The organism is Actinoplanes sp. NPDC051405, from assembly GCF_055586185.1.
In genome coordinates, this window is sequence record NZ_JBVJIR010000024.1 from 26,556 (window position 1) to 138,186 (window position 111,631).

General features: G+C 71.4%; 104 protein-coding genes, 1 tRNA gene and 2 pseudogenes (1 of these 107 running past the window's edge). 57 read left to right on the top strand and 50 right to left on the bottom strand.

Going from position 1 to position 111,631, the window contains the following annotated elements; genetic code table 11:
- The first annotated feature begins 105 nt into the window (after positions 1 to 105).
- Positions 106 to 1,614, top strand: coding sequence for a molybdopterin-dependent oxidoreductase (locus ACZ6S4_RS38700; protein WP_465479665.1), 1,509 nt, complete (start codon positions 106 to 108; stop codon positions 1,612 to 1,614).
- 3 nt (positions 1,615 to 1,617) lie between these two features.
- Here ACZ6S4_RS38700 and ACZ6S4_RS38705 read toward each other — a convergent pair whose 3' ends face one another.
- Positions 1,618 to 1,908 carry a hypothetical protein gene (locus ACZ6S4_RS38705; RefSeq protein ID WP_465479666.1) on the bottom strand — a complete coding sequence of 97 codons (291 nt, stop codon included), beginning with the start codon at positions 1,906 to 1,908 and terminating at the stop codon, positions 1,618 to 1,620.
- Between the two features lie 305 nt (positions 1,909 to 2,213).
- Between ACZ6S4_RS38705 and ACZ6S4_RS38710 the strand changes: the two genes are divergently transcribed.
- Complete coding sequence (locus ACZ6S4_RS38710) at positions 2,214 to 2,585, top strand: hypothetical protein (RefSeq protein ID WP_465479667.1); 372 nt, start codon at positions 2,214 to 2,216, stop codon at positions 2,583 to 2,585.
- A gap of 371 nt (positions 2,586 to 2,956) precedes the next feature.
- Positions 2,957 to 3,313 (top strand): STAS domain-containing protein, encoded by a 357-nt coding sequence (locus ACZ6S4_RS38715; RefSeq protein ID WP_360813770.1) that lies wholly within the window; start codon positions 2,957 to 2,959, stop codon positions 3,311 to 3,313.
- Between the two features lie 99 nt (positions 3,314 to 3,412).
- Here the strand turns inward: ACZ6S4_RS38715 and ACZ6S4_RS38720 are convergent, their stop codons facing one another.
- From ACZ6S4_RS38720 to ACZ6S4_RS38730, 3 genes are all read right to left on the bottom strand, one after another.
- A complete protein-coding gene (locus ACZ6S4_RS38720) occupies positions 3,413 to 5,107 on the bottom strand; it encodes an MDR family MFS transporter (RefSeq protein ID WP_465479668.1) in 1,695 nt (564 codons plus the stop codon).
- Positions 5,107 to 5,742 carry a TetR/AcrR family transcriptional regulator gene (locus ACZ6S4_RS38725; protein WP_465479669.1) on the bottom strand — a complete coding sequence of 212 codons (636 nt, stop codon included), beginning with the start codon at positions 5,740 to 5,742 and terminating at the stop codon, positions 5,107 to 5,109. The genes ACZ6S4_RS38720 and ACZ6S4_RS38725 overlap by 1 nt, the downstream gene beginning before the upstream one ends.
- Positions 5,743 to 5,816: 74 nt before the next feature.
- Complete coding sequence (locus ACZ6S4_RS38730) at positions 5,817 to 6,722, bottom strand: LysR family transcriptional regulator (protein WP_465479670.1); 906 nt, start codon at positions 6,720 to 6,722, stop codon at positions 5,817 to 5,819.
- Positions 6,723 to 6,794: 72 nt separating this feature from the next.
- On the opposite strand from ACZ6S4_RS38730, the gene ACZ6S4_RS38735 reads away from it, so the two are divergent.
- Together ACZ6S4_RS38735 and ACZ6S4_RS38740 are read left to right on the top strand one after the other, a co-directional pair.
- Positions 6,795 to 7,646, top strand: a complete 852-nt coding sequence (locus ACZ6S4_RS38735; RefSeq protein ID WP_465479671.1) for an oxidoreductase — start codon at positions 6,795 to 6,797, stop codon at positions 7,644 to 7,646.
- A gap of 6 nt (positions 7,647 to 7,652) precedes the next feature.
- A complete protein-coding gene (locus ACZ6S4_RS38740; protein WP_465479672.1) occupies positions 7,653 to 8,114 on the top strand; it encodes a VanZ family protein in 462 nt (153 codons plus the stop codon).
- Here the strand turns inward: ACZ6S4_RS38740 and ACZ6S4_RS38745 are convergent.
- On the bottom strand, positions 8,029 to 8,931 hold the full coding sequence (locus tag ACZ6S4_RS38745) for an alpha/beta hydrolase (protein WP_465479673.1): 903 nt from the start codon (positions 8,929 to 8,931) through the stop codon (positions 8,029 to 8,031). The two genes, ACZ6S4_RS38740 and ACZ6S4_RS38745, sit on opposite strands and share 86 nt — an antisense overlap.
- Before the next feature lie 77 nt (positions 8,932 to 9,008).
- Here ACZ6S4_RS38745 and ACZ6S4_RS38750 point away from each other — a divergent pair, with 77 nt between their 5' ends.
- Complete coding sequence (locus ACZ6S4_RS38750) at positions 9,009 to 9,380, top strand: winged helix-turn-helix transcriptional regulator (RefSeq protein ID WP_360813780.1); 372 nt, start codon at positions 9,009 to 9,011, stop codon at positions 9,378 to 9,380.
- Here ACZ6S4_RS38750 and ACZ6S4_RS38755 read toward each other — a convergent pair.
- From ACZ6S4_RS38755 to ACZ6S4_RS38770, 4 genes are all read right to left on the bottom strand, one after another.
- Positions 9,326 to 9,982, bottom strand: a complete 657-nt coding sequence (locus tag ACZ6S4_RS38755; protein WP_465479674.1) for an NADPH-dependent F420 reductase — start codon at positions 9,980 to 9,982, stop codon at positions 9,326 to 9,328. The genes ACZ6S4_RS38750 and ACZ6S4_RS38755 overlap by 55 nt on opposite strands.
- A gap of 53 nt (positions 9,983 to 10,035) precedes the next feature.
- Positions 10,036 to 10,581, bottom strand: a complete 546-nt coding sequence (locus ACZ6S4_RS38760; protein WP_465479675.1) for a VOC family protein — start codon at positions 10,579 to 10,581, stop codon at positions 10,036 to 10,038.
- Between the two features lie 686 nt (positions 10,582 to 11,267).
- Entirely contained in the window at positions 11,268 to 11,546 is a 279-nt protein-coding gene (locus ACZ6S4_RS38765; protein ID WP_465479676.1) for a DUF3817 domain-containing protein, read from the bottom strand.
- 2 nt (positions 11,547 to 11,548) lie between these two features.
- The gene (locus tag ACZ6S4_RS38770; protein WP_465479677.1) at positions 11,549 to 12,151 is read right to left on the bottom strand and encodes a hypothetical protein; all 603 of its coding nucleotides are present in this window, start codon (positions 12,149 to 12,151) and stop codon (positions 11,549 to 11,551) included.
- Positions 12,152 to 12,246: 95 nt separating this feature from the next.
- Between ACZ6S4_RS38770 and ACZ6S4_RS38775 the strand changes: the two genes are divergently transcribed.
- Positions 12,247 to 13,194 carry a GlxA family transcriptional regulator gene (locus ACZ6S4_RS38775; protein ID WP_465479678.1) on the top strand — a complete coding sequence of 316 codons (948 nt, stop codon included), beginning with the start codon at positions 12,247 to 12,249 and terminating at the stop codon, positions 13,192 to 13,194.
- Between the two features lie 10 nt (positions 13,195 to 13,204).
- Here ACZ6S4_RS38775 and ACZ6S4_RS38780 read toward each other — a convergent pair whose 3' ends face one another.
- Both ACZ6S4_RS38780 and ACZ6S4_RS38785 read right to left on the bottom strand, forming a co-directional pair.
- Entirely contained in the window at positions 13,205 to 13,672 is a 468-nt protein-coding gene (locus ACZ6S4_RS38780; protein ID WP_465479679.1) for a hypothetical protein, read from the bottom strand.
- Positions 13,669 to 14,055: a winged helix-turn-helix transcriptional regulator gene (locus ACZ6S4_RS38785; protein WP_465479680.1), complete on the bottom strand. Its 387-nt coding sequence runs from the start codon at positions 14,053 to 14,055 to the stop codon at positions 13,669 to 13,671. The genes ACZ6S4_RS38780 and ACZ6S4_RS38785 overlap by 4 nt, the downstream gene beginning before the upstream one ends.
- A gap of 74 nt (positions 14,056 to 14,129) precedes the next feature.
- Between ACZ6S4_RS38785 and ACZ6S4_RS38790 the strand changes: the two genes are divergently transcribed.
- The 4 genes from ACZ6S4_RS38790 to ACZ6S4_RS38805 all read left to right on the top strand — a co-directional run bounded on the left by ACZ6S4_RS38790 (position 14,130) and on the right by ACZ6S4_RS38805 (position 18,354).
- Positions 14,130 to 15,125 carry a zinc-binding alcohol dehydrogenase family protein gene (locus tag ACZ6S4_RS38790; RefSeq protein ID WP_465479681.1) on the top strand — a complete coding sequence of 332 codons (996 nt, stop codon included), beginning with the start codon at positions 14,130 to 14,132 and terminating at the stop codon, positions 15,123 to 15,125.
- Between the two features lie 33 nt (positions 15,126 to 15,158).
- The gene (locus tag ACZ6S4_RS38795) at positions 15,159 to 16,325 is read left to right on the top strand and encodes a serine hydrolase domain-containing protein (protein ID WP_465479682.1); all 1,167 of its coding nucleotides are present in this window, start codon (positions 15,159 to 15,161) and stop codon (positions 16,323 to 16,325) included.
- Between the two features lie 60 nt (positions 16,326 to 16,385).
- Entirely contained in the window at positions 16,386 to 16,754 is a 369-nt protein-coding gene (locus tag ACZ6S4_RS38800; RefSeq protein WP_465479683.1) for a nuclear transport factor 2 family protein, read from the top strand.
- 163 nt (positions 16,755 to 16,917) lie between these two features.
- Complete coding sequence (locus ACZ6S4_RS38805) at positions 16,918 to 18,354, top strand: serine/threonine-protein kinase (RefSeq protein ID WP_465479684.1); 1,437 nt, start codon at positions 16,918 to 16,920, stop codon at positions 18,352 to 18,354.
- Between the two features lie 12 nt (positions 18,355 to 18,366).
- Here the strand turns inward: ACZ6S4_RS38805 and ACZ6S4_RS38810 are convergent, their stop codons facing one another.
- Positions 18,367 to 19,149 carry a helix-turn-helix domain-containing protein gene (locus ACZ6S4_RS38810; RefSeq protein ID WP_465479685.1) on the bottom strand — a complete coding sequence of 261 codons (783 nt, stop codon included), beginning with the start codon at positions 19,147 to 19,149 and terminating at the stop codon, positions 18,367 to 18,369.
- Between the two features lie 63 nt (positions 19,150 to 19,212).
- Between ACZ6S4_RS38810 and ACZ6S4_RS38815 the strand changes: the two genes are divergently transcribed.
- Positions 19,213 to 20,019: an SDR family NAD(P)-dependent oxidoreductase gene (locus ACZ6S4_RS38815; RefSeq protein ID WP_465479686.1), complete on the top strand. Its 807-nt coding sequence runs from the start codon at positions 19,213 to 19,215 to the stop codon at positions 20,017 to 20,019.
- Between the two features lie 220 nt (positions 20,020 to 20,239).
- Entirely contained in the window at positions 20,240 to 23,605 is a 3,366-nt protein-coding gene (locus ACZ6S4_RS38820) for a CARDB domain-containing protein (protein ID WP_465479687.1), read from the top strand.
- A 49-nt stretch (positions 23,606 to 23,654) separates the two neighbouring features.
- On the opposite strand, the gene ACZ6S4_RS38825 is transcribed toward ACZ6S4_RS38820, so the two are convergent.
- The 5 genes from ACZ6S4_RS38825 to ACZ6S4_RS38845 form a co-directional block, all read right to left on the bottom strand.
- Positions 23,655 to 24,311 carry a nucleotidyltransferase domain-containing protein gene (locus ACZ6S4_RS38825; RefSeq protein ID WP_465479688.1) on the bottom strand — a complete coding sequence of 219 codons (657 nt, stop codon included), beginning with the start codon at positions 24,309 to 24,311 and terminating at the stop codon, positions 23,655 to 23,657.
- Between the two features lie 16 nt (positions 24,312 to 24,327).
- Positions 24,328 to 24,591 carry a hypothetical protein gene (locus tag ACZ6S4_RS38830; RefSeq protein ID WP_465479689.1) on the bottom strand — a complete coding sequence of 88 codons (264 nt, stop codon included), beginning with the start codon at positions 24,589 to 24,591 and terminating at the stop codon, positions 24,328 to 24,330.
- A 31-nt stretch (positions 24,592 to 24,622) separates the two neighbouring features.
- Positions 24,623 to 26,029 carry a cutinase family protein gene (locus ACZ6S4_RS38835; RefSeq protein WP_465479690.1) on the bottom strand — a complete coding sequence of 469 codons (1,407 nt, stop codon included), beginning with the start codon at positions 26,027 to 26,029 and terminating at the stop codon, positions 24,623 to 24,625.
- Between the two features lie 183 nt (positions 26,030 to 26,212).
- Positions 26,213 to 26,821, bottom strand: coding sequence for a TetR/AcrR family transcriptional regulator (locus ACZ6S4_RS38840; RefSeq protein WP_465479691.1), 609 nt, complete (start codon positions 26,819 to 26,821; stop codon positions 26,213 to 26,215).
- Between the two features lie 28 nt (positions 26,822 to 26,849).
- Positions 26,850 to 27,143 (bottom strand): putative quinol monooxygenase, encoded by a 294-nt coding sequence (locus ACZ6S4_RS38845; protein ID WP_465479692.1) that lies wholly within the window; start codon positions 27,141 to 27,143, stop codon positions 26,850 to 26,852.
- 106 nt (positions 27,144 to 27,249) lie between these two features.
- Here ACZ6S4_RS38845 and ACZ6S4_RS38850 point away from each other — a divergent pair, with 106 nt between their 5' ends.
- Complete coding sequence (locus ACZ6S4_RS38850) at positions 27,250 to 27,867, top strand: NAD(P)-dependent oxidoreductase (protein WP_465479693.1); 618 nt, start codon at positions 27,250 to 27,252, stop codon at positions 27,865 to 27,867.
- Positions 27,868 to 28,192: 325 nt separating this feature from the next.
- Here the strand turns inward: ACZ6S4_RS38850 and ACZ6S4_RS38855 are convergent, their stop codons facing one another.
- From ACZ6S4_RS38855 to ACZ6S4_RS38870, 4 genes are all read right to left on the bottom strand, one after another.
- Positions 28,193 to 28,537, bottom strand: coding sequence for a hypothetical protein (locus ACZ6S4_RS38855; protein WP_465479694.1), 345 nt, complete (start codon positions 28,535 to 28,537; stop codon positions 28,193 to 28,195).
- An 81-nt stretch (positions 28,538 to 28,618) separates the two neighbouring features.
- Positions 28,619 to 28,690, bottom strand: a tRNA-Arg gene (locus tag ACZ6S4_RS38860).
- A gap of 66 nt (positions 28,691 to 28,756) precedes the next feature.
- Positions 28,757 to 29,425 (bottom strand): DUF305 domain-containing protein, encoded by a 669-nt coding sequence (locus ACZ6S4_RS38865; protein WP_465479695.1) that lies wholly within the window; start codon positions 29,423 to 29,425, stop codon positions 28,757 to 28,759.
- Positions 29,425 to 30,237, bottom strand: a complete 813-nt coding sequence (locus ACZ6S4_RS38870) for a DUF3105 domain-containing protein (protein WP_465479696.1) — start codon at positions 30,235 to 30,237, stop codon at positions 29,425 to 29,427. Before ACZ6S4_RS38870 ends, ACZ6S4_RS38865 begins: the two co-directional genes overlap by 1 nt.
- Before the next feature lie 96 nt (positions 30,238 to 30,333).
- Here ACZ6S4_RS38870 and argS point away from each other — a divergent pair, with 96 nt between their 5' ends.
- The 4 genes from argS (at position 30,334) to thrC (ending at position 35,828) form a co-directional block, all read left to right on the top strand.
- Positions 30,334 to 32,004, top strand: coding sequence for an arginine--tRNA ligase (gene argS, locus ACZ6S4_RS38875; RefSeq protein ID WP_465479697.1), 1,671 nt, complete (start codon positions 30,334 to 30,336; stop codon positions 32,002 to 32,004).
- A gap of 2 nt (positions 32,005 to 32,006) precedes the next feature.
- Positions 32,007 to 33,392, top strand: coding sequence for a diaminopimelate decarboxylase (gene lysA, locus ACZ6S4_RS38880; protein ID WP_465479698.1), 1,386 nt, complete (start codon positions 32,007 to 32,009; stop codon positions 33,390 to 33,392).
- A complete protein-coding gene (locus ACZ6S4_RS38885; RefSeq protein ID WP_360550315.1) occupies positions 33,389 to 34,699 on the top strand; it encodes a homoserine dehydrogenase in 1,311 nt (436 codons plus the stop codon). Before lysA ends, ACZ6S4_RS38885 begins: the two co-directional genes overlap by 4 nt.
- A gap of 79 nt (positions 34,700 to 34,778) precedes the next feature.
- Positions 34,779 to 35,828: a threonine synthase gene (thrC, locus tag ACZ6S4_RS38890; protein WP_465479699.1), complete on the top strand. Its 1,050-nt coding sequence runs from the start codon at positions 34,779 to 34,781 to the stop codon at positions 35,826 to 35,828.
- Positions 35,829 to 35,944: 116 nt separating this feature from the next.
- On the opposite strand, the gene ACZ6S4_RS38895 is transcribed toward thrC, so the two are convergent.
- Positions 35,945 to 36,442: a MarR family winged helix-turn-helix transcriptional regulator gene (locus ACZ6S4_RS38895; protein WP_465479700.1), complete on the bottom strand. Its 498-nt coding sequence runs from the start codon at positions 36,440 to 36,442 to the stop codon at positions 35,945 to 35,947.
- A 136-nt stretch (positions 36,443 to 36,578) separates the two neighbouring features.
- Here ACZ6S4_RS38895 and ACZ6S4_RS38900 point away from each other — a divergent pair, with 136 nt between their 5' ends.
- Together ACZ6S4_RS38900 and ACZ6S4_RS38905 are read left to right on the top strand one after the other, a co-directional pair.
- Positions 36,579 to 39,920, top strand: coding sequence for an efflux RND transporter permease subunit (locus tag ACZ6S4_RS38900; protein WP_465479701.1), 3,342 nt, complete (start codon positions 36,579 to 36,581; stop codon positions 39,918 to 39,920).
- A gap of 142 nt (positions 39,921 to 40,062) precedes the next feature.
- Positions 40,063 to 41,298, top strand: a pseudogene (locus ACZ6S4_RS38905) (MFS transporter); the annotation flags it as partial.
- A gap of 980 nt (positions 41,299 to 42,278) precedes the next feature.
- Here the strand turns inward: ACZ6S4_RS38905 and ACZ6S4_RS38910 are convergent.
- Positions 42,279 to 42,920 (bottom strand): energy-coupling factor transporter transmembrane component T family protein, encoded by a 642-nt coding sequence (locus ACZ6S4_RS38910; RefSeq protein WP_465479702.1) that lies wholly within the window; start codon positions 42,918 to 42,920, stop codon positions 42,279 to 42,281.
- Positions 42,921 to 42,936: 16 nt separating this feature from the next.
- Here ACZ6S4_RS38910 and thrB point away from each other — a divergent pair, with 16 nt between their 5' ends.
- The 3 genes from thrB to ACZ6S4_RS38925 all read left to right on the top strand — a co-directional run bounded on the left by thrB (position 42,937) and on the right by ACZ6S4_RS38925 (position 47,671).
- Positions 42,937 to 43,872 (top strand): homoserine kinase, encoded by a 936-nt coding sequence (thrB, locus tag ACZ6S4_RS38915; protein ID WP_465479703.1) that lies wholly within the window; start codon positions 42,937 to 42,939, stop codon positions 43,870 to 43,872.
- A 293-nt stretch (positions 43,873 to 44,165) separates the two neighbouring features.
- Entirely contained in the window at positions 44,166 to 46,358 is a 2,193-nt protein-coding gene (gene rho, locus ACZ6S4_RS38920; RefSeq protein ID WP_465479704.1) for a transcription termination factor Rho, read from the top strand.
- 134 nt (positions 46,359 to 46,492) lie between these two features.
- Entirely contained in the window at positions 46,493 to 47,671 is a 1,179-nt protein-coding gene (locus ACZ6S4_RS38925) for a nitric oxide synthase oxygenase (RefSeq protein ID WP_465479705.1), read from the top strand.
- 91 nt (positions 47,672 to 47,762) lie between these two features.
- Here ACZ6S4_RS38925 and ACZ6S4_RS38930 read toward each other — a convergent pair whose 3' ends face one another.
- From ACZ6S4_RS38930 to ACZ6S4_RS38940, 3 genes are read right to left on the bottom strand one after another with little or no spacing between them, the layout of a single operon-like run.
- Positions 47,763 to 48,395: an RNA ligase family protein gene (locus ACZ6S4_RS38930; RefSeq protein WP_465479706.1), complete on the bottom strand. Its 633-nt coding sequence runs from the start codon at positions 48,393 to 48,395 to the stop codon at positions 47,763 to 47,765.
- Complete coding sequence (locus tag ACZ6S4_RS38935; protein WP_451914514.1) at positions 48,395 to 49,291, bottom strand: phosphatase domain-containing protein; 897 nt, start codon at positions 49,289 to 49,291, stop codon at positions 48,395 to 48,397. Before ACZ6S4_RS38935 ends, ACZ6S4_RS38930 begins: the two co-directional genes overlap by 1 nt.
- A complete protein-coding gene (locus ACZ6S4_RS38940; RefSeq protein WP_465479707.1) occupies positions 49,288 to 50,361 on the bottom strand; it encodes an RNA ligase in 1,074 nt (357 codons plus the stop codon). Before ACZ6S4_RS38940 ends, ACZ6S4_RS38935 begins: the two co-directional genes overlap by 4 nt.
- A 230-nt stretch (positions 50,362 to 50,591) precedes the next feature.
- Between ACZ6S4_RS38940 and rpmE the strand changes: the two genes are divergently transcribed.
- Both rpmE and prfA read left to right on the top strand, forming a co-directional pair.
- Positions 50,592 to 50,816, top strand: a complete 225-nt coding sequence (gene rpmE, locus ACZ6S4_RS38945; RefSeq protein WP_184955233.1) for a 50S ribosomal protein L31 — start codon at positions 50,592 to 50,594, stop codon at positions 50,814 to 50,816.
- A gap of 78 nt (positions 50,817 to 50,894) precedes the next feature.
- Complete coding sequence (gene prfA, locus ACZ6S4_RS38950) at positions 50,895 to 51,986, top strand: peptide chain release factor 1 (protein WP_465479708.1); 1,092 nt, start codon at positions 50,895 to 50,897, stop codon at positions 51,984 to 51,986.
- Here the strand turns inward: prfA and ACZ6S4_RS38955 are convergent.
- Genes ACZ6S4_RS38955 through ACZ6S4_RS38965 form a run of 3 tightly spaced genes read right to left on the bottom strand, consistent with a single transcriptional unit; the run spans position 51,970 to position 54,849 of the window.
- On the bottom strand, positions 51,970 to 53,103 hold the full coding sequence (locus ACZ6S4_RS38955) for an outer membrane protein assembly factor BamB family protein (protein ID WP_465479709.1): 1,134 nt from the start codon (positions 53,101 to 53,103) through the stop codon (positions 51,970 to 51,972). The two genes, prfA and ACZ6S4_RS38955, sit on opposite strands and share 17 nt — an antisense overlap.
- 44 nt (positions 53,104 to 53,147) lie before the next feature.
- A complete protein-coding gene (locus ACZ6S4_RS38960; RefSeq protein ID WP_465479710.1) occupies positions 53,148 to 53,318 on the bottom strand; it encodes a hypothetical protein in 171 nt (56 codons plus the stop codon).
- Between the two features lie 25 nt (positions 53,319 to 53,343).
- Positions 53,344 to 54,849: a GGDEF domain-containing protein gene (locus ACZ6S4_RS38965; RefSeq protein WP_465479711.1), complete on the bottom strand. Its 1,506-nt coding sequence runs from the start codon at positions 54,847 to 54,849 to the stop codon at positions 53,344 to 53,346.
- A 98-nt stretch (positions 54,850 to 54,947) separates the two neighbouring features.
- Here ACZ6S4_RS38965 and prmC point away from each other — a divergent pair, with 98 nt between their 5' ends.
- From prmC to ACZ6S4_RS38985, 4 genes are read left to right on the top strand one after another with little or no spacing between them, the layout of a single operon-like run.
- Positions 54,948 to 55,823, top strand: a complete 876-nt coding sequence (gene prmC, locus ACZ6S4_RS38970; RefSeq protein ID WP_465479712.1) for a peptide chain release factor N(5)-glutamine methyltransferase — start codon at positions 54,948 to 54,950, stop codon at positions 55,821 to 55,823.
- A gap of 37 nt (positions 55,824 to 55,860) precedes the next feature.
- Positions 55,861 to 56,505 (top strand): L-threonylcarbamoyladenylate synthase, encoded by a 645-nt coding sequence (locus ACZ6S4_RS38975; RefSeq protein ID WP_465479713.1) that lies wholly within the window; start codon positions 55,861 to 55,863, stop codon positions 56,503 to 56,505.
- Positions 56,506 to 56,507: 2 nt separating this feature from the next.
- Positions 56,508 to 57,131, top strand: a complete 624-nt coding sequence (locus ACZ6S4_RS38980; protein ID WP_465479714.1) for an arsenate reductase/protein-tyrosine-phosphatase family protein — start codon at positions 56,508 to 56,510, stop codon at positions 57,129 to 57,131.
- Positions 57,128 to 58,078 (top strand): L-threonylcarbamoyladenylate synthase, encoded by a 951-nt coding sequence (locus tag ACZ6S4_RS38985; RefSeq protein WP_465479715.1) that lies wholly within the window; start codon positions 57,128 to 57,130, stop codon positions 58,076 to 58,078. Before ACZ6S4_RS38980 ends, ACZ6S4_RS38985 begins: the two co-directional genes overlap by 4 nt.
- A 15-nt stretch (positions 58,079 to 58,093) precedes the next feature.
- On the opposite strand, the gene ACZ6S4_RS38990 is transcribed toward ACZ6S4_RS38985, so the two are convergent.
- Positions 58,094 to 59,542: an SDR family oxidoreductase gene (locus ACZ6S4_RS38990; RefSeq protein WP_465479716.1), complete on the bottom strand. Its 1,449-nt coding sequence runs from the start codon at positions 59,540 to 59,542 to the stop codon at positions 58,094 to 58,096.
- 81 nt (positions 59,543 to 59,623) lie between these two features.
- Here ACZ6S4_RS38990 and ACZ6S4_RS38995 point away from each other — a divergent pair, with 81 nt between their 5' ends.
- The 13 genes from ACZ6S4_RS38995 (at position 59,624) to ACZ6S4_RS39055 (ending at position 70,747) form a co-directional block, all read left to right on the top strand.
- Positions 59,624 to 60,913 carry a serine hydroxymethyltransferase gene (locus tag ACZ6S4_RS38995; RefSeq protein WP_465479717.1) on the top strand — a complete coding sequence of 430 codons (1,290 nt, stop codon included), beginning with the start codon at positions 59,624 to 59,626 and terminating at the stop codon, positions 60,911 to 60,913.
- Positions 60,910 to 61,413 carry a hypothetical protein gene (locus tag ACZ6S4_RS39000; RefSeq protein ID WP_465479718.1) on the top strand — a complete coding sequence of 168 codons (504 nt, stop codon included), beginning with the start codon at positions 60,910 to 60,912 and terminating at the stop codon, positions 61,411 to 61,413. The genes ACZ6S4_RS38995 and ACZ6S4_RS39000 overlap by 4 nt, the downstream gene beginning before the upstream one ends.
- 209 nt (positions 61,414 to 61,622) lie before the next feature.
- A complete protein-coding gene (locus ACZ6S4_RS39005) occupies positions 61,623 to 61,856 on the top strand; it encodes an AtpZ/AtpI family protein (protein ID WP_360822063.1) in 234 nt (77 codons plus the stop codon).
- A gap of 15 nt (positions 61,857 to 61,871) precedes the next feature.
- Positions 61,872 to 62,663 carry a F0F1 ATP synthase subunit A gene (gene atpB, locus ACZ6S4_RS39010; RefSeq protein ID WP_360550272.1) on the top strand — a complete coding sequence of 264 codons (792 nt, stop codon included), beginning with the start codon at positions 61,872 to 61,874 and terminating at the stop codon, positions 62,661 to 62,663.
- A gap of 68 nt (positions 62,664 to 62,731) precedes the next feature.
- Positions 62,732 to 62,974: an ATP synthase F0 subunit C gene (locus tag ACZ6S4_RS39015; RefSeq protein WP_203775387.1), complete on the top strand. Its 243-nt coding sequence runs from the start codon at positions 62,732 to 62,734 to the stop codon at positions 62,972 to 62,974.
- A 26-nt stretch (positions 62,975 to 63,000) separates the two neighbouring features.
- A complete protein-coding gene (locus tag ACZ6S4_RS39020; protein WP_360550270.1) occupies positions 63,001 to 63,555 on the top strand; it encodes a F0F1 ATP synthase subunit B in 555 nt (184 codons plus the stop codon).
- Positions 63,552 to 64,373 (top strand): F0F1 ATP synthase subunit delta, encoded by an 822-nt coding sequence (locus tag ACZ6S4_RS39025; RefSeq protein WP_465479773.1) that lies wholly within the window; start codon positions 63,552 to 63,554, stop codon positions 64,371 to 64,373. The genes ACZ6S4_RS39020 and ACZ6S4_RS39025 overlap by 4 nt, the downstream gene beginning before the upstream one ends.
- An 80-nt stretch (positions 64,374 to 64,453) precedes the next feature.
- Complete coding sequence (gene atpA, locus ACZ6S4_RS39030; RefSeq protein ID WP_465479719.1) at positions 64,454 to 66,118, top strand: F0F1 ATP synthase subunit alpha; 1,665 nt, start codon at positions 64,454 to 64,456, stop codon at positions 66,116 to 66,118.
- 3 nt (positions 66,119 to 66,121) lie between these two features.
- Positions 66,122 to 67,051, top strand: a complete 930-nt coding sequence (locus ACZ6S4_RS39035) for a F0F1 ATP synthase subunit gamma (RefSeq protein ID WP_465479720.1) — start codon at positions 66,122 to 66,124, stop codon at positions 67,049 to 67,051.
- Positions 67,051 to 68,493 carry a F0F1 ATP synthase subunit beta gene (gene atpD / locus ACZ6S4_RS39040; protein ID WP_465479721.1) on the top strand — a complete coding sequence of 481 codons (1,443 nt, stop codon included), beginning with the start codon at positions 67,051 to 67,053 and terminating at the stop codon, positions 68,491 to 68,493. Before ACZ6S4_RS39035 ends, atpD begins: the two co-directional genes overlap by 1 nt.
- Positions 68,494 to 68,689: 196 nt before the next feature.
- Positions 68,690 to 69,838, top strand: coding sequence for an LCP family protein (locus tag ACZ6S4_RS39045; RefSeq protein WP_465479722.1), 1,149 nt, complete (start codon positions 68,690 to 68,692; stop codon positions 69,836 to 69,838).
- A gap of 151 nt (positions 69,839 to 69,989) precedes the next feature.
- The gene (locus ACZ6S4_RS39050) at positions 69,990 to 70,271 is read left to right on the top strand and encodes a F0F1 ATP synthase subunit epsilon (RefSeq protein ID WP_212994031.1); all 282 of its coding nucleotides are present in this window, start codon (positions 69,990 to 69,992) and stop codon (positions 70,269 to 70,271) included.
- Positions 70,272 to 70,279: 8 nt separating this feature from the next.
- Entirely contained in the window at positions 70,280 to 70,747 is a 468-nt protein-coding gene (locus ACZ6S4_RS39055; protein WP_465479723.1) for a DUF2550 domain-containing protein, read from the top strand.
- Between the two features lie 1,194 nt (positions 70,748 to 71,941).
- On the opposite strand, the gene ACZ6S4_RS39060 is transcribed toward ACZ6S4_RS39055, so the two are convergent.
- Together ACZ6S4_RS39060 and ACZ6S4_RS39065 are read right to left on the bottom strand one after the other, a co-directional pair.
- Complete coding sequence (locus ACZ6S4_RS39060) at positions 71,942 to 72,355, bottom strand: VOC family protein (RefSeq protein ID WP_465479724.1); 414 nt, start codon at positions 72,353 to 72,355, stop codon at positions 71,942 to 71,944.
- On the bottom strand, positions 72,331 to 72,903 hold the full coding sequence (locus tag ACZ6S4_RS39065; RefSeq protein ID WP_465479725.1) for a cob(I)yrinic acid a,c-diamide adenosyltransferase: 573 nt from the start codon (positions 72,901 to 72,903) through the stop codon (positions 72,331 to 72,333). Before ACZ6S4_RS39065 ends, ACZ6S4_RS39060 begins: the two co-directional genes overlap by 25 nt.
- 40 nt (positions 72,904 to 72,943) lie before the next feature.
- Between ACZ6S4_RS39065 and murA the strand changes: the two genes are divergently transcribed.
- Positions 72,944 to 74,230: a UDP-N-acetylglucosamine 1-carboxyvinyltransferase gene (murA, locus tag ACZ6S4_RS39070; RefSeq protein ID WP_465479774.1), complete on the top strand. Its 1,287-nt coding sequence runs from the start codon at positions 72,944 to 72,946 to the stop codon at positions 74,228 to 74,230.
- A gap of 83 nt (positions 74,231 to 74,313) precedes the next feature.
- Positions 74,314 to 75,588 carry an ATP-binding protein gene (locus tag ACZ6S4_RS39075; RefSeq protein ID WP_465479726.1) on the top strand — a complete coding sequence of 425 codons (1,275 nt, stop codon included), beginning with the start codon at positions 74,314 to 74,316 and terminating at the stop codon, positions 75,586 to 75,588.
- Between the two features lie 29 nt (positions 75,589 to 75,617).
- Here ACZ6S4_RS39075 and ACZ6S4_RS39080 read toward each other — a convergent pair whose 3' ends face one another.
- Complete coding sequence (locus tag ACZ6S4_RS39080; RefSeq protein ID WP_360550254.1) at positions 75,618 to 75,974, bottom strand: hypothetical protein; 357 nt, start codon at positions 75,972 to 75,974, stop codon at positions 75,618 to 75,620.
- A gap of 124 nt (positions 75,975 to 76,098) precedes the next feature.
- On the opposite strand from ACZ6S4_RS39080, the gene ACZ6S4_RS39085 reads away from it, so the two are divergent.
- Positions 76,099 to 76,947 (top strand): 3-hydroxyacyl-CoA dehydrogenase family protein, encoded by an 849-nt coding sequence (locus tag ACZ6S4_RS39085; RefSeq protein WP_465479727.1) that lies wholly within the window; start codon positions 76,099 to 76,101, stop codon positions 76,945 to 76,947.
- Here ACZ6S4_RS39085 and ACZ6S4_RS39090 read toward each other — a convergent pair.
- The 6 genes from ACZ6S4_RS39090 to ACZ6S4_RS39115 form a co-directional block, all read right to left on the bottom strand.
- On the bottom strand, positions 76,944 to 77,726 hold the full coding sequence (locus ACZ6S4_RS39090; RefSeq protein ID WP_465479728.1) for an ABC transporter permease: 783 nt from the start codon (positions 77,724 to 77,726) through the stop codon (positions 76,944 to 76,946). The genes ACZ6S4_RS39085 and ACZ6S4_RS39090 overlap by 4 nt on opposite strands.
- On the bottom strand, positions 77,723 to 78,601 hold the full coding sequence (locus tag ACZ6S4_RS39095; RefSeq protein ID WP_465479729.1) for an ABC transporter ATP-binding protein: 879 nt from the start codon (positions 78,599 to 78,601) through the stop codon (positions 77,723 to 77,725). The genes ACZ6S4_RS39090 and ACZ6S4_RS39095 overlap by 4 nt, the downstream gene beginning before the upstream one ends.
- Before the next feature lie 23 nt (positions 78,602 to 78,624).
- Positions 78,625 to 79,362 carry a hypothetical protein gene (locus ACZ6S4_RS39100; protein WP_465479730.1) on the bottom strand — a complete coding sequence of 246 codons (738 nt, stop codon included), beginning with the start codon at positions 79,360 to 79,362 and terminating at the stop codon, positions 78,625 to 78,627.
- Positions 79,349 to 81,982: an FtsK/SpoIIIE domain-containing protein gene (locus ACZ6S4_RS39105; RefSeq protein ID WP_465479731.1), complete on the bottom strand. Its 2,634-nt coding sequence runs from the start codon at positions 81,980 to 81,982 to the stop codon at positions 79,349 to 79,351. The genes ACZ6S4_RS39100 and ACZ6S4_RS39105 overlap by 14 nt, the downstream gene beginning before the upstream one ends.
- A gap of 85 nt (positions 81,983 to 82,067) precedes the next feature.
- Positions 82,068 to 83,423: a hypothetical protein gene (locus ACZ6S4_RS39110; protein ID WP_465479732.1), complete on the bottom strand. Its 1,356-nt coding sequence runs from the start codon at positions 83,421 to 83,423 to the stop codon at positions 82,068 to 82,070.
- A gap of 8 nt (positions 83,424 to 83,431) precedes the next feature.
- The gene (locus ACZ6S4_RS39115) at positions 83,432 to 84,058 is read right to left on the bottom strand and encodes a DUF4126 domain-containing protein (protein ID WP_465479733.1); all 627 of its coding nucleotides are present in this window, start codon (positions 84,056 to 84,058) and stop codon (positions 83,432 to 83,434) included.
- 58 nt (positions 84,059 to 84,116) lie between these two features.
- Between ACZ6S4_RS39115 and nucS the strand changes: the two genes are divergently transcribed.
- Entirely contained in the window at positions 84,117 to 84,776 is a 660-nt protein-coding gene (nucS, locus tag ACZ6S4_RS39120) for an endonuclease NucS (protein WP_465479734.1), read from the top strand.
- Here the strand turns inward: nucS and ACZ6S4_RS39125 are convergent.
- From ACZ6S4_RS39125 to ACZ6S4_RS39135, 3 genes are read right to left on the bottom strand one after another with little or no spacing between them, the layout of a single operon-like run.
- The gene (locus ACZ6S4_RS39125; protein ID WP_465479735.1) at positions 84,773 to 86,272 is read right to left on the bottom strand and encodes a DUF6297 family protein; all 1,500 of its coding nucleotides are present in this window, start codon (positions 86,270 to 86,272) and stop codon (positions 84,773 to 84,775) included. The two genes, nucS and ACZ6S4_RS39125, sit on opposite strands and share 4 nt — an antisense overlap.
- The gene (locus tag ACZ6S4_RS39130; protein WP_465479736.1) at positions 86,269 to 86,916 is read right to left on the bottom strand and encodes an ABC transporter ATP-binding protein; all 648 of its coding nucleotides are present in this window, start codon (positions 86,914 to 86,916) and stop codon (positions 86,269 to 86,271) included. The genes ACZ6S4_RS39125 and ACZ6S4_RS39130 overlap by 4 nt, the downstream gene beginning before the upstream one ends.
- A 23-nt stretch (positions 86,917 to 86,939) precedes the next feature.
- A complete protein-coding gene (locus tag ACZ6S4_RS39135; RefSeq protein WP_465479737.1) occupies positions 86,940 to 88,433 on the bottom strand; it encodes an aldehyde dehydrogenase family protein in 1,494 nt (497 codons plus the stop codon).
- A gap of 57 nt (positions 88,434 to 88,490) precedes the next feature.
- Here ACZ6S4_RS39135 and ACZ6S4_RS39140 point away from each other — a divergent pair, with 57 nt between their 5' ends.
- The gene (locus ACZ6S4_RS39140; RefSeq protein WP_465479738.1) at positions 88,491 to 88,820 is read left to right on the top strand and encodes a hypothetical protein; all 330 of its coding nucleotides are present in this window, start codon (positions 88,491 to 88,493) and stop codon (positions 88,818 to 88,820) included.
- Positions 88,813 to 89,631 (top strand): alpha/beta hydrolase, encoded by an 819-nt coding sequence (locus ACZ6S4_RS39145; RefSeq protein ID WP_465479739.1) that lies wholly within the window; start codon positions 88,813 to 88,815, stop codon positions 89,629 to 89,631. Before ACZ6S4_RS39140 ends, ACZ6S4_RS39145 begins: the two co-directional genes overlap by 8 nt.
- A 3-nt stretch (positions 89,632 to 89,634) precedes the next feature.
- Here the strand turns inward: ACZ6S4_RS39145 and ACZ6S4_RS39150 are convergent, their stop codons facing one another.
- From ACZ6S4_RS39150 to mce, 4 genes are all read right to left on the bottom strand, one after another.
- Positions 89,635 to 90,828 (bottom strand): AI-2E family transporter, encoded by a 1,194-nt coding sequence (locus ACZ6S4_RS39150; protein WP_465479740.1) that lies wholly within the window; start codon positions 90,826 to 90,828, stop codon positions 89,635 to 89,637.
- A gap of 96 nt (positions 90,829 to 90,924) precedes the next feature.
- Positions 90,925 to 92,673, bottom strand: coding sequence for a Laminin subunit beta-1 (locus tag ACZ6S4_RS39155; protein ID WP_465479741.1), 1,749 nt, complete (start codon positions 92,671 to 92,673; stop codon positions 90,925 to 90,927).
- 229 nt (positions 92,674 to 92,902) lie between these two features.
- Positions 92,903 to 94,201 (bottom strand): DivIVA domain-containing protein, encoded by a 1,299-nt coding sequence (locus ACZ6S4_RS39160; protein WP_465479742.1) that lies wholly within the window; start codon positions 94,199 to 94,201, stop codon positions 92,903 to 92,905.
- Positions 94,202 to 94,481: 280 nt separating this feature from the next.
- Entirely contained in the window at positions 94,482 to 94,916 is a 435-nt protein-coding gene (mce, locus tag ACZ6S4_RS39165) for a methylmalonyl-CoA epimerase (protein WP_465479743.1), read from the bottom strand.
- Positions 94,917 to 94,992: 76 nt separating this feature from the next.
- Between mce and ACZ6S4_RS39170 the strand changes: the two genes are divergently transcribed.
- Entirely contained in the window at positions 94,993 to 96,177 is a 1,185-nt protein-coding gene (locus ACZ6S4_RS39170) for an acetyl-CoA C-acetyltransferase (protein ID WP_451914475.1), read from the top strand.
- A 37-nt stretch (positions 96,178 to 96,214) separates the two neighbouring features.
- Complete coding sequence (gene meaB / locus ACZ6S4_RS39175; protein WP_465479744.1) at positions 96,215 to 97,180, top strand: methylmalonyl Co-A mutase-associated GTPase MeaB; 966 nt, start codon at positions 96,215 to 96,217, stop codon at positions 97,178 to 97,180.
- Here meaB and ACZ6S4_RS39180 read toward each other — a convergent pair.
- The gene (locus ACZ6S4_RS39180; RefSeq protein ID WP_465479745.1) at positions 97,177 to 97,773 is read right to left on the bottom strand and encodes a PadR family transcriptional regulator; all 597 of its coding nucleotides are present in this window, start codon (positions 97,771 to 97,773) and stop codon (positions 97,177 to 97,179) included. The genes meaB and ACZ6S4_RS39180 overlap by 4 nt on opposite strands.
- Positions 97,774 to 97,834: 61 nt before the next feature.
- On the opposite strand from ACZ6S4_RS39180, the gene ACZ6S4_RS39185 reads away from it, so the two are divergent.
- From ACZ6S4_RS39185 to ACZ6S4_RS39195, 3 genes are all read left to right on the top strand, one after another.
- Positions 97,835 to 99,016, top strand: a complete 1,182-nt coding sequence (locus ACZ6S4_RS39185; RefSeq protein ID WP_465479746.1) for an FAD-dependent oxidoreductase — start codon at positions 97,835 to 97,837, stop codon at positions 99,014 to 99,016.
- A gap of 85 nt (positions 99,017 to 99,101) precedes the next feature.
- Positions 99,102 to 100,619 carry a diguanylate cyclase domain-containing protein gene (locus ACZ6S4_RS39190; protein ID WP_465479747.1) on the top strand — a complete coding sequence of 506 codons (1,518 nt, stop codon included), beginning with the start codon at positions 99,102 to 99,104 and terminating at the stop codon, positions 100,617 to 100,619.
- Between the two features lie 94 nt (positions 100,620 to 100,713).
- Positions 100,714 to 101,829 carry a sugar ABC transporter substrate-binding protein gene (locus tag ACZ6S4_RS39195; protein ID WP_465479748.1) on the top strand — a complete coding sequence of 372 codons (1,116 nt, stop codon included), beginning with the start codon at positions 100,714 to 100,716 and terminating at the stop codon, positions 101,827 to 101,829.
- A gap of 4 nt (positions 101,830 to 101,833) precedes the next feature.
- Here the strand turns inward: ACZ6S4_RS39195 and ACZ6S4_RS39200 are convergent, their stop codons facing one another.
- Positions 101,834 to 102,448, bottom strand: a complete 615-nt coding sequence (locus ACZ6S4_RS39200; RefSeq protein ID WP_465479749.1) for a Pr6Pr family membrane protein — start codon at positions 102,446 to 102,448, stop codon at positions 101,834 to 101,836.
- Between the two features lie 73 nt (positions 102,449 to 102,521).
- Positions 102,522 to 104,060: a M4 family metallopeptidase gene (locus ACZ6S4_RS39205; RefSeq protein ID WP_465479750.1), complete on the bottom strand. Its 1,539-nt coding sequence runs from the start codon at positions 104,058 to 104,060 to the stop codon at positions 102,522 to 102,524.
- Positions 104,061 to 104,219: 159 nt separating this feature from the next.
- On the opposite strand from ACZ6S4_RS39205, the gene ACZ6S4_RS39210 reads away from it, so the two are divergent.
- From ACZ6S4_RS39210 to ACZ6S4_RS39220, 3 genes and pseudogenes are all read left to right on the top strand, one after another.
- Complete coding sequence (locus tag ACZ6S4_RS39210; protein WP_465479751.1) at positions 104,220 to 105,893, top strand: acyl-CoA mutase large subunit family protein; 1,674 nt, start codon at positions 104,220 to 104,222, stop codon at positions 105,891 to 105,893.
- A gap of 83 nt (positions 105,894 to 105,976) precedes the next feature.
- Positions 105,977 to 106,891, top strand: coding sequence for a tetratricopeptide repeat protein (locus ACZ6S4_RS39215; protein ID WP_465479752.1), 915 nt, complete (start codon positions 105,977 to 105,979; stop codon positions 106,889 to 106,891).
- Positions 106,892 to 106,911: 20 nt separating this feature from the next.
- Positions 106,912 to 107,812 (top strand): annotated as a pseudogene (locus ACZ6S4_RS39220) (arginase family protein); the annotation flags it as partial.
- Between the two features lie 1,635 nt (positions 107,813 to 109,447).
- Here ACZ6S4_RS39220 and ACZ6S4_RS39225 read toward each other — a convergent pair.
- A complete protein-coding gene (locus ACZ6S4_RS39225; RefSeq protein WP_465479753.1) occupies positions 109,448 to 111,376 on the bottom strand; it encodes a penicillin-binding transpeptidase domain-containing protein in 1,929 nt (642 codons plus the stop codon).
- A gap of 215 nt (positions 111,377 to 111,591) precedes the next feature.
- Here ACZ6S4_RS39225 and ACZ6S4_RS39230 point away from each other — a divergent pair, with 215 nt between their 5' ends.
- A protein-coding gene (locus ACZ6S4_RS39230) for an NAD-glutamate dehydrogenase (protein WP_465479754.1) crosses the window boundary here: on the top strand, positions 111,592 to 111,631 show its 5' portion. Its footprint extends 4,925 nt past the window's final position; 40 of the gene's 4,965 nt are visible here — the first part of the coding sequence; its start codon is at positions 111,592 to 111,594; its stop codon lies off the right edge, out of view.

The following is a 111,631-nucleotide window of genomic DNA, read 5'->3' on the forward strand; positions in this document are numbered from 1 at the left end:
TTCTCCCTTCTCCCTCCCCCCCCCCCCCCTCTCCCCCCCCCCCCCCCCCTCCCCTCCCCCCCCCCCCCCCCCCCCCCCCCCCCCCCGGCAGGGAAGGAGATCGTCGTGCGCCGTATCGCCTGGCCCGCCCTCATCGGTGTGCTCTCGGCCGCATTCGGGGTCGCCCTCGCGGAAGTGCTCGCGGCTGCGACCCGGCCCCAGGCCGGACCGCTGGTCGCCGTCGGGGGCGCGGTGATCGACGCGGCGCCGACGCCGCTCAAGGAGTTCGCGGTACGCACGCTGGGCACGAACGACAAGCCCGTCCTGCTCGGCACGATCGCCCTGGCCCTGATCCTGTTCACAGCCCTGGTCGGGGTGCTCAGTGTCCGCCGCCGGTGGGTCGCTGTAGCCGGTGCCGCATTGTTCGGCCTGGCCGGCGCGGTCGCCGCGGCACTACGACCCGCCGCGATCGCCTACGACGTGGTGCCGTCCATTGTGGGCGCTGCGGTCGCCGGTGCCACGCTGCTGTTCCTGCTCCACCGCTCGTACCGGACCGATCCGGCGGAGCCCGGCCCGGCCGGTTTCGATCGTCGTGCGTTTCTGCGTACCGCCGCGGTGATCGCCGGCGGCGCCGTTGTCGCGGGAGCCACGTCCGAAGTCGTCAAGCGGGTCCGCGGCGGAGCCGTCACCAGATCCCGTGAGGCCATCGAGCTGCCGGTGGCCGCGAGCCCCGCGAAGCCGCTGCCGGCCGGCACCGCCCCGGGCTTCGTGACCGCCAACGCGGACTTCTACCGGGTCGACACCGCTCTGACCGTGCCCTCCATCGACGTCGAGACCTGGCGCCTGCGCATCCACGGGATGGTCGAGCGGGAGGTCGAGCTGTCCTTCGACGACCTGCTGAAGCGGCCGCTGATCGAGCGGGACGTCACCCTGAACTGCGTGTCGAACGAGGTGGGTGGGCCGTACATCGGCACTGCCCGATGGCTCGGTGTCCCGCTCGCCCCGCTGCTGCGGGAGCTGGGGGTCAAGCCGGGAGCCGACCAGGTGGTGGCCCGCTCGGTCGAGGGCATGACCATCGGCACGCCGGTCGAGACGGTCTTCGACGGCCGCGAAACGATGCTCTGCGTCGGGATGAACGGCGAGCCACTGCCCCTGGCGCACGGCTTCCCGGTCCGCATGCTGACCCCCGGCCTGTACGGCTACGCCGGCGCCTGCAAGTGGATGACCGAGCTCGAGCTGACCACCTTCGCCGACTTCGACGCCTACTGGGTGCGCCGGAAGTGGGGTGCCCGCGGCCCGGTCAAGACGGCGTCGCGGATCGACAAGCCGGCGCCGTTCGCCAAGCTGAATGCGGGCAAGCTCACCGTGGCCGGCGTCGCCTGGGCGCAGGGCCGTGGCATCAGAACGGTCGAGGTACGCGTCGACGACCGCCCGTGGGCGAAGGCCGAACTGCTGCCGGTCCCGTCCACGGACACCTGGGTCCAGTGGCGCTACGAGTGGCCCGCCACCGCCGGTCTGCACACTCTCTCCGTCCGGGCCGTGGACGGCACCGGCGCTGTGCAGACCGAGCAGCGGGCGACACCGTTCCCGGACGGTGCGACCGGCTGGCACACCGTCACCGCAACGGTGGAGTGACCGTCAGGGGACCGTACGCTCGATGGCCGCGGCGCCGTCGCGTTCCAGCTCCTGGCGGGCGCGCTCGATGTTCTCCGGCGTCGGGTCCCGGCCCTCGGCCTGCGCCAGGTCGACCGGCTCCCACTCCTGCTCCGCCCCGGTCCGCACCGCCGGCTCCTCGCCGGGCTGCCGGAACTCGGGGTTGTCGGAGTCGGGGCCGCCACCGGTGACGAAGGCGCTCACGGCGACGTCGTCCTCCACGGCGTCCGCGACCTCCTGTGTCTCCTCCAGCGGCTGGCGGTTCTCGTCGGTCATGGCTCCTCCAACGTGGATGCCTCGATACCTCGATCTTCTTCCTACTCCGCCTTACCCGGCTTGCCCAGCGCCCTACCAAGCCGGCTCAGCACCCGTCCGCCCGGCCCGTCGGCCGCATAAATCGGACGATCAAGCACTTCGACCTCCAAGCGAGCGTGATTCGGACAACGGTCGCGCGCATCGGATGGACGGTGTGTAGTGAGCCGAATACATTTCTGCGTTGGCACGTGTATGAGTGTTCCGGCGGGGACCGCTCAGTGCGTGGGCCGCCGGCGGCGACTCGCGGCACGTGGCGCGAGGGGAACGTGACAGATGATGGATCGCTGGGATGTCCAGAGGTGAGCAGCCTGCCGGATGCTGAGCGGGACGCGAGCGAGGTCGTCCAGTTGCTGGCAGGGCTGGCCGCTCTGCTGCGCGGCCGGGAACGCGCGCTCGACGAAGACACCCGCGTGATGCTGAACATGGCGCTGGAGGGCCGGCTCTCCGCAGGGCGTGTGCTGGAGTATCTCCACGCTCTGCAGGGCTCCGGTGACGGGGTGGCCGCTGCGGTGCCACCACGGCTCGGCCCCTGGCGGGACTGGGTGCCGCCGAGGGGAAACCTGCTCGGCGAGAAGGCCGGCGCACCTCGGATAGAGGAGCTGCCCCGCCATCGCCGCCGCCACGACCCCGGCGAATAGCGGAGACCAGCGACCGGCGTCACGCCGAGGCGGAAACCCGGGCGGCCGACCGTCCCGGGTCCGAGTCGGATCATGCCGTGCGCGGCTCTCTCCCCGGCCTCGGCAGGCCCGATCGCGCTCCCGCGCGGGTCCGGTCCGGCCGGCCGGCTCTCGACGCGCGGGCCGTCCGCTGACCGATCCAGCACATTCTGGCCATATGAACTACTCTGGCGTTCCGCGCCTACCTGGCGTAACTTGCAGACCAGCGGACTGTTGTTGGACGCGGTATCCGGTCGGCGCCTGGGTGAGGCGCCGAGCTGCGCAGCTGGTCAGCGCAGAGACCCCCGCGCGGAGGTGGCGTCGTCCGCACGACGCCCAGGAAGAGGGCAGCTGTGTATCTGCCGATCACCACTCGTCAGTTGGCCGATGGCACCGTCGAGATCGCGCCGAGCGGCGAGATCGATCTCGACAACGCGCACGTGATGCGGGACGCGGTCAACGACGTGCTCACCACCTCCACGCCCGGGAAGATCGATCTCGACCTCCAACGGGTGATGTTGATCGACAGCATCGGCATCGGCATTCTCGTGGCCTGCTTCCACGCGGCCGCCGCCAGCGGCGTCAAGCTCGTGGTGAGCCACCCGAGCCCGACGGTCTACCGCCAGCTCTGGATCTCCGGCCTGGTCGGCCTGCTGGGCTGCGCCGAGCCGCCCTCCCCGCGCACCTCGGTGGGCCTGCGCCCCAGCTGACCCGCGTCACCCGATCGAGGGAAATCCGGTCGTCGATTTTCCGGCCGGAACAGAGATGAGGGGGCCCTCGAAAAGGCCCCCTTCACTTCTTCACCCTGTTCAGTGCAGCGGCACGCCTGTGGCTGCTTCCTCCTGCGCGCGGCGCTCGTCACCGCTGAGGGTGTGCAGTGGCTTCTCCTTGACGAAGAGCACTGCGATCACGGCCAGCGCGGCGATCGGGGCGCCGACCAGGAAGAGCTCGGCGGTCGCCTGACCGTAGACGTCGGCGACGATGGCCCGTACCGGGGCCGGCAGCGTCGTCAGGTCGGGCACCGCCGCGGTGCCGTCACCGCCCCCGGCCGCCGCCCCGAAGCGCTCGGTCATGAGCGTGGTGACCCGTCCGGCCAGCACCGCGCCCAGCGCGCTGACCCCGATCGCGCCGCCCATGCTGCGGAAGAACGTCAGCGCGGACGTGGTCGCCCCGAGTTCCTGGGCCGGTACGTCGTTCTGCGCCGCCAGTACCAGGTTCTGCATCAGCATGCCGACGCCGACACCCAGCACGGCCATGTACAGCGACAGCATCAGCACGCTGGTGTGGGCGTCGATCGTGCTCAGCAACAGCATGCCGCCGGTCATCACCACCGCCCCCGCGACCAGATACGCCTTCCACCGGCCGTACTTCGTGATCAGCTGGCCGGCCACCGTCGAGGACACCAACAGCCCGAAGATCATCGGCAGGCTCATCAGGCCGGCCACTGTCGGGGACTTGCCCAGCGAGATCTGGAAGTACTGCGACAGGAAAACCGTGCCACCGAACATCGCCACACCGACGAGCACGCTCGCCACGATGGTGAGCGAGACCGTCCGGTTGCCGAAGATGGACAGCGGGATGATCGGCTCGGCCGCCTTGGACTCGGCCAGGACGGCGAAGCCGAGCAGCACCACGCCGGCCGCCACGAAGGCCGCCGTCTGCCACGAGCCCCAGGCGAAGTGGTTGCCGGCCAGCGTCGACCAGATCAGCAGGTCGCACACGCCCGCCGTGATCAACGCGGCGCCCAGCCAGTCGATGCTGACCGCGCGGCGCACGACCGGCAGGTGCAGCGTGCGCTGCAGCAACAGGATCGCGGCGATCGAGAACGGCACGCCGATGAAGAAGCACCAGCGCCATCCCAGCCAGGAGGTGTCCACCAGCAGACCGCCGATCAGCGGGCCGGCGATGGTCGCGACGCCGAACACCGCGCCGAACATGCCGGAGTAGCGGCCCAGCTCGCGCGGCGGGATCATCGCGGCCATCACGATCATGGCGAGTGCCGTCATGCCGCCCGCGCCGATGCCCTGCACCACCCGGCTGACGATCAGCACTTCGACGTTCGGGGTGAAGCCTGCGATCAGTGAGCCGGCGACGAACAGGCCCAGGGAGAGCTGGATCAGCAGTTTCTTGCTGTAGAGGTCGGCCATCTTGCCCCACAGCGGCACGGTCGCCGTCATGGCCAGCAGCTCGGTGGTGACGATCCAGGTGTAGACGGACTGCGAGCCACCCAGGTCGGCGATGATCCGCGGCAGCGCGTTGGACACGATCGTGGAGGCCAGGATGGACACGAACATGCCGAGCATCAGGCCGGACAGCGCCTGGATGACCTCGCCGTGCGACATCCTGCCCGCTGTTTCGGCGGGCACGGCGTCGTCGAGGACGGCTGCCTCGCCCGCCGTGACGGCGTCGCCGGCCACCGGGATGCCGGCGAGAGCCACCGCATCCTTGGCGACTTCGGCTTCCGTCCGGATTGCGGTCGTGCCGGGTTGCTTCTCGGGCGACATCAGACTTCCTCGTTCGTAGGGTCGGTCAGGCCCGCGGCGAGAATGCCGAAGGCTTCGTGCACCAGGGCGCTCAATGGCCGTATGCCGTCGCCCGCGCACCAGCGCATCATCGCGACGCGGAAGGCGGCCCCGACGGCAGCCGCCACGACCTGCGGGAACGCCGAGCTGGACGGAGTGGCGGTGCGTTCGGCGAGCGCCGCGACGAACTGCTGCTCGGCAACGGCGCCGCGAGCCATCAGGGCCGGCAGCAGCCCCGGATTGTTCTCGATCACCCGCATCCGGATCAACCACAAATCCCGGTCGGCCTGGATCTGCGCGATCGCCGGGCCCAGCGCCCGCAGCAGCGCCTCGATCACCGGCGTCTCCGCCGGCACCGCGGCCAGTCGCTCGCGCATCTCCTCGGGCTCGACCAGCGGATCCCCGATCAGCGCGTCGTCCTTGCCGGCGAAGTAGTTGAAGAACGTGCGCGGGGAGACGTCGACGGCCGCGCTGATCTCCTCGACCGTCACCCGTTCCAGGCCCCGCTCGTCCACCAGGCGCAGGGCCGCGGCGACCAACGCCGCTCGGGTCTGCTGCTTCTTGCGGTCCCGGCGCCCCGGTATCCGCTGCACCGGCAGGGCTTGCGCATCGCTCACCGAGTCAAGGTACGACGTGAATTGCAGTCACTGCAAACTTTTATTGACTGCAGTGATGTCGGTTACGCAAGCGCTCAACCGGCCCGGGTGAGGTCTGTCGAGGCCGCCAGGTCGGTGGCCACCGCCAGCAGGTGGGTCAGCACCGGCCGGTCGGCTCGCGGATGCCACGCGACGACCGTTTCGGCCCGGTCCCCGGCCAGCGACACGAAGACCACTCCGCTGTCCCGCAACGTCCGGGCCGAGCGGGCCAGCCGGGTCACTCCGACGCCGGCCGCGACCAGTCCCAGCAGGCTCGGCACGGTGGCCGACCGCTGCACCACCCGGGGCGTGAAGCCGGCGATCGCGAAGTCCCGGTCGTACTTGGCGTGCCACGGCGGCCACGACTCGCGTGGTGTCAGCACCCACGGATCGTCGGCCAGCTCGCCCAGCTCCACCTCGTCACGGCCGGCCAGGTGGTGCCCGGCCGGCAGCACAGCGCAGACCGGCTCGACGATCAGAGTGCGGGTGACCAGGTCGTCCACCAGCGGCGGCCGGGTGAAGGCGGCGTCGAACCGGCCGTCGCGCAGGCCGGCGACCAGCTCGGCGATGCCGGTGTCGGCGGTTACCAGCTCAACATCCGGATACTGCGCCCGGAACGCCCGTACGACCGGCGGCAGCATGTAGTTCGCCACCGAGGACAGGAACGCCACACTCAGCCGGCCGATCTCACCCCGGGACGCCCGGCCGACCGTCGCCACCGCCTCCTCCGCACGAGCCAGGACGGCGCAGGCCTCGGGTAGGAACAGCCGGCCGACCTCGGTGAGCCGGGTGCCGCGGCTGTCCCGATCGAACAGCCGCGCCCCGAGAATGCGTTCGAGCACGGTAATCTGGGCCGACAGCGACTGCTGGGCGATGTGCAGGTCGGCCGCCGCGCGGGTGAAGCTCAACCGCTCGGCCACCGCGACGAAGTAGCCCAGCTGCCGCAGCTCGGGAGTGGTCACAGTCTCCGACTGTAGCGACGCCAGGAAGTCGATGTTGGCCGCGCCGGACGCGGCACCGGCAGGCTGGCAACCATGGTCGAGACAGACAAGGTATGGCTGATCACCGGCTGCTCCGCGGGCTTCGGCCGGGAACTGGTGCTGGCGGCCCACGCAGCCGGCGACCGGGTGCTCGCGACCGCCCGCCGCCCGGAACAACTCGCGGACCTGGTCGCCGCCGGCGGTGGCCGGATCGCGGCCACAGCCCTGGACGTGACCGATCCGGCGTCGGTCGCGGCGGCGGTCGGTACGGCCCTGGACACCTTCGGGCGCATCGACGTGGTGGTCAACAACGCCGGGCACGGCTCCGTCGGCGCGGTGGAAGAACTCGAGATGGCCGACCTGCGCGCGCTCATGGAGGTCATGTTCTTCGGGGCGGTCGAGGTCACCAAGGCCGTCCTGCCCCACCTGCGGGCCCGGGGCAGCGGCGCGATCGTGCAGATGAGCTCGATGGGCGGGCAGGTCAGCATGCCGGGCTTCGGCGCGTACTGCGCGGCGAAGTTCGCGCTGGAAGGACTGTCCGAGGCTCTCGCCGCCGAGGTGCGGCCACTGGGCATCACGACGCTGATCGTCGAGCCGGGTGCCTTCCGTACCGAATTCGGCGGGGCCCGGATGCACCGGTCGGCCACGATCGACGCGTACCGGGAGTCGACCGGGCCGACCCGGGCGGCCGTCGAGCAGATGGACGGCACCCAGCCCGGCGACCCCGCCAAGGCGGCCCGGGCCGTGGTCACCGTGCTGGGCAGCGACGACCCGCCACTGCGGCTGGCCCTCGGCGCCGACGCGGTCGACCACATCGGCGCGCACCTCGACGCGGTCCGCGCGGATCTCGACAAGTGGGCGGAGCTGAGCCGCTCGACCGCGCTCTCCGGGGTCGCCTACCGTTGACAGATCATGGTGCGGCGGCTGACAGTCACGGTCTTCTTCCTGTACGCCGTGGGCGTCGTCGCCATCACCGTCTTCCCGATCCGGGTACGGTCCGCGGCCTACTGGGCAGGCGAACCTTGGTGGACGATGTTCCACTGGATCCCCGGCGACGTGGACGCGCCCAGCTTCGTGCTCAACGTCATCATGTTCATCCCGCTGGGCGTGCTGCTGCCGCTGCTCCGGCCGTCGCTGGATGCCGTACGCCGGCTCGCCGGGTGCGCGGCCGCGGCCAGTTCGGCCATCGAGCTGATCCAGTTCGTGCTCGGGATGACGCTGGGCAGCCGCCGTACGGTCGATGTCAACGACCTGATCGCCAACACCGCCGGCGCGCTGCTCGGCCTGCTCATCCTGCGGCTGGCCGTGCCGTCGCGGCGGCACCGCGCAGCGTACGGCGCAGGAAGTCCGCCGTCGCCGTCACCGCCCGGCTGACGTGCGGCTCCCGGTCGTAGAGGTCGACGTGCTGCCCGGCGTCCAGCCAGACGATCTCCTTGTCCCCGGGCGTCTCCTCGTACATCCGGGCGGCGAGTTCCGGGCTGCAGTAGTCGTCCTTGCGGCCGTGCACGATCAGCAGTGGCGTCTCGGCCAGCAGCGCCGCCCGGCCCAGCGCGTCGAAGGTCAGCAACGCGTGCAGCGACCCGCGCGTCACCCTGTTCTCCCAGGTGGCGGCGGCGGAACGGGCGGTGCCGTAGTACGACCACGGTTCCGCGCCGGCCATCGCGGCCTCGCCGTCACCCGGTGCCACGGCCGGCAGGTAGTCGTCGTAGGAGTCGATGAAGCCCCGCAGGCCGGCGCGGTAGGCGGCCGGGTCACGGGCGAACCAGGCCGGGCTGTTGTAGGCGCCGGCGATCCCGGCCACGGCGCGTACCCGGGGGTCGGTGGCGGCGGCGCTGACCGCGTACCCGCCGCCCAGACAGATGCCCACCAGGCCGATCCGTTCGGGGTCCACCTCGGAGCGCGCCTGCAGCAAGCTCACCGCCGACCGCAGGTCGGCGAGCTTGCCCTGGGTGTCCTCGTGGCCGCGACGCCCTTCGCTGGCTCCGAACCCGCGGTGGTCGAAAGCCAGCGTGACCAGGCCCGCCCGCGTCAGCCGCTCGGCGTAGAGCCCGGTGACCTGCTCACGCACGCCGGTGAACGGCCCGGTCAGCGCGACCGCCCCGCCGTCGGCGCCGGCGGGGACGCGCAGGGTGCCGCGCAGGGCGAGGCCGTCGCCGGCAAAGGTGATTTCTTCGGTACGGATGTCGTCCACGCCCCGACGCTAGGCTCAGCGCAGGTGGCTGCCCAGAAGGCACTTCACAGTGCCCATCCGGTTCGGGGGTACGGACGATGACGCTGGTGATCCCGGACGTGCTCGAGGAGAGCTGCGCGACGCGGCAGGCGCTCGAACGCCTCGCGGCGAAATGGCGGGTGCTGCTGATCTACGCGCTGCTGGCCGGCCCGCAACGCCCGGCCGCGCTGCGCCGCAGGCTGCCGGGGATCACCCAGAAGGTGCTCACCGAGACGCTGCGGGCGATGGCCGCGGACGGCCTGGTGGAGCGGCGGGTCCTGAAGGAGGAACCGCCGCAGCACGTCGAGTACGCCCTCACGCCGCTGGGCCGCACGCTGGAGGAGCCGCTGGCCGCGATCTGCGGCTGGGCCGCGTCTCAGGCCTCGTTGAGCAGTTCGACCAGCTTGGCGGCGTCCACGTCGGGACCGTAGGCCGGGGTGCCGGGCTGCTGGCGCCACGACTCGTCGAGCCCGCCGATGTCGACGGCGTCGAAGCCGAGCTCGTCGACCAGGTTGAGCACGACGACCTTGGCCCGCTGGTCGTCGCCGGCCACCGGCAGCGCCCGCCGGCCCTCGGTGCCCGGCGGGGTGGGCCGGTCCAGCAGCTGCTGGGCGACGATGTTGTTGAAGACCTTCACGACCGGACGACCGAGCTGCTCACCGACCCACCGCGAGGAGACCGTCCCGTCGTCGATCGGACGGATCTGCCCGTCCCGCTGCGGGTAGTAGTTGTTCGTGTCGATCACGACGACACCCGGCGCGGCGCTGTCGAGCAGCCCCTTGGGCAGCTCGGCGACGGCCTTGAGCGGCACCGCGACGATCACGACGTCGGCGTCCCGCGGGGCGTCGAGGACGTCGACCGGCGTGGCGCCGGTCCGGGCGGCAACTTCATCGAGGGTCTGCGGCCCCCGCGAATTGGCGATGACAACCTGATGGCCGTGCCGGACGAGAAGCTGCGCCAGATTCCCACCGATGTGCCCGGCGCCGATGATCCCGATCTTCATGTCGATCCTCCGTCTCTCCGCCGATGACAATGCCCGAGGACGCCACCGTCATCCCGGACGTGTCGCACGCCATGCCGGCAACGTCAGACCATGAGCTCCGGCTCCACCTGATGAATCTTGATCGGCATCCCGTCCGGCGTCTCGACATGCAACCGCACCCCGAGATCCCGATCGACGGCAACCTCGACAACGGTGACACCCTGCGCCCGGAGCAGCTGCTCAAGCCGGTCGAGCGGCATCGTGGCGGTGAAGTTGAGCTCAACGGTGGACTCGCCGCGCGAGGCATCCGGAGGGCGGGTGACCAGGCCGATCTGGGCGGTGCCGACCTGCATGAGGACCCACTCGCCGTCCCGGTCGCCGTGGTTGATCTCGCCGCCGAGCTTCTCGTAGAAGGCGACTGCTGAGGGCATGTCGTCGACGTGGACCATCGGCTGGAGTTGCAGTCCGGGGAGCAGGGGGCGGACCTTGGCGACGCCTACGGTCTCGGGGCGGCGGCCGGTGGGCGGGGAGAAGGACCGCTGGTTGCCGGCGTTGGCAAGCAGGTTGGGCAGGGCGGCCGCGGGCGACGAGTTCTGCGGCTCCGACCGGCGCGGATCAGCCCTGGGGGTGTCGGCGGGGGTGTCGCCCATGTCGGGCTCGTGGGGGTGGGCGGGCGTGCCGGAAGGAGCGTCCTGCTGTGCGGCTTGGGGGTAGGGATGGGCCGTCGGCACGGCGGTGTTCTCCGTCGGCGGGGTGCGCCTGGGGCTTGGCATCGGGCGACCGGACGTCCGGACAAATCGGGGGCCGCTGTTTGCGGGCGAGTCACCCTCGACCGTTCCGGCCGCGGGATCCGGTCCGGGCGTCCTGAGCGCGCTGGTCGCGCCGACGGCCCCCGCCGTTCCGGCCGGACCGGCGGCTCTCCCCACTCCCTCCGCTCCGGTGGCGCCGCCGGCTCCAGGCGCCGGTCGTTCGAGCGTGCTTGCGTGCTGGCCGGCGGCCGGGTGCCCGGTCTCGGCAGAGGGCTGGCCGTGCTCCGGACAGCCAGCTGCGGGAGCGGGAGCCGGATGATCACCCAGGGCGTCAGGCGCCGGATGCTGCATGAACGGGGCGGCGATCGGCCGTGGGTCGGACGGGTCGCCCGCGGGTGGCCGCCGGGGGCCGGGTGGCGTGGGTACGGTCGGTGGGCGTGCCGGGGTGGCCTGGTGGTCCCGGGGGTTCGCCGGCTTCCTGCCGCCGGGCGGGACCGGTCGTTGCTTGGCCATGGCGGGCTCCTGTCGCGCGGGCTCTCGGCGCCGGCGAGGTACCGGCCGCCGAAAGGTTCAACGACCCGTCGCGCTCATCGATACATCTCCACCCCCGCCGCCGGTGCCGGACCGCGCCGCAGCCGGCGGATCACGAGCAGGCCGCCGATGCCCGGCACGGCTGCCAGGAGACGGGTACGCAGGTCCCCGGTCACCTGAACGGTCGCCCCGATCACGAACAAATAGGCACAGCCGTGCACCGGCCCGAGCAGCGACGCGACGGGCGCCCAGTGCACGGTCGCGAGGTTGGCCAGCAGCAGGATCAGACTGGTCAGCTCGACCAGCGCCGCGATCCGCAACAGTCGGTACGCCACGGTCAGACCCCCGTCGTGGAGCCGGGCCGGACGATCATCAGCACGACGACCACCGCCCACAGCAGGTTGAAGATTCCGGTGACCATGCCGAGCCGGGCCGCGAGGCGCCGGCCGGTCGTTTCGCCAGCCGAGTGCGGGGCTGTCTCCACCGTGTCGCCCGGCGGCGAGGCCGCTGCGGAACCCGGCGAGAAAGCAGGTGCGTCACCCGGTGGGGAGGCCGATGCGGAACCCGGCGAAAAAGCCGGTGCGATGACCGGTGGCGAGACCGGCAGTGACCGCAGCACGGCAGCCTGACCAGGCAGGACAAAGAAGATCAGCATTGCTGCCGCAGCGGCGGTCAGGATGATCGAGATGATCAGCCAGGCGTCACCCAGCACTCCCAGGTTGCTCGCCGTAGCCAGGCCGAACACCGGGACCAGCACGCCCAGCGTCGCGTAGACCCGGCAGATCCGGTGCAGGTTGTGCAGGACCGCCACGCCACGCGGATCAGTCGGCTCCGCCGAAGCGCGCCGGGTCGCCGCCGGGAACATGCTGGCCGCCACAGTCACCGGCCCGATGGCGATGATCGCGACCAGGACGTGGATCGAGAGAAGCAGTTTTGTCACGGTCGATCACGCTATGCAGGCCGCCGTACGGCCGACAGTGGCTGGAACGCCACATGCCAACGGATTCCCGCCACGACTGGGTTAGGCTCCCCGCCATGCACATCGTGGCCGTACTCGCACTCGACGGCGTCGTCGCCTTCGACCTCTCGACGCCTCTGGAGGTTTTCGCCCGCACCCGCCTCGCCGGGGGAGAGCCCGCCTATGACGTGCGCGTCTGTGCCCCCACGCCCGAGGTCGACGCCGGCGCCTTCGTGTTGCGGGCACCCTGGGGGCTGGAGGCGCTGGACACGGCCGACACGATCATCCTGCCGGGGCTCGTTGAGCTGGCTGCCGCCGTACCGGAAGAGGTTCTGGCGCGGCTGCGTGCGGCCGCGGCCCGTGGCACCCGGATCGCCTCGATCTGTGCCGGCGCGTTTGTCCTCGCCGCGACCGGGCTGCTCGACGGGCGGCGCGCGACCACCCACTGGCTGGCCGCCGCCCAGCTCGCCGAGCGCTTTCCGGCGGTTGATGTCGACCCGGACGTGCTCTACGTCGACGAGGGGCAGCTGCTGACCTCGGCCGGGGCAGCCGCCGGGCTCGACCTCTGCCTGCACCTGATCCGGCGGGACCACGGCTCCGCGGTCGCGGCCGACGCGGCCCGGCTCTCCGTCATGCCGCTGGAACGTGACGGCGGCCAGGCGCAGTTCATCGTGCCGGAGCGGCCGCCGGCGCCGCGGGGCTCCATCATGGAACCGCTGCTGCGCTGGCTCGACGAGAACGCCGGCCGGGAGCTGACCATGGCCGAGATCGCCGCGCACGCCGGCATGAGCACACGCACGCTCAACCGCCGGTTCCGCGAGCAGACCGGGACGACGCCGTTGCAGTGGCTGCACCGGGCCCGGGTGCGTCAGGCGCAGCACCTGCTGGAGACCACCGCCGAGGGCGTGGACCGGATCGGCGCGCGGGTCGGTTTCGGCTCACCCACCGCCTTCCGGGAACGCTTCAAGCGCATCGTCGGCACCAGCCCGCACGCCTACCGCCACGCGTTCCGTTCGGCTGCGTGAAAGCCCCGTCCTAATCGTTGAGCTGGGCTCTTTCGATCTCGCCCAGGGCCAGCGTGATCACTTCCGCCAGCGGTCGCGGCCCGAGCAGGTGAGCGATCAGCAGCGCCGAATGCCGGGCCAGCGCGTCGGCTTTCGGGGCGGGATCCTCGTCGTCGTGCACGCCCAGCGCGCCCGCCAGCAGGACCAGCATCACGCGCGGGTCCACCTCCGGCTGCCAGATCGCCGCCGCCCGGACGCTCTGCTCCAGGACGGCGCGGATGTCGTCGCCGTCCAGGCCGTCCGGGTGGGTCAGCTCCAGCAGCAGGCGCACCGTCGTGCCCAGGATCAGGCCGGTCTGGGCCTGGTCGAGCGCGGCCAGCTCATGGACTGCCGAGGTCAGCGCCTCGGCGTCGTGGTCCCGGGCGGCCACGACCGCGGCGTCGGCGGCCGCGGCGATCGGCCGTGCGGGTGCGGGCAGGTGCCGCCACTGGTTGGTCACGCTCCGACGCTAGCGGTCGGGTCCGACAGAACCGGGCCGGGGAAGCGGTCGATGTTGTCGACCACCCAGCGGCGCAGCAGCGCCAGCGGCTCACAGGCGTCCTGGCCCAGCGGGGTCAGCGAGTATTCGACGTGCAGCGGCACCGCGGGATACACCGTACGGTCGACCAGGCCGTGCTCCTCCAGCCGGCGCAGTGTGGCGGTGAGCACTTTCGGGCTCACGCCTTCCAGCTTCGCGCGGATGACGCCGAAGCGGCGCGGACCGTCCTCCAGGGCGCCCAGGGCCAGGGCGCTCCACTTGTTGGCCAGCAGATCCAGCATGTCCCGGCACGGGCAAGCCGCCGCGTAGACGTCGTGCGGCTTGCCGCAGGAGGTGGTCGCCATCGGGCCATCGTAGTTCCCTTTGGATACCAGTAACCGTTGACGGTAACCAGGACCACCGGCATAGCTTCGCGGGCATGGCTGATCTCATGCGCGCGGTGGGCTACCGCAAGAATCTCCCGATCTCCGACCCGGCGAGCCTGCTCGACCTGGAGCTGCCCGTGCCGGTCCCCGGCGAGCACGACCTGCTGGTCCGGGTCGAGGCCGTCTCGGTCAACCCCGTCGACGTCAAGGTCCGGGCGAGCAGCGATCCGGGCGGAGAGCCCAAGATCCTGGGGTACGACGCGAGCGGCGTCGTGGTCGCGGTGGGCAGCGCGGTCACTCTCTTCCAGCCGGGCGATGAGGTCTGGTACGCCGGTTCGATCGCCCGCCCCGGCACGGACGCGCAGTTCCACCTGGTCGACGAGCGGATCACCGGCCCCAAGCCGGCGTCGCTGGACTTCGCCGCGGCCGCCGCCCTGCCACTGACCACCCTGACCGCCTGGGAGGCCCTCTTCGACCGGCTCCGCCTCACCGCCGGCAGCACGGGCACCCTGCTGGTCCTGGGCGCGGCCGGCGGCGTCGGCTCGATCCTGGTCCAGCTCGCCCGCCGGCTGACCGACCTGGAGGTCATCGGCACGGCGTCGCGTCCGGAGTCGCGGCAGTACGTCCTCGATCGCGGCGCGCACCGGGTGGTCAACCACCACGAGGACCTCGCGGCCGCCCTGCCCGACGGTGTCGACTACGTCTTCTCCCCGCACTCCAAGGGCATGATCGACACGTTCGCCCAGATCGTCCGGCCGTACGGCGCGGTGGTCGCCATCGACGAGCCGGCCGGGCTGGATCTGCGGCCGCTGAAGTCCAAGAGCATCGCCTGGCACTGGGAGCTCATGTTCACCCGGGCCCTCTTCGACCCGGAGAGCACCGCGCAGCACGACATCCTCCGGCAGGCCGCCGAACTGGTCGACAAGGGTGTGCTGCACACCACCCTGACCGAGCGGATCGACGGCATCACCGCCGAGCACCTGCGACGGGCCCACGGGATCGTGGAACGCGGCTCGGCTATCGGCAAGACGGTCCTCGCCGGGTTCTGATTTCTGTCGGTGCCGGATGGCAGGGTGGTCGTCATGCAGACCTCCAAGATGCGGCAAGCGATGGCGGCACGCGTCGAGCGTGGCGAGTTCCCCGGGATCGTCACGCTCGTCGCGCGCGGCGACGACGTCCGGGTCGAGACGATCGGCTCGACGGCGTTCGACGGTGGCGTGCCGATGCGCCGCGACACCGTGTTCCGGATCGCCTCGATGACCAAGCCGGTGCTCGCCGCCGCCACGATGATCCTGGTCGAGGACGACGTCATCGACCTTGAGGAGCCGATCCACAAGCTGCTGCCCGAGCTGGCCGGCCAGCGGGTGCTGGCCCGGGTCGACGGCCCGCTGGAGGAGACCGTCCCGGCGCACCGCCCGGTGACGGTGGAGGACCTGCTGTCCTTCCGCAACGGCTTCGGCACCCTCATCGAGCCCACGTTCGACCCGCCGTTCCCGATCGTCCGGGCCGCGGCCGAGCTGGCGCTCGAGCTCGGCCCACCGACTCCGCGGACGCCGCACGACCCCGACGAGTGGATCCGGCGCTTCGCCACGCTTCCACTGATGTATCAACCCGGCGAACGCTGGCAGTACAACGTCGGCACCCTGGTCCTCGGTGTGCTGCTCGCCCGGGCCGCCCGGCAGCCGCTCGGCGACCTGCTGCGCGAGCGTCTGTTCGAGCCGCTGGGCATGACCGGGACGGGCTTCTGGCTGCCGGCCGAGCGGGCCGCCGAGCTCCCGGCCCACTACCTGACCGATTCCGCGACCGACCAGCTCACCGAGCAGCTGACCAGCCCACCCGAGCTGTGGAGCAGCCCGCCGGTCTTCCCGTCCGGCTCCGGTGGCCTGGTGTCCACGGTGGACGAGTTCCTCTCGTTCGCCCGCATGCTGCGGCACCGCGGCGTGCACGGCGGCACCCGGCTGCTGTCCGAGCAGTCCGTCGAGCTCATGACCACCAACCGGTTGACGCCGGAGCAGATCACCAGCGGCGGCATGCTCCTGTCCGGCAGTGGCTGGGGCCTCGGCATGGCCGTGATCGTCACGCCGAAGGCGCCGGCCACCAGCCCGGGGCAGTACGGCTGGTCCGGCGGCTACGGCACGACCTGGTTCAACGACCCGCACGAGGACCTGACCGCCATCGCGATGACCCAGGTCAGTGACTTCCTGTGGAGCGGCGCCCTCGATGAGTTCCGGCAGGCGGCATATTCGTGAGCGCCACCGGCCGGCCGGCTCGGTAGGCTGACCTGCGGCGTTCCCACGGAAGGGGAGACGATGACCAGCCTCGACGCTGTCACTGCCTGGGTGCACAACTATCGGCGGGCCTGGGAGTCCAACGATCCCGGCGACATCGGCGGGCTGTTCACCGACGACGCGGCGTATTTCACGGAGCCGTACGCGAAGCCCTGGCTCGGCCGCGACGAGATCGTGGCGCAGTGGCTGCGGGCCCGCGACGAGCCCGGCACCACGACCTTCGAGTGGCACCCGCTCATCGTCACCGACGACCTGGCGATCATCGAGGCCACCACGGTCTACCGGGAGCCGGCCAGGACCTACAGCAACATGTGGGTGCTGCGGCTGGACAATCAGGGTCAGGCCCGGCAGTTCACCGAGTGGTGGATGAAGCACCCCCAGGCGGAATGACGCTCAACGGCCCGGGGGTTTTCTCCTCATCTGCAAGATCTCCCCGTGATGAGCCGCTCACTTTCCGATTTGGGTGCTCTGGTCGCTGTCTCGGGTGAAGGTGAGCCGCCTTCGCCGGCGCCGTACGGTGCGTACCCGCGTCATTGCAGGCAGACTGCCTCGGATGGAGGTGCAGCAGAAGATTCTCGGTGGCCGCTACACGCTGCTGCACGAGCTCGGCCGGGGCGGCATGGCGGTCGTCTGGCGTGGCCGCGACGAGGTGCTCGGCCGCTCGGTCGCGGTCAAGGTGCTCGCCGCCCGGTACGCCGGGAACCCGCAGCTACGGGCCCGGATCCGCGACGAGGCCCGGGCCGCCGCGACGTTGTCGCACCCCAACATCGCCCAGGTGTACGACTTCGGCGAGTCCGACGAGCGCGGCGTGCCCGTCCCGTACGTGGTCATGGAGCTGATCCACGGCAGCACGCTGCACCAGCGGATGAAGGCCGGGCCGATCCCGCCCGGGCAGATCTTCCGGATCTGCGGCCAGGTCGCGGCGGCGCTCGCCGCGGCCCACGCCGACGGTCTGGTGCACCGCGACATCAAGCCGGGCAACGTCATGGTGACCGAGGAGGGCGCCAAGGTCGTCGACTTCGGCCTGGCCGCGGCGGCCGGACCGGCCGATCCGGACGACGAGGTGTTCGGCACGCCCGCCTACCTGGCGCCGGAGCGGCTGACCGGCGGCCCGGTGGAGCCGGCCTCGGACGTGTACGCCCTGGGCGTGCTCATGTACAGGTTGCTGGCCGGCGAGCCCCCGTGGACCGTCGAGAGCACGACGCAGATGCTGACCGCGCACGTCTACGTCGAGCCGACACCGCTGCCGCCGTTGTCAGCGGTTCCGCCGCAGGTCACGGAGCTGGTGAACCAGTGCCTGCGCAAGGAACCGGCGCAACGCCCGAGCGCGGCGCAGGTGGCCACAGTCCTGACCCGGGCCGCTCTCCTGGCACCGCTGCCGTCGCCTTCGCCTGCCCCCGAAACGCCTGTCGTCGGGCGGCCTCGCAAACGCCTGATCCTCGGCGGTGTCGCGGCTGCCGGGGTGGCGGCCGTCCTGTTGTGGCTGGTCCTGCCCGGCGGTGCCAAGAGTGACGCCGAGGTCGCGGCGTCCCCGCAGCCGTCGGTCTCCGGACGGTTCGGCACCGGCGCTGCTCCCGGCGAGCCCGGTACGGCCGCGCCCCGGCCGGGGACGGTGGCAACGCCCAGCGGCCAGCCCCGCCCTACCTCATCGGCGGCGCCTTCGGTTGCTGTTGTCGTGCCGCCCGCGGAGACCGGCGAGCCCTCCGCACCCGTGACGTCGTCGAGTCCGGCGGCCGAACCGACTACGGCGCAGCCGATCACCGACGTACGGACATTCGAGTCCCGCGGCGGCACGATCGAGGCGCGGTGCGACGCCAAGGGCCGGGCGGAGCTGACCTCCTGGACGCCGAAGGACCCGTATGAGGTGCAGCGGGTCAACGAGGGGCCGGCCCTCACCGCGGTGATCGCCTTCCGGAACGGCACAAGCCGCATCCGCATGACGGTGACGTGCGTGGGAGGCACGCCGACCGTCGTCAGCCTGCCGTTGTAAACACCGCCGCCGCTATGCCAGTCGGGCGAGTGCCGCCGCCGACATGCTGCCCGGCTCGGCCTGGTAGGCGATGATCACCTGGTCCTCGGCGCCGGCCACGACCAGGGCCTGCCGCCGCAACGTGAGCGGACCGACCACCGGATGGTGGAAATGCTTGGTCTCGTCCCGCGCCGGCCGCACATCGTGCCGCGCCCACCACCGCCGGAAATCGACATCCCGATCCAGCTCCGCAACCAGCGCCACCACCTCCGGATCCCCAGCGTCGGCACCGGCCCGCAACGCCGCAACGGTCTGCGCCGCGATCACCTCCCACTCCGGGAAGAGCTTGCGCACACTCGGGTCCAGGAACATGTCCCGCGCGAGGTTGCGCCCCGCTGAGTACATCGGCGACAGCGCCGCGGCCAGCCGATTACCGGCCAGCACGTCCAGGCGCGGACCACGGACATACGCCGGGATGCCGGCCCAGTCGTCGAGCAGCCGTTGCACCGCGGGTTCGAGCGGACGCCGCTCCGCACGAACGGGCGGCTGCGCCAGCGCGTGCAGGTGGGCGGTCGTGTCCGCGTCCAGCCGCAGGGCGCGGGCCAGTGCGTCCAGGACCTGCGGCGACGGGTGCCGGTCGCGGCCCTGTTCGAGCCGCATCAGGTAGTGGGTGCTCACTCCGGCAAGCCGCGCGAGCTCGTCGCGCCGCAGCCCGGCGACGCGTCTGCGGCCGTACGGGATGAGCCCGACGTCCTGTGGCAGCAGCAGCGCCCGGCGCGCTTGCAGGAACTCCCCGAGCGGGTTGCCGTCCACCATCGCTGCAGGGTAGCCCGGCCACGGTACTGGCTACCGCCACCCGCCGGAGCGAGCGTGGAGGTCATGAAGACATGGTTCATCACCGGTGCGGCCCGCGGCCTCGGCAACGTCTGGGCGACCGCGGCCCTCAGCCGCGGCGACCGCGTCGCCGCGACGGCCCGGCACCCCCAAGATCTCAAACCCCTGACCGACGCGTACGGCGACAGCGTCCTCCCGCTCGCCCTCGACGTCACCGACCGCCCAGCGGCGTTCGCGGCCGTCGAGCAGGCGGCCCGGCACTTCGGCCGCCTCGACGTCGCGGTCAACAACGCCGGCTACGGACTGTTCGGCATGGTGGAGGAGGCCACCGAGGAGCAGGCCCGCGCGCAGCTGGAGACCAACCTGTTCGGGGCGCTGTGGGTGACCCAGGCGGTGCTGCCGATCATGCGCGCCCAGGCGGCCGGCCACATCCTGCAGGTGTCGAGCATCGGCGGCGTCGCGGCGTTCCCGACGCTGGGCCTTTACCACGCGTCGAAGTGGGCGCTGGAGGGACTGAGTGAGTCGCTGGCCCAGGAGGTCGCACTGCTGGGCGTCAAGGTCACGATCGTGGAGCCGGGCCCGTACGGCACCGACTGGTCCGGCGCATCAGCTGTGCACACCGAGCCGATCGCCGCGTACGAGCCGATCCGGGAGGCGCGCCGGGCGGGGGCGGCCAACCGGGCGTCGAACGATCCCGCTTCGACCGCCGCGGCGATCTTGAACCTGGTCGACGCGCCGGAGCCGCCGTTGCGCCTGTTCCTGGGCTCGTTCCCGTACGCGGTGGCCGAGCGTGTGTACCGCGATCGGCTCGCCACCTGGGAGGCCTGGCGGGCGGTGGCGGAGACCGCCTGATCTCCACGCTGTGCCGATCGGCCCGTCCGGCTCTGCCGGGCGGGCCGATGTCGTATGTGTTTCCGGGCGTTGACGAACCAGTGACGCATCTGCAACATTGAATGCCCCGCCCCGCAAGAACTCGACAGTAGCCGCGTAATTTCTGTGGCGAGTGTCGAAAGATTCGCGTCACTGGTTCGCGGGTTCATCCCCCCTGTCGTTCTCACAGAACAAGGACGCCATGAAACCCAAGCAGCTCAGGAGACGGCTGGTCAGCAGCCTCTTCGCGGCCGGTCTCGTCGCCGCCGCGCTCGTCCCCACCCCGGCCCTCGCCGCCGGCGGCCCCAACCTCGCCGCCGGCAAATCAGCCTCCGCCAGCGGCGCCAACGGCCCGTACGGCGCGGCCAACGTCAACGACGGCAACGCGCAGACCTACTGGGAGAGCCCGTCCAACGCGTTCCCGCAGTGGGTGCAGATCGACCTCGGCAGCGCCGTCGCCGTCGATCAGGCCGTCCTGAAGCTGCCGCCCGCGACCGCGTGGGGCGCCCGTACCCAGACGCTCAGCCTGCAGGGCAGCACCACCGGCAGCACCTTCAGCGTGCTGTCCGGCTCGGCCGGACGGGTCTTCGACCCGGCCTCGGGCAACACCGTGACGATCACCTTCACCGCGGCGACCGTCCGGTACGTGCGGGTGGTCATCACCGGCAACACCGGCTGGCCCGCCGCGCAACTGTCCGAACTGGAGATCTACGGCGTCGCCGGCACCGACCCGGATCCCGATCCCAACCCACCGACCGGGACTAACCTGGCGAGCGGCAAGCCGATCGAGGCCTCGTCGTCGATCTTCACTTTCGTCGCGGGTAACGCCAACGACAGCAGCCCGACCAGTTACTGGGAGTCCAACGGCTTCCCGGCCACGCTGACCGTCAAGCTCGGTGCCGACGCCGACGTCACAGGCGTGGTGGTCAAGCTCAACCCCGACCCGGTCTGGGGTACGCGTACCCAGAGCATCCAGGTCCTCGGCCGCGCGCAGACCGCCACCGGGTTCACCTCCCTGAAGGCCCGGGCCGACTACACGTTCAACCCGGCGACGAACCAGAACGCGGTCACCATCCCGGTCACCGGCCGGGTCGCGGATGTGCAGCTGCAGGTCTTCAGCAACACCGGCGCGCCCGGCGCGCAGGTCGCCGACCTGCAGGTGCTCGGCACCGCGGCACCGAACCCGGACCTGGTCGTCACCGCGGCGACCTGGACCCCGGCCTCGCCGAGCGAGGCCGCGCCGGTCACGCTTTCCGCCACCGTGAAGAACCAGGGCACCGCGGCTGCCGCGGCGACCAAGGTGGACTTCAAGCTGGGCGGCACCGTCGTGGGCAGTGCGCCGGTGGGCGCGCTCGCGGCCGGCGCCTCGGCCACGGTCTCGGCGAATGTCGGGGCGCAGCCGATGGGCAGCTACAGCGTCTCGGCGGTGGCCGACCCGGCCAACACGGTGGCCGAGCAGAACAACGACAACAACACCTTCACCGCGGCGACGCAGCTGGTGGTCGGTCAGGCCCCGGGGCCGGACCTCCAGGTCACCGGCATCACCGCCAACCCGGCGAGCCCGGCCGCCGGCGCGGCGGTCTCGTTCACCGTCGCGGTCAACAACCGCGGTACCTCCGCGGCCGGCGCGTCCAGCACCCGCCTGGTCGTCGGCGGCACCACGCTGACCGGCGCGACCCCGGCGATCGCGGCCGGGGCGACGGCGAACGTGGCGATCGGCGGCACCTGGACCGCCACCAACGGCGGGGCCACCCTCACCGCCACGGCCGACGTGAGCAACGCGGTCACCGAGACGAACGAGAACAACAACACGCTGGCCCGGTCGATCGTCGTCGGGCGCGGCGCCGCGGTGCCGTACACCGAGTACGAGGCGGAGGCGGCCCGCTATCAGGGCACGCTGTTGGAGACGGATCCGCTGCGCACGTTCGGGCACACCAACTTCGCCACCGAGTCCTCGGGCCGCAAGTCGGTGCGGCTCACCAGCACCGGCCAGTTCGTCGAGTTCACGTCGACCAACCAGGCCAACTCCATCGTGGTGCGCAACAGCATCCCGGACGCGCCGGGCGGTGGCGGCCAGACCGCGACCCTGAGCCTGTACGCGAACGACACGTTCGTGCAGAAGCTGACGCTCTCGTCCCGCAACAGCTGGCTCTACGGCACCACCGACGACACCGAGTCGCTGTCGAACTCGCCGTCGGCCGACGCGCGCCGGCTCTTCGACGAGTCGCACGCGCTGCTGGCGCAGTCCTACCCGGCCGGCACGAGGTTCAAGTTGCAGCGGGACTCGGGTGACACCGCCGCCTTCTACGTCGTCGACCTGATCGACCTGGAACAGGTGGCCCCGGCCGCGAGCAAGCCGGCCGACTGCACCTCGATCACCACCTACGGCGCGGTGCCCAACGACGGGGCCGACGACTCCGCCGCGATCCAGCGGGCGGTGACCGACGACCAGAACGGCGTGATCAGCTGCGTGTGGATCCCGGCCGGGCAGTGGCGCCAGGAGCAGAAGATCCTCTCGCCGGACCCGGCCCGCGGCCAGTACAACCAGCGGGGCATCCGCAACGTCGTGATCCGCGGCGCCGGCATGTGGCACTCACAGCTCTACACGACCACCGAGCCGCAGAACGTGACCGGCAACATCAACCATCCGCATGAGGGCAACGTCGGCTTCGACATCGACGACAACACCCAGATCTCCGACCTGGCCATCTTCGGCATGACGACGAACCGGGCCAACCGCGGGCACGGCCTCAACGGCCGGTTCGGCAAGAACACGAAGATCAGCAACGTGTGGATCGAGCACGTCAACGTCGGCGCCTGGGTCGGCCGCGACTACTCGGACACCCCGGCCTACTGGAACCCGGGCGACGGCCTGGAATTCTCGGGCATGCGGATCCGCAACACCTTCGCGGACGGGATCAACTTCTCCAACGGTACGCGTAACTCGAAGGTCTTCAACTCGTCGTTCCGTTACACCGGCGACGACTCGCTGGCGGTGTGGGCCAACCCGTACGTGAAGGACCAGGCGGTCGACATCGCGTCGAACAACCACTTCCTCAACAACACGGTGCAGCTGCCGTGGCGCGCCAACGGCATCGCCATCTACGGCGGCTCGAACAATTCGATCGAGAACAACCTGGTGTCCGACACGATGAACTACCCGGGCATCATGCTGGCCACCGACCACAGCCCGCTGCCGTTCGGCGGCACGACTCTGATCGCCAACAACGGCCTGTACCGCACGGGCGGCGCCTTCTGGAACGAGGACCAGGAGTTCGGGGCGATCACCCTCTTTCCGTCCACGAAGGACATCACGGGGGTGACGATCCGCGACACGGACATCATCGACTCGACCTACGACGGCATCCAGTTCAAGAACGGCGGCGGCAACATGCCGAACGTCGCCATCACCAACGTCCGCATCGACAAGTCGAACAACGGCGCGGGCATCCTGGCGATGAGCGGCGCCCGCGGCAACGCGACTTTGTCGAACGTGACCATCACGAACTCGGCGGACGGCAACGTCGTGATCCAGCCGGGCTCCCAGTTCACCATCGCCGGCAGCTAGCCGGTTCGGCTACGGGCGGGCCCCCGGTCGTTCCGGCCGGGGGCCCTTCTCAGGCCCGATAGCCCTCGAACAGAGGACCGCCTGCCTTCGCGAGAACCTCCGCAGCGAAAGCAGCCGGTTCATCACGGGCAGCCAGCCACCGAGCGGCGAAGTCCGGATCGAGAGCCCGCAACTCGCGCAGCAACCACTTGCCGCTGCTGAGCCACCGCCCGGCGAACGCCAGCGCCACGCGGGCCGACTCGGTCCATACCGCGGCGGCGATCACCGCCCGTTCGCCGACGTCCCCGGCGTGCTTGTGGTCATCGAGCAGATCAGTCAGGCCGTACCGCAGCCGGTCGCCCTCGGCGCCGCTCAGCGGCGGTGGTCCCGCCGCGAGAACTTGCGCGCAGCGCACTTGGAGGTCGCCCGGTTCGCCGAGCAACGGAACGCCGCGCGCGATCATCCGATGGGTGCTCGGTTTGCGCTGGGCCAGCTCACGTTCCAGGAAGACGGCCAGCCGGGCCGGAGTGTGCACGAACAGCTCGACTGGCCACCCGCGGAAGTAGAGGCTCTCGCGATAGCCGGGCTCCTCCTCGCGCAGCACCACGATGTCCAGGTCGGAGCCGGCCGTCCGGTCGGGACCGAGCACGCTGCCGGTGAGTATCGCCCAGGTGGCGTCCGGGAACCGCTCGGCCACGAGATCCCGGGCATCGGTCAACGCGTCCATGCCACAATCCCGGCCCCTACTGCTCTCGGCGCGGTGTGGTCCGCCCGGCCGGGCGGACCACCCGTTCGGGACGGCTCAGCCCGGCAAGTGCGATCCTGGGCAGACCCTGCACCAGCGGTGCCGTGGCGTCCGGTCGGCTGAGCCCGTACAGGATCGCGACCAGGAAGAGCGCCGCGGCCACGACCACATAGGGCACCACGTCGGCCAGCTGGTTGCGCGCAACCCCGCACACAGCGGGACCCAGCCACCGCACAAGCGTCCGCTGCGTGTCTTCGGCCATGAGACCAGTCTGTGGCCTAGCCGCTACCCCGTCAGCCCGCGGCGACGGTCACGCTCGGGTACAGGTGATAGGACTGATCGGGCGTGTCGTCCTTGGCGGCCCGGCAAGTAGCGGTCACGTGCCAGCCACTGGCCCCGGACCCGGCCGGCAGAACCAGCCGTACCGCATCCCAGCGCCCGGCGGCGGTCACCGCGGCGGTGCCCTCGACAACCGGCTTGCCGCCGCGGATCGCGTCGTACACCGAGACCTCGACGGCCTGCGCGGGTGTCGGGTAGGCGCCGCAGCCGCCGCCGTCGGTCACCGTCAGAACCTGCCCCGGCCGGGCGGCCGCCGGGCTGACCCCGAGGACCGGCCGGGTCGTCGTGACGGTCTGGGTGAAGCTGTACGTGGCCAGACTCCGGCCGCCGGTGCGCACGTTCGGATCGGTGGACGCCTCGCAGACGACGCTCGCCGGATAGGCGCCCGGTCCGGCGGTCTCGGAACTGCCGACCCACGCCCCGCTGCTGAACTCGTCGTACGACTCGACTCCGGGCGCCCCCTGACCCGCACCGCGCGTCACGACCAGCACGTAGCCGCTGCTCACAGCCGGGCAGGTGACCCCGGTGACGTACGAGACGAAGCCGGCGCGGCCGCTCGTGCGGTAGACCTTGGGCAGCTTGGCGGCCACCTTCGCGCCGAGCTCATCGAGCTGCGGCCCGACCCGGTAGCTCATGTGGACGGCGGTGCCGACGCTCATCGCGACCCGGCCTGCCGGCGTCGCGGCGTTGTGCAGCCCTGGGCGGTGATCGCAGACGATGTCCAGAGAGTTGCAGAGGCTGAACACCCGGTTGCCGATGGCGCCGAACCTGGCCCCGCTGGCCAGCGAGAACTTCGGATACCACAGGCCGACACCCTTGGCCTTGGCGCCGGCGCTGCCGAGCAATTGCCCGTCGTCGCGGGGTAGCCGGTCGCCGTCACCGATCAGCACGATCGCGTCGATCCGATCGGTGACCCGGCTGCCGAGGATCTGCATGCTGCGGTGGATGACCATCGCGCCCTGGGAGAAGCCGGCCAGCACGAGGCGCTCGCGGGGGCATTGCCGGATCCGGTCGAACAGGAACTCGTTGAGCTTGCCCTCGCCGTCGATCAGGCTCTCCATGAACTTCCCGATCCCGGGATAGATCATCGTCGGCAGCACGGGCGCGGCCCGGTAGGGAAGCGCGTACGAGGTGACGGTCCGGCCCTTGGCCTTCGCCTTGACGGCTTTGTAGACCGCGGTGACCTCGGCACCCATCCCGGACTTGTCGTATCCGGGCCAGCCCTTGTCGGCCTCGCCGGACCCGGCGGCGCCCACGAAGAGGACATCGCCGCATTTCCCGGGTGCGGCGGCCTGGGCCGGGGTGGCGGGCACGGCGAGGGTGGCGGCGACCAGGGCCAGCGCCGAGAGGATCCGCTTCATCGGGGCAGCATGGCCCGCGAAACGGGGCGACAACGGCGTGGTCCCCCGATCGTGGCCAAGACCCCGCCGAACGGGGTCGGCCGGCTCGAAGCGGCGAGAACCCGGACGTACGACAAGGGCCACCGATCGGCTCTCGCCTCCGGTCCTCGGCCTTGTCTCGCAGGCCTGCGTCGCCGTCGCCGTTCAGGTCCGGCGGGGCCGGAGTCCGTCGCAGGCGATCTCGATCATGCGCTGTTGGGCGGCGCCGTTGTCGTCGCGGGCGATGCAGCCGGCGATGAGGGCCTTGATGTCCGCGGTGTCGGCATCGGCGCGGACCGTTCCGGCCTGCTGCGCCCGGCTGAGCAGACCCGTCATGGCCGCGCCGAAATCGCTGATGGCTGTCGACGCCGCGGCCTGGAGATCAAACCCCGCACCGGTGAGGGCGTCACCGACCGCGTGATCGGCTGCGCCCTGACGCACCAGGAACGCGAAGAAGGTGAAGAACGCGGTTGCCGGGGCCTCCCGGGCGGCGATGTCCTCCGCGCTGCGGACAAGGTGTTCGATGCGGTGCAGCGCAACCGCCTGGAAGAGCGCCTCCTTGGTGGGGAAATGCCGGGTGACGGTGCCGGTGCTCACGCCGGCTCGACGGGCGATCTCGCGGATCGGAACCGCGGCACCGTGAGCTGCGAAGGCGGCGAAGGCCTCTTCCAGAACCCGCGCCTGATTGCGCCGGCCGTCGGCGCGCTGGGGCCGGGCCGCCTTCTCGCCCGCGTCGGTGCTCGCGGGGTCGGGGTTTCGGTCCGGGGGTGGCATCGCTGCGATGGTAACCGCGCTGACTGGTTCAGCCTTGGAGTGGTCCGAACCCGCTGATCTCGTACCGGACGAGCTCCACGGCGCGCACGTCCGGCATCGGCGGCGCGGTCTGCGCGACGCCGGCCAGGTGGGCGGCCAGGTGGGCCTCGGATTCCCACCTCTCGTAGATGTTGACCCGGTCGGGCTCGATCGGGTCGGCCGCGACCACATAGTCCAGGCATCCCGCGGTGATCCGATTCCGACGGAGAGCCGGGGTGAGGCTCTCCAGGAGTGCATCGCGGTGGTCGGGGTCGACGTAGCCGGCTCCGGCGACGATCAGCATGACTGGCCTCCAGGGGTTGACGTCCGATGCTGCCGGCGGCACTGTAACAGCTAAGCGGGACACGTGTACCGGATAATTTTGTCGCCACCATGTCGAGGAGCATCAATTGCGCTTGGCCATCTTCGGCGCGACCGGCCGCGCCGGCCGCGTCGTCGTCGAGCACGCCCTGCAGGACGGCCACGAGGTCAGCGCGCTCACCCGCGATCCGTCCCGGATCGGTCCGCGCGCACAGCTTCGCGTCGTCGGTGGCGACGTGCGCGACCCCGGGGCGGTGGCCCTGACACTCAAGGGCGCCGACGCGATCATCAGCACCTTGGGCAGGCGCCGCCGAGGCCCCGACGTATGTACCGAAGGCATCCGTACGGTGCTGTCCGCCGCAGCCGGCAACGGCCCCCGCCGACTCATCATCTTGAGCAACTACGGCGTCGCGGACAGCCGGGACCGCAGCCCCTATGTCACCGCGTCATGGCTGCTCGAACGGGCCGTGCTCCGGGACAAGGAACAGATGGAAGCTCTCGTCCGAGACAGCGATACCCAATGGACGGTGGTCCGCGCACCGGTCCTCACCAACGGACCTCGCACCGGCAGCTTCCGCGCTGGAACCGACCTCCGGCTCTCCTTCACCGCCAAGGTGTCCCGCGCCGACCTCGCGGACTTCATGCTCACCGAACTCCGGGAGAACGCCTACCCGCACCGGGCCGTGGTCATCACCGGCGCTCCGTAAACCGCACCAGACGTGTTGTGGGTGGCCGCTACCGGTCAGCGCTCTGTCCGGCCGAGTGGCCCTCGGGCCATCATGGACCACGCGTCGGAGGGCACCATGCGCAGAACAAGAAACGCCATCTTCGCCGGGTGCACCGGCTTGATCCTGGCCTGCTCCGTCTCGGGCACCGCGTTGGCCACAGCCCCGGCCGGAGCGCCGGCCGCCGAGGCGTCGCTGCCCTCGCCGTTGCCGGTCGGTGTCGGAACTCGAGCCGCGTCGGCGGCTCCGGTGCTGCGGGCCGCCGCGGACGCGTCGTGTGCCGAGCGGGGAAGGCGGCCAGAAGCGCCTACTCCTGCGTCGAGATGAAGACCAGAAATTCACCATGTGCTTCCAGTACGGCTTCGTCCGGCTGATCAACAATCCGAACGGCACCCCGAGCAGCCAGGTCCAGTTCGCGATCCACCAGCAGATCAGCCACGTCGTCAACGGCGGCGCCACCTACACCTACGAAACGTGGATCACCCCGGTGCCCGGCCACGGTGACCTGCTGGTCGGCGGCGGGATCGCGCTGTCGGTGAACGACAGCGCGGTGAACGAGACGGCCGCGCACATCCGCGACGCCCAGCAGCGCCTGGCGGGTCACCCGGGCCGGTTCGGCGACGGTTCTCCGCTCACCGACGAGTCGCGCCATCCTGCACGGCCGGGCCGACAAAAAAGGCCACCGAACCAGTTTGTGCTGGTCAGTGACCCAAGATTGCCTTGTGAAGCTTTGTGCCCCCGGCAGGATTCGAACCTGCGCTTTCGCCTCCGGAGGGCGACGCTCTATCCCCTGAGCTACGGGGGCTCAGCGGAACTGAGCCTAGCAGGCGCCGCGGAGCCCTCGCCAATCGGTTCCGCGGCGCGCCGCCGGTCAGCTCGCCTGGATCCTCTTCAGCATCGAGTCGATCAGGTTGATCTCGCCCTGCTGGCCGCGGACCTGGGACTCCGCCAGCCACGTGACGTCGGTGTTGTCCGATTCGGTGAGGATCTCCTGGGCCATGTGGATGCCGCCCAGGTGGTGCTGGCGCATGAGGGTCAGGAACTGCACGTCCAGGGCCTTGCCGGTCGCCTTGCGGAGGTCGGCCAGCTGGGCCGGGGTGGCCATGCCCGGCATCAGGCCGTTCTGCACCGAGCCCGCCGAGTCCTTCATCCAGGTCATCGGTGGTGTCGACGCTGTCGGGCTCAGGTGCCAGTCGCGCAGCCAGGCCTGCATGTAGCCGATCTGGCCGTGCTGGGTCAGGGCGATGTCCGCGCTCAGGGAGATGACCGCCGGGTCGGTCGAGCCGGCGTGGGCGATCATCGACATCTCCACCGCCTGGGCGTGGTGGGTGCTCATGTCGCGCAGGAAGCCGGCCTCGACCGAGTCGTCGCCGGGGGTGGTCAGGCGCGGGCCGAGCAGGCCGATGGCCAGCCCGACGAGCAGGCCGAAGACCAGTACGGCGGCGAGCCACGCCGCCCCGAACCGGTGGCGGCCGGCCGGGGTGGTGGTGTCGTTCGCGTCGGCTTCGGCCGGGGCGGGCGACTCGGTCGAGACTGTCATCAGTTGCCCGCGGGAGGAGCTGCGGCCTGCAGCGGGCCGGTCGTCGTGTTGCCGCTCGAGCAGGCGGCGTTCGGCTCCAGCGTCGCGTTCAGGCGCAGCGCCTGGATGAACTGGTCGATGCGCTTGTCGTCGGCGTTGTCGACCTTGAGCTGGTAGCCCCACGCCTGCAGGGAGATGTTCTTGTCGAGGTTCGCGATCGGGCTCATGAACATGTAGTCCCGGCCCTGGACCTTCTCCTGCAGCTTGGAGACCTGGTCGGCGGCCAGACCCTGCTTGTACGTCACCCAGATCGCGCCGTGCTCGAGGCTGTGCACGGCGTGCTCGTTGGCGATCGGCTGGGCGTACACGTCGCCCATGCAGTTCTGCCAGACGGAGTTGTGCGCGCCACCCACCGGCGGGTTCGTCACGTACGTGAGCGGGCCCTCCTTGTGGTCCTGCGCGTTGATCGCCGGGTTGTTCTGGGCGCGGTAGTTGACCACGCCCTCGATCCCGGCCGCCTTGTCCTGCCAGGACTCGGTGCCCTTGATCGAGGCGAACACGCCGTACCCGATGATGCCGACCGCGATCAGCACGACCACACCGGCCACCGCGATCGGGCCCCAGTTGCGGCTGCCCTTGACCGTCACCGGCGCGGTGGGCTTGCGGCCCTTGCCGCCCTTGCCCTGCGGGCGGGCGCCCGGGCGGGTCCCGGACTTGGCCCCGGCGGACTTGGCCCCGGCGGACTTGGCCGCGGGCGGCTTGCCCTGGCCCGACGTCTTGTCGACCTTCACGGTGGACGGGACCCGCTCGGGTCCCGGGGTGCTCATGCTCATCGTTCCTCGTCAATCCGATGGAAAGGTCGGGCCGGGCCCGCGAGCAGGCCCCGGTACGCCGCCGGGCGGCAAAGTCTACCCGGATAGCATGGCTCAGTGACTCCCGCTGACCTCGCTTCCACCGTTCTCACAGCTGCGCGTGCCGTATTCGTCACCCGCGGCCTGGATGTCTCCCTGCTGCCGGGGACCACGACGGTGGAGCGACCCCGAAACCCCGAGCACGGCGACTACGCGTCGACCATGGCCATGCAGCTCGCCAAGAAGGCCGGTGTCGCGCCGCGTGAGCTGGCCGCGGCGCTCGCCGACGAGCTCAGCAGCCGTCCCGGCATCAAGTCGGTGGAGATCGCGGGGCCCGGCTTCCTCAACATCCGGCTGGACGCGGCCGCCGCCGGGGTGCTGGCGCGCGACGTGGTGCTGGCGGGTCAGGAGTACGGCCGCACCGACCGCCTGGCCGGCCAGCGGATCAACCTGGAGTTCGTCTCGGCCAACCCCACCGGCCCCGTGCACATCGGCGGGGTGCGCTGGGCGGCTGTCGGTGACGCGCTGTCCCGGCTGCTGCGGGCGGCCGGCGCCGACGTCGGCACGGAGTACTACTTCAACGACGCCGGTTCGCAGATCGACCGGTTCGCCCGCTCGCTGTACGCGGCGGCCAAGGGTGAGCCGGCCCCCGAGGACGGCTACGGCGGTGCGTACATCGCGGAGATCGCGACCGCGGTGCTGGCCGAGGCCCCGGACGCGCTGAAGCTGGGCGAGGACGAGGCGCTGGAGGTGTTCCGGGTCGAGGGCGTCAAGCTGATGTTCGCCGAGATCCGGCAGTCGCTGGACGAGTTCGGCGTGCACTTCGACACGTACTTCAACGAGAAGGACCTGCACGACCGGGGTGAGCTGCAGGAGGCCCTGGACCGGCTGCACGAGCAGGGGCACATCTACTCCGCTGACGGCGCCACCTGGCTGCGGACCACCGACTTCGGTGACGACAAGGACCGGGTGCTGCGCAAGTCCGACGGCGACTGGACGTACTTCGCCGCGGACTGTGCCTACTACCTGGACAAGCGCAAGCGTGGCTTCGACCGCGTCGTGATCATGCTGGGCGCCGACCACCACGGTTACATCGGCCGGATGAAGGCCATGGCGGCGTGTTTCGGCGACGACCCGGACGCCAACCTCGAGATCCTCATCGGCCAGCTGGTCAACCTGGTCCGCGACGGCGAGCCGCTGCGGATGAGCAAGCGGGCCGGCACGGTCATCACGCTGGAGGACTTCGTCGACGCGCTGGGCGTGGACGCCACCCGGTATGCCCTCGCGCGGTACTCCTCGGACTCGCCGATCGACATCGACATCGCTCTGTGGACCCGGGCCTCCAGGGACAATCCGGTGTACTACGTCCAGTACGTCGCGGCCCGCACGGCCAGCGCCGCGCGCCAGGCCGCGGCGGTGGGGCTGATCCGCGGCGAGGCCGCCGACTTCCGGCCCGAGCTGCTCACCAACGAGAAGGAGAACGACCTTCTCAAGGCGCTGGGCGAATATCCGGCTGTGGTGGCGAGCGCGGCCGAGCTGCGTGAGCCGCACCGCGTCGCCCGCTACCTGGAGGAGGTCGCGGGGGCATACCACCGGTTCTACGACGAGCCGGCCTGCCGGATCCTCCCGAAGGGCGACGAACCGATCGGCGAGGCCAACAAGGCCCGCCTGTGGCTGAATGACGCCACCCGAACGGTGATCGCGAACGGTTTGGCACTGCTGGGCGTCTCCGCCCCCGAGAGGATGTAGTCATGCGGGCACATGAGGCCGGGGCGCTGCACGGCGACATCGGCAACCGGGGACCGGCGTGGCTGCGTACCCCGCAGAACGTGAACGCGCTCGTGCCGCAGCTCTGGCCGCGGACCGTGCGCCGCGCCGAGGCCGGGGCCCTGGAGATCGGCGGCGTGAGCGTGCTCGATCTGGCCGCCGAGCACGGCACTCCGGCGTACTTCCTGGACGAGGACGACCTGCGCTCGCGCTGCCGCGATTTCGCGGCCGCCTTCGCCGGCGCGGATGTCTACTACGCGGGCAAGTCGTTCCTCTGCAAGGCCGTGGTCAAGGTCATCAACGAGGAGGGACTTTTCCTCGACGTCTGCTCCGGCGGGGAGCTGGCCGTTGCGCTGGCAGCCGGATTCCCGGCCGAGCGGATGGGCTTCCACGGCAACAACAAATCGATCTCCGAGCTGACCCGGGCGCTGGACGCGGGCGTCGGCCGGATCATCCTGGACTCGTTCCAGGAGATCGACCGGCTGACCGCACTGGCCCGGGAGAGCGGCAAGCGGCCGAAGGTGCTGATCCGGGTCACCGTCGGCGTCGAGGCGCACACCCACGAGTTCATCGCCACCGCGCACGAGGACCAGAAGTTCGGCTTCTCGCTGGCCGGCGGGGCCGCGTTCGAGGCGGCGATCCGGGTGCTCGACGAGGGCGTGCTGGACCTGCACGGGCTGCACTCGCACATCGGCTCGCAGATCTTCGACACGTCCGGTTTCGAGGTCGCCACCCGGCGGGTGCTGGAGCTGCAGGCGCAGATCCGCGACGCCCGCGGGGTCGAGCTGGAGGAGCTGGACCTCGGCGGCGGCTTCGGCATCGCGTACACGACCCAGGACGACCCGTCGCCGGCCGGCGACCTGGCCAAGCGGATCAACAAGATCGTCGACGCCGAGTGCGCGGCCGAAAATCTGCGGCGGCCCAAGCTCTCGATCGAGCCCGGCCGGGCCATCGTCGGACCGGCTGTGTTCACCCTGTACGAGGTGGGCACGGTCAAGGACGTCGACGGCATCCGGACGTACGTGAGCGTGGACGGCGGGATGAGCGACAACATCCGTACCGCCCTCTACGACGCCTCGTACTCGGCCACGCTGGCCGGTCGCGAGTCCGACGCGCCCCCGCTGCTCGCCCGCGTCGTGGGAAAGCATTGTGAATCCGGGGACATTGTCGTGAAGGATGAATTCCTGCCCGCCGACGTGCAGCCCGGAGATCTTCTCGCCGTGCCCGGTACGGGCGCGTACTGCCGGAGCATGGCCAGCAATTACAACCACGTGCCCCGGCCGCCGGTGGTCGCCGTGCGTGACGGCGCGTCTCGCGTGATCGTCCGCCGGGAGACCGAAGATGATCTGCTCGCATTGGATGTGGGATGAGTTCTGAGAAGCCCGCGGTTCGCCTGGCCCTGCTCGGATGCGGCACTGTCGGCAGCGAGGTCGTGCGCCTGCTGCACGAGCAGTCCGAGGATCTGACCGCCCGGATCGGCGCCCCGCTGGAGCTCGTCGGCATCGCGGTGCGCCGGCCGGGCCGGCAGCGCGGCAGCGACATCGACCCGGCGTTGTTCACCACCGATGCGCTCGGCCTGGTCAAGCGCGACGACGTGGACGTGGTCATCGAGGTGGTCGGCGGCATCGAGCCCGCGCGCTCGTGGCTCACCGAGTCGCTGAAGGCCGGCAAGAGTGTGGTCACGGCCAACAAGGCGCTGCTGGCCGAGGACGGCGCGACCCTGCACGACGCCGCCGCCGAGGGCGGCGCCGACCTCTACTACGAGGCCGCCGTGGCCGGCGCGATCCCGCTGCTGCGCCCGCTGCGTGAGTCGCTGCACGGCGACCGCGTCACCCGGGTCACCGGCATCGTGAACGGCACGACCAACTTCATCCTGTCGTCGATGGACGCCACCGGCGCCGGCTTCGGCGAGGCCCTGGACGAGGCCACCGAGCTGGGGTACGCGGAAGCCGACCCGACCGCCGACGTCGAGGGTTTCGACGCCGCCGCCAAGGCCGCCATCCTCGCCTCGCTCGCGTTCCACACCCGGGTCACCGCCGCGGACGTGTTCCGCGAGGGCATGACCGGCGTGACGGCGGCCGACATGGCCAGCGCCAAGGAGATGGGCTGCACGATCAAGCTGCTGTGCATCGCCCAGCGCGGCCCGGACTCCGCCGGCACCGACTCGGTCAGCGTCCGGGTGCACCCGGCGATGATCCCGCGCAGCCACCCGCTGGCCGGCGTCGGCGACGCGTTCAACGCGGTCTTCGTCGAGGCCGAGGCCGCGGGGCAGCTGATGTTCTACGGCCGGGGAGCCGGGGGTACGCCGACAGCCAGCGCCGTGCTCGGTGACATCGTGGCGGCGGCCCGCAACCGGCTCTCGGGCACCCGCGCGCCGAGCGAGAGCTCGTACGCCCACCTGCCGATCCGTCCGATCGGCGAGTCCGTCACGCGCTATCACATCAGCCTCGACGTGGCCGACCGCCAGGGTGTGCTGGCCACCGTGGCGGGCGTCTTCGCCAAGCACGAGGTATCCATCGCGACCGTGCGGCAGTCCGGCCGGGACGAGGACGCCACGCTGGTGATCGTGACCCACGGCGCGCCGGACGCGAACCTGGCGGCCACCGTCGAGGATCTCCGGTCGCTCGACATCGTCCGCTCGATCGCCAGCGTGCTGCGCGTCGAGGGCGGCGCTTGAGCCCAGAGTGTGGACGCCAAGTCCCGCTATTCGGGTACGTACGGCATGCTTGCAGGGTTGACGACGAAGGGGCAGTGCCATGTGGCGGGGCTTGATTGAGGCGTACCGGGACCGCTTGCCGGTCTCCGCGACCACCCCGGTGGTCACGCTGCATGAGGGCAACACGCCGCTCGTGCCCGCGCCGGTGCTGTCCCGGCGCACGGGCGCGGACGTGTACCTCAAGGTCGAAGGGGCCAACCCGACCGGCTCCTTCAAGGACCGCGGCATGACGATGGCCGTGTCCAAGGCCGTCGAGGAGGGGTCGAAGGCGATCATCTGCGCCTCGACCGGCAACACGAGTGCCTCCGCGGCCGCGTACGCCGCCCGGGCCGGGCTGACCTGCGCGGTGCTGGTGCCGCAGGGCAAGATCGCGCTCGGCAAGCTGGCCCAGGCGCTGGTCCACGGGGCCAAGCTGCTCCAGGTCAACGGCAACTTCGACGACTGCCTGGCGCTCGCCTCGAAGCTGTCCCAGGACTTCCCGGTCTCGCTGGTCAACTCGGTCAACATCTTCCGCCTGCACGGGCAGAAGACGGCCGCCTTCGAGATCGTCGAGGCGCTCGGCACCGCGCCCGACATCCACTGCCTGCCGGTCGGCAACGCGGGCAACATCTCCGCGTACTGGATGGGCTACCAGGAGGATCACGAGGCGGGCAACAGCAAGGTCGTGCCCAAGATGTACGGCTTCCAGGCCTCGGGCGCGGCCCCGATCGTCAACGGCCAGGTGGTGCCGGAGCCGTCGACCATCGCCACCGCCATCCGGATCGGCAACCCGGCGAGCTGGACGAAGGCCCTCGACGCCCGGGACAGCTCCGGCGGGCTCATCTCGGCGGTGACCGACCGGGAGATCCTGTCGGCGTACCGGCTGCTGGCCCGTGAGGTCGGCGTCTTCGTCGAGCTGGGCAGCGCGGCGAGTGTGGCCGGGCTGTTGCAGCAGGCCGAGGCCGGGATGATCCCGGCCGGCAGCACGGTGGTCTGCACGGTGACCGGGCACGGCCTCAAGGACCCGGAGTGGGCGATCAGCACCGCGCCCTCACCGACCACGATCAAGAACGACGTGATGGCGGCCGCGCAGGCCCTCGACCTGGCCTGACGCGAGCTGCTCCAGGGCGGGTTGCGCGCCGGCGCCGCGGGCGGACGCTCGTTGTTTCGCTGAACCGCGCGCCGGCCCTCGTGGCCGGCGCTCGTCGTTTCGCTGCGGCGACCGGGTCAGGACTTGGTCGCGTTGACGGCCGGCTGGTCCTGGGGAACGCCGCACGCGGCTGACTCGGCTTCCTCGGAGGCCGCCCGGACCATCGCCGTCATCGCTTCCGCGACCGTGCGCAGCTCGGCGTCCGTGAGGCGCTTGAGCACCCGGGTCTGCTTCTCCGTCCCGGCCGTGATGATGTTGGCGATCATCCCCGCGCCGGTGCTGCTCAGCGCGATCCGGCGGACCCGGCGGTCGTGCGGGTCCTCCGTCCGGGTCACCAGGTCGTGGGCCACCAGCCGGTCGACCATGCCGCTCATCGTGGCCAGGCTCACGCCCAGCAGCCCGGCCAGCTCCCGGCCCGAGGTGTCGCCCAGCCGGTGCAGCAACAGCAGGATTTTGAGCTGCGGCATGGTGAGCTGGGACGTGAAGAGCGGGTCCGAGCGGTCATAGGCGAACAGGTGCTGGAGCCGCTGCTGCGCGCCCATAATGTCGGCGATGAGTCGTTCTTTCTCGGCCACCGCACCTCCTGTGTTGCGCGCCGGTGGCCGGAGCGCGTCCTTCTTGTGACGGGACGCTATCAGCGGACCCCGGCGAAAACCATTTGTTCGCGTCGGGCAAACTATATGCCTTGGCCGAACTTTCACGGGGGAGCACATGTCATTTCTGACCAGGCTCAGTCTCGCCAACCGGGGGCTCGTCGCTCTCATCGCGGTGGTGATCACCGGTTTCGGCATCTACACGGTGCCGTCGCTCAAGCAGCAGCTGCTGCCTTCGCTCGAGTTCCCGGGCGCGTTCATCGGGGTGGTCCTGCCCGGTGCCAGCCCGGAGATCATGGAAGCGCAGGTGACCAAGCCGATCGAGGACGCCGTCAAGGGCGCCGACGGCCTGGACACCATCACGTCCACCACCCGTGAGGGCTCGGCCACCATCCAGGTCCTCTTCGAGTTCGGCACCGACCTCGACAACGCGGTCAACCAGCTGACCACCTCGGTCAACCGGATCCAGCCGACGCTGCCCGACGACGTCGAGCCGACCATCTTCGCCGGCAGCACCGACGACATCCCGGCGATCATCCTGGCCGCGTCCGACGGCGGCAAGGACCAGGCGGCGCTGGCCAACCGGCTCCAGCAGAGCGTCATTCCCGAGCTCAACGCCATCGAGGGCGTTCGCGAGGTGGCCGTCACGGGCACCCGGGCCCAGCAGATCGTGATCACGCCTGACCGGGCCAAGCTCGGTGCCGCGGGCGTCGACCCGCGCGCGATCGCCACCTTGCTGCAGAGCAACGGCGTCTCGATCCCGGCCGGTGCGGTCACCGACGGCAGCCGCTCACTGAGCGTGCAGGTCGGCCAGCCGATCCAGACTCTCGACGAGCTCAAGGGCCTCTACCTGAGCGGCAGCAGGGGCCCGGTCACCCTAGGGTCCGTCGCCTCGGTCAACCAGCAGCTGGCCACGGCCACGTCGTTCACGCGTACGGATGGGGTCGAGAGCCTCGGCATCGCGGTCACCGCGTCGCCGGACGGCAACCCGGTCAACATCTCCCACGAGGTCCGCGACAAGATCGCCGAGCTCGAGAAGTCCTCGAACGCCAAGCTCACGGTCATCACCGACCAGGCGCCGTTCGTGGAGAAGTCGATCGAGAGCCTGACCACCGAGGGCCTGCTCGGCCTGATCATGGCCGTGATCGTCATCCTGGTGTTCCTGCTGTCGGTGCGTTCGACGCTGGTCACCGCGGTGTCCATCCCGCTGTCCGTGGTGATCGCGCTCATCGCTCTCAAGCTCGGCGACTATTCGCTCAACCTGCTCACCCTGGGGGCGCTGACCATCGCGGTCGGCCGGGTGGTCGACGACTCGATCGTCGTGCTGGAAAACATCAAACGGCATCTGGGGTACGGCGAGACGAAGGTCCACGCGATCACGTCCGGCGTCAAGGAGGTGGCCGGCGCGGTCACCGCCTCCACGCTCACCACGGTCGCCGTGTTCGCCCCGATCGCCCTGGTCGGCGGCTTCGTCGGTCAGCTCTTCGCGCCGTTCGCCATCACGGTCACGGTCGCGCTGATCGCCTCGCTGTTCGTGTCGCTGACCGTCGTGCCGGTGCTCGCGTACTGGTTCCTGCGGCCCGCCGCCGGCGGCTCCGAGTCCGAGGAGGTCCGCCGGGCCGCCGAGGAGAAGGAGCTGCGCAGCCCGTTGCAGCGCGCGTACCTGCCGATCATCCGCTGGGTGACCCGCAGCCGGATCACCCGCTGGAGCACCATCGCGATCGGCATGGTCATCCTGATCGGCACGCTCGGCCTGGCCAGCCGGCTCGAGACGAACTTCCTCGACGAGTCCGGCCAGGACACCATCGCGCTCACCCAGGACCTGCCGGTGGGCACCGACCTGGCGACCACCGACGCGGCGGCCAAGAAGGTCGAGACCGTGCTGGCCGCCCGCGACGACATCAAGAACTACCAGGTCACCGTGGGCAACGGCGAGTTCAACCCGTTCGTCGGCTCCGGCGGAGCCAGCGGCGCCGGCTTCAACGTGGCGCTCAAGGAGGACGTCGACGCGGCCAAGGTCTCCGACGAGCTGCGTGAGCAGTTCAAGGGGATGACGGACGTCGGCGAGGTCACCGTCGGCAACGACAGCGGCACCGGCTTCGACGGCAGCGCGCTGGCCGTCGTGGTGCAGGCGGGCGATCAGCAGGCGCTGACGGCCGCCACCAAGCAGGTGCAGGACGCGATGGCCGGCACGCCGGACGTCACCGACGTGAGCAGCACGCTCGCCGCGAGCGTTCCGCGCCTCGACGTCAAGGTCGACCGGGCCGCCGCCGCGGCCCGCGGGCTCACCGAGGCCGCGATCGGCCAGTCGGTGGCCGGGGCGTTCCGCTCGGCGCCGGCCGGGCAGATCACCGTCAACGGGGTCGGCCAGGACGTCGTCCTCGCCCTGGGCGCACCGCCGGCCAGCGCCGACGCCCTGCGCAAGCTGCCGCTGACCACGCCCGGCGGCCAGCTCGTCACCCTCGACTCGGTGGCCGACATCACCGAGGTCGACGGTCCGGAGGAGGTCACCCGGATCGACGGCAACCGCAGCGTCACGGTCGAGGGCACGGCGACCGGCTCCAACGTCGGCAAGACCACGACCGAGCTGACCAAGCGGCTCGACGCACTGCAGCTGCCGTCCGGGGCAAGCTACGAGATCGGCGGCGTCAGCCAGGACCAGGCGGACGCGTTCGCCGACCTCGGCCTGGCCGTGCTGGCCGCGATCGCGATCGTCTTCGTGATCATGGTGGCCACCTTCCGCAGCCTGCTGCAGCCGCTGATCCTGCTCATCTCCATCCCGTTCGCGGCGACCGGCGCGATCGCGCTGCTGCTGGCGACGGGCACCCCGCTCGGCGTCCCGGCCCTGATCGGTGTGCTGATGCTGGTCGGCATCGTGGTCACCAACGCGATCGTGCTGCTCGACCTGATCAACCACTACCGCCAGGCGGGTCTGGGCGTGCAGGAAGCCGTCGTCGAGGGTGGCCGGCACCGGCTGCGCCCGATCCTGATGACGGCCATCGCGACGATCTTCGCGCTGCTGCCGATGGCCCTCGGGCTCACCGGCGAGGGCGGCTTCATCTCGCAGCCGCTGGCCATCGTGGTCATCGGCGGCCTGGTCAGCTCGACTTTGCTGACCCTGGTCCTGGTGCCGGCGCTCTACACCATGGTGGAGAACACCAAACTGAAGGGCCGCACCCGGCGCGAACGCCGCCGGGCCCGCAAGGCGATGAAGCGCAGCGGTGCGACCCAGGTGGCGGAGACGCCGAAGCACGCGGCCGACGAGCCGGGCGGTGCGGTCCCAGCCGACGACCAGGTCCCGGACTCGAGCGGCGGCGCGCACGAGGCGCCGGAGGGCGCACCGGCCGGACAGCCGGCGCGGGCCGAGGCGGAGCCGCAGAGCGGAGCACTGCGTGGCTACACGGACCAGTTCGAGGTCCTGAAGATGCCGCGCCGCCCGGCGACACCGCCGCCGGCCTGATCGAAGCGGCGCTGGGCCTCTTCGGGCTCACCGGAGAGGCCGCGGCGCCCGGTACCAGCCGTCAGCGTGACGGAATGCGGCGGCCGGCCCTGCGGGATCGGCCGCCGCGCCGCAGCACGACCCGACCGGTAGATTCCGGTACGTGGCGACTCCCTTCTCGGTCCTTACCCGTAACCGTGACTTCCGGCGGCTGTTCGGGGCCGAGCTGGTCGTGTTCGGCTCCGACTGGTTCGTCATGGTGCCGCTGCTGGTGCTGCTGCCCGAACTGACCGGCAGCGGCGTGTGGGGCGCGCTGGTGCTGGCCGCGGATACCGGGATCAATGCGCTGCTGCTGCCGTACACGGGAACCGTCGCCGACCGCCTGGACCGCCGCACCATCCTCATCGCGGCCAACGTGGCCGCGCTCGTGGCCATCCTGCTGTTGTTCTTCGTCCGGTCGGCGGCCACCGCACCGCTGGCCCTGGTCGCCATCGGCGCCGTAGCGATCGCCAAGGCCTTCTACTCCCCAGCCGCGTCCGCGGCGTTGCCGAACGTGGTCGACCCGGCGGACCTCGCCGCGGCCAACTCGGTGGCCGGCTCAGCCTGGGGCACGATGACCATCGTCGGCGCCTCACTGGGCGGCATCGTCAGCAGCGCCTTCGGCCCGTACGTCAGCTTCGCGGTCGCCTCGGTCAGCCTGTTCGTGGCGGCCGTACTGACCGCGATGATCCGCCGGCCGCTCCAGGCGCCGCGAGACCCGAACTATGTGCCGCCGCGTGCCTGGCACGCCCTGATCGAAGCGCTGCGCTACATCGGTGCCCGGCCCAGGCTCCGCGCGCTGGTCACCGTGAAGTCGGCGGTGGGCCTCGGCAACGGCGTACTGACAGTCTTCCCGCTGCTGGCCGGCATCTACGGCGTCGGCGCCCTGGGCGCGGGCCTGCTCTTCGCGGTACGCGGCGCCGGCGCCCTGGTCGGACCGCTGGTGATGCGGCCGGTCCTGAACCACCGCACCTGGCTGCTGCCCGGCCTGGCCCTGTCGATGGGCCTGTACGGCCTCGGCTACATCGGCGTGGCCTTCGCCCCGTGGTTCCCCCTCGTGCTGGCGCTGGTCTTCGTGGCCCACTTCGCGGGCGGGACGAACTGGGTGCTGTCCAACTACGCCCTGCAGGGCGAGGTGCCGGACAGGCTCCGCGGCCGGGTGTTCGCCACGGACATGATGCTGGCGACGCTGGCGATCTCGGTGAGCCAGCTCGGCGCGGCGGCCTTCGTGGACCGCGTGGACGAACGGGTCATCCTGATCGCCTGCGGCCTGATCACCCTGCTGTACGCGATCGGCTGGCGCTTCGCGACTCGCCACCTGTCGCTCGCGGACGCGACTCCGGCCGACGACAGCGAACAACCGCCCAACCCGGCATCGGACCATCCCGGCGGTGTGGCCTCGGGTAGCGGCGTGCTCCCGGTCGATGGTGCGGCCTGGGGCAATGGCGTGGCCTCAACCGACAGCGCCGTCGTGGTCGATGGTGCAGTCTCGGCTGGTGGTGCGGTCCCGGCTGGTGGTGCGGTCCCGGCTGGTGGTGCAGTCTCGGCTGGTGGTGCGGACTCGGCTGGTGGTGCGGCCTCCGGCAACGGCGCGGTCGCGGCTGGTGGCGTGGTTTCGGCTGGTGGTGCGGTCTCGGGCAACGGCGCGGTCCCGGCCGCAGACGGGATCCCGGCAGATGGGGTCCCGGCCGACAATGTCGGTCCGGTTGAGGGGCCGCCCATGGGAGGTGCCCGGCCGACCTACGAAGGCCCTGCCGCGGAAGGACTCCCCGGCGACCCAGACGCAGACCCCGCCTCCGTTCCGAAGCACTAGCTGTAGCGACCGGGGCGTGGTTGAAGCGCCTGATGGGCGCCCGGCCCGCTGGCTTGCGCCTGCTGGCCCGCGCCTGCCGACCCGCGCCTGCCGACCCGCGCCCGCTGGCCCAGGCCAGCGGCCTGCGTCCGCTGGACAGCCGCCCGCTGGCCCAGGCCGGTCGGCCGCCCCCGTCCGCCGCTCGCCGGTCCGCCGTCCGCCGGTTCGCCGTCCGCCGGTCCGCCGTCCGCTTGTCCGCCGGTCCGCCGGCGTCGGTCGGCCGGGCGTCGGTCGGCCGGGCGTCGGTCGGCCGCGCGCCGGACAGCCCCGCACCCCGCACCCCGCCGCGCGCCGGACAGCCCCGCACCCCGCACCCCGCCGCGCGCCGGTCGCCGGCCTGCGCCCGCCGGTCCGCCATGTGCCGGCCCGCGCCCGCCCGTCTGCCGCACGCCGGACAGCCGCCCGGCGCCCGCGGGTCCGCTGTGTGCCGGCCCGCGCCCGCCCGTCTGCCGCACGCCGGACAGCCGCCCGGCTGACCGGTGGCGGAGCTAGCCGGCAAACGGTGAGCCAGCAGGCCGATCGCCGGCCCCAAAAGGCTGTCCGCCGGGTTGGAAGCCTCCGTGGGACTGGCTGCCAGAAGGCGAGTTGCTATCGGGCTGGCTACTGGGAGATGAATCCCCGTAGGGCCAGCCGCCGGGAGGGGAGTTTCCGTAGGGCTGGTCGCCCGGAGAAGGAGGGCCTTCGAAGCCCGGCCCGTACTGCGGAGGTGGTCCGGCGAACGGCTGGCCGCCCGGCACCGGCCCCGCGAAGCCCGGCGCCGACCCGCGCGTCACCACGGCCGCGATGAGCAGACCCACCCCCGCCGCCGAGATCAAGGAGGTGATCAGGCCGATCAGGCCGAACACGATGCCGTACTGGGTCGCTGAGTAGTCCAGTGACGAGTACAGCGTCGGGATCAGCATCGTCCAGGCGAACTGGAGCAGGCTGCCGAGCATCAGCGCGCCCAGGCCCAGCCGGGCGAAGAGCATGCTGCGCGGGCTCAGCCGGTCTCGCCGGGTGGCGACCAGGACGAATCCCACGATCAGCACGGCCAGCAGGGGCAGATGACCCAGCATGCCCGAGAACAGGTATCCCACCGTCATGCCCGCGACCTTAACGGCCGGGTGCGACATCCCGTGGATGATGATCAACGCCTAGCATGAGGCGATGGGCCTGACCTTCGTCTCCGAGCCGGTGCGGGTGCGTACCCCGGCGACCAGCGCCAATCTCGGCCCGGGCTTCGACACGCTGGGCCTGGCGCTCACGCTCTACGACGACCTGAGCGCCCGGGTCATCGGGGATTCCTGGACCGTTTCCGTGACCGGTGAGGGTGCTGGTGAGCTGCCCACCGACGAGAGTCATCTGGTGGTGCGGGCCATGCTCGCCACCTTCGACGAGCTCGGTGGCCGTCCGGCCGGGGTGGCCGTGGAGTGCGTCAACCGCATCCCACAGGCGCGCGGGCTCGGGTCTTCGTCCGCCGCCATCGTCGGCGGGGTGCAGCTGGCCCGTGCGCTGGTGCGGGAGCAGCTGGATGACGAGGCCGCGCTGCGGATCGCCGCGCGGCTGGAGGGGCACCCGGACAACGTCGCCCCCTGCCTGCTCGGCGGCTTCACCATCGCCTGGACCGAGGCGAGCGGTTCCCGGGCCGTACGGCTGGACGTCGCTCCCGGCGTACAACCGACGCTCTTCGTTCCGCAGGAACGGGGCCTGACCGCCACCGCGCGGGCCGCGCTGCCCGGTGCCGTGCCCCATGCGGACGCCGCGTTCAACACGGGCCGGGCCGCGCTGCTGGTCCACGCCCTCGCCCGGGAGCCCGAGCTTCTCTTCACGGCCACCGAGGACCGGCTGCACCAGGGGTATCGGGCCGAGGCGATGCCCGGCACGGCTTCCCTGGTGGCGGCGCTGCGTTCTGTCGGGGTTGCGGCAGTTGTCAGCGGCGCGGGGCCGACAGTGCTGGCCCTGAGCCCGGTACCTGCTGATTTCCGGCCCGGAACCGAATGGCGCGCCGAGTCGTTGGGCGTGGATAGCGGCGGCGCCCTTGTCAAAGGGAGTATGGTGGAACACGCCGAGCGGGGCCCTGTTGCCGCAGGTCGTCCGAGTTGACTACGCTCAAGACCTAGCACAGCCGCGAAGCAAGCGATCTCTGCGGTTCGGCGCGCACCCGAGACTCACGGCACTCTGCCGGTCTCAATTCTCATCAAGGCACGTCGCCGAGCAGCGGATCTCCAGATCGCTGCACTCGCCGAGACCTATCCGTCACTGTCCGACGGGTCGGGAAACCGTCGAGCTGCCGTGCTGCAAACTCCCGCGCCGCAGTTGCGAAGCGGGTTCCGAGGGCACCCGGCCACCAGGCTGCAGACCCGGGTGGACTTGGCTTTTTCGACGGAAGGAATCCATTGAGCGACACCACCGACGTGACGTCGGGTGTTTCTGACGTCGCTGACGGCGCTACCACCGCTGCTGTCACCAAGCGTCGCCGCGGCGGCACCGGGCTGTCGGCGATGCTGCTGCCCGAGCTGCAGAGTCTCGCCGCCTCCCTCGGCATTTCCGGCACTGCGCGGATGCGCAAGGGCGAGCTCATCACCGCCATCTCGGAGCGCCAGAGCGGCGGGGCCCCGGCTGCCTCGACTGCCTCGGCCAAGGCCACCAGCACCCCGCGCCCGCGCACGACGAACGGCTCCGCTGCCACGGCGGCCGAGCCCGCGGCCCAGGCTCCGGCGGCCCAGGCCCCGGCGGCCCAGGCTCCTGTAGTCGAGGCTCCGGCAGTCCAGGCGGCAGCGGTCGAGGCCCCGACGGCTCCGGCTCCCGAGACGCAGGCCCAGCCCGCCGCCGCCCAGTCCGCGGCTCCGGCAACCGAGCAGCCCGCGACCGAGGCCGAGCCGGCCCGCCGCACCCGCCGCGACCAGTCCAGCCGCGACCAGGGCGGCCGCGACCAGGCCGGTCGGGAGCAGAACGGCCGTGAGCAGAGTGGCCGTGAGCAGGGTGGCCGCGACCAGGCCGGTCGTGACCAGAACGGCCGCGACCAGGGCGAGAGCCGGCGCGACAGCGCACCGGCCGACGGCCAGGTCGACACCGAACGCACCGACCGGGGGGACCGGCCGGAGCGGGGCGAGACGCGCAACCGGGACCGCCAGCGCAACCCGCAGCGGACCGAGGGCGGCGACCGCAACGACCGCCCCGACCGGGGCAGCAACGACCGTAACGAGCGCACCGACCGCAACGACCGGGGCCCGCGCAACGACGGCCCGGACGACGAGGACGGCGACAACGGCGAAGGCGGCCGGCGTAGCCGGCGCAGCCGGTTCCGGGACCGCCGGCGTGGCCGGGACCGCGACGGCGAGGGCGGCGGCACCGGTGGTGGCCGCGACGGCGGTCGGGACGGTGGCCGCGATGGTGGCCGGGACAGCGGTCGTGACAGTGGCCGCGAGCCGCACGTCAACGAGGACGACGTGCTCGTGCCGGTGGCCGGCATCCTCGACGTGCTGGACAACTACGCGTTCGTCCGCACCACGGGTTACCTGTCCGGTCCCAACGACGTCTACGTCTCCATGTCGCAGGTCAAGAAGCACGGGCTGCGTCGCGGGGACGCCGTCACCGGTGCCGTGCGGGCCGCACCGCGCGACAGCGGCAGTGGTGACCAGCGCCGGGACAAGTACAACCCGCTGGTCCGGCTGGACACCATCAACGGCATGGAGCCCGAGGAGGCCCGCCGGCGTCCCGAGTTCTACAAGCTGACCCCGTTGTACCCGCAGGAGAGGCTGCGTCTCGAGACCGAGGCGCACATCCTCACCACCCGGGTCATCGACCTGGTCATGCCGCTCGGCAAGGGCCAGCGGGCCCTGATCGTCTCGCCGCCGAAGGCCGGTAAGACGATGGTGCTGCAGGCGATCGCCAACGCGATCACCCACAACAACCCCGAGTGCCACCTGATGGTCGTGCTGGTCGACGAGCGGCCCGAAGAGGTCACCGACATGCAGCGCTCGGTGAAGGGCGAGGTCATCGCGGCCACGTTCGACCGGCCGCCGCAGGACCACACCACGGTCGCCGAGCTGGCCATCGAGCGGGCCAAGCGCCTGGTCGAGCTGGGTCACGACGTCGTCGTGCTGCTCGACTCGGTCACCCGGCTCGGCCGGTCGTACAACCTGGCCGCGCCGGCCTCCGGTCGCATCATGTCCGGTGGTATCGACTCGACCGCGCTGTACCCGCCGAAGCGGTTCCTCGGCGCGGCACGCAACATCGAGAACGGTGGCTCGCTCACCATTCTCGCGACGGCGCTGGTGGAGACCGGCTCGATGATGGACACCGTCATCTTCGAGGAGTTCAAGGGCACGGGTAACGCCGAGCTCAAGCTCGACCGGAAGATCGCTGACCGGCGTACGTTCCCGGCCATCGACATCCACCCGTCCGGCACCCGCAAGGAGGAGATCCTGCTCGGCAAGGAAGAGCTGGCGATCGTCCACAAGCTGCGCAAGGTGCTGAGCTCGCTGGAGTCCTCGGCGGCTCTGGACCTGTTGCTCGACCGGCTCAAGCAGTCCCGGACGAACATCGAGTTCCTGATGCAGATCGCCAAGTCCACGCCTGGCGAGTAAACGCCCGAAAACGGCATAAAGGGGCAGTCACCGCGAGGTGGCTGCCCCTTTGTCGCACAACGGGTGCGTTTGCTCCCGGACGGGGTCATGCGAATCTCCCTCCACACCTCAGCTCAACGTGGGGAGGACGCTCGATGATCCCTGGCTACCGGGACCAACCGACCGAGAGATGGGACCCGATCGCACCGGTCGATCCCGGGGAGGCCGAGGACTTCCTGCGGCAGTGCTACGTCGAGAACCCCCGGCTCGGCCCGGTCGAGCCGCGACTGGCCATCGTGCGCGCGCAGATCGCGGCGACCGGCGGCTACGTGCACACCACCGAGGAGCTGGCGTACGGGGCGAAGATGGCCTGGCGCAACGCGAGCCGCTGCATCGGCCGGCTCTACTGGCGCAGCCTGGTCGTGCTGGACCGCCGCCGGGCCCGGACCGCGGACGACATCTTCTCGCTGCTGGTGCACCACCTGCAGACCGCCGGCGGCGGCAGCGAACGCCCGGGCGCGATCCGGCCGGTCATCAGCATCTTCGCGCCGGCGCTGCCCGGCCAGCCGTACGCGCGGGTCTGGAACGAGCAGCTGATCCGCTACGCGGGCTACCGCACCGAGGACGGCAGCTCTGTCGGGGACCCGCGCAACGAGCAGTTCACCGCCGCCATGCAGGGCTTCGGCTGGCGCGGCAAGGGTGAGGCCTTCGACGTGCTGCCGGTGGCGATCGAGACGCCGGCCGAGGGCGTACGCCTCTACGAGCTCCCGGAACGCGCCATCCTCGAGGTGCCGCTGACCCATCCCGAGTTCGGCTGGTTCGCGGAGCTCGGCCTGCGCTGGCACGCTGTCCCCGCGATCGCCAACATGCGGCTCACCATCGGCGGCGTGCAGTACCCGCTGGCGCCGTTCAACGGCTGGTACATGGGCACGGAGATCGGCGCTCGCAACCTGGCCGACACCGACCGCTACAACATGCTGCCGATCGTCGCCGCCCGGATGGGACTCGACACCAGCCGCGAGTCGACGCTGTGGCGGGACCGGGCGCTGGTCGAGCTGAACCGGGCGGTGCTGCACTCGTACGAGAAGGCCGGTATGAAGATCACCGACCACCACACCGAATCGGCCCGCTTCCTGACCCACCTGCGCAACGAGGAGAAGGCCGGCCGCCGGGTGCCGGCGGACTGGACCTGGATCGTGCCGCCGATGTCCGGTGGCATCACGCCGGTCTTCCACCGCTACTACGAGGAGCTCGACCTGCGCCCGAACTTCTACCTGGACCCCGAGGCGCAGGCCTTGTCGCGCGACGGGACCCGCTGCCCCTTCACGGGATAGCAAGATCAAAATCAATGTCCGGTCGTGCGTGGTTGCATGGCGCTGACCGTCGCTCCCGCCGATGACATGTCCGTGCGTGGCAAACTTCGGCTCAGGCGAACTCGTTGAGCGGGAAGTCGTCGCGGTGCCGCCAGGCGGCGTCGGTGCGGACGTGGTCCTCGCGGACCCATTTGAGGAGCCGGTGGGAGAACTCGGCAGCCGGGATGCGGCCCGCGCTGCGGACCACGAAACCTTCGGACGTCTCGGCATCGCGGGTTTTCGCCCAGGCCGCGCGGGCCTCGCTGAGGCTGCCGCCGCGGTACAGGACCGGGACCACCGGCAGCTCCAGGCGCTGCGCCCAGTCGACGGTGTCGTCCCAGCCGAGCAAGGTGTCCGTCTCGTCCCAGATGCCGAAGACGATGAAGACGCCCGGCAGGTCCGTGTAGGCGATGCTGCGGCGGGCCCACATGGACTCGCCGCAGACCCGCCAGTCGTCCGGGATCCGGTACGCCGTCATCGCCCACAATGCCTTGGCGGGCCGGTCCCACGGATTGGTGCCGGAGTCGACGGAACGGGCGTACATGGCGTCGCGGGTGAAGGTGAGGTTGCCGCCGTCGAGCTTCTCCGTCACCACCAGCTCACCGTCCAACCAGGACAGATCGTGCTGGATCCTGTCGTCGGCGGTGGCGCCGGGGGAGTCGGGCAGGTGGAAAGTCCGCGGATACTTCCCGTCCCGCCCGTCCATCAGAAGTCCCCCTCCGCCACCTGGAACACCGTCAGGCCCAGGGCGCGCCACATACGTACCACCTGCTGACGGTCGTCGAAAACCCCGATGACCCGCCAGCGGTCGCGGATCTCCCGATCGAAGATCTCCCGCTTGACGACGGCGTCCTTGCGCGAGTCCCCCTCGGGCCGCATGAAGAGTCCTTCGTACGGCACATCGACGTAGAGGTCCAGCCAGGCCTCGGTCTCGGCGCGGCACACCTCGTCCCGCCCCGAGCAGAAGACGATGGCGTGCCCGGCCGCGTGCATGGCCCGCACCGCCGCGATGACCGCCGGATTCGGCGCGTCCTCGCCGACCCGGCCCCAGTCGTACGGGCTGCGGCCGTTCATCAGCGCCACCGTGCCGTCGATGTCCACCAGCACCACCGGCGGCAGCTCCGGATCCGGGTCGTAGACGACACCCGGCCCGCCCGGATCGACGTACGGGACCGGCAGCGGCAGGTTCTTGCCGGCCAGATACCGCTGATGCATCCGGCGGATCCCGGCCTCACCGACCCGCTCGTCGTCGGGCCGCCCGGCGTCCCGCCGCAAGCACTCCTCCAGCGGCACATCGGTGAAGTCGTGCACCTCGAAACTCGCGTGGAAACGCGCGGCGAGCTCGGCCCACTCCCGTACCGTCTTGGCCCGCAGGTTGGTGTCATCGACGATCACGTCGGCGTGGGCGCGCAGCAGGGCCTCCACGGCGGCCCGCTGGGCGTGCGTCACCTGGCCCTCGGCCCACTGGGTGAACAGGCGCTGCCCGTGCAGCATCCGCCGCAGGTCGTCGCGGTTGACCCGGACGACCTGCGGCTGCAGCTTGCGCGCGAAGGTGGTCTTGCCCGAGGCGGGCAGCCCCCGGGTGATCAGCAGTCTGGTCATTCCTCACTCACCTGGTTGCCGCCGGGGGTGACGTCGCCCGCCGGCCGGACGAGCTGCCACAGGCCGGGACGGTAGTCCTTGTCGTCGAGCCGCAGGAAGAGTGCCCCACGGTGCTCGCTGCGCACGGCCCGGGCCGCGAACTCGCGCCGGCCCCAGCCCGCCGGCAGGTCGGCGACGATCGCCGCGAACTCGGCCTCGACGGCCTGGGCCAGCGCCGCGACGGCGCCGGTCAGCTCGGCGGCCACCGCGCTGACCCACGCGTGGAATTCGTCGGGCAGCGGTTCGGTCAGCGCGTCCAGGTCACCGCCGGAGACCAGCACCTCCCATACGGTACGGGCGGAGAGCCCGGTGACGAGCCGGTGCAGCCGTACGTACTCCGCGTACTTGATCTTCACCCGCTCGTCGGAGTCGGTGAGATGCACGACCAGCCCCTCCCGGCCGTCCCGCGGCGGTGCGGCGAGCGCTTCGGCCAGCGTCGCGTGCGCGAACGACTCCACGACCGGGCCCGGCCACAGCGGCACGGCGGCCGGGCCGAAGGTGCGGCCGGTCGCGATGTCGACGGCGCCGAGCAGGATCAGGTCGTCCAGGCCGCCGTAGTCGAGCACGATCCGGTTGGCCGGGTAGACGATCTCGACCAGCACGGTGAGCCCCGCGGGCGGCGTGAAGTCCGGGTAACGGGTGCGCAGCACCGCGGTCGCGTGCCGCGCCTGGTCCGAGGTGAACGAGCCCCGCGTCGCGACCGCCCACCCGTCCTCGTCGGGGAAGATGATGCCCAGGCTGCCGTCGGCCTTGTCGGTCACCGAGACGGGCGCGTCCGGCCGCAGCCGGGGCGCGTGGCCCTCAGAGTGATTGAAGAACTTGGGCCAGGGCCGGGCCAGCACTGTGTCGCCCGTCACGATCAGGCCGCGGCAGGCCAGCGTGACCGGGGTCCAGGCGCCGGCGTACTGGCAGGCCTCGGTGTAGTTGTAGATCTCGTACGGCCGCGACGGGTGACGCTGGACCCGCACGTGCCCGTTTTCGACCGCCGAAGCCAGTTCGGCCGGGTCCAGGACGTCCGCGAGCAGCGTCATGACAATTCCTTCCGTGCGATCCCCGCCGCGGGAATGCGGTGAGGGCGGCTCACGTTATCGATCACGGACGCAGGAACGCCTCCTGATTTCGGATCAGGGCACGTGACATGGCAGACTGGTCCATCGGCCAGTAAAGGTTCCGGTTCACGCTCGAGTCGTCCGCCCTAGCGGGGCGGTTCGGTGCTGACGGCGACCCGGCGACCACTTTCATCGAGAGGGACCGAGTAACCATGAAGAGCGGTATCCACCCGGAGTACACCTCGACCGAGGTCATCTGCTCCTGCGGCAGCACCTTTACGACCCGCAGCACCGCCAAGGGCGGCGAGATCCGCGTCGAGACCTGCAGCGCCTGCCACCCGTTCTACACAGGCAAGCAGCGCGTGCTGGACACCGCGGGCCGGGTCGCCAAGTTCCAGGCCAAGTACGCGAAGGTCAACGCGGCCAAGAAGAAGTAGCTACCTCGACGGCGCCCACCCCGGAATCCGGGGTCGGGCGCCGTTCGTGTGTTCGATCCCCAGTGAAGGAGGCGCGGCGTGAGCACAGACCGGTTGTCGACCCTGCTCGAGGAGTACGCGCAGCTCGAGAAGCAGATGGAGGACCCCTCCATCCACTCCGACCAGGCCCTGGTGCGGCGGGTCGGGCGGCGCTTCGCCGAGCTCGCGCCGCTCTACGCCGCCAACGCCGAGCTGGAGGCCGCCCGCGCCGACCTGGCTGCCGCCAAGGAGCTCGCCGCCGAGGATTCCTCGTTCGTCTCCGAGGTCGAGGCGGTCGCGGCCGTGCTGGCGCCGCTGGAGGAGAAGCTCGGCGAGATGCTCATCCCGCGCGACCCGCACGACGCCAAGGACGTGATCGTCGAGATCAAGGCCGGTGAGGGTGGTCAGGAGTCGGCGCTGTTCGCCGGCGACCTGCTGCGGATGTACACCCGGTATGCGGAGAAGCACGGCTGGGTGGTCGAGGTCATCGACGCGCAGGATTCCGATCTGGGCGGGGTCAAGGACGTCTCGGTCGCGGTCAAGACCAAGGGTGTGCCCGCGGGCGGCCACGGCGTCTGGTCGCGGCTCAAGTGGGAGGGTGGCGTGCACCGCGTGCAGCGGGTGCCGGTCACCGAGTCGCAGGGCCGGATCCACACCAGCGCCGCCGGGGTGCTGGTGCTGCCCGAGGCCGAGGACGTCGACGTGCACATCGAGCCGGGCGACATCCGGGTCGACGTGTTCCGGTCGTCGGGTCCCGGTGGCCAGTCCGTCAACACCACCGACTCGGCCGTACGCATCACCCACCTGCCCACCGGCACCGTGGTGAGCTGCCAGAACGAGAAGAGCCAGCTGCAGAACCGGGAGTCGGCGATGCGCATCCTGCGGTCCCGGTTGCTCGCCATGGCCCAGGAGCAGGCCGACGCGGCCGCCTCCGACGCCCGCAAGCTGCAGGTCCGCACGGTGGACCGGTCGGAGCGGATCCGGACGTACAACTTCCCGCAGAACCGGATCAGCGACCACCGGATCGGCTACACCGCGTACAACCTCGACCTGGTGCTCGGCGGGGAGCTGGACCCGGTGCTCGACGCGCTGGCGGAGGCCGACCGGGCCGCCCGGCTGGCCGGTGAGACGGAGATCAGCCGACGTCCGTGACGATCAGCCGGTTGTCCGAGGTCTCGCAGACGATCAGGTCGCCGCTGCTCTGGCAGCCGAAGTCGAGCACCGCCGCGACGGTGCCGCGTAACAGCACTTCGCCGGCTTCCGGGTCCACCTGGCTGACCAGCGTCAGGTCGTTGGAGTTCTGGGCGCGGGCGACCACGTAGCGGGTGCCGTCGAGCCGGTAGTCCCAGACCGGCATCGCCGTGCCCAGGTCGACGAGCTGCCGGCCGGTGGCGGTGTCGACCAGGCGGTGTCGTTCGCCGGTCTCGTCGTCGCCGACCAGCAGCAGACCGTTGAGCAGCGGGAAGCCGTTGGCGGCGCCGGCGATCCGCCAGCGCACCTCGCCGGTGGCGCGGTCGTGGCCGGTGGTGGCGTTCGTCCCGTTGAGACAGACCACCGGGCCGCAGCCGTAGACGCCGCCCGGCGCCGTCTGCTGGATGCGCCAGAGCTGCCGCAGGGTGTCGGTGTCGTACGCGGTCACTGTGGACGTGTCGCCCTCGTTGCGTTCGAGGTAGAGCTGCGTGCCGTCCATGATTAGCGTCGTGTAGTCGTTCTCCGGCGCCGACGGGGCCTGCCAGGGGAGCGTGCCGGTGGCCACGACCGAGCCGTCGTCCAGGTCCAGGATCTCGGCCCGGCCCTGCGTGGTGACGGTCACCAGGCGCTCGGCTGAGGTGCCGGGTGCGGTGTCGGTGGTCCAGGAGCCGATCTCCCCGGCCGGACGGGACCAGATGGTGCTGCCGTCGCGCAGCCGTACGGCCCGGAAGGTGGTGACCTTGTCGCCCGCCCTGTTCCATTCGGTGAGCAGGGCCCGGTCGCCTTCGGCGGTGATCAGCTCGCCGGGCTGCCGCCAGAGCAGGCGGCCGCTGACGGTGTCGACGGCGGCCGTGTCCCGGTTGAACTCGCGGGTGACGGTGGAGCCGTCGGCGTCCTCGTACGTCGCTGTGGCCAGTCCGGCCGGCAGCAGCAGCGCGCCGCCCCGGATGCCGCTCAGCCAGCTGCTGTCGTCCGGCGCGGGATGCGACCAGCGCAGCCCGCCGGTCCGCAGGTCGTAGGCGCTGAGCCGGTCCTGCCCCGGCTGGGTCAGCACGTAGACGCTGTCGGGAGTGAGCATGTAGGCGCCGCTGCCCAGCTCGAACGGGATGCTCCAGAGCTCGGTCAGCCCGCTCGGGTCGGGCCGCGCCGACCGGTCACCGTGAGCACGGTGGCGGCCGTGACGACGGCGACGAGCAACGACCGCAGATCCCGCCGGCCGAGCGGGCGCCGGCCCGGCCGGGCGTCCTGCTCGTCGCCCCCCTCACTGACGAGCCCGAGCTCGATCACCGCCATTCCTCGAGCGTAGGACTTCGGCGTCCTACGCGGGGGTACGGTGCGAAGCTGCCGCGGCCAGGGCGGCGCTGAGCGTACGGCCGTTGGTGCCGACCTCGGACCAGCCGGCGGCCAGGCCGATCGGCGTGCCCGGGACCAGGACCTGCCAGTTCTCCGCCGCGGCGGCCGCGCTGATCCGCCGGGAGACCTCGGCCGCCTGGGTGGGCCCCGCGCCCGGCAGCACCACCACGAACTCGTCGCCGGCGAAGCGGGCCACGAAGTCGCCGCGGCGCATGACCCGGTTGAGCACGCCGGCGATGCGCTGGAGGACCAGATCGCCGCAGTGCCGGCCGTGCCGGGCGTTGACCGCGGTGAAGCCGATCAGGTCGCAGACGCCGATCGCCGCGCGTTCGCCGCGGGCCAGCATCGCCGCCACGTAGCGTTCGAGCTGGCGGCGGTTGGGCAGGCCGGTGAGCGGGTCGGTGAGGTTCTCGTCGCCGTAGCGGCCCATGTCGCGGTGGGTCTCCTCGGCGTCGAGGCGGGCCGCGACGCCGTCCAGGTAACCGTCGCGGAGCCGGTCGATGCGCTGGGCGGCCAGCCGGAAGGCGTGCCGGTCGGCGGCGTGCGCGGCCTCGTGGTCGCCGGCCGAGGAGTGGCAGATGCTGCGCAGCCGGGCCGGTTCGGCCGGGCCGAGGATCTCCTGGGAGACCGGTACGGCGTCGAGCTTGCGCAGCGCGTCCCCGGCTTTGTCGGCGGCGATGTCGAGGCACACGGTGCCGAGGTGCCGCAGGTCGCGGGAGCGGACGCTGTCGCCGCCGCCGGTCAGCAGGGATGCCACGTCGGTCTGGGTGGACTCGCCCAGGGCCGCCCGGCGGGCCAGCGCGTAGCCGTAGACCGGCCGGCTGCTCGGGCGCAGCCGCACGTCGGCGCCGGTGGCGACGTAGCGGGTCAGCTCCGCGTCGATGTCGCGCAGCACCCGCAGGCAGCCGTCGGTGTCGCCCTGGTGGTCCAGCGAGACCGCGTTGCGGAGCCGGATGCCCGGCGCGGCGAAGACCTCGCTGGCCATGCCGGCCGCGGCGCCGACCTGCCGGGCCTGCTCGATCGCGGTCAGCGCGTGGCCGTGAAAACCGAGATAGCTGTACGCCATGGCGAGGTCGTGCCAGCCCCACGCCGTCTCGCTGTCGCCGTCCGGCACCGCCGCCAGCGCCCGCGAGGCCTGCACGAGGTGGGTGACCCCGCGGTCCAGGGCGCTCTGCAGGTGGGCGCCCAGAGCCGCGAAGGCGTGCATCTGACCGCGCAGATACGGGTCGGAGGTCTCCCGGACCGCGTTCGAGGCGAGCGTCATCGCGGTGGCGAACTCGGCGACCCGGCCCAGATTGATCAGTGCGCCGAACCGCTGGACGAGCGCGTACGCCCGGGTCAGCGGGTCGGTCGTACGGGCGAGCACCTTGTCGAGGATCGTCAACGCCTCCGCGGACCGGCCGCCCTGCTGGAGCTTGCCCGCCGTACGCAGGTCGTCAACGTTGTCGCCGAGCTGATCGAGCCACGTCATGGTGCCGCCACGGCCATCCAGGCCCCTCCCGCCGACGCCGTTCATCGCCGAGTGACCCGGCCGGTCACCGTCGAGAGACGACGTTCCATGATTATGCCGTGACGCCGACGCACGAACACCCCTCGACCGGAACGGAACGGACGCGCTTGGCCCCGGTGCTGGCCAAGGCCACCGCACTGCTGGCCGAGGCGGGAGTTTCGTCGCCGCGCGTCGATGCCGAACTGCTCGCCGCGCACGTTCTCGGGGTCGGACGCGGCCGGTTGCTGCTGATCGACACCGTGCGCGGCGACGAGGCGAGCCGGTTCACCGAGCTGGTCGAGCAGCGGGCGCAGCGGATCCCCTTGCAGCATCTGCTCGGCACGGCCGCCTTCCGGCATCTGGAGCTCGCGGTGGGTGAGGGGGTGTTCGTGCCGCGGCCGGAGACCGAGCTGCTGGCCGGCTGGGGGATCGAGCACACCGCGCCGGGTGCCACGGTGGTCGACCTGTGCAGCGGTACGGGCGCCATCGCCTGCTCGGTAGCCGACGAGGCCGCGCCGGACCGGGTCATCGCGGTGGAACGATCTCCGGCGGCGCTGGCCTTTCTGCGCCGTAATGCCGCGGCGTTCCCCGTGGTGCGGGTGGTGCCGGGCGACGTGACGGATCCGGGGCTGCTGGCCGACTGCCGGGGCATGGTGGACGTGCTGCTGTGCAACCCGCCGTACGTGCCGGACGGGACCGCCGTACCCCCGGAAGTGGCCGACCACGACCCGGCGGAGGCCGTCTTCGGTGGCGCGGACGGCCTGGTCGTGATCCGGCCGGTGATCGCCCTGGCGGCGGCGCTGCTGCGACCCGGCGGCGTGCTCGGCATCGAGCACGACGATGTGCACGCGTCGGCGGTGCCGGAGCTGCTGCGGGCCGACGGGCACTTCACCGAGGTCGCCGCCCATCAGGACCTGACCGGTCGCCCACGATATGCGACGGCCCGCCGCGTGTAGGGCACTTCGTGCGCGCCATGGCACACTGCAACTTGTGATGCTCTACGACTGTCGGGCCGTGGCCGAGCGCGATCGCGGCATCGCCGCGGCTGTCGAGGCGGTCAAGAGCGGTGAGCTCGTCGTGCTGCCCACCGACACCGTGTACGGCGTGGGTGCGGACGCGTTCACCGCGCATGCCGTCAATGCCCTGCAGAACGCCCGCGGCGCGGACCGGCGCGTGCCCCCGCCGGTGCTGGTCGGCTCCCGGCACACGCTGGACGGCCTGGTCTATTCGCTGCCCCGGGCGGCGCGTGAGCTGGCCGACGCGTTCTGGCCGGGCGCGCTGACCATCATGGTCGAGCACTCGCCCAGCCTGCAGTGGGACCTGGGCGACACCGGCGGCGTGGTCGCGGTCCGGATGCCGCTGCACCCGGTCGCGCTGGAGGTGCTGCGCGAGGTGGGCCCGATGGCCGTCACCACGGCCAACAAGATCGGTCAGCCGGCGCCGGTCACCGCCGAGGAGGCCCGCGATCAGCTGGAGTACGCGGTCCGCGTCTACCTGGAGGCCGGGGCGGCCGCCGACCCGGCGCCGAGCACGATCGTCGATGTCACCGGCGACGTGCCCCGGGTGCTGCGCAACGGCGCGGTGCCGTTCGAGAAGCTGCGTGACGTCGTGCCGGACATCCTGGCCGTGGAGTCCTGACGATGCCGTTCACAGTGCTGCACGTGTGCATGGGCAACATCTGCCGGTCGCCGATGGCCGAGCGGCTGCTGGTCCTGGCCGCCGCCCAGCGCCTCGGCAAGCTCGATCCCGACGCGGAGCTCGATGACCTGCTGCGCAGTGTCAGCGCCGGCACCGGCGGCTGGCACGAGGGCGAGGAGATGAACCCGCCCGCGGCCCGGCAGATCACCCTGCGCGGCGGCAGCACCGACGGCTTCCTGGCCCGCAAGCTGACCAGCGCCCAGCTGGACGGGGCCGACCTGATCCTGACCGCGACGGCCGACCAGAGCGACTACGTGCACGCCCTGGTGCCGGGTGCGGACAGCCGCACGTTCGTTCTCGGGCATCTGGCCCGGCTGCTGCGCGACCTGGAGTCCGAGCCGCTCCCGCCGGCCGGCACCGACCCGGAGACATTCGCCGCCCGGGCCGCCGCCGTGGTCGCGGCGGCCGCCCGGCTGCGCGGCGAGACGGAGCCGCAGCCCGGCGACGACCTCGACGACCCGTGGGGCCGCGGCGACCAGACGTTCCAGCGCATCGGCGACACCATCGAAGAGGCGCTGTACCCGCTCGTGGACGCCCTGCTGCCGGGAGCGCCGAGGCCCGCGTGACGATCGTCGAACCGGACGCCGGCGGCCTGCGCCGTGCGGTGGAGCTGCTGCGGGACGAGTCCGTCGTCGCGTTCCCCACCGAGACCGTGTACGGCCTGGGCGCCCACGCCTTCTCCGCCACGGCCGTGGCCGAGGTCTACCGCCTGAAGAACCGCCCGTCCTGGAACCCGCTGATCGTGCACGTGGCCAACGTGGCGGCGGCCCGCGCGCTGGCCCACGAGTGGCCCGACGCCGCGAACGACCTGGCCGCGCGGTTCTGGCCGGGCCCGCTGACCCTGGTCGTCGAGCGGGCGAAGCACCTGCCGCAGGTGGGCGCCCCGACGACGACGATCGCGATCCGGGTGCCCGCCCACGAGGTGGCCCTGAAGCTGCTGGAGGCCTCGAACCTGCCGCTGGCGGCGCCCAGCGCAAACCGCTCGGAGGGCATCTCGCCGACCACCGCCGAGCACGTGCTGCGCAGCCTGCCGGAGGTGCCGCTGGTGCTGGACGGCGGCCCGGCCTCGTGGGGCATCGAGTCGACGGTGCTCGACCTGACCACGCCGACGCCCACGCTGCTGCGCCCGGGTGCCCTGGCGCTGCGCCCGTTGCGCGAGGTGACCGGCGCGATCGCGCTGCCTGAGGCGGTCACCGACGGCACGGCCCGGCCCTCGCCGGGCATGAGCCGGCGGCACTACGCCCCCAAGGCGACGGTTTTGCTCGTCGACGACGTGAAAGCGGTGGCCCGAGACGGCCTGGCCGCCCCGGTCGCGGTGCTGAGCTACGAGACGGCCGGCGACTACGACGCGGCGGAGGTGCTCAGTGCGGACCCCCGCGAGTACGCCGCGGATCTCTACGCGGCCCTGCACCGCCTGGACGACGCCGGGGTGGGCACGATCATCGTGCAGCGGCCTCCGGCCACCGAGGACTGGCTGGCCGTCCGGGACCGTCTGAGCCGCGCCGCCCGGTGAGCGCGCGGCCGCCGGTCAGCGGCTGGCCTGGTGGGCGATGTTGCGGGCCATGCCACTGAAGATCACCCCGTGGAACGGCACCACGCTCGCCCAGTACGCGTGCCCGGCCAGCCCGCGCGGCACGAAGATGGCCCGCTGCCGGTAGACGCTCGTCCCGTCCGGCCCGGGCTCGGCCGACATCTCCAACCACGCCCGGCCCGGCACCTTCATCTCGGCGCGCAGCCGCAGCAGCTCGCCCGGCCTGATCTCCTCGACCCGCCACCAGTCCAGCGCCTCGCCGACCAGCAGATGGTTGCGGTCGCGCCGGCCGCGGCGCAGGCCGACGCCGCCGACGAGCCGGTCCATCCAGCCGCGCACCGACCAGGCCAGCGGGAACGAGTACCAGCCGTTCTCGCCGCCGACACCCTCGATCACCCGCCACAGCGCCCGGGTGGGTGCGGCCACCGTGCGGGTGCGCTCGTCGACGTAGACGCTGCCGCCGGACCAGTCCGGATCGCTGGGCAGCGGCTCGGCCGCCGCGTCCCGGCCCACCGCGTTCGACCAGCGGGTCTCCACGTTCGCGTCGCGGACCTTGCCCAGGGCCAGCTGCACTGCCTCGTCGAAGCCCAGCAGGCCATCGTCGGGGACGTACCCGGCGATGTCGTGCTCGTGGGCGAAGGCTTCGTGAATGAGGCTGCCGACCAGCGGCCGGGCGATGGCATTGGGCACGGGCGTGACCGCACCCACCCAGTGCGCCGACAGCCACGGGCTCAGCGGACGCAGCGGCAGGATGATCCGCCGGCGCAGACCCGCGACCCGGGCGTAGCGGCGCATCATCTCCAGGTACGTCAGCACATCCCGCCCGCCGATGTCGAAGCCCCGGTTGACGTCCGCCGGCAGCGTGGCCACGCCGATCAGGTACCGCAGCACGTCCCGGACGGCGATCGGCTGGATCCGGTTGCGCACCCAGCGCGGGGTGATCATGATCGGCAGCCGCTCGGTCAGGTAGCGCAGCATCTCGAACGACGCCGAGCCCGAGCCGATGATCACCGGAGCCCGCAGCACCGCCGTCGGCACCCCGCTGTCCAGCAGGATCTTCGCCACCTCGGCCCGGGAACGCAGGTGGGCCGACGGGTGCTCGTCGGGTGGTGGCTCGGGACCACCGAGGTAGACGATCCGGCTGACCCCGGCCGCCTTGGCCGCGGTGGCGAAGTTGTGCGCCGCCTCGCGGTCGATCCGCTCGAAGTCCGGCTGCCCGAGCGAGTGCATGAGGAAGTAGGCGACGTCGACGCCCTCGAAGGCGGCCGGCAGCGTGCCGGGGTCGGACAGGTCGCCCTCCACCACCTCGGCCCGGCCCGCCCAGGGCACGTCGCGGAGCCGGGCGGCACTGCGGGACAGGCAGACGACGGAGTGGCCGGCATCGAGCAGACGGGGCGTCAGGCGGCCACCGATGTATCCGGTGGCGCCCGTGACGAGGCAACGCATACCACCACTGTGCCCGCAGGCAGGCCCCCATAAGCCATATGCTCGATCTCGGCAGCGTCGCCGAGGGTGAGGGAGCGCGTCATGGAGACTTTCTGGGGTCCCGACTTCGGCGCGCTCGAACACGAGGACCCGGAGATCGCCGAGGTGATCCTGGGCGAGCTGACCCGCCAGCGCGGCGGACTGCAGCTCATCGCCAGTGAGAACTTCACCTCCCCGGCCGTCCTCGCCGCGCTCGGCTCGACGCTGACCAACAAGTACGCCGAGGGGTATCCGGGACGGCGCTACTACGGCGGCTGCGCCGAGGTCGACCGGGCCGAGGAACTGGCGGTCGACCGGGCCAGGGAGCTGTTCGGGGCCGAGCACGCCAACGTCCAGCCGCACTCGGGCTCGTCGGCGAACATGGCGGCGTACGCGGCGCTCATTCAGCCGGGCGACACCGTGCTGGCCATGGGGTTGCCGCACGGCGGCCATCTCACCCACGGCAGCCGGGTCAACTTCTCCGGCAAGTGGTTCCACCCGGTCGGATACACCGTGCGCCGGGACACCGAGCTGATCGACTACGACGAGGTCCGCGACCTGGCCCAGGCGCACCGGCCCAAGCTCATCGTCTGCGGCGCGACGGCGTATCCCCGGCTGATCGACTTCAAGGCCTTCCGCGACATCGCCGACGAGGTGGGTGCCTACCTCATGGTCGACGCCGCGCACTTCATCGGGCTGGTCGCCGGCCGGGCCGTCCCGTCGCCCGTAGCGCATGCCGATGTCGTCACCTGCACCACCCACAAGGTGCTGCGGGGACCACGGGGAGGCATGATCCTGTGTCGTGAGGAGCTTGCCGCACGCATCGACAAGGCCGTCTTCCCGTTCACCCAGGGCGGGCCGCTGATGCACGCCGTCGCCGCGAAGGCCGTCGCCCTGCGCGAGGCGGCGCTGCCCGACTTCCAGTCGTACGCGCACCAGGTGGTCAAGAACAGCCAGGCGCTGGCCGCCGGGCTGGCCGCCGAGGGGATGCGCCCGGTCTCCGGGGGCACCGACACCCACCTCGCCCTGCTCGACCTGCGCGACACCGGGGTCAGTGGCCGCGACGCCGAGGCGCGCTGCGACCGTGCCCGGATCACCCTGAACAAGAACGCCATCCCGTACGACCCGGAGCAGCCCATGACGGCGTCGGGCATCCGGGTCGGCACTCCCAGCGTCACCACGCAGGGCATGCGCGAGGGCGAGATGCGCCAGATCGCCGGGTTGATCGCCGTGGCCGTGCGCGCGGACCCGGCCTCGGTCGGCGGGGCCACGCAGCTGCGTGAGGTCGCCGACGAGGTGGCCGAGCTGGTCCGGGCCTTCCCGGCGTACGACCGGGCGGGGGTGCCGGCGTGAACGACTCCGCCGACCGCGTGGTCCCAGCCCAGCCGGCTGCCGCCCAGCCGGCGCCGGCCCGCGACGACTATGACGACGACAACCGGCCGCTGCCGGATCTGCCGCCGCTGCCGGAGGACCCGCGCTGGCGGGTGGAGCACCTGCCCTTCCTCACCGCCTTCTCGGTCGCGCTGATGATCTGCGCGGCGTCGGTCGGCTTCTTCGCCGGGGGCGCCGACGCCGCGGTGGGTGCCGCGGCGGGCGTCGGCGTCGTGACGGTCAGCTTCACCATGACGACCCTGGTGTTCGCCTGGGCCGACACCGTGCGCCCGGCCCTGGTGCTGCCGCTGGGGCTGCTGACGTACGTGGTGAAGTACGCGTTGCTCGGCGTGATCATGGTGTTTGTGATCTCCTCGGAGTGGCCGGGCCGGCTCGCGATGGGCTGGGGGATCGTCGCGGGGGTGCTCGGCTGGACGGCTGTGCAGATCTGGTGGGTGGCGCGGACCAGCCTCTCCAAGTGATCTTCAGCACCGGCGTTTCGACTGGTCATTGCCGCTTTGGGTGGGCTCTCTCCACGATCCGGTGACTGACGCGCGACAAAGTTGTCCGGTTCTGGCGGAGGGGGAGTAGCGTGTTGCCGAGTTGCGAGACCCCTGACGCCTGGACAACTGCGGTTGTGCGGGGGGTCCCGCTTAGCTTCGTGTTACCTGCTGATATCGTTCGGGCCGTCATGACCGGTCAAGAACCTCCCAGCAAACCCCACGATGACGACGGTCAGAACCCGCCCGACACGGGCCAGGGGATGACGGCGGTCAGTTATCTCCTCGGGGGCATGTTGGTCTGGGGCGGGATCGGCTGGTTGGTCGACCACTACGTCGGCACCAAGGGCATCTTCGCCGGAATCGGCGCCGTCGTTGGTATCGCCGGCGGTGTCTACCTCATCGTGCGCCGTCTCGGCGCCTGACAGGAAAGGGCTACGGTGATCGGTCAGTCGACGGTCCTCGCAGCGGAGTTCCCGCCCAGCGTCGAGGACTTCTACCTGCCCAGCATCCTGCCGTGGGGCGCTCACGACTCGTACTGGTTCACCAAGATCACACTGTTGGTCTGGGTGGCCGTTGCTCTGATCATCATCTTCTTCCTGGTGTCGTACCGGAAGCCGCAGCTGGTGCCCACGAAGAAGCAGTGGCTCGCCGAGAGCCTCTACGGATTCGTGCGCAACAACATCGCCGTCGAGATGATCGGGGCGCGAGGTGTCGCGTTCGCGCCGTACCTCACGACGCTGTTCTGCTTCATCCTGCTGAACAATCTCTTCAGCATCGTGCCGCTGATCCAGATCTCGCCGAACTCGCACATCGCGTTCCCGGCGATTCTCGCGGTCATCAGCTACGTGATGTTCATCTACGTCGGCATCCGGCACCACGGCGGCTTCTTCAAATACATGAAGGCCGCGCTCATCCCGCCGGCGCCGTGGTTCATCCTGCCGCTGCTGATCCCGATCGAGTTCTTCTCGAACTTCATGGTCCGCCCGTTCTCGCTGGCGGTCCGACTCTTCGCCAACATGTTCGCCGGCCACATGCTGCTGCTGGTGTTCACGCTCGGTGGCTTCGCGATGGTCAGCGCAAACGTGTGGTTCACGCCGTTCTCGATCGTGTCGTGGATCATGACGATCGCCCTGACCTTCCTCGAGTTCCTGGTGATCGTGCTCCAGGCCTACGTGTTCACGGTGCTGACCGCGAGCTACGTCCAGGGCGCGCTCGCCGACGAGCACTGAGCTGTTCGAGTACCACCCCGTTGTCGTCCCGCGTGACAGTCACGCGAGATACCAGGAGGAACTGAGCAATGATTCTCGCCGAAGTTGTGGGTAGCACCGCCGCCATCGGTTACGGCCTCGCCGCCATCGGTCCTGGCATCGGTGTCGGTCTGGTCTTCTCCGCCTACATCCAGTCGACCGCTCGCCAGCCGGAGTCCTCGCGTCTGACCCTGCCGTACGTCTGGATCGGCTTCGCCGTCATCGAGGCGCTGGCCCTGCTGGGCATCGCGTTCGGCTTCATCTGGCAGAACCTGGCTCCGAACGTCGGCTAGTTCTCCCCTTGCGGAACGGAGCTTCCATGCTTGCGTACCTGGCCGCCGAGGGCGGCGAGACAACTGAACACAACCCGATCATTCCCGCGTGGGAAGAGATCGTGGTCGGTACGGTCGCGTTCGCCCTGCTCTGCTTCGTGCTGATGAAGTTCGTCTTCCCGATGATGGAGAAGACGTTCGCGGCGCGGGTTGACGCGATCGAGGGTGGCCTCAAGCGCGCCGAAGCCGCCCAGGCCGAGGCGAACGAGCTGCTCGAGCAGTACCGCGCGCAGCTGTCGGAGGCTCGTACGGAGGCCGCGCGCATCCGTGACGAGGCCCGCGCCGACGCCGAGGGCATCCGTCAGGACGTCCTGGCCAAGGCCCGGGAGGAATCCGACCGCATCATCGCGTCCGGGCGCGACCAGCTCGCCGCCCAGCGCGAGAGCATCGTGCGCGACCTGCGCTCCGAGGTGGGCACGCTCGCCGTGGACCTGGCCGGCCGGATCGTCGGCGAGTCGCTCGCCGACGAGGCGCGCAGCCGGGGCACGGTCGACCGGTTCATCTCCGAGCTGGGCGCCGGCACGGGCACCGGGCGGCGCTGATGGCGACCGTCAACCGGGAGTCGTACGCCGCGGCCGTGGAGAAGCTGACCACGGACACCCGCACGGCCACCGCCGCGCAGCTGGCCACGGCCGCCGACGAGATCCTGTCGGTGGCGCGGCTGCTGCGCGGCCAGCCGCGGCTGCGCCGGGCACTGACCGATCCGTCGCGCAGCGGGGCCGACCGGGCCGAGCTGGTTCGCTCGCTGCTCGCCGGCAAGCTGGGGGAGACCGCCGTGGAAGCGGTGGCGACCCTGGCCCACGGCCGCTTCAGCCGGCCGGCCGAGCTGCTCGACGCGGTGGAGCGCCTGGGCGTCGACACCGTGCTGGCGGCCACCGAGAAGGCGGGCGAACTCGCCGAGGTCGAGGACGAGCTGTTCCGCTTCGGGCAGGTCGTGTCGGGTGACTCCGAGCTGGCCGTGACGCTGAGCGATCCCGGCGCATCGATCGACCGTCGCGTTAAGCTTGTCCAGGACCTGCTGAAAGGCAAGGTCCGGCTGGGCACGGGGCGGCTCATCGAGGTGGCCCTCGAGAGTTTCGGCGGCCGCAGCTTCGAGGCCTCGCTGAGCCGGCTGGTCGAGCTGACCGCCGGGAAGCGGGACCGTCAGGTCGCGTACGTGACGGTCGCCAAGCTCCTCGACGACGCCGAGGAGCAGCGGCTCGCCGCCAAGTTGTCCGACATCTACGGTCGGCAGGTGTCGCTGAAGGTCGATGTGGATCCGAGCATCATCGGCGGTGTCAGCGTGCGTGTCGGCTCCGACCTCTACGACGGCACGATCCTGCGGCGACTCAACGAAGCCCGGCAGGCGTTCGCTAAATAGTTTTTCCCCTCGGTGGCGGCGACGTCCCGAGCACGCCCTCGGCGGCGGCGACGCCCCGAGCCGACTAGAGAAGGCAGAGGATGGCCGAGCTGACCATCTCCTCGGACGAGATCCGGGGGGCGCTAGAGCGCTACGTCTCGTCCTATTCGCCCGAGGTCTCCCGCGAGGAGGTCGGCATCGTCTCCGATGCGGGCGACGGCATCGCGCACGTCGAGGGCCTGCCCTCGGCGATGGCGAACGAACTGCTCGAATTCGAGGACGGCACGCTGGGTGTCGCCCTGAACCTCGATGTCCGCGAGATCGGCGCCGTGGTGCTGGGTGACTACACCCACATCGAGGAGGGCCAGCGGGTCAAGCGGACCGGCCGCGTCCTGTCGGTCCCGGTCGGCGACGCCTACCTGGGCCGCGTCGTGGACGCGCTCGGAAACCCGATCGACGACCGTGGCCCGATCGAGAGCGAGGGCTTCCGCGAGCTCGAGCTCCAGGCCCCGAACGTCATGTCCCGTCAGCCGGTGAAGCAGCCGCTGCAGACCGGCATCAAGGCGATCGACGCCATGACGCCGATCGGCCGCGGCCAGCGCCAGCTGATCATCGGTGACCGCAAGACCGGCAAGACCACGGTCGCGCTGGACACGATCATCAACCAGCGGGCCAACTGGCAGTCCGGCGACCCCGACAAGCAGGTTCGCTGCATCTACGTCGCCATCGGCCAGAAGGCCACCACGATCGCCAGCATCCGGGGCACGCTCGAGGCCCAGGGCGCGCTGGAGTACACGACGATCGTGGCCTCGCCGGCCTCCGACCCGGCCGGCTTCAAGTACATCGCCCCGTACACCGGCTCGTCCATCGGGCAGCACTGGATGTACAACGGCAAGCACGTTCTGATCGTCTTCGACGACCTGACCAAGCAGGCCGAGGCGTACCGCGCCGTGTCGCTGCTGCTGCGCCGTCCGCCGGGCCGCGAGGCCTACCCGGGCGACGTCTTCTACCTGCACAGCCGCCTGCTGGAGCGCTGCGCCAAGCTCTCCGACGAGCTCGGTGGCGGTTCGATGACCGGTCTGCCGCTGATCGAGACCAAGGCCAACGACATCTCGGCCTACATCCCGACCAACGTCATCTCGATCACCGACGGCCAGATCTTCCTCGAGGCCGACCTGTTCGCCTCCGGCGTGCGCCCCGCCATCAACGTCGGCACCTCGGTGTCCCGCGTCGGCGGCTCCGCGCAGGTCAAGGCCATGCGCCGGGTCTCCGGCCGGCTCCGCCTCGACCTCGCCCAGTTCCGTGAGCTGGAGGCCTTCTCGGCCTTCGCCTCCGACCTGGACAAGGCCTCGCGGGCCCAGCTGGAGAAGGGCATCCGCCTGGTCGAGCTGCTCAAGCAGCCGCAGTACTCGCCGTACTCGGTCGCTGAGCAGACCATCGTCATCTGGGCCGGCACCACCGGCCAGCTCGACGACATCCCGGTCGGCGACGTGCAGCGCTTCGAGCGGGACCTGCTCGACTGGGTCAAGCGCAACCGCAGCGACACCTTCACGGCGATCGAGTCGACGGGTCAGCTCACCGACGAGCAGGTCGAGATCCTGCAGACCGGCGTCAACGAGTTCAAGACGCTGTTCAAGCAGGGCGAGACCGGCAGCAACGTCGGCAACGAGGCGGAGGCCGAGCCGCTCGCCGAGGGCAGCGAGAGCCGCGAGACGGTAACCCGCGAGGTCCGTTCCGGAGCCCGCTCCGCTCAGGACGAGAGCTAAGCCATGGCCGGTCAGGTTCAGGTACTTCGGCGGCGCATCCGCACCGTCAAGTCCACGAAGAAGATCGCGAAGGCGCAGGAGCTGGTCGCGACCAGCCGCATCGCCAAGGCGCAGGAGCGGGTGACCGCCTCCAAGCCGTACGCGGAGGCGATCACCCAGGTGCTCACGGCGCTGGCGTCCAACGCATCGGTCGACAACCCGCTGTTGCAGGCGCGCGAGCGCGTGCGGCGTGCGGGTGTCCTGCTGGTCACCAGTGACCGGGGCCTGGCCGGCGCCTACAACGCCAACGCGATCCGCACCGCGGAGCAGCTGATGGCGCGCCTGCGGGCGGACGGCAAGGAAGTGGCGCTGTACATCGTCGGCCGCAAGGGCGTCGCGTACTACCGCTTCCGGAACCGTCCGATCGAGGCGAGCTGGACCGGCTTCTCCGAGCGGCCCTCCTTCTCCGACGCCCGCACCATCGGCGACGCGCTGATCGAGGGGTTCGTCGCCGGTGCGGACGACGGGGACGGGCACTACGGGCCGGACGGCATCCAGGGCGTCGACGAGCTCCACATCGTGAGCACGCAGTTCAAGTCGCTCATGACCCAGACGGCGGAGGCGCGCTTCCTGGCGCCGATGCAGGTCGAGGAGCGCGAGCGCGAGCCCGGGCTGCGGCCGGCCTACGAGTTCGAGCCCGAGGCCGAGGAACTGCTGAACGCGCTGCTGCCGAAGTACCTCAACACGCGGATCTACGCGGCGTTGCTGAGCTCGGCGGCCAGCGAGTCGGCGTCCCGGCGCCGGGCGATGAAGAGCGCGTCGGACAATGCGGACGACCTGCTCAAGCGGTACACGCGCGAGATGAACTCCGCGCGGCAGGCTGCGATCACCCAGGAAATCAGTGAGATCGTCGGCGGCGCCAACGCGCTGGCCGCGGCGGGAAGTGATGGATGATGACTGCTGTAGCTGAGCCCACCAAGACGCAGGCCGGTGTCGGCCGCGTAGTCCGGGTCATCGGCCCGGTCGTCGACGCCGAGTTCCCCCGCGACGCGATGCCCGACATCTACAACGCGCTGCACGTCGACGTGACCCTGTCCGGGGGCACCAAGACGCTGACCCTCGAGGTGGCGCAGCACCTGGGCGACAACATCGTCCGGGCGATCTCGATGCAGCCGACCGACGGCCTGGTCCGCGGCTCCGAGGTCAAGGACACCGGCTCGGGCATCTCGGTGCCGGTCGGTGACGTGACCAAGGGCCACGTGTTCAACGCCCTCGGCGAGGTTCTCAACGCCGACGAGTCCACCCTGGACATCCAGGAGCGGTGGAGCATCCACCGCAAGCCCCCGGCGTTCGCCGACCTCGAGCCGAAGACCGAGATGCTGGAGACCGGCATCAAGGTGCTCGACCTGCTCGCGCCGTACGTGCGCGGTGGCAAGATCGGCCTGTTCGGCGGCGCGGGCGTGGGCAAGACGGTGCTCATTCAGGAGATGATCATCCGTGTTGCCCGTAACTTCGGTGGTACGTCGGTGTTCGCCGGCGTCGGCGAGCGCACCCGCGAGGGCAACGACCTCATCCTGGAAATGGAAGAGGGCGGCGTGCTCGACAAGACCGCGCTCGTCTTCGGCCAGATGGACGAGCCGCCGGGCACCCGCCTGAGGGTCGCCCTGTCCGCGCTGACCATGGCGGAGTACTTCCGGGACGTCCAGAACCAGGAGGTGCTGCTCTTCATCGACAACATCTTCCGGTTCACCCAGGCCGGTTCCGAGGTGTCGACGCTGCTCGGCCGCATGCCGTCCGCCGTGGGTTACCAGCCCACGCTGGCCGACGAGATGGGCGAGCTGCAGGAGCGGATCACCTCGGTCCGGGGCAAGGCGATCACCTCGCTGCAGGCGATCTACGTGCCCGCCGACGACTACACCGACCCGGCGCCGGCCACCACCTTCGCCCACCTGGACGCGACGACCAACCTCGAGCGGTCGATCTCCGACAAGGGCATCTACCCCGCCGTGGACCCGCTGGCCTCCAGCTCGCGGATCCTGGCGCCCGAGTTCGTCGGGGCCGAGCACTACGCGGTCGCCCGTGAGGTGCAGCGGATCCTGCAGAAGTACAAGGACCTGCAGGACATCATCGCCATCCTCGGTATGGACGAGCTCTCCGAGGAGGACAAGGTCACGGTGCAGCGGGCCCGCCGCATCGAGCGCTTCCTGTCCCAGAACACGTACGCCGCGGAGCAGTTCACCGGCGTTCCCGGCTCGACGGTCCCGCTCAAGGAGACCATCGAGGCGTTCAAGAAGATCAGCGAGGGTGAGTACGACAACTACCCTGAGCAGGCCTTCTTCATGTGCGGTGGCCTCGAGGACCTCGAGAAGAACGCACACGAGCTGATGAAGGGCTGATCCTGACGGATCATCTCGGGCCGCGCCGGCAGTTGCCGGCGCGGCTCATCCGTTTCCAAGTGCCCGTTTTGTCCGTTTGACCACGGGTGCGACGGTACGCGGACGCGAAGTTTTCTTCCGTTGTTCGGATACTCTTGGCACTGCTTGTGGCGCGGCCCCGCGATCAGCCCATTGATCGCGGCTGGTATCGACCGGCATGGTTGGGGATCGAGTGGCGAAGAGCGCGAAACCGAAGAGCGGACGGCGTGCCCCCTTGTGGGCGCGGCTGTGCGCGATCTTCGGCTGTGTCCTGATGGTCCTCAGCGGCGGCGCGCTGGTCACGAGCCAGGTGCTCGTCGCCCGCTATGCGAACGCGGTGCAGACCAAGGACCTCTTCGGCAATGCCGCCTCCGGTGCCACCAAGCAGCAGGTCAGCGACATCAAGGGCCCGCTCAACATCCTGCTCGTGGGCATCGACCCGCGCAACGACACCACCGCGCCGCTGTCCGACTCGATCATCGTCGTGCACGTGCCCAAGGGGCTGAAGACGGCGTACCTCTACTCGATCCCGCGGGACCTGCGCGTCGAGATCCCGCCGTTCGCCAAGACGAAGTTCGGTGGCGGCACGGCGAAGATCAACGCCGCGATGTCGTACGGCAGCTCTATCGGCGGCGGCAAGCACGACGTCGCCCAGGGCTTCGACCTGCTGGCCAAGACGGTGAGCAAGCTGACCGGCATCAAGAAGTTCGACGCCGGCGCGATCATCAACTTCAACGGCTTCAAGGACATCGTCGACGCGATGGACGGCGTCACGATGACCATCGACCAGAACGTGAAGTCAGAGCACCTCCAGCCGAACGGCAAGCCGCGGCCCCGTCGTCCGGAGTGCGCGAGCAACAACTGCGAGCACCCGTACATCGGCCCGCAGAAGCAGTACAAGAAGGGCACGTACCACCTGGAGGGCTGGGAGGCGCTGGACTACGTCCGGCAGCGCTACGGCCTGCCCCGCAGCGACTACGACCGCCAGCGGCACCAGCAGCAGTTCATCAAGGCGATGGCCTCGCAGGCCCTGAGCAAGAACGTGGTGACCAACCCGGTCAAGCTCGACAAGGTCCTCAAGGCGGCCGGCGACGCGCTGATCTTCGACGGCAACGGCCACTCGGTCGTCGACTGGGGTCTCGCCCTCAAGAGCCTGCGCGCCGACGACATGACGCTGGTGAAGCTGCCCGGCCGCAGCCTGATCACGAACGGCAGATATCAGGGCGAGGCGCTCGACTCCAGCGCCGAGGAGTTCTTCGCCGCGGTGCAGAGCGACACGATCTCCTCGTTCCTGATCGACCACCCGGACTTCCTCCAGAAGCTCTGACCGGCCGGCCGGGGCCCGTCCGTAGTGGCGGTCGCCACCCCAGGCACCGGCAGGTCACCCAGCCGTTTAGACTTCACCTCAATCGGTTCCGCCGGCTTTACAGAGCCGACCCGCAGCGGAAAACCGAGGCAACGTCGTAAGGAGAGACAGCGTGGCCAACCAGCTGCACGTACAGGTCGTCGCCGTCGAGGAGAAGGTCTGGTCCGGCGACGCCGAGATGGTCGTCGCCCGCACCACCGAGGGCGAGCTCGGCGTCCTGCCCGGTCACTCGCCGCTGCTGGGCCTGCTCAAGGAGCCCTCCCAGGTGCGGGTCAAGCTCGCCGGCGGCGAGCAGCTGACATACGACGTAGCAGGCGGCTTCCTCTCCGTCGACGCGAACGGCGTGACCGTCCTCGCCGAGAGCGCCACCCCCGCCACTCCCGACGCGCACTGACGCCGACGATGCGGGTTCTGGAGGTCATCGGAATCTGCGTCGTCGCGCTGCTCGTCGTCCTGCTCGCGATCTTCCTCCGCCGCCGGCTGCTCATGGCCGGCGGCGGCACCATCCGGCTCCAGGTACGGGTCAGCACGATGGTGCCGGGCCGCGGCTGGTCCTCGGGGATCGGTCAGTTCGTCGCTGACGAACTCCGCTTCCACCGCATGTTCAGCTTCGGCATCCGCCCGAAACGCGTGCTGAACCGCCGCACCCTCTCCGTCGGCTGCCGCCGCCTGCCGGCCGGCCCGGAACGCCTGACCATGCCGGGGCACTGGGTCATCCTGCTCTGCACCACAGGCAGCAACGAGCTCGAGATCGCCATGGCCGAGTCCACGGTGACCGGCTTCCTCTCCTGGCTGGAAGCGGGCCCGCCGGGCCAACCCGGATCCGTGGCCCCCCGCCCGACAATCACCCCCCGCCCCGCCGAACGCTGAGGCCCCTCTTCCGGCACGCATCTCAAGACCTTTTTCGGTACGCGTCTCGCCGCGACCAACCGCAACACCGACTCGAGTGTCGCAACGTATGAGGCCGCGGCCGGTCCCGGCCGAGGGATCCGCCGCCGGGCGGTTCCGGGGGTCTGCCGCCGGGCGGTTCGCCCCTTCCTGACAGCCCGCGGGCGTCTGCGCAGCGGGCGCGGCGCTGGCGGTGGCGAACAGGGCGAAACTGCAAGCGCGGCGGCTTCGGCCGGGCGGCGGCGTGCCCACTGCTGTCGTTCGCCCAGCCGGCTGTCTGGCCTCGCTCGGGCCGCAGCCCGCACCCACGCTGCCGACGCCGTCGGCGCCTCGGCGGGTAGGTGGGTCGCTCCGACCGCCCGGCAACTCCGGCCGGGCGGCGGCGTGCGCTGCTGTCGTTCGCCAGGCCGGCCATTGGGCGTCGCACGGGCCGGAGCCCGCACCCACGTAGGCCGAGCCCGTCGGCCCGTTGCCCGCTGGTCCGCCGCCCGTCCGTCCGCCGCTCACTGGCCCGTCGCCCGCTGGCCCGTCGCTCGCTGCCCGCGGCCCACCGCTCGTTGGCCTCATGGCCCGCCGGCCGCTGGCCCACCGCCCGCCCACCGCACGCTGGCCCGTCGCCCGTCGCCCGTCGCCCGTCGCCCGTCGCCCGTCGCCCGCTGCCCGTCGCCCGCTGGCCCGCCGGTCGCTGGCCCGCCGGCCCGGCCGTTGGCCCGCGCGTCGCCCGCTGCCCGTCGCCCGCTGGCCCGCCGGTCGCTGGCCCGCCGGCCCGGCCGTTGGCCCGCCCGCCGCCCGCCGCCCGCCGCCCGCTGCCCGTCACCCGCTGGCACGCCGGCCCACCGCACGCCGGCCCACCGCACGCCGGCCCACCGCACGCCGGCCCACCGGCCGCTGGCCCGCTGGCCCGCGTCCGCTGGCCCGCGTCCGCTGGCCCGCCGCCCGCCCGTCCGCCGCTCGCTGGCCCGCTGCCAGCCGGCCACCGCACGCGGGTCCGCCGGCACGTCGCGCGTCGGCCCGCCGACCCTCGGCGGAACGACCGGACCGCCCGGCAGCAGATCCCACGGCCTGGACCCGGCACGGGCCCGAAGCTGCGGGGACGTCAGCCCCGGTGATGCGGTTGGGCACCCCGAGACGCGTAGCCGTGAATCCCGTATTTGAAGTAGCCGTGAATCTGAGAATTTAAGAGGGCGGCCCAGAACAGAGCTCCACCTCATACCCCCAGGCATCCTCCAGGTAGGCCGCGTAGCTCTCCGGCCCGCCCGCGTGCGGATGGCGGTCGGCGAACATCAGTGACCAGCCGCGCGCCGGTGCCGCCTCGGTGAGCCGGTCCACCTCGGCCTCACCCGCCACCGTGAAGGCCAGGTGGTTCAGGCCGGGCGCCCGCCGGTCGTGCGCGGTGCCGGACAGCGCCGGGGACTGCTCCAGCACCAGATACACATCTTCGTGCCGCCATGAGCGGCCCTTCGGCCATTCCTGGTACGGCTGCCAGCCCAGCTGACCGAGCAGCCATCCCCAGGGTCCCAGCGCGCCCGTCAGATCGGGCACCCACAGCTCGACGTGGTGCAGGGTCAAGAGACCCCGCCCGGCACCCACTTCACGTCGCCGCCCGGGTTGGCCGTGCGGCCCAGGATGAACAGCAGGTCGGAGAGCCGGTTCAGGTATTTCGCCGGCAGCAGTGACGTGCGCTCCTTGTCCACCTCGTAGAGCGCCCAGGCCGAGCGTTCCGCGCGGCGGGCGACCGTACGCGCCACGTGCAGCAGCGCCGCCCCCGGCGTGCCGCCCGGCAGGACGAAGGAGTCGAGCTCCGGCAGCTGCTCGTTGTATTCGTCGCACCAGCCCTCGAGCCGGGTCACGTACGCCTCGGTGATCCGCAGCGGCGGGTACGGCGGGTCCTCCGCCAGCGGGTTGCACAGGTCGGCGCCCACATCGAACAGATCGTTCTGCACCGCGGTGAGCACGCTCTTCACGTCCGGGGCGAGCGCTCCCAGCGCGAGCGCCACCCCGATCGCGGCGTTGCACTCGTCGGCGTCCGCGTACGCGACGACCCGGGGATCGGTCTTCGCGGCCACCTCGTTGTTGCCCAGGCGGGTCGAACCGGCGTCGCCGGTGCGGGTGTAAATGCGGGTGAGATGCACGGCCATGCCCCCCACCCTACGGAGGCGGGTGGGCGCGACCCATACGATGGCCCGCGTGGATGTGATCAGAGTCAAGGGTGGCGCCCGTCTGTCCGGCGACGTCACAGTCGGCGGTGCGAAGAACTCCGCGCTCAAGCTCATGGCGGTCGCCCTGCTCGCCGAGGGCCGCAGTGTGGTGGCCAACGTCCCGCGCATCACCGACGTGGCGATCATGGCCGAGGTGCTGCGCCGGCTGGGCTGCGAGGTGTCGCTCGCCAACGGCGAGGCGACCATCGACGTGCCCGCCGAGCCCGGCAGCGAGACCGACTACGACCTGGTGCGCCGGCTGCGCGCGTCCATCTGTGTGCTGGGCCCGTTGCTGGCCCGCCGCGGCTACGTACGGGTTGCGCACCCGGGCGGCGACGCGATCGGCTCCCGCGGGCTGGACATGCACGTCGCCGGCCTGGCCCGGATGGGCGCGGAGATCTCCGGCGAGCACGGCTTCGTGATCGCCTCGGCGCCCGGCGGCCTGCACGGCGGCAAGATCTGGCTGGACTTCCCCAGCGTCGGCGCGACCGAGAACCTGCTGATGGCCGCGGTCCTGGCCAAGGGCGTCACGGAGATCGACAACGCGGCCCGCGAGCCGGAGATCGTCGACATCTGCGACATGCTGACCGCGATGGGCGCGCAGATCGACGGCGCCGGCACCTCCACCCTGACCGTCGAGGGCGTCGAGGCGCTCAAGCCGGTGCGGCACACCACGGTGGGCGACCGGATCGTCGGCGGCACCTGGGCGTTCGGCGCGGCCATGACCCGCGGCGACGTCACCGTGCACGGCGTCCGGCCCGAATACCTGGCGATCGCCCTGGACAAGCTGGTCTCGGCGGGCGCGGTGGTCGAGCCGGGCGACAACCAGTTCCGGGTACGCATGGACGACCGCCCGAAGGCCGTCGACATCGTGACCCTGCCGTACCCGGGCTTCGCCACGGACCTGCTGCCGATGGCGATCGGGCTGGCCGCGGTGAGCGCGGGCTCCTCGCTGATCACCGAGAACATCTTCGACGGCCGGTTCATGTTCGTGAACGAGATGGTCCGGCTGGGCGCCGACATCCGTACCGACGGCCACCACGCGGTGGTCAACGGCCGCGAGCGTCTCTCCGGCGCGCCGGTCCGGGCCACCGACATCCGGGCGGGTGCGGGGCTGGTCATCGCCGGCCTGTGCGCGGACGGCATCACCGAGGTCGGCGAGGTGCACCACATCGACCGCGGCTACCCGGACTTCGTGTCGGACCTGGCCAACCTGGGCGTGGACGTCGAGCGCGCGGTGGTCACCGAGCCGACGTTCGACTTCTGATTTCGCCGATTCTTGGTGTGAACGGTAGGCCGAACGATGTGTGAGAGGTAGTGCAGCAACGTGATGCGGGGTAGCGTTGTGCGGTGCTGCCATACCAGACCCGGATCGTCGATCAAGAGCTCGATGACTTGCTCATCGGCCTGCCGGCCATCAGCCTCGAGGGGCCCAAGGGCGTAGGAAAGACCGCCACAGCGCAACGGCGCGCCACGACTGTTCTGGCTCTGGATGACGCCGCTCAGCGTGAGCTTCTAAGGGCGGATCCGCAGCGACTCGACCGCGCGTCCGGTCTGGTGCTCGTCGATGAATGGCAGCGGGAGCCGGCAGTCTGGGACGCCGTACGTCGCAGCGTTGACCGCGATCCCTCACCGGCTCGGTTCCTCCTGACCGGCAGTGCGACGCCCACGTCAGCACCGACCCACTCCGGAGCCGGACGTATCGTTCAGCTCCGGATGCGGCCGATGAGCATCGCCGAGCGAGCCCTGGCCACACCGACGGTGGGGCTCGGCGATCTGCTCAGCGGGCGACGACCGCAGGTAGGCGGGAGTTCTCCTCTCAGCGTGGTCGACTACGCCGAAGAGATAGTCCGTTCCGGGTTTCCTGCCGTCCGTCAACTGCCGCCGCGCGCCCGGCGCGCGCAACTCGACGGCTACCTCGCCCGTATCGTCGAACGAGACTTCCCTGAGCAGGGTCATTTGGTACGTCGACCCGATACGCTGCGCGGCTGGCTGGCCGCATATGCGGCCGCCTCGGCGACCACCACCTCATACAACGCCATCCTGGACGCAGCCACGCCGGGCGAGAGCAACAAGCCCGCCAAGACCACGACGACCGCCTACCGCGACGTGCTGTCGCAGTTGTGGCTACTCGATCCCGTCCCCGGTTGGTTGCCGAGTCGCAGCGCCTTCAGCAGGCTGGGTGCAGCCCCGAAACATCACTTGGCCGATCCGGCGCTCGCCGCCCGGTTGCTGGGCGTGGACGTGCCCGCTCTCCTGGACGATTCGGCACCGGGATCAACGATGCGGCGGCCCGGGCCGCTGCTGGGCGCCTTGTTCGAGTCGCTGGTCACTCTCAGCGTGCGGGTGTACGCGCAGGCTGCCGAAGCGACGATCCATCACCTTCGGACCTGGGACAGTCGACACGAGGTCGACCTCATCGTTCAACGCGCCGATCAACGGGTCGTGGCCTTCGAGGTCAAGCTGGCGCCGTCCGTGAGTGACGATGACGTCGCGCACTTGAGCTGGCTACGCCGGCAGCTCGGCGATGATCTGCTTGACGCAGTCGTCATCACGACCGGACTTGAGGCTTATCGTCGCGCGGACGGAGTCGCCGTCGTCCCTCTTGGCCTGCTCGGTCCATGACGTCACTGGTGGGGATGTCGTCAGGTCTCTCAGAGCGCCGGGGAGCCGCCGACGAGCCGGCGGGCCTCGTCCACTTCCTCCGGGAAGACCAGCACCAGGAGCCGGCCGTCCGGGCGTACCGCCGAGGTCGAGCGGATGCCCGCGGCCGCCAGCAGGGTGCGGATCTCCTCGGCGATGTCCGGGTCGTCGGTCGCCGCGGCCGGGCACAGCAGGCCGTAGTCCTCGGCCTCGCCGAAGATGGCCAGGCCCGCGTACAGCTCGCGGAGCGGGTCCTCGCGGGCCTGCGTCCACTGCAGGCCCATCCGCCAGAAGATCGCGCCGAGGAAACCGACGAGGGCGACGGCGATGAACGGCCCGAGGAGGTACCAGCCGTCGCTTGGTGGCATGGGCACAGTCTGGCACCGGCGACGGGGGATTTCCCAGGATTTGCCCCGATCGAGGCCCTGAGCGTTCGTTAAGCACGGCGGCTAGGCTGTCGGCGTTACCTCAACGTCGAGAAGGAGAGCACACATGGCGGGTCGACTCGCGGTCATCGGCTCCGGTCTGATGGGTTCGGGCATCGCCCAGGTGGCGGCCCAGGCCGGCTGGCAGGTCACCCTGCGGGACCTGGACGAGGCCTCGCTGGCCCGGGGCGTGGCGGCGATCCGGGAGTCCCTGGGCCGTTTCGCGACCAAGGGCAAGATCTCGGCGGAGGACGCCGAGGCGGCGGTCGCCCGGATCACCACCACCACCGAGCTCGACGCGATGGCCGACGCGGACGTGGTGGTCGAGGCGATCTTCGAGAAGCTGGAGGCCAAGCACGAGGTCTTCCGCGCGCTGGACAAGATCTGCAAGCCCGGCGCGGTGCTCGGCACCAACACCTCGGCCATCCCGATCACCCAGATCGCGGCGGTCACCTCGCGGCCGGAGTCGGTTGTGGGCATCCACTTCTTCTCGCCGGTGCCGATGATGAAGCTGGTCGAGCTGGTCCGCGGCTTCCAGACCTCGGACGACACGATGGCCAGTGCGCGCAACTTCGCCGAGGAGGTCGGCAAGACCTGCGTCGAGGTCAAGCGGGACGTGGCCGGCTTCGTCTCCAACCGGCTCTTCTCCGCGTTGCTGGTCGAGGCGATCAAGCTGGTCGAGACCGGCGTGGTGTCGGCGGCCGACCTGGACACGGTGATGAAGCTCGGCTTCGGGCACGCCATGGGCCCGCTGGCCACCGTCGACCTGACCGGCCTGGACGTCATGCTCAACGCGGCGTCGAACATCTACCGCGACACCGCGGACGAGAAGTTCTTCCCGCCCGAACTGCTGCAGCGCATGGTCACTGCCGGCGATCTCGGTCGCAAGACCGGTAAGGGTTTCTACACCTATTAGCCGTCGCGCTTGGTGGTCCATCGGAACGTGGTCAGACACAGGACGAGGGCCACCAGGCACCACACCCCCAGCACCAGGGCGACCATCGGCAGGTCGTAGGAGCCGCCGGGCTCGCGCGGGCCGAAGGACTCCGGCAGGAAGACCGAGCGCAGACCCTGGCACATCCACTTCAGCGGGAAGATCGACGCGACGTTCTGCATCCAGCCCGGCAGGCTGGTGAAGACGAAGAACACCCCGGAGATGAACTGCAGGATCAGCGCGACCGGGGTGACCACGGCGGGCGCGCTGCGACCGGTACGCGCCAGCGACGAGAACGCCACCCCGCAGAGCGTGCACGCGGTGATGCCCAGCGCCGACACCCACAGGAACGTCAGCCACTTGGCCCCGGTGTCCGGCAGGTCCAGGTCGAACAGCAGCGTCGCCACGGTCAGCAGGATGACGGTCTCCAGCACCGCGATGAACGCCACCATCAGCACCTTGCCGGCGAAGTAGACCCAGCGTGGCATCGGCGTGCCGAGCAGCCGCTTGAGCACACCGCGGTCGCGTTCCTGCGGGATCTGGATGGCCAGCGCCTGGAAGCCGGCCGTCATCAGCCCGGTGGCGATCATGCCGGTGACGAAGTACTGGGTGAACTTGACGCCGTTGCCGATCTCGCCGGAGAAGATCGAGCCGAAGACCAGGATGAGGATCGCCGGGAAGGCGAGCGTGAACATCACCTGCTCGCGGCTGCGCAGGAACTGCCGGATCTCCAGCACACCCTGCCGCAGGCCCAGGTTCATGCCCTCGCTCCGATCATGGTCAGATAGATGTCCTCGAGCGTCGGCCGGGTCACGGTCAGGCCCGGCACCTCGCCGTCGAAGCGCGCGGCCAGGTCGGCCACCAGCGCCGTCGGCGTCGCGCTCTCCGCGCGTTCCCAGACCCCTTCGGGGGTACGCCAGGAGACGGTGGCCAGGGCGGAGTCCCGGTTGCCGAGCTCGCGGGGCGTGTCCACCGCGATGAGCCGGCCGGCCGTGATGACCCCGACCCGGTCGGCCAGGGTTTCCGCCTCCTCCAGGTAGTGCGTGGTCAGCACGATCGTGGTCCCGCCCCGGGCCAGGTCCCGGATCAGCGCCCAGAACTCGCGCCGGGCCTGGGGGTCGAAGCCGGTGGTGGGCTCGTCCAGGAAGAGCAGCTCGGGCCGGCCGATGATGCCCAGCGCCACGTCGAGGCGGCGCTTCTGACCGCCGGAGAGGGTGTGCGTGCGGGCCCGCGCCTTGGTGGACAGGCCGACCCGCTCGATCACCGCGGCCGGGTCGTCGGGGGCGGGGTAGAAGCGGGCGAAGTGGGTGACGACCTCGCCCACGGTCAGCTCGTCGAACTCGCCGGTGCCCTGCAGCACGATGCCGACCCGCTCGCGCCAGCGGCGGACGGCCGGATCCGTGCGGGTGCCCCGGCCGTGCACCACGGCCGGGTCGACACCGAGCACGCGCACCTGCCCGCCGTCGCGCCGGCGGTAGCCCTCGAGGATCTCCACCGTGGTCGTCTTGCCCGCCCCGTTCGGGCCGAGCAGCGCGAAGATCTCGCCGCGCCGGACCGTGAGATCGAGGCCGTCCACGGCGGCGGTGTCACCGTAGAGCTTGCGCAGACCATTGACCTCGATCGCGGTCTCTTCCATAGGCAGAGACCATACGGGGCAGGTCAGCGGGAGGACGCGAAGGTCACCGAGAGGACGGTCGCGGCGAGCATCCCGCCGATCAGCGTCAGCCCGATCCCGCCGATGTCGAGCCGGGACCGCAGCTTGCGGTGGGCGAGGGCGGCGGCCACCGGTACGCCCGCGGACGGCGCGACCACGAACGCCAGCCAGCCCAGCCCGCGCAGCACGGCACCGCCCGGGATCCCCGTCCCCCCGAAGGTCACCAGCCCGGCCGCGACCAGCCCGCACAGCCCGGCCACCAGCGCGCCCAGCAGCGGCAGCAGCGGCAGGGACCAGCGCGGCAGCGACCGGCGCAGCGGCGGGCGCACGGTCACGTCGATCCGCTCGGCCGCCCGGGCGAGCAGCGTCCGGGCCGACTGCCGCGGCGCCGGCAGGGCCGAACCGGAGTCCGGCCCGCTCTCCAGCGCGGTACGCGGCAGCGCCTCGATGGACAGTGGCTCGGGCACCTCACCCAGCGCCCGTACCCGCATGCCCGGAGCCCGCCGCAGCTGCTCCCACAGCCGGGCCGCCTCCCGGTCCACGTCGAGCACCTGGGCCGCCGCGGCACCGGCCCAGCGATCGGCCGAGATCGCGTCGCCCTCGGCCCGGGCCAGTTCCCCGGCGGCCTGCGCGGCACTGGTCTGGTACGCCTGCTCGGCGTCCGCCAGAGCCGCGTCCCGCCGCCGGGCGACGTCGGCGAGCGCGCTCATCATCAACTGGTAGTCGCGGTCACGTGTGGTCACTGTTCACCTCGTACGGGATGATCACTTCCGGATGGCGGTGCACCGAGCGGTCGAAGAACAGCGCCCGGCGGGCGCGGGGATACCAGACCGGACCGCCGGGCTGGGGTGAGAGCGGGCTGAGCTCGGGGCCCTGCACGTCGAGCGCGACCCACGCGCCGATGGTGTCCAGCCGGGCGCCGGGGCCGCCGAGATCGTCGCGCAGCCGGGGCACGGACCGCCACCAGCCCAGCACGTGGATGCGCTGCTCGGGCCCGTCGGTCAGCAGGGCCCGCCAGCGGTCCCGGTAGGACGCTCCGGCCGCGTCCAGGGCGTAGCCGAGGACGTAGTGCGGGATGCCGTCCGGCGCCAGGACGTCGAAGAACTGGTCGAGGTCGCCGCTGCCGTACCAGTCGGCCTGGGGCAGTTCGGCGACGAGCCGGGCAGCCGGGCGTTCCGCGCCCGGTTCCAGGCAGACGACGCTGAAGCGGGCCGGCCCCTGCGCGGCCAGCGAGAGCGCGGCCGCGGCAAGCACGTCACAGGCCTCATCGGTACGGGTGCCGAGCACAGCCAGGTTGCGCCCGGGCATCCGGCCGAGCCGCAGCCGCGCGGGGCGGGCAGCCACGTCGATCCGCTCGCCCAGCACCGCCCCCGGGGACGAGCCGATGTCGCCGCCCGACTGCGCCACCCGCCCGGTGGGCCGGTACGCCTGCGGCAACCGGGGCACCGCGTCCCCGTCGAACAGCCGGGGCGGTACGCAGGTGTCCGGCCGCCGGTGCCAGAGCTTGCGTTGCAGCGTCCGCCAGGTCTGCCGGTCGCCGGCGTCGGGCAACCGGACGATGTGGTTGGCGCCGGCCGCGCCGGAGTCGGCGTTGACGACCGCGTGGAAGCGGGGGATGACGGCCGCGGCCAGGTTGGTGTCCGCCAGGATCCGCCGGGCCTTGGGCAGCGCGATGCGCAACGTGAACTGTCCGATCAGGCCGGAGCGGCCCCACAGCGCCTCGATGCCGGAGACGTCCTGGCTGGCCAGCACGAGGTGGATGCCCTGCGAGCGGCCGCGCCGGGCCAGATCCTCCAGCAGGGTCACGGCCTCCTCGGCGACCGCGTCCCGCCCGGCCAGCAGCACCTGGAACTCGTCGATGACGGCGACGATCCGCGGCCAGTGCCCGGCCGGGTCCTCGGCGCGCAGCTCGGCCAGCTTGGAGGCCTCGTGGCGCTTGGCCGCCTGGGCCCGGGTCCGCAGCTCCTCGCCCAGGTGGCGCAGCAGGGCCAGGCCGAACTCCCGGTCGCCGTTGACGTTGATGCCGGCCAGGCGCACCTGGGGCAGCCAGCTGGGGTCGCGCGGGCCCGCGGCGAACCGGGCGAACGACACGCCCTCCTTGAAATCGAGCAGGTAGAAGGCGAGTTCCTCGGGGCCGTACCGGGCGGCCAGCGCGCCGATCCAGGCGTAGATCAGGTTGGTCTTGCCGGAGCCGGACGGGCCGCCGATCAGCGCGTGCGGCGGATCGTCGCCGAGCGGCACCGAGATCAGCGAGCCGTCCGTGCTGTCCCCGATCGGCGCGCTCAGGCCGTGCGCGGACGACTCCAGCCAGAGCTTCTCCGGTTCCAGGTCGGCGAAGCGGGCGGGCGGCGGGCCCTGGCGCAGCTTCTCGGCCGTGGCCCGGCAGAATCCGGCGATCCGGTCCGGGGGCGGGGCCGCGTCGAGCCGTACGGTGAGGTCGCCGATGGTGTCGCAGGTGGCGGTCTCGCCGTGCACCTCGATGCGTTCCACCGTGGGATGCGGCGCGAGCTCCAGGCCCCGGACGACCAGGTGCACGCCGCAGGCCACCCCGGTGCGGGCGATCCGGTCCAGCTGGGCGCGCTGGTCGGGGCTCAGCTCGGCGTCCGCGAGCAGCACGATGATCCGCCACGGTTCCGGGCGCGGGCCGGTCGTGGCGGCGATGAGCTCGGCGAGGGAGGCGTACTCGCCGGCCAGGACGGTCTCGTTGACCCGGCAGATCTGCTCCACCAGGTCGTCGAGCACCGCGCCGAGCCCGCCGGGACCGATGAAGGACAGCAGGCCGGCGTTGCCCAGCGGCGCGAACGCGGCCAGCGTCCCCCCGAGCTGCTCGGGGTCGTAGACAGTGAGCCGGACGTCGCCGGGCCGGGTGGTGCCGAGCGCGCGCAGCAGCAGGCCCGAGATGACGCCGTCCACGGCCTCCCGGTCGCCGGCCAGGTTGATGTGGGCGTGGTCGAGCAGCGGCACCAGGGCGGGCAGGCGGCGCTCGCCGTCGCCCGGGTCGTAGCCGATGGTGCCGATCCGCAGCAGCCCCGGGCGGGTGACCCGGTCCGGCTCGGTGGGCGTCCAGTAGCGCCACGCGGTGCCGGCGGCGCCGGAGGCGTACAGGGCGGCGAGCGATTCGACGTTGCGGGTCAGCGAGCCGGCCTCGCTGCGGGTCCGGCGCAGGATGTCCTCCCGGGCCGCCTCCCGCGCCTCGGCCAGCTGGGCCAGGCAGGTGGAGTACGCGTCCCGGATCAGCTGTTTGCGGCGCAGCGCCTCACTGCGGGCCGACTCGGCGGCGGCCAGCACGGCCCGGGCGGTGCCGCGCGCTTCGGCCAGCTCCTGCCGGACGACGGCGACCAGTGCGTTGCGGTGGCTACCCACTGCACCCCCCGGATTCCAAGATGGGGGATTTTAACCAGTTTGGGGTGCTTGTCTGCTTCAGGCGGCGCGTGTCGCCACCGAAGCGTCACCGCACGGGTTGCCGGCGCGCGCTCGCTCCCGCCCCGGTCAGCCAGCGTGGGTCGGTGCTCACCAGGTCCCGCCAGAGCTGCGCGGCGACCATGGCGGCCCCCTCGGCCTGCCACCGGCGCAGCGAGCGCCGGGGCACGTACCGGCGGAACCAGTCAACGGCCCGCCGGGCGTCCCGGTCCAGGCCCTCCGGCTGCGGGCCCCGCTGGTACGGCCGCAGCCCCATGACGGTGCAGTAGTGCAGCGCGTTGAAGAACCGCCACTCCTCGGTCGTGCCGAACACCCCGGACGGCTTGAGCCGGGCCACGTGCTCGCTCAGCACCGCCTGCAGCTCGGCCGCCCGGACCAGCGGCTGATCGGCCACCCCGGGCCCGCGCGCGGCCAGCCGGCGGTCCACCGTGGGCAGCTCGACCAGCGGGTTGCGCAGCAGCCGGCCCACGTCGCCGAAGTCCTCCAGCGCGCGGCGGGTCAGCCGGCGGAACTCGTCGGCGTCGAGGGCGAGCATCTGGTGCCGTTCCCGGCGCCGGGGCAGCGCCTCGGCGGCCCGGTACAGCGGGCCGCGGGTGAGCCGCAGCCGGTCGTCGGTGAGGAAGGCGAGCCGGTCCAGCCCCGCGCGCAGCTCCCCGGCCAGCCCCACCGCGCTCAGCACCATCGCCACCAGCACGAACTGCAGCACGGCCACTGTGTCCAAGCCGGGCGCGGCCAGCATGGTCAGCGCCGCCGGACCACCGCAGAGCAGCACGGCGAGCGTCGCGGCCAGCAGGGACCGGCGCAGGTCGGGCAGGAGGCGCTCACCGGCCTCCACGGCGTCGGCCACGGCCACCAGGTAGCCCATCACCAGCAGGTCGAGGCCGATCGCGGCGATCACCAGCGCGGGCGGGCCCACCTCGATCGGACCCAGCACCACGATGAGCCCGAGGCTGTAGAGGATGGCGGCGGCGGTCAGCGCGGTGGGCAGCGAGGCCGGGCGTACCCGCTCGCGGTAGCGCAGCAGCAGCACCAGGCCGCCGGCCAGCGGGGCCAGGGCGACCAGCTTGCCCACGTCCGGCAGCGCCGCGGCCAGCACCAGGAACACCAGCGCGGCGACCGGCCAGCCGCGGTTGACCAGCCGGTGCTCGGGCGCGCTCGGCGGCAGCAGCCCCACCGCCACCCCGGCCCAGCACAGGGCCGGCACGCAGAGCAGCACCTGGGCGAGCCCGGAGCCCGGCTGCACCGTCCAGGCGGCCACCGCGACCGCGTACGCCACCAGCGCCCCCGCCGCGCGCCACAGCAAGGCTCGGGTGGGATCACGCCCCACCAGGTAGCAACCGAGCCACCAGGTCAGGGCGAAGGCTGGTACGGCGATCGCGGCCACCGCAGCAGTCAACCAAACAGACGCCGGGTCCCGACACCCTCAACCGGGCGCTGTTCCCGCTTGCGCCGCCGGCGCCGCCTGATCACCCACCAGCCGCCGAGCGCCAGCAGCGCGAGTCCGAGCAGGACCAGCACCGGCAACAGGATCGCCAGCAGCGACAGCACGACGCTGCCGAAATCCTCGGCGGTGCTGGCCACGGGCGCGCCGACGCCGGCCGTGGTGGCGTTCACCACCGGCCGGGAGGCGGCCTTGACCCCGTGCACGCAGAGCGCGATCACGACGCCGGCGGCCACCGGCACCCATTGGTGCGAGCCGAAGAAGGCGCCCGGGTCCGACACGGTGACCGTCTCGGACGACGACCCGGCCCCGAACGCCAGCCCGCCCGCGGTCGGCCGGACCACGGTCTGCACGATGTCGTTGACGTGGTCCACCACGGGGATCTTGTCGGCGACCACCTCCACCGCGAGGAGCAGGGCGAGGATGGCGACGACCCAGCCGTTGGAGAGCCACTGCCAGCCGCTGGGCAGGTTGATGGCGTCGGTGTAGCGGGCCAGCAGACCCATGGTGAGCAGGGGGATGTAGGCATTCAGACCGGCGGATGCCGCCAGGCCGGTACCGGTGAGCGCTTCGAGCACACCATCAGCATGGCACCGCCGCGCTTGCCCGGCAGGGCACGGAGGCTACCCTCGTCGGGTGCGCCTGGTCATTGCGAAATGCTCCGTGGACTATGTCGGCCGTCTCTCCGCCCATTTGCCGCCGGCGACCCGGCTCCTGATGGTCAAGGCCGACGGCTCGGTGTCCATCCACGCCGACGACCGGGCCTACAAGCCGCTGAACTGGATGAGCCCGCCCTGCAAGCTGCAGGAGGCCCCGGGCGTGTGGAAGGTCGTCAACAAGGCCGGCGAGGAGCTGCGGATCACCCTCGAGGAGATCTTCCAGGACACCTCGTACGAGCTGGGCGTCGATCCCGGCCTGGTCAAGGACGGCGTCGAGGCGCACCTGCAGGAGCTGCTCGCGGCCCATCCGGCGACCTTCGGTGAGGGCTGGACCCTGGTCCGCCGCGAGTACATGACGGCGATCGGCCCGGTCGACCTGCTCTGCCGCGACGCCGCCGGAGGCGCGGTGGCCGTGGAGATCAAGCGCCGCGGCGACATCGACGGGGTGGAGCAGCTCACCCGCTATCTCGAGCTGATGAACCGCGACCCGCTGCTCGCGCCGGTCCAGGGCGTCTTCGCCGCGCAGGAGATCAAGCCGCAGGCCCGGGTGCTCGCCACCGACCGCGGCATCCGCTGCGTGGTGGTCGACTACGACAAGCTGCGCGGCATGGAGCGCAACGAGCTGACTCTGTTCTAGCGGCCGCTGAGCTCGACCCGGTCGGTCTCGGTCGTCGCGTTCAGGTAGGCCCGCATGCCGATCACCGCGACCGCGGCCTGCACGACCACGCCGGTCCAGCTCAGCGGGCCGCCCTGGGCGATCTGCACGACGGTGGGCAGGCCCAGCAGCAGCACGTCCAGCCCGGCGACGGCGTTGAGCACGGGCCCGGTCGACACCGAGCCCATCGGGGTGTCCAGCGGCATCAGTCCGTTGTCGACGAAGCCCACCCGGGCCTTGCGCATCGTCGCGGCCGCGCCGACCGGGCCCAGCGTCAGGCCCAGCGCCCACCACGGACCGGCCGGCAGGTCGCCGAGCGCCCACAGCAGACTCAGTGCGGCGGCGTACCAGAGCCCGGAGAGCACCCCGGGCACCCAGAGCCGCTGGCCGATCGCCCGGCGCGAGCTGAGGCCGAGCAGGCGCAGCATGACCGGGTTGCCGGCGTCCGTGCGGATCGTCCCGGCCGTCACGCCACCGGCGATCAGGCCGCCGACCAGCACGGCGACGCCGAGGATCCAGGCGGGCAGGTGGGTCAGCAGGGCCGGCAGGGTGATCGCCCCGGCCACCCACAGCACCCGGCGGGGACGGCGGCGCAGCAGCAGGAGGTCCTGGGCGACGAGGATGGGCACCCGCGGCCAGAGCTGCCGGGACTTGAGCTTGCGATGGGCCCAGTAGCGCCGCTCGACCATCTCGGTCACGAAGGACGGTTCCATGCCGTACGCCGAGTCGAAGAGGGTGCCGGCCGTCTTGGACGCCTCCAGGATCCGTTCGTTCGGGGTCGTGGCGAGCCGCCGTACCGCCAGCACGAGGAGCACGGCCACGACCAGCGCGAGCGCACCGCCCAGCGCGGTGACGACCGGCGCCGCGGGCCACCCCGGGCCCGCGCGCGGCGCCCCGGCGGCCGAGTCGACGACCAGCCCGGCCAGGCCCGCCGCCACCACCAGGTACGCCGCGCGGTCGGCCCACGACGACCACCAGCGGTCAGCCTGCGCGGCCAGCGCGATCAGCAGCAGCACCCCGCCGAGCAGCAGCCCGACCAGGGGCAGCAGCGCATCGGCCCCCGGCACCGGACGGGCCGCCACGTGGCCGAGCACGGCCAGCCCGGCGACGGCCCCCGCGGCGGCGGCGCCGATCAGCGCCACCCACAGTGCCGGCAGCAGCAGGCGACGCCGGCTGACCGGGGCCGTGAGCAGCCAGGACGCGGCCGGGCGGCTCAGCGCGAGCGGGCCCAGGCGGCGCAGGGCGAGGTAGAGCCCACCGCCGACGACCAGCATCAGCGAGTAGCCGGCCAGCTCGGAGGCGTTCTGCTCGGCCGGCCAGACCACGGCGGCGATCTGCTTGTGCACGATGCCGCCGACGATGAGCACGAACAGCAGGGCGAAGTAGTAGTTGCCGAGGGTCTCGCCGCGTTCCCGGTGGGCGGACTGCGTGCGGCGCACCCAGCGGCGCAGGCTCCGGACGCTGACCGGGGCGGTCACTGTGCGTCGACGGAGTGCAGGTCCGCCATGCTCACCGTGCTGGTGCCGGCCGCGGCCGCGAACGCGTCGTCGTGGCTGGCCATCAGCACCGTGCCGCCGTCGGCGAGATAGTCGTGCAGCAGGCCCGCCACCAGCGCCCGGCCCTCGGGGTCGAGGCGCTGCTCCGGCTCGTCCAGGATCAGCAGCCGGCTCGGCCGCAGCAACGCCAGCGCCAGCGTGAGGCGCTGCTTCTGCCCCGACGACAGCGACGGCGGGATGGCGTCGGCGTGCGAGGCGATGCCGAAGCGGTCCAGCGCCTCGTCCATCCCGGCCGCCGCCGGGTCCAGGCCGTGTGCCCGGCAGACCAGCTCGGCGTGCTCCCGGGCGGTCAGGCCCGGATACCAGGTCGGCGGCTCCACGGTGGTGACCACGGCCCGCCAGAACTCCGGTGTGGACCCGGGCGGGGCACCGAAGATCTCGATCTCGCCCGCGTCGGCGCGTTGCAGGCTCGCCACGCAGCGCAGCAGCGTCGACTTGCCGATGCCGTTCTCACCGATCACGCAGACGCCGGCGCCGACCGGCACGGTGAGCTGGACGTCCACCAGGACGGGCGTGGAGCCGTAGCTCACCGACAGGTCGCGGACCTCGATCGCGGAATGATCCACCGGGGTGACGCTAGCAAATGGGGTTAAGGGCGGCGGCCGTACAGGAGCTTGACGGCCTTGACGATTCGGGCGACCTGGGCCGGGGTGCGCTCGAAGGTCATCGCGGGCAGCAGTGACGGTCCCCGGCGTACGGTGATCGACTTGGCCCGGCCGAACTCGCGCAGGCCGTCCTCGCCGTGGATGCGCCCGAAGCCGGAGTCGCCGACCCCGCCGAACGGCAGCGTGGCCATCCCGACGAAGCTCAGCGTCGAGTTCACCGCGACCATGCCGGTGTGCAGCCGCCGGGCGATCCGGATCCCGTGCGCCTTGCCGAAGACTGCCCCGCCCAGCCCGTACGGCAGCGCGTTGGCCCGGCTGATCGCCTCCTCGGTGTCGGCCACCTTGGTGATCGTCACGGTGGGACCGAAGGTCTCCTCGCGGATGGCTGCCGAGTCCTCCGGCACGTCGACCAGCACGGTCGGGGCGACGTTCGGCGGCTGCACCGCACCGGCGCCACCGAGCAGCGCCCGGCCGCCACCGGCCAGCGCGTCGTCGATGTGCCGGCGGATGACGTCCACCTGGCCCGGCATGGTGATCGGCCCGATCTCCTCGCCGAGGCGCAGCTTGCCGGCCTTCTCGACGACGGCCGCGACGAAGGCGTCGTAGACCGGCGCGACCGCGTAGACCCGCTCGATGCCGATGCAGGTCTGCCCGGCGTTGGTCATCGAACCCCAGACGGCGGCCTCGGCCGCGGCGTTCACGTCCGCGTCGGCGTCGACGATCAGCGCGTCCTTGCCGCCGGCCTCCAGCACCACCGGGGTGAGCGTCTCGGCGCAGGCGGCCATGACCTTCTTGGCGGTGGCGGTGGAACCGGTGAAAGCGATCTTGCCGACCCCGGACCGGCACAGCGCGGCGCCGACGTCACCGAGGCCGTGCACGACCTGGAACACCGGCTCCTCGGGCACGATCTCGGCGAACGTGTCGGCCAGCCACTGGCCCACCGTCGGGGTGTACTCGCTGGGCTTGAGCACGACGGCGTTCCCGGCGGCCAGCGCGCCGCTGATCGGGCCCAGCGGCGTGAGGATCGGATAGTTCCACGGCCCGATGACGCCGACCACGCCGTACGGCTGGTACTCCAGGTGGCCGGAGTGCTCGGCGACCAGCAGCCGGGTCCGCATCCGGCGGGGGCCCAGCACGCGCTTGGCGTTGCGGGCGGCCCAGTCGATGTGCTCGATCGCCGCGGTGGCCTCGACGATGGCGTCGGCGAGCGGCTTGCCCGTCTCCGCGTGGGTGAGCGCGGCCAGCTCCTCGATGCGCTCGGCGAGCAGGGCCCGCCAGCGCAGCAGCCGGGTCCGGCGGCCGTCGAAGTTGAGGCCGGCCCACCAGGAGCCGGCGGTGCGGGCCCGCTCCACGGCGGCCTCGACCGCCTTGTCGTCCGAGATCGGGACGCGGCCCGCCTCGGCGCCGGTCGCAGGGCTGGTCGAGACGAGGAAACCGTCCTCGACCACGGGCATGCCGGGAGTACGGGTAGCCGTCATGAACGTGAGTCTAAGTCGCATTCAGCGTGCCGCACCTCACACGTACGCTTGATTATCGTGAGTCCTCGCCGTAACCGCCCCCGACGCGACACCGCGCCCACCCCGCTGGGCGACGAGCGCACCCGCAAGGGCATCGAGGGCGTCCAGCAGTACCAGGACGGCGAGTGGATGGTCCGGTCGATCTTCGGCGGCGCCGCCACCAAGACGTACCGGTGCCCGGGCTGCCTGCAGGAGATCCGCCCGGGCGTCGCGCACATCGTGGCCTGGCCGGCGGACGAACGCGGCGACGAGAGCGACCGGCGGCACTGGCACACCGGCTGCTGGCGTGCCCGGGACCGGCGCGGCCCGGGTGTGGAGCGCTCGCGCAACGCACCCCGCTATGGGTAAGGATGAAGGCGTGACAAACCAGATCCGTGCCAACTCCGTGCTGCCCGCCCGGCGCGAGGACATCACGCTGCACACCGCCGACGGCCTCACCCTGGTCGGTGAGCTGGCCCGGCCGGAGTCCGGCGAGCCCGTGGCCACGCTGATCTGCCTGCACCCGCTGCCCACCCACGGCGGGATGATGGACAGCCACGTCTTCCGCAAGGCGGCCTGGCGGCTGCCCGCGCTGGCCGGGGTGGCGGTGCTGCGCTTCAACACCCGGGGCACGTCCAGCGTGCGCGGCACCAGCGAGGGCGAGTTCTCCTCGGGCGTCGACGAGCGCTTCGACGTCGCCGCCGCGATCGAGTACGCGGAGTTCCACGACCTGCCGAACATCTGGCTGATCGGCTGGTCCTTCGGCACGGACCTGACCCTGATGCACGGGCTGGACCCGGCCGTCACGGGCGCGATCCTGCTCTCCCCACCGCTGCGCTTCTCCCAGCCGGAGCACCTCGCCGCCTGGGCCGCCGGTGGCAAGCCCCTGACCGCGCTCGTGCCGGAGTTCGACGACTACCTGCGGCCGGCCGAGGCGCAGTCCCGCTTCGCGGCGATCCCGCAGGCCGAGGTCGTCGGGGTGCCCGGCGCCAAGCACCTGTGGGTCGGCGACGCCGAGAAGGTGCTGGACGAGATCGTGCGGCGGGTCGCCCCGGACGTGCCGGTGCCGCTGCCGCGGACCTGGGACGGGCCCATCGAGTCGGGCGACATGAACGCGTACGCCGACCGTACGGTGGCCGCCTTCGCCGACGTGCCCGTCCCCAAGCCGCTGGCCGACTGAGCCTTACTTCTCCTCCATGCTGGGATTGACCACCTCACGGACGATCAGCTGGATCGCCGCCACCATCGGGATGGCGATCAGCGCGCCGATCACCCCGAAGAGCCCCACGCCCAGCAGCGCGGCCGTCACCGCGGCAACGTCGCTGACCTTCACCGAACGGCGCATCACGTTCGGATAGATCAGGTAGTTCTCCACCTGCTGATAGATCACGAAGAAGACGATGCAGGCGATGCCGGTCGGCAACGAGGCGGCCAGCCCGACCAGGCTGACCACGACCGCGCCGAGCGTCGCCCCGATCTGCGGGATCAGGTCGCAGACGGCCACCACGACCGCCAGCGCGAACGGGTAGGCCAGCCCCACGATCATCGCGAACACCCAGGTGCTCAGCCCGGCCAGCACGGCGATGGCGATCGCCCCGACCATGTACGCGCCGACCTTGCCGAGGATCTCGTCGGTGAGCAGCCGCACCCGCTGCCGCCGGGAGCGCGGGACGAGGGCGTACCCGCCTTCCTTGATCCGGTCGAACGCCGCGAGGAAGTAGATGACCAGCACCAGCACGGTCAGCACGTTGAAAATCGTGCCGAAGACCAGCCGCGCGCCGCCGACCACGCCGCCCAGCGCGTTGGTGACCGTGCCCGCGTCCAGGGCGCTCTGCACCCGGGACAGGATGTCGTAGCGCTGGACCAGGTCGCGGACGGTCTCGTTGCGTTGCAGGCTCTCGATGAAGCCCGGCACGTTCTCGATGAGCTGCCCGGTCTGGGTCACCAGCGGCGGCACCAGCGCGAAGACGCCGCCGCAGAGCAGCAGCACGACCGCCAGCGCGATCACTGTCACGGCCAGGCCGCGGGGGAGACCCCACCCGCGCAGCCGGGTGACGGCCGGGTTCAGGCCAATGGCCAGGAACAGCGCGATGAAGATGAGCACCAGGATCGACGCCGCGTTGCGCAGGCCGAGGAAGATCCCGTACGCCGTGAGCAGGCCCAGCCCGCCCAGCAGCCCGACCAGGAACGGGTTGCGCCGGTTGAGCGGGGGACCGGGCGGACCGAACTGCCCGTCACGGTCCGGGTCGTCGACGGGCGGCTGGGCGGCAGGCGGCCGGGTGGCGGGCGGCTCTGGCTCGGCGGCCGGCGGTGCTGCCGGTGGGGCGGCGTCGCCCTCGACCGGGCGGGGCTCGTCGGCCGTCACCGGGACCTCCACACAGGAACGTGGGAGGCCCGGGCAGCGGTGGACCACCGGTGCGGCGACCGGACTTCCCGGCGCGCAGAGTATCGCTCCGGGTAAAGACGCCGCCGGTCAGTCGGCGTCGACGCCGACCCGGCTGCCGGCCGGGCGGGTGGTGACCTTGGCCGAGGCGCTCACCTTGGCCGGTGCCGGCGAACCCGGTGCCGGCGAGCCCGGCGCCGCGGCCTTGTCGGTCGGAACGGCGGCCTTCTCGGTCGGCGCTGCCTTCTCGGCCGATGCGGGCTTCTCCGGGGCGGCGTGCTGGCCGGCCGACTTCACCGGGGACGCGGGTTGCGGCGTCACCGAGGCCTGCCCCGTCGCCGTCACCGGCTGAGTGGCCGCCGGCTGGGCGGTCACCGGCTGGGCAGTCGCGGGCTGGGCGGTGGTGGACCGGGCAGTCGCGGCCTGGGCGGTCGCGGGCCGGGCGGTTCCGGCCGGGCTCTGGGCGGCCGGGCTGTGGGCGGCCGGGCTGTGGGCGGCCGGGCTCTGTGCGGCCGGGCTGTGGGCGGCCGGGCTGTGGGCGGCCGGGCTGTGGGCGGGCGCTGACCGCTCCGGCTCGTCGTCCTCGTCGTCGTCCGGGCTGGGCGAGGCCGCGGCGGCGAGCACGGCGGCCGAGGCCAGCTCGGCGACGCGCTTGGCCTCCCGCTGCACCTGGCGGCGGACCTCGGTGGCGCGGCGCTCGGCGGCCTCGCCGGCCCGCTTGGCCTCCTCGACGTGCACGAGCTCGCGCTCCAGCTCGGCCTTGACCTCGGTCAGACGCTGCTGCACACGCTGCGTCTCCTGCTCGGCCTGCCGGGCTCGCTCGGCGGCGTCGGCCGCCTTCTTCTCCGCCTCGGCGACCTTGGCCTGCGCGGTCGCCAGGTCGCGGCCGGCCGCGGCGATCTTGTTCTGCTGGCCGGCGATCTCCTGGCGGATCGCGGTGGCCTGCTCGTCGGAGCGGCGCAGGATCTCCTCGGCGTATTTGTCGGCCTCGCTGCGCAGGTCGGCGCACTGCTTCTCGACCGCGGCGCGCATCTGGGTGAGCTCCTGGGTCAGCTCCTGGCGGCGCTGCGCGATCTCGCGGTCGACGGCGGCCTTCAGCTCGGTGCGCTCCCGGTCGGCGTCCGCGCGCTGCTTCGTCACGTCCTGCTGGGTCTTGTCGCGCAGGGCCTTGATCTCCTGGTCGGCCTGGACCCGGGTGGACTTGACGTAGCCCTCGACCTCGGCCCGCTGGCGCTGCACCTCCTGCGCGGCCCGCTCGGTGAGCTGCTGGGCCTCGGCGCGGGCCCGGGCGAGGGTGGACTCGGCCTCGGCGCGCAGCTGCTCGGCGGCCTGACGGCTGCTCGCGACGGCCTTCTCGGCGGCGGCGCGGCGGGCGGCGTCGACCTTCTCCTCCTCGGCCCGGCGGGCGGCCAGGGCGATCTCGAAGTCGCGGATGCCGTCGTGGGCGTGCGCCTCGGCCTCGGCGCGGATCCGCTCGGCCTCGGCGAGCCGGGCGGCGATGTCGTCGGTGGCGGAGCTCTTGATGTCGGCCGCGACCTCCTCGGCCTTGGCCAGGATCTCCTCGACCTTCGGCCCGAGGTGCCGGAAGGAGACCTCGGCCAGGCCCGGCTGGCGCCGCGACTGGGCGGCCTCCTGCTGCAGGCGGTCGATCTGCCCGGCCATCGCCTGGATCTGCGAGTAGGCCTGCTCGCGCTCACTGACCAGGGCGGCGATCTCGTTCTCGGCCCGCGCCACGTAGCGCTCGACCTGCTTCTTCTCGTAACCCCGCAGGGCGGTCTCGAAGCTGGGCTCGGAGGCAGCGTCTCCACCGAGACCGAAGATTTCCCCGCCGTGCGACATGCTTTCCATCCTCACATACCCATCGTCCCGTGACGTGTCGATACACACCGGCCTGGCGGGACTATGCGTCTGGTTGCGATTTGTCAGGGCTCAGGCTACTGGCGGAAACAAACAGGCCGTACCGGAGGACTCCGGCACGGCCCGTAGATGCTTCGCACAGCCCACCCGGTCGTCTCAACCGTGGCGTACCCCGAAGGGTGGCGCAACCGGGGACCGAGTGGTGAACGACTCAGCTCGTCTTGGCAACCGCCTCGGGCTTGCCGGCGTCGCTGGTCTCCGCCGGCCGCTGGGCCGGGGTGTCCGCCTTGGCCTCGGCCTGCTTGACGGCCTCGGCCGCCTTGGCCGCCGCACCGACGGTCGGCACCAGGCCGGACAGTCCGGAGAGCATCTGACCGAGCTGGTTGGTGACGGCGTCCTTCTGCCGGGTGAGGTCCTCGACCTCGCGCTTGGCGGCCTGCGTGGTGAGCTCGGCCTCGGTGCGTGCCTCGCTGAGCAGCCGCTGCGACTCGGAACGGGCCTCGGTGACGGTCTTTTCCGCGAGGGCGCGAGCCTTCTCGACCGTCTCGATGGCGGTGCGCTCCGACTCGACCCGGCGGCTCTCGGCGCGCTGCTCGATCTCCTTGGCGCGGTCCTCGGCGGCGCGGGCCCGGCCCTCGGCCTCGGCCACCATCTTCTGGGTGGCGCTGACCTGGGCGGCGTGCCGCTGCGACTCCTCGCGCTCGCTCTTCTCCCGGCGCTCGGCGGTCTCCAGCGCGAGAGCCTGCAGGTCCTTGTCGCGCTTGTCGCGGGCGTCGGTCAGCATCTTGGTGGCCTCGGCGCGCTTCTCCTCGGCCTCCCGGGCCGCCTTGGCGCGCAGCTGGGTGATCTCGCGCTCGGCGGTGGCCCGCAGCGAGGCGACCTCGCGCTCGACGGTCGACTTGAGCTCGGCGACCTCGTGTGCGGTGACCGTGCGCAGCTGCTTGGTCTCGCGGTCGGCGTCGGAACGCAGCGTGTCGGCCTCGCGCCGGGCCTGCACCCGGTTCTCCGCGGCCTCGCGCTCGGCCTGCGTGCGGACCTGCCCCGCCTCACGCTCGGCCGTCGCCTTCATCGCGGCGGCCTCGGCCCGGGCCTTGTCGGTGATCTCGCGGGCCTCGAGGCGCGCGGCGGAGAGGATGCCCTCGGACTCCCGCTTGGCCTCGCTGCGGTGGTCGTTGGCCTGTTCCTCGGCCAGCCGCAGGATCTGCTCGACCCGGGTGCCCAGCCCGGAGAGGGTCGGCCGGTTGTTCTCCTCGAGGAGCTTGTTGCTGTCGGCCAGCTTCTGCTCGAGGGCGTTGAGGCGCTGCTCCGCCTGCCGCAGCCGGCGCTGCGCGTCGTTCATCCGCTGCTCGGCCTCGCCACGAGCCTGCTCGGACTGGTTCAGGGCGGCGATGAGCCGGCCGAGGTGGGCGTCCACCTGTCCGCGGTCGTATCCACGCAGGACAACGGTGAAGTCGGTCTGCGAATTTGCGGTCTCGAAGAACGCGAGATTGGCATCCTGCTGCTGGGGCATTGGGACATACTGGCAGACCCCCCAGGGGGCCACGCAAGACCGTACGGGCCGGGTATTCCGCCCTGTGATCACCTTCGGCCCGCCTGCCGAAGGCCGAGGTCGGCCGTTCGGGTGGCGTCGAGCCGCGCTTGCCCGCACAGCGTTGCCGCGCCGCTACCTGCTGTGCCGTCCCGAAGCAGAAGATCGTCTCACAGCGCCACCGGCCACCGCGGGATGATGGCCCCGATCCTGCCAGTCCGTAGCCCTGCCGTCAGGATGTTTCACCCGCAAGGCGTACGAATCAGGCAGGCTGCACCAACTCCACCAGAACGCCCCCGGCGTCCTTGGGGTGCACGAAGTTGATCCGCGAGCCGGCCGTCCCCGGTCGCGGCTCGTCATAGAGCAGCCGCAGGCCGCGGGCGCGCAGGGCGGCACTCGCCGCCTCGACGTCGGCCACCGTGTAGGCGAGCTGTTGCAGGCCGGGACCGCTGCGATCGAGAAACTTCGCGATCGCGGAGTCCGGGCGCAGCGGCGCGAGGAGCTGGATCCGGGCGCCCGTGCCGTCGTCACCGGCGGCCAGCATCGCCTCGCGGACCCCCTGCTGCTCGTTCGTCTCCTGGTGCACGCACCGCATCCCGAACGCGCGATCATAGAAGTCGATGGCCTCGTCCAGGTCGGCGACGGCGATCCCGACGTGATCCACTCGCAGCAGGCCGACGGGCGGCAGAGAATCCATGCTGGAGAGTGTACTAGGCTGTACTTAACCATCGTTCAGGCCGCCATCCCTTCGGCCGACAGAAAGCGAAGCTCCCGTGACCAGCTCGGTGATCGTCAGCGGCGCCCGTACCCCCATGGGCCGCCTCCTCGGCAACCTCAAGAACGTGCCCGCCACCGCCCTCGGCGGGTACGCCATCGCCGCCGCCCTCGAGCGCGCCGGCGTGGCCCCGGAGCAGGTGCAGTACGTGATCATGGGTCAGGTCCTGCAGGCCGGCACCGGGCAGATCACCGCCCGGCAGGCCGCCGTGGCCGCGGGCATCCCGATGACCACGCCGGCGCTGACGGTCAACAAGGTGTGTCTCTCCGGCCTCGACGCCATCGCCCTGGCCGACCAGCTCATCCGGGCCGGCGAGTTCGACATCGTGGTGGCCGGCGGCATGGAGTCGATGACCAACGCGCCGCACCTGCTGATGGGCCAGCGCCAGGGCAAGAAGTACGGCGACATCCTGGTCCGCGACCACACCGCCTTCGACGGCCTGATGGATCCGTGGGACGGCATCTCGATGGGCGAGTCCACCGAGCGCAGCGGTGCCGAGCTGGGCATCAGCCGGGCCGAGCAGGACGCCTTCGCCGCGCTGAGCCACCAGCGCGCGGCCGCCGCCCAGCGCGAGGGACGCTTCGCCGAGGAGATCGTGCCGGTCAAGGCCGGCCTGCGCGGGGTCGACAAGCTCATCGACACCGACGAGGGGGTCCGCCCGGACGCCACCGCCGAGTCGCTCGGTGGCCTGCGTCCCGCATTCGCCAAGGACGGCACGATCACGGCCGGCAGCGCCTCGCCGATCTCCGACGGCGCCGCCGCGGTCGTGGTGATGAGCCGGGCCAAGGCCGAGGAGCTGGGACTCACCTGGCTGGCCGAGATCGGCGCGCACGGCAACGTGGCCGGCCCGGACAGCTCGCTGCAGGCCCAGCCCGCGAACGCGATCCGGCACGCGCTCGGCAAGGCCGGCCTGACCGTCGCCGACCTCGACCTGATCGAGATGAACGAGGCGTTCGCCCAGGTGGTGCTGCACTCGATGCGCGAGCTCAAGGTCAACGAGGACATCGTCAACGTCAACGGCGGCGCGATCGCCCTGGGCCACCCGATCGGCATGTCCGGCGCCCGGCTGGTGCTGACCCTCGCGATGGAGCTCAAGCGGCGCGGCGGCGGGCTGGGCGCGGCCGCACTCTGTGGTGGCGGTGGCCAGGGCGACGCTCTGCTCCTCACGGTGCCCGCCGCCTGATCGTGGAAGAGGCCTGATCGTGGGAGAGGATGGCGGGGTGACCATCTCCGCGCGGCCGGGCCGCGACGTGCCGACGCTCGTGGCCCGGGCCCGGGAGGGCGATCCCCGCTCGGTGGCCCGCCTGATCAGCCTCGTGGAGAACGGCGACCCGAAGCTGCCCGAGGTGGCCGCCGCGCTGGCCCCGTACGCGGGCCGGGCCCAGGTCGTCGGTCTGACCGGCTCGCCCGGCGTGGGCAAGTCGACCACCACCAACGAGCTGGTCCGCGCCCTGCGCGCCGCCGGGCACCGGGTCGGCGTGCTCGCGGTGGATCCGTCCAGCCCGTTCACCGGTGGCGCCATCCTCGGCGACCGGATCCGGATGCAGGACCACACCGGCGACCCGGGGGTCTACATCCGCTCGATGTCGAGCCGCGGGCAGCTCGGCGGCCTGGCCGCGGCCACCCCGCAGGCGGTGCGCGTGCTCGAGGGCGCGGGCTGCGACGTCGTGCTGGTGGAGACCGTCGGCGTCGGGCAGGCCGAGGTGGAGATCGCCTCGCTCGCCGACACCACTCTGGTGCTGCTGGCACCCGGGATGGGCGACGCGATCCAGGCGGTCAAGGCCGGCATCCTGGAGATCGCCGACGTCTTCGTGGTCAACAAGGCGGACCGGCCGGGCGCGGACGCCACCTACCGCGACATCCAGGGCATGCTCTCGCTGGGCGAGCGCGCCGCCGGGGACTGGCGGCCGCAGGTGGTGCGGGCGGTGGCCGTCAAGGGCGAGGGCATGGACGACGTGGTCGCGGCGATCGAGAAGCACCGCGCCTGGCTGGAGTCCGACGGCCGGCTGCAGGCCCGGCGCGAGGCGCGGGCCGCCGCGGAGGTCGAGGCGATCGCGCTCGGCACGCTCCGGGCCCGGCTGGGCTCGCTGCGCGAGGGTACGGCGCTGAGCGACCTCGCCGCCCGGGTGGCCGCGGGCCGGCTGGACCCGTACGCCGCCGCGGACGACCTCATCAAGGATCTCTAGCCGAAGCGGGCGAGCGTCTCGGCGATCAGGCTCTCGTTCCAGTCGAGCCGCCCGCTGCCCAGGTCGTCGATCAGTGCGCGCAGCCACTCCAGCTCGGCGCGCAGCATGGTGGCGCGGTATTCGTCCTCGATCAGGAAAAGCCGGGGCAGGCCGGGCGGCGCCTGCTGTTCGAGCCGGGCCAGTTTCTCCGCCTGCACGGCCACCCGGCTCTCCAGCAGCGTGCGCACCTCGGCCGGGTGCAGGATCGGCAGGAACGCCAGCGCGACGGGGAACTCGGGGAACTCCCGGGCCGGGGCCGGCAGCATGGCGGTCAGCCACCGGCGCAGCGTCGCCGCGCCCGCCTCGGTGATCTCGTAGACCGTGCGTTCCGGGCGTCCCGCTTCGCGTGCGGTGCCGCCGGGCCGGGCCAGCCCGTCCCGGACGAGCCGGTCCAGGGCCTGGTAGACGCTGTTGCGCTGGGCCACGTTGACCAGCTGGTCCTGGCCGCGTTCCTTGATCATCTGCTGCATCCGGTACGGGTGCATGGGCGCTTCGAGCAGCAGCGCCAGCAGCACCATCGCCAGCGTGGACCGGCGCGGCTCCGCAGACGTCATGGCCTCAGCCTAGGGGTTTTCCGGGGTTGCCTCCCATAGTCATCGCATGGATAGTCATTGTATGACTAAAACAGCTCTCGTGGCGGGCGGCGGCATCGCCGGCACCGTCGCCGCCATCGCCCTGCACGACGCCGGGTTCGCCCCGGTCATCCACGAGGCCCACGACCGCGGGGCCGACGAGCGCGGCTCCTTCCTCACCGTCGCCGTGAACGGCCTGGCCGCCCTGCGCACCCTGGGTCTCGACCCGGACCGGCTCTTCGCCGCGGGCTTCGCGACGCCGGCCATGGTGCTGCGCAACTCCGCGGGCCGGCAGCTCGCCCGGCTGCCGCTCGGCGGCCCGGACCCGGACGGCACGACGACCACGACGATCCGGCGCGCTGACCTCTACCTGGCCCTGCGCGGCGAGGTAGAGCGGCGCGACATCCCGATCAGGTACGGCAAACGGCTCACCGGCCGCACCCGTACGCCGGGCGGGGTGACCGCCCAGTTCGCCGACGGCACCACGGCCGGCGGTGACCTGCTCGTCGGCGCGGACGGCCTGCACTCGCGGACTCGCGCGGCGCTGGACCCGGCGGCGCCCGCACCGCGCTACCTGGGCCTGCTCAACGCGGGTGGCCTCACGACCGGCCCGGTCCCGGCGGAGCTGCGCACCGAACCCGGGGTCATGCAGATGGCCTTCGGGCGGCGGGCGTTCTTCGGCTGGGTCACCGCCCCCGACGGCTCGGTGTGGTGGTTCGCCAATCCGCCGCGCCGGCGCCCGGTCGAGCCGCGCGAGTTCACCCCGGCCGGCTGGCGGGCCGAGCTGCTGGAGCTGTTCGCCGGGGACGAGGTGCCCGCGGCGGCATTGATCCGGGACAGCGAGGAGATCGTGGGGCCGTGGAACACCTGGGACCTGCCGCGGGTGCCGGTGTGGCGCGACGACCGCACGATCGTGATCGGCGATGCCGCGCATGCCGTCTCGCCGTCCTCGGGTCAGGGCGCGTCGATGGCGATCGAGGACGCCGTCACCTTGGGGCGCTGCCTGCGGGCCCGTACGGACATCGCCGGGGCACTGGCCGACTACGAGCAGTTGCGCCGCAAGCGGGTCGAGAAGGTCGTCGCGTACGGGCGGCGCAGTGGCAGCACCAAGACCGCCGGTCCGATCGGCGCGGCCGTGCGCGACGCCCTGACCCCGCTGATCATGCGGATGCTGCACCGTAAGGGCGACCCGCAGGCCTGGATCTTCGAGCACCGGATCGGCTGAACTCCTCAGCACCGCCCCGGTGATGCCGAATGGACGGTCCAGCCCACCCGTGACTCAGCGGTGACGACCGACGAACGAGGTGACCATGCACCGGCGGAACCCGCGCCCGTGGCTGCGCGCCGACCCGCTGGTCGTGGTTCTGCTCGTGCTCGCGGTGACCGCCGTCGTCGGCTTCGGCGTCCGGCGCACCGGGACCGGCACCCAGGTGGCGACGTTCTGGCTGCTCATGGCCGCGGTGCACGGCTGTTTCGCGGTCCTCTCGGCGCAGGTCGCCCAAGCCGGACCGGCGGTCGCCCGGCGGCTCTGGCTGTCGTTCACGCTGGCCGGCGCCGCGTTCTTCGTCGGTGACGTGGGCCAGCTGGTGGCGGTGGCCCACGCACCGCTGGCCCCGTCCTCCCTGGTCGGCACCGAGTTCCAGTTCGGCTCGGTCGCGGTCGGGATGGTGCTGCTGGTCGCCGGCCTGCTGCGGTACCCGCTCGGTGAGCTGACGAGCAGTGCCCGGGCCCGGCTGCACCTCGACGCGGCCACGGTGCTCGCCGCCGCCACGACGTTCGGTCTCTGGTTCTTCGAGGTGCCGGCCGGGCCGCGGGACGCCGGCTGGGCGCTCGGCCTGGTCGTGGGGCTGCTGGTGATGCCCGGGATCTTCCTGGTGGCGATCTTCGCGGTGCTCCGGCTGGTGCTCAGCGGGCGGACCCCGTTCACCCGGATGTGCGGGATCGCCGGAGGTGCCGCGGCGGTCCTGCAGGCCGTGCTGCAGACGGTGCCGGGCTCGGTCTACCTGACGCCGCGGTACACGCCCTGGCTGCTCGCCGGGAACGTGGTCGCGAGCACCTTGCTGGCGCTGGTGGCCCGCATCCAGCAGCTCGGGGCGGGCGGCACGCCGCAGTCCGGTGCACGGGAGGGGCGCCGGCCGTACAGCGTGCTGCCATACGCGGGGATGGCCGCCGTGTGGGCCCTGACCCTGGCCGTGCTGGTGACCCGGGGCCTGGACGCGCGTTCGTGGGTGGTCGGCATCGGGGCGTCGGTGACCACGGTGCTGGTGGTCGGCCGGCAGCTGAACGCGTTGCGGCACATCACCGAGCTGCTGCGCGAACGCGACGAGCTCGCCGCCCGCCTGACCGAGCTGGCCTACCACGACGCGCTCACCGGACTGGCCAACCGCGGGCTGTTCATGCGGCTGCTGGATGAAGGGCTGGCGGCCGGGCCGGTGACCGTCCTGCTCATCGACCTCGACGATTTCAAGCCGGTCAACGACGCGTTCGGGCATGCCACCGGCGACCAGTTGCTGATCGAGGTGGCCCGCCGCTTGCGGGCCGGGGTGCGCGGCGGCGACACGGTGGCGCGGCTGGGCGGTGACGAGTTCGCCGTCCTGATGCCCGGGCTGGCCGCCGCGCGGGGCGCCGAAGTGGTGCGAGAGCTGACCGGCGGCCTGACGGGCACCGTCCGGATCCGCTCCGCCGACGTGCCGCTGCGGGCCAGTGTCGGCCTGGCCACCGGACGGCCCGGCGAGCACGGCCCGGACAGCCTTCTGCACGCCGCCGACATGGCCATGTACGCCGTCAAGGAAGCCCGGCGGAACCTCACTGCCAGTGACCTTCGGTAGCGACGCGTATCCATTGAGTTGCGGTCGCGATCAACGGGTTACCCAGCGCCGATGCCTGGTAACCTTGCCGCCCTGTGCCCGGGAGGAAGTCGCGATGCGTACGAAAATGGTCGCTCTGGTAGCGGTGGGTCTGCTCACCCTCGGTGGCACCGCCGCCTGCACCGACGATGACGGTGACGCCGCCGGCTCCAGCGGTGGCGGGCCCCGGGGCGGCACCGGGAGCGGCAAGGTCGGCGTCATCCTGCCCGACACCACCACGTCGCAGCGCTGGGGCACCGACGACCCGAAGCTGCTGAAGGCCGCCTTCGACGCCGCCGACGTGCCGCTGGACATCCAGAACGCGCAGGGCGACAAGGCGAAGTTCGTGCAGATCGCCGAGAGCATGATCGCCAGCGGCGTCAAGGTCCTGATGACGGTCAACCTGGACTCCGGCAGCGGCAAGGCCGTGCTCGACAAGGCCAAGGCCGCGGGCGTCAAGACCATCGACTACGACCGCCTGACCCTCAACGGCGGCGCGAACTACTACGTCAGCTTCGACAACGTCGCGGTCGGCAAGCTCCAGGGCGAGGGCCTGGTCAAGTGCCTCGCCGAGAAGAACGCCAAGCTGCCGCTGGTGGCCGACCTGAACGGCTCCCCGACCGACAACAACGCGACCCTGTTCAAGGCCGGTTACGACGCGGTCCTGCAGCAGCGGTACGACGACGGCTCCTTCATGAAAGGCCCGGACCAGTCGGTCACCGACTGGAACAACAAGGAGGCCGGCGTGGTCTTCGCGGAGATGTGGCAGCAGACCGGCAAGCAGATCGACGGAGTGCTGGCCGCCAACGACGGCCTGGGCAACGCGGCGATCGAGATTCTGAAGAAGGACAAGAAGAACGGCATCGTCCCGGTGACCGGCCAGGACGCCACCATCCAGGGTCTGCAGAACATCCTCGCCGGTGACCAGTGCATGACGGTCTACAAGGAGATCAAGAAGGAAGCCGAGGCGGCCGCCGACCTCGCCATCAAGCTGTACAAGGGCGAGAAGCCCGCCGTGAGGGGGCAGGTCAAGGACCCTGAGTCGGGCGCGTACGTGGCATCGGTGCTGCTCCAGCCGACGGCCATCGACAAGACGAACATCAACAAGGTGATCAAGGACGGCTTCGTCGAGAAGAAGGCCGTCTGCGCGGGTCGCTTCGCCGCCCTCTGCAAGGAGAACGGCATCAAGTAGCGGTTCAGGCCGCCGCGCGGTGCCGGCGCAGCAGCCGGCCGCTCCAACGGTCGATCGCCACGAAGAGCAGGCCGAGGATCCAGAAGGCGGCGGCGAAGCCCGCCGAGCTGATCGAGACGCCGTCGTAGCCCAGCTCGCGCACGTCGATGAACGGGTACGGGTACTTGTCGACGACGAGCCCCCGGATCAGCGCGAAGGCCAGATAGCCCAGCGGGAAGGCCAGCCAGTACAACGCGTGGCGCCACCGGAAGCGGCCCCGCTCGTCGAAGAGCAGCCAGTCGAGCACCGCGAGCAGCGGCACCACGGTGTGCAGGAGCTGGTTGCCGATCGCCTCCGGCAGGTTGCGGTGCACCGGGTCGACGGCGAAGCCACTGGCGGGATTGGTCAGCACGAGGTGGTAGACCAGGCCGGTGATCGCGACGTAGAGGGTGACCGCGCCCTTGAGGGCTGCCGGTGTGTCGCGGCCCCGGAACGCCGCCCAGGCCGCGAAGACGCCGTACGCGACGTTGCTCTGGATCGTGAAGAAGGGCAGCAGGCCGGTCATGGTCGCCGGCCCGGCCGCGGTGAGCACCACGCCGGCGATCACCGCGACGACGGCGATCAGCCGCATGATCTTCATGGCGACACGGTAATGCCCGGCGGTGCTCGTGGCACCGCCGGGCATCCTCAGCACGGTCGATCTGTCCGGTGCGTCAGCAGGCCGCGTCGGTGCCGGTCACGTTGACCGCGGTCCAGGCCTTCTGCACGGCCTTGTACTCGGTGCCGCACCGGCCGTAGAGGTCGGTCGCCGCGGACAGGGTGTAGCCGCGGGCGGCCTTGTAGTTGGTGCTGGAGGTGAAGTAGGTGCTCAGAGCCCGGTACCAGATGGCGGCGGCCTTGGTGCGGCCGATGCCGGTCACCGCGGTGGCCGAGCCGCACAGCGGCGAGGTGCCGTACGCGGTGGCGCCGCTGCCTTCGGCCAGGTTGAAGAAGAAGTGGTTGCCGACGCCCGAGGAGTAGTGCACGTCGACGTTCTTCGTGGTGCTCGACCAGCAGCCGATGCCCTTGCCGTCCAGCGTCGGGTTGTACATGTAGCGCAGCGGCTTGCCGTTGCCGCTGATGTTGATCTTCTCGCCGACCAGGTAGTCGCCGGCGTCGGCGCTGTTGGCCGCGTAGAACTCGACCATCGTGCCGAAGATGTCGGAGGTGGCCTCGTTCAGGCCGCCGGACTCACCGGAGTAGGTCAGGTTGGCGGTGCGCTCGGTGACGCCGTGCGACATCTCGTGGCCGGCCACGTCCAGCGAGACCAGCGGGCGGGTGTTACCGCTGCCGTCGCCGTAGGTCATCGACGAGCCGTCCCAGAACGCGTTGACGTACGCGTTGCCGTAGTGCACCCGCGACGGGACGCCGGTGCCGTTGTTGAAGATGCCCTTCCGGCCGAAGGTGCTGTTGTAGTAGTCGTACGTCTTGGCCGCGCCGTAGTGCGCGTCCACCGCGGCCGACTGCCGGTTGGAGGTGGCGCCGGTGCCCCACACGTTGTCCGCGTCGGTGAACAGCGTGCACGTGCCCGAGGTCTTGTTGTTCATGTCGCAGGTGGTGCCGTTGCCGTGCGCCGAGTCCTTGAGGCTGAAGCTGGAGGTCGACACCTGGGTCGTGGTGATCGACACCGCCCCGGAGTAGACGCTGTTGCCGGTGGCCGTCTCGACGGTGTCCCACGAGCTCAACACCGCACCGGTGTTGGCGTCCGTGACGACGTGCAGCTTCGACGGCGTCTGGCCGTCCTCGCCGAAGCCCTCGACGACGGTCTCGTAGGCCAGCGTGCCGGTGCCGCTGGTGGCGTCGACGACCAGCTCCGGGGCGCCGACCGCGCTGACCGTACCGGTGAAGTGGGCCTTGGCGGTCGCGCTCGCGGTGGCGGCAGCGCGCTTCGGGCTGGTGCTCAGGCTCAGCGGCGCGGCCAGGCCGACCGACGCCTGACGGAAAGCCCCGTCCTTGGTGCCGTGCAGGACGAAGTCGCCCCCGAGCACCCGCAGGCCCTCGTACGTGCGGGTGTAGCGCACGTGGCTCGTACCGTCGGCGTCCTTCGCGGTCGCCTTGAGCGCGAAGGCGTCCCCGGCGCCGGCCTTGACGGCGGCGCGGTGCGCGGACGGCGAGAGGGGATCGGGCGCGGCGGCAGCCGACGTCGCGCCCACGCCCGCCAGCAGGCCGCCCATGAGCAGGGCGGAGCCGGCAGCAGCGAGAGATCGTTTCACGGGGACTCCTGAACGGTGGGGGACCGTGGCGGTGGCCACACCTGTAGATATATCGATTTCTGCACATGCTGTGAACATGCTGAAAACGTCATAGCTTCGGTGAGACGGTTACCGCACAGGCCTTAGCGATCGTTCAGCTTTGGGCCTACGATGTGCGCCATGGACGCAGCCGACATCGCCGCCGGCCGGGAGCGCTGGCAGCAGCGCTACGACGCCGCCCGCAAGCGGGACGCAGACTTCACCACGTTGTCCGGGATGCCCGTCGAGCCCGTGTACGGGCCCGCCGACGGAGACACCTACGCGGACTTCGAACGGATCGGCTGGCCGGGCGAGTTCCCGTACACCCGTGGCCTGTACCCGACCGGCTATCGCGGACGCACCTGGACCATCCGCCAGTTCGCGGGGTTCGGCAACGCCCGGCAGACCAACGAGCGGTACAAGATGATCCTCGCCGCCGGTGGCGGCGGGCTGAGCGTGGCGTTCGACATGCCGACGCTGATGGGCCGCGACTCCGACGAGCCCGAGTCGCTCGGCGAGGTCGGCCACTGCGGGGTGGCGATCGACTCGGCCGCCGACATGGAGGTGCTGTTCGACGGCATCGACCTGCAGCAGACCACCACGAGCATGACCATCTCGGGTCCCGCCGTGCCGATCTTCGTGATGTATCTGGCCGCCGCCGAACGGCAGGGCGCCGACATCAGCAAGCTCGACGGCACCCTGCAGACCGACATCTTCAAGGAGTACATCGCGCAGAAGGAGTGGCTCTTCGCCCCCGAGCCGCACCTGCGCCTGATCGGTGACCTGATGGAGTACTGCGCGGCCGAGATCCCGAAGTACAAGCCGCTCAGCGTCTCCGGCTACCACATCCGCGAGGCCGGCTCGACCGCCGCGCAGGAGCTGGCGTACACGCTGGCCGACGGCTTCGGCTACGTCGAGCTGGGCCTGTCCCGCGGCCTGGACGTCAACACCTTCGCCCCCGGCCTGAGCTTCTTCTTCGACGCGCACGTCGACTTCTTCGAGGAGATCGCCAAGTTCCGCGCCGCCCGCCGGATCTGGGCCCGGCACCTGCGCGACGACTACGGCGCCACCAGCGAGAAGGCGCTCTGGCTGAAGTTCCACACCCAGACGGCCGGGGTCTCGCTAACCGCGCAGCAACCGGTCAACAACGTCGTGCGTACGGCGGTCGAGGCGCTCGCCGCCATCCTCGGCGGCACCAACTCACTGCACACCAACGCCCTCGACGAGACCCTCGCGCTGCCCACCGATGAGTCCGCCGAGATCGCCCTGCGCACCCAGCAGGTGCTGATGGAGGAGACCGGGGTGACCAACGTGGCCGACCCGCTCGGCGGCTCGTGGTACCTCGAGGCGCTCACCGACCGCATCGAGGCGGAGGCTGAGGAGATCTTCGCCCGCATCCGCGAGCTGGGCCACGACGGCAGCATGACGGCCGGCATCCTGCGCGGCATCGAGGACGGCTGGTTCACCGGCAACATCGCCGAGGCCGCCTTCGTCTACCAGCAGGCCCTGGAGAAGGGCGAGAAGCGGATCGTCGGCGTCAACGTGCACACCGGCACGGTCGCCAAGGACCTGGAGATCCTCCGGGTCTCCCACGAGGTCGAGATCGAGCAGAAACGCGCGCTCGCCGAGCGCAAGGCCGGCCGCGATCCGGTACGCACCCAGCAGGCGCTGGCCCGGCTCGTGGCGGTCGCGCGCACCACGGAGAACATGATCCCCGCCATGCTCGACGCGGCCCGGGCCGAGGCCACCCTGGGCGAGATCTGCGCGGCGCTGAAGGGGGAGTGGGGCATCTACCGCGAGCCCGCCCGCTTCTGACCGGCCGCACCCCCTGTGACGTCCGATATCACCAGCCCGGCGGCGCGGCGAACAGTCCGGCGCGCGTGCGAGACTAGATAACCATGAGCGACCCACGGACCACTCCGTCGATCTTCACCCGCGGCGCGGTCGATCTCGGTGCACTGCGCCCCGCGAGCAAGCCCGCACCCGCGGGCCCCGCCGGCCCGGCCGCGAGCCCCGCCGCCACCCCGCAGCCGGGTGGTGCGCCGCCCGCGGTCATCGACGTCACCGAAGCGAACTTCCAGACGACCGTCCTCGAACTGTCCATGACCACCCCGGTGATCCTGGACTTCTGGGCCGAGTGGTGCGAGCCGTGCAAGCAGCTCTCCCCGGTCCTGGAGAAGCTCGCGGCCGAGGGCGGCGGCAGCTGGGTGCTCGGCAAGGTCGACGTGGACGCCAACCCGCGGCTGGCCCAGGCGCTGCGGGTCCAGGGCATCCCGATGGTGATCGCGGTGGTCGGTGGCCAGCTCGTCGAGGGCTTCACCGGCGTGCTGCCCGAGGCGCAGGTCCGGCAGTACATCGACGCGGTCCTCAAGGCCGGCGGCGTCGAGGTCGCCGCCCCGGAGGACCCGCGGCTCGACGCGGCCGACGACGCGCTGATGACCGGGGACCTGGACGCGGCCGAGGCGGCGTACCGCAAGATCCTGGCCGAGTCGCCGCAGGACCACGCGGCGGAGTCCGGCCTGGCGCAGGTCGAGCTCTACCGCCGGGTCACCGGCGTGGACGCGGAGAAGGCGCTGGCCAAGGCCGCGGCCGACCCCGACGACGTCGCCGCCCAGCAGCTCGCCGCCGACATCGAGGTCCTCAGCGGGCAGGCCCCCGAGGCCTACGAGCGGCTGGTCGCGGCGGTGCGGCGGTCCAGCGGCGAGGAGCGGGACAGCGTACGCAAGCATCTGCTGTCACTCTTCAACGTGGCCGGACCCGACGATCCGGCTGTGGCGAGCGCGCGGCGCGCGCTGGCCCGCGCGCTCTTCTAGGCAAAGGTACGGGGGGCTCCATGCGCCGCATCGCCGTGCTCGACGCACCGTCCAACCTCGGCCTGCGCCCGCCGACGGCGACGTCGGTGCCGGGCTGCGCCAAGGCGCCCGGAGCCCTCCGTGACCACGGCCTGCTGCGCCGCCTCAACGCCCGCGACGCCGGCTGCCTGACCCCGCCGCGGTACGACCCGGGCGACTGGCGCCCCGGTGACGGGGTGTGCCACGCGCCGGAGATCTCGGCGTACTCGCGGAAGCTGGCCGACCGGATCGGCGCCATCCTCGACCAGGGCGAGTTCCCGGTGGTCCTGGGCGGCGACTGCTCGATCGTGCTCGGCTCGGCGCTGGCCATGCACCGCCTGGGCGAGGCGGTCGGCGGCCGGATCGGCCTGGTCTTCGTGGACGGCCACTCGGACTTCCGCCACCCCGGCAACGCGTCCTACGTGGGCGCGGCGGCCGGCGAGGACCTGGCGCTGGTCACGGGCCGGGGCCAGACCGACCTGGCAGCGATGGAAGGCCGGCGGCCGTACTACCGCGACATCGACGTGGTGGTGATGGGCATCCGCGCCCAGGACGAATACCGGCTGGACCTGCAGGCGGCCGGCATCGTGACCCGCCCGGTGCCGACCCTGCGCGTGGAGGGCGCGGCCCGCAGCGCCCAATGGGCGCGCGACCAGCTGGTGGACTGCGCGGGGTACTGGGTGCACATCGACGTGGACGTGCTGGACCCGGCGGTGATGCCGGCCGTGGACGCGCCGGAGCCGGGCGGTATCGCGTTCCCGGAGCTGGAGATCCTGCTGGCCGGCTTGGTGGAGTCGCCGCACTGCCTGGGCGTGGAGATCACGGTCTTCGACCCGGACTACGACCCGGACGGCAAGTACGCGGAAGAGATCACCTCGGCGATCGTGGCCGGGCTGAAGCCGGCTCAGCTGGTGGACGCCCGCCCGGACCTGGTCGCGGCCCGTCGCGACCTCGCCGGTCCCGGTCGTCTCGGTCCCGGGCGGCTCGGTCCGGGGCGGCTGGCCCCGGGGCAGCGGGGGCCGGCAGAGCAGGACCCGGTCGAGGCCCGACGGGCCGCGGCGGCGGGTGACGACGTGCGAGCGGCGGCGGCGGGGATGTCGAACGGGGAGTCCCTGGCGACGACTCTGGCTGGGGTCTCGCAGGCTGGGGAGGTGCCGGCGTTCCCGGCTGCGGAGGGGGCTTCGGGGCAGGCTTCGGGCCAGGCTTCGGGCCAGGCTTCGGGCCAGGCTTCGGGCCGGGCTTCGGACCAGGCGGAGTTCGAGGCTTTCTCACGGCGGGCTGATCCGGACGGCGTCTCTCCCCAGGATGCGGAACCAGAGCACGTCGCCTCCTCGCGCTCGGGATTGAGCGGTGCGCCACCCTTCGCGGGTCCGGGCGACAATCAAGATGTTGCGTCGCCCTTCGCGGGGCCGGACGACGGCCGGGACGTTGTCTCGCCCTTCGCCGGGCCGGGCGACGAGGATCACGTTGCCTCGCCCTTCTCCGAGCCGAACGACACTCACGACGCCGCCTCAGCGCCGGATGATGATCACGGCGTTGCGTCGCTTGCCGCTGGCGCGGGTCGAGATGTTGCCTCGCCCTTCGCGGACGTTGACGACAGTCCCGAAGTCGCCTCGCCGTTCTCGGACCCGGGCGACGCGCATGACGTGGCCGTGGATGACGCCGGGCTGCCCGATGGCCCGGATGCAGCTTGGCGCGACGCGGAGTCGGCTGATCTGGACGACGGCGCTCAGGCTGAGGTCGGCACCGCCGCCGACGCGGACCACAGCTCAGCCGACGCCGGTGACGATCACCCGGCGGCGACCGTGGATGCCGAGGAGGGCGAGCCCGGCGAGGCAGCGGACCCCAACCGAACCGACCCCCACTCGTTGGCCGACCACGGCGATGTGGACTCCTTCGAGGAGTCGGACCTCGAGCCGGCGCCGGATTCCGGACCCGAGCCAGAGGATCTCGACCCGCCGGCTGCCGAGAAGGCCCACGACGACGCCGACGAAGCAGGCTCCGCCGAGTCCGCCGAGCCCGAGTCCGATGAGCGCGAGTCCGCCGGGCCCGAGGCCGACCAACTATCCGCTGAAGTGGAGGCCGACGAGCCGCCCGCCGAGCCCGCGCCGATGCGGCCGCTCGGCTCCGCGCCGCTGCTGGACTCCAAGCCGCTACCCGCAACCATGCCGGGCATGCTCCGCCCGCGCCCGATCGAGGACTTCACCCTCCCGGCACAGCGCCCGGCCTTCGAAGTCGGCCCCGAACAACCGGCCGACTTCGGCTGACCCGCCCCCGGCCGACCTTGGCTGACCCGCCACCGCGGCTGCCGGCCGGTCGGTCTCGGCTGACCCGCTCCCGGCCGCTGGTCGGTCTCGGCTGACCCGCCCCGGGCCGCTGGTCGGTCTCGGCTGACCCGCCCCGGGCCGCTGGTCGGTCTCGGCTGACCCGCCCCGGGCCGCTGGCCGGTCTCGGCTGACCCGCCGCCGGCCGCCAGCCGCCGGCCGAGCGAGGCGGCCCGGGCAACGACCTGTGCCCGAGAGCAGCAGGCCGCGGCCGCTACTTGTTGAGTGCGGTCAGGAACCGGGCCGCGATCGGCACCGCTGCCTCAGCCCCGGCCCCGCCCTTCTCCACCATCACCGCGAACGCGATGTCACCCTGCCAGCCCACGAACCAGGCGTGCGTTTCCTCTTCGCCGTCCTTGAACTCGGCCGTACCCGTCTTGCCCAGCACCGGCTTGCCCGGCGCGTCGGCCAGGTCCGTGGCCGTGCCCTTGGTCACGACCTCGCGCATCATCGTGTGCAGCGGCTGGATCGACGTCTGGGCCAGTTTCGGGCCGTCGGCGATCGGGGCGGCCGGGGCCGGCTCCGTCACGAGCTTCGGCTGGATGAACTGGCCGCGAGCGACCGCCGCCGTCGCGCCGGCCATCGCCAGTGGGCTGACCGCCGTCGCGCCCTGGCCGAAGGTTGCCGCGGCCAGCTCGGTGGGGCTGTTCGCCGGGGAGATCTTGCCGCTGAAGGAGTCGGCGCCGAGGTCCCACTTGGCGCCGAGGCCGAGCTTCGTCGCGGCGTCCTGCAGGCCGTCGGCGCCCAGCTTCGGGGCCAGGTTGACGAAGGCGGTGTTGCACGACTTCGCGAAGTCCACCCGGAACGGGACCGAGCCGAGCTCCATGTCGTGCGAGTTCTTGAACGAGCGGCCGCTGACCTTCTTGGTCTTCGGGCAGTCCACCTCGTCGTCGAGGGTCACCGCCTTCTTGTCCAGCAGGCCCAGCGTCGACACCATTTTGAACGTGGAGCCGGGCGGGACCTGGCCGGTCATCGCGGTGTTGACGCCGGCGCCTTCCGGGCCGTTGGCGACCGCGACGATGCTGGAGTCGCTGATCCGGATCGCCACCAGGGCGCTGGGCTGCTTCTCCTTGGCCACCGCGGCGTCGGCCGCGTTCTGCGTCGCGACGTCCAGGGTCGTCTTGATCGGTTTACCGGCGACCGGCTCGTTGCTGAACAGCTGCGAGTCCTCGACCTGGTCGTCGGGGGTGCGGCGGGCGATCACCACGGACTGGCCGGCGGTGCCGCGCAGCTGGGCGTCGTACCGCTGCTGCAGGCCGCCGTGCCCGACCTGGTCGTTCTCGCGCAGCGCTTCGGGGTTGGCGTCCAGGTCGTCGCGGGTGGCGGGGTCGACCGTGCCGAGCAGGGCGCGGGCGAACGGCCGGGTGGGGGCGAGCTCGCGCTGCCCCTCCTGGAAGACGGTGCCGTCGAGGGCGCGTACCCGATCCCGGATCTTGTCGTAGTCGGGGCGCCGCAGGGTGACGATGTCGATGAAGGCACCGTCGTCGGTCGCGTCCTTGACGCGTTCCGCGATGAGTTTGAAGTCCACGTCCACGTCGATGGACTTGAAGAGCTTGCCGAGCTCGGTGAAGAGTTTGGCCTCGTCGGTGATCCGGTTGGGGGTCACGCCGACGGTGACGACCGGCCGCTGGGTGACGATCGGCTTGCCGTCGGCGCCGAGCACGTCGGCCCGGTCGGCGGCCTTGCGGCGCAGCTCGAGACGGTCGCCGGCGGTCAGCTCGCTGTGCACGATGGCCGGCTCCCAGATCACCCGCCAGCCGTCGGTGTTGCGCTTGGTGAGCCGCACGGTGCTCTGGTACGACCAGGAGGTCCCGCCCGGCAGCGTCCAGTCGAGCTTCACCGGGCCCGAGGCGATCTCGCCGGTCTCCTTGGGCTTGCCCTCGGCCGAGAGCAGCAGCGACGACTTGTTGAGGTCGCCGGCCAGGCCCTGCAGCTGGGTGAAGACGTCGTTCGCCGAGATCTTGGCGCCGTCGGCGGTGACGAAGCCGGTCTTGCTCAGGTCGCCGTTGCGCCAGCCCTTGAGGAACGTGTCCAGGGTGTCGCCGGGGCCGTCCGAGCCGGAGCAGGCAGCCGCGCCGCCTGTGATCAACAGCAGGCCGGCCATGGCGGCCAGGACCCGGCCAGCACGTCCGTTGCCGCGCATGATGCCACCCTTCCCTCGGCTCGATTCGAGAAACCTACGGAACGGTAACCGGAGTCGGGCCGCCACGTTGACCCGTGGTGGGTGAGATGTATCAAATTCGGGTGTCGGATCTCTTCCGCGCACCCCGGGTGTGGCCCGGACTGTCGGGGGGACGTTCTAGGCTGATGCCCGAAACGTCGAACCCACAATGTCGTGGGTGAGGGGAGCCCTAGGTCATGGCCGTCGCCGATGAGGCAGCGATCGAATCCGATCCCG

Excerpts from the sequence above, each read along its gene's own strand:
- ACZ6S4_RS38705 (WP_465479666.1), bottom strand. The coding sequence starts at position 1,908 with ATGACCGACGAGAACCGCCAGCCGCTGGAGGAGACACAGGAGGTCGCG.
- ACZ6S4_RS39065 (WP_465479725.1), bottom strand. The coding sequence starts at position 72,903 with ATGGCCGTGCATCTCACCCGCATTTACACCCGCACCGGCGACGCCGGT.
- ACZ6S4_RS38865 (WP_465479695.1), bottom strand. The coding sequence starts at position 29,425 with ATGACAGTCTCGACCGAGTCGCCCGCCCCGGCCGAAGCCGACGCGAAC.
- ACZ6S4_RS38855 (WP_465479694.1), bottom strand. The coding sequence starts at position 28,537 with ATGGCGCGACTCGTCGGTGAGCGGAGAACCGTCGCCGAACCGGCCCGG.
- mce (WP_465479743.1), bottom strand. The coding sequence starts at position 94,916 with ATGGATTCTCTGCCGCCCGTCGGCCTGCTGCGAGTGGATCACGTCGGG.
- thrC (WP_465479699.1), top strand. The coding sequence starts at position 34,779 with ATGTGGCGGGGCTTGATTGAGGCGTACCGGGACCGCTTGCCGGTCTCC.
- ACZ6S4_RS38990 (WP_465479716.1), bottom strand. The coding sequence starts at position 59,542 with ATGCGTTGCCTCGTCACGGGCGCCACCGGATACATCGGTGGCCGCCTG.
- lysA (WP_465479698.1), top strand. The coding sequence starts at position 32,007 with ATGCGGGCACATGAGGCCGGGGCGCTGCACGGCGACATCGGCAACCGG.
- ACZ6S4_RS38750 (WP_360813780.1), top strand. The coding sequence starts at position 9,009 with ATGACGCTGGTGATCCCGGACGTGCTCGAGGAGAGCTGCGCGACGCGG.
- ACZ6S4_RS38995 (WP_465479717.1), top strand. The coding sequence starts at position 59,624 with ATGGAGACTTTCTGGGGTCCCGACTTCGGCGCGCTCGAACACGAGGAC.
- ACZ6S4_RS38775 (WP_465479678.1), top strand. The coding sequence starts at position 12,247 with ATGCACATCGTGGCCGTACTCGCACTCGACGGCGTCGTCGCCTTCGAC.
- ACZ6S4_RS39195 (WP_465479748.1), top strand. The coding sequence starts at position 100,714 with ATGCGTACGAAAATGGTCGCTCTGGTAGCGGTGGGTCTGCTCACCCTC.
- ACZ6S4_RS38980 (WP_465479714.1), top strand. The coding sequence starts at position 56,508 with ATGCCGTTCACAGTGCTGCACGTGTGCATGGGCAACATCTGCCGGTCG.
- ACZ6S4_RS39185 (WP_465479746.1), top strand. The coding sequence starts at position 97,835 with ATGACTAAAACAGCTCTCGTGGCGGGCGGCGGCATCGCCGGCACCGTC.
- ACZ6S4_RS39015 (WP_203775387.1), top strand. The coding sequence starts at position 62,732 with ATGATTCTCGCCGAAGTTGTGGGTAGCACCGCCGCCATCGGTTACGGC.
- atpD (WP_465479721.1), top strand. The coding sequence starts at position 67,051 with ATGACTGCTGTAGCTGAGCCCACCAAGACGCAGGCCGGTGTCGGCCGC.
- ACZ6S4_RS38825 (WP_465479688.1), bottom strand. The coding sequence starts at position 24,311 with ATGGACGCGTTGACCGATGCCCGGGATCTCGTGGCCGAGCGGTTCCCG.
- ACZ6S4_RS39095 (WP_465479729.1), bottom strand. The coding sequence starts at position 78,601 with ATGGAAGAGACCGCGATCGAGGTCAATGGTCTGCGCAAGCTCTACGGT.
- ACZ6S4_RS38975 (WP_465479713.1), top strand. The coding sequence starts at position 55,861 with ATGCTCTACGACTGTCGGGCCGTGGCCGAGCGCGATCGCGGCATCGCC.
- ACZ6S4_RS39145 (WP_465479739.1), top strand. The coding sequence starts at position 88,813 with ATGGGTAAGGATGAAGGCGTGACAAACCAGATCCGTGCCAACTCCGTG.
- ACZ6S4_RS39180 (WP_465479745.1), bottom strand. The coding sequence starts at position 97,773 with ATGACGTCTGCGGAGCCGCGCCGGTCCACGCTGGCGATGGTGCTGCTG.
- ACZ6S4_RS39020 (WP_360550270.1), top strand. The coding sequence starts at position 63,001 with ATGCTTGCGTACCTGGCCGCCGAGGGCGGCGAGACAACTGAACACAAC.
- ACZ6S4_RS39215 (WP_465479752.1), top strand. The coding sequence starts at position 105,977 with ATGAGCGACCCACGGACCACTCCGTCGATCTTCACCCGCGGCGCGGTC.
- ACZ6S4_RS38900 (WP_465479701.1), top strand. The coding sequence starts at position 36,579 with ATGTCATTTCTGACCAGGCTCAGTCTCGCCAACCGGGGGCTCGTCGCT.
- thrB (WP_465479703.1), top strand. The coding sequence starts at position 42,937 with ATGGGCCTGACCTTCGTCTCCGAGCCGGTGCGGGTGCGTACCCCGGCG.
- ACZ6S4_RS38815 (WP_465479686.1), top strand. The coding sequence starts at position 19,213 with ATGAAGACATGGTTCATCACCGGTGCGGCCCGCGGCCTCGGCAACGTC.
- ACZ6S4_RS38935 (WP_451914514.1), bottom strand. The coding sequence starts at position 49,291 with ATGACCAGACTGCTGATCACCCGGGGGCTGCCCGCCTCGGGCAAGACC.
- ACZ6S4_RS39200 (WP_465479749.1), bottom strand. The coding sequence starts at position 102,448 with ATGAAGATCATGCGGCTGATCGCCGTCGTCGCGGTGATCGCCGGCGTG.
- ACZ6S4_RS38955 (WP_465479709.1), bottom strand. The coding sequence starts at position 53,103 with ATGCTCACTCCCGACAGCGTCTACGTGCTGACCCAGCCGGGGCAGGAC.
- ACZ6S4_RS38835 (WP_465479690.1), bottom strand. The coding sequence starts at position 26,029 with ATGAAGCGGATCCTCTCGGCGCTGGCCCTGGTCGCCGCCACCCTCGCC.
- ACZ6S4_RS39080 (WP_360550254.1), bottom strand. The coding sequence starts at position 75,974 with ATGCCACCAAGCGACGGCTGGTACCTCCTCGGGCCGTTCATCGCCGTC.
- ACZ6S4_RS39090 (WP_465479728.1), bottom strand. The coding sequence starts at position 77,726 with ATGAACCTGGGCCTGCGGCAGGGTGTGCTGGAGATCCGGCAGTTCCTG.
- ACZ6S4_RS38845 (WP_465479692.1), bottom strand. The coding sequence starts at position 27,143 with ATGCTGATCGTCGCCGGAGCCGGCTACGTCGACCCCGACCACCGCGAT.
- ACZ6S4_RS38870 (WP_465479696.1), bottom strand. The coding sequence starts at position 30,237 with ATGAGCATGAGCACCCCGGGACCCGAGCGGGTCCCGTCCACCGTGAAG.
- ACZ6S4_RS39035 (WP_465479720.1), top strand. The coding sequence starts at position 66,122 with ATGGCCGGTCAGGTTCAGGTACTTCGGCGGCGCATCCGCACCGTCAAG.
- ACZ6S4_RS38965 (WP_465479711.1), bottom strand. The coding sequence starts at position 54,849 with ATGACGTGGCTCGATCAGCTCGGCGACAACGTTGACGACCTGCGTACG.
- ACZ6S4_RS38885 (WP_360550315.1), top strand. The coding sequence starts at position 33,389 with ATGAGTTCTGAGAAGCCCGCGGTTCGCCTGGCCCTGCTCGGATGCGGC.
- murA (WP_465479774.1), top strand. The coding sequence starts at position 72,944 with ATGGCCCGCGTGGATGTGATCAGAGTCAAGGGTGGCGCCCGTCTGTCC.
- ACZ6S4_RS39160 (WP_465479742.1), bottom strand. The coding sequence starts at position 94,201 with ATGCCCCAGCAGCAGGATGCCAATCTCGCGTTCTTCGAGACCGCAAAT.
- ACZ6S4_RS38790 (WP_465479681.1), top strand. The coding sequence starts at position 14,130 with ATGGCTGATCTCATGCGCGCGGTGGGCTACCGCAAGAATCTCCCGATC.
- ACZ6S4_RS38720 (WP_465479668.1), bottom strand. The coding sequence starts at position 5,107 with ATGTCGCCCGAGAAGCAACCCGGCACGACCGCAATCCGGACGGAAGCC.
- ACZ6S4_RS38925 (WP_465479705.1), top strand. The coding sequence starts at position 46,493 with ATGATCCCTGGCTACCGGGACCAACCGACCGAGAGATGGGACCCGATC.
- ACZ6S4_RS38760 (WP_465479675.1), bottom strand. The coding sequence starts at position 10,581 with ATGGGCGACACCCCCGCCGACACCCCCAGGGCTGATCCGCGCCGGTCG.
- ACZ6S4_RS39210 (WP_465479751.1), top strand. The coding sequence starts at position 104,220 with ATGGACGCAGCCGACATCGCCGCCGGCCGGGAGCGCTGGCAGCAGCGC.
- ACZ6S4_RS38940 (WP_465479707.1), bottom strand. The coding sequence starts at position 50,361 with ATGACGCTGCTCGCGGACGTCCTGGACCCGGCCGAACTGGCTTCGGCG.
- ACZ6S4_RS38805 (WP_465479684.1), top strand. The coding sequence starts at position 16,918 with ATGGAGGTGCAGCAGAAGATTCTCGGTGGCCGCTACACGCTGCTGCAC.
- ACZ6S4_RS38830 (WP_465479689.1), bottom strand. The coding sequence starts at position 24,591 with ATGGCCGAAGACACGCAGCGGACGCTTGTGCGGTGGCTGGGTCCCGCT.
- atpA (WP_465479719.1), top strand. The coding sequence starts at position 64,454 with ATGGCCGAGCTGACCATCTCCTCGGACGAGATCCGGGGGGCGCTAGAG.
- ACZ6S4_RS38785 (WP_465479680.1), bottom strand. The coding sequence starts at position 14,055 with ATGGCGACCACCTCCTGCGGCAAGCCGCACGACGTCTACGCGGCGGCT.
- ACZ6S4_RS39155 (WP_465479741.1), bottom strand. The coding sequence starts at position 92,673 with ATGTCGCACGGCGGGGAAATCTTCGGTCTCGGTGGAGACGCTGCCTCC.
- ACZ6S4_RS39055 (WP_465479723.1), top strand. The coding sequence starts at position 70,280 with ATGCGGGTTCTGGAGGTCATCGGAATCTGCGTCGTCGCGCTGCTCGTC.
- ACZ6S4_RS38820 (WP_465479687.1), top strand. The coding sequence starts at position 20,240 with ATGAAACCCAAGCAGCTCAGGAGACGGCTGGTCAGCAGCCTCTTCGCG.
- ACZ6S4_RS39225 (WP_465479753.1), bottom strand. The coding sequence starts at position 111,376 with ATGCGCGGCAACGGACGTGCTGGCCGGGTCCTGGCCGCCATGGCCGGC.
- ACZ6S4_RS38840 (WP_465479691.1), bottom strand. The coding sequence starts at position 26,821 with ATGCCACCCCCGGACCGAAACCCCGACCCCGCGAGCACCGACGCGGGC.
- ACZ6S4_RS38960 (WP_465479710.1), bottom strand. The coding sequence starts at position 53,318 with ATGGCGGTGATCGAGCTCGGGCTCGTCAGTGAGGGGGGCGACGAGCAG.
- ACZ6S4_RS38735 (WP_465479671.1), top strand. The coding sequence starts at position 6,795 with ATGGTCGAGACAGACAAGGTATGGCTGATCACCGGCTGCTCCGCGGGC.
- ACZ6S4_RS39005 (WP_360822063.1), top strand. The coding sequence starts at position 61,623 with ATGACCGGTCAAGAACCTCCCAGCAAACCCCACGATGACGACGGTCAG.
- ACZ6S4_RS38795 (WP_465479682.1), top strand. The coding sequence starts at position 15,159 with ATGCAGACCTCCAAGATGCGGCAAGCGATGGCGGCACGCGTCGAGCGT.
- ACZ6S4_RS38810 (WP_465479685.1), bottom strand. The coding sequence starts at position 19,149 with ATGGTGGACGGCAACCCGCTCGGGGAGTTCCTGCAAGCGCGCCGGGCG.
- ACZ6S4_RS39085 (WP_465479727.1), top strand. The coding sequence starts at position 76,099 with ATGGCGGGTCGACTCGCGGTCATCGGCTCCGGTCTGATGGGTTCGGGC.
- ACZ6S4_RS38800 (WP_465479683.1), top strand. The coding sequence starts at position 16,386 with ATGACCAGCCTCGACGCTGTCACTGCCTGGGTGCACAACTATCGGCGG.
- ACZ6S4_RS39135 (WP_465479737.1), bottom strand. The coding sequence starts at position 88,433 with ATGACGGCTACCCGTACTCCCGGCATGCCCGTGGTCGAGGACGGTTTC.
- ACZ6S4_RS38930 (WP_465479706.1), bottom strand. The coding sequence starts at position 48,395 with ATGGACGGGCGGGACGGGAAGTATCCGCGGACTTTCCACCTGCCCGAC.
- ACZ6S4_RS38740 (WP_465479672.1), top strand. The coding sequence starts at position 7,653 with ATGGTGCGGCGGCTGACAGTCACGGTCTTCTTCCTGTACGCCGTGGGC.
- ACZ6S4_RS39045 (WP_465479722.1), top strand. The coding sequence starts at position 68,690 with ATGGTTGGGGATCGAGTGGCGAAGAGCGCGAAACCGAAGAGCGGACGG.
- rpmE (WP_184955233.1), top strand. The coding sequence starts at position 50,592 with ATGAAGAGCGGTATCCACCCGGAGTACACCTCGACCGAGGTCATCTGC.
- ACZ6S4_RS39190 (WP_465479747.1), top strand. The coding sequence starts at position 99,102 with ATGCACCGGCGGAACCCGCGCCCGTGGCTGCGCGCCGACCCGCTGGTC.